The organism is Candidatus Hydrogenedens sp., assembly GCA_035361075.1.
Lineage (GTDB): Bacteria > Hydrogenedentota > Hydrogenedentia > Hydrogenedentales > Hydrogenedentaceae > Hydrogenedens.
The window spans coordinates 1-92,202 of the sequence record DAOSBX010000010.1; the positions used below are offsets into that span (position 1 = coordinate 1).

Sequence of the window (92,202 nt, forward strand, 5' to 3'; positions counted from 1 at the left end):
CTGGCGTGCCTTCAACTACACCCTCTGGCGTGCCTTCGGGGGTACCTTCTGGCGTACCTTCAATTACACCCTCTGGAATTCCCTCTGGGATGCCTTCGGGTATGCCTTCTCCTTCAGGTACACCTTCACCTTCAACAACTCCTTCACCTTCGGTTACTCCTTCACCTTCGGTTACTCCTTCACCTTCGGTTATTCCTTCACCTTCGGTTATTCCTTCACCCTCAGGGCATGGTCCTGTTGAGAAGTATAAAATTATTATATCACCTAAATTGATAGGCTTACCTTGTAACGGCTCTTGCCTTATAAAATAATTTTTAGGAATTTGGTTATTACACTCCCATTGTAGATTAAGGTCAACATCAAATCCTAAAATTTCTTTTAACTTTGCTTTAATTTCATCTGTATTGTTAAATACATCATCGTATGTAAAATTAGCACCACCTCCACCTATATTTAATGAGGCTAAGACATCTTGCATATCTGGAACAGTTTTAGTTTCACCCTCTACTGTCCCTTCGCCTTCGTGTGTACCCTCTGGCGTGCCTTCTGGTGTACCTTCAACTACACCCTCGGGGGTGCCTTCGTGTGTACCCTCTGTTGTACCTTCTCCTTCACCCTCGGAGGTACCTTCTATTGGCTTTGATACAACGGTAATAAACACGTTTATTTCAATTTTTGCCGTTTCTCTACCAATCTGAGAAATAACTATCTTTCCACTATGAACACCAGCCGACAAACCTTCCCGAGAAGCTATTATTTTTATCTCCTTAATATCCTTCTTATTCTTGCTTTCACTCTGTTGAGGTATTATACCTACAATCCATTTCTCAGGACTCATAACTTTAAACTTTAGTTTTGTAAGACTTACAGAACTGTCTTTCCAAACTTTAAGTATTTTTTCTGTGTCTGTGTTACCAAAATCAATAGTTTTTGGGTCTACCCCAATTTTGGGGGTACATCCTGCTAATAGGAGTACACTTATCGTTACTACTAAAAGCCCTAAAAAACTTCTTTTAATCATCATTCTGTCTCCTTATTTATTTTTCATTTGTTTATTTCAATTTTAAAAACCAACGTTATATATATTATACCATCTTATATAACAAAATATTTCATTTTCAAAAAATTATTTTGAAATTTTTATAGAAATTTCTACAGGTGCAACTTCTTTTTTCGTTTTACTATCTACTTGCTTAATAGTTAATTTGCCATCATACGATTTGCCCTCTTCCAAACCTTCACGGCTAACTAATATTGTTATATCTCTTTTATCCCTTCTATTTTTAGACACATCTTGTTCAGGATTAATTCCATAAATCCATATATTTGAGGCCTCGTCATTTTCTATTTTGAATTCTAACTTTTTAAGTACAATAAACTTATCATTCCATACTTGAATTGTTTTTACCGAATCTGTTTTCCCAAAATCAATAGTTTTTGGGTCTACCCCAATTTTGGGGGTACATCCTGCTAATAGGAGTACACTTATCGTTACTACTAAAAGCCCTAAAAAACTTCTTTTAATCATCATTCTGTCTCCTTATTTATTTTTCATTTGTTTATTTCAATTTTAAAAACCAACGTTATATATATTATACCATCTTATATAACAAAATATTTCATTTTCAAAAAATTATTTTGAAATTTTTATAGAAATTTCTACAGGTGCAACTTCTTTTTTCGTTTTACTATCTACTTGCTTAATAGTTAATTTGCCATCATACGATTTGCCCTCTTCCAAACCTTCACGGCTAACTAATATTGTTATATCTCTTTTATCCCTTCTATTTTTAGACACATCTTGTTCAGGATTAATTCCATAAATCCATATATTTGAGGCCTCGTCATTTTCTATTTTGAATTCTAACTTTTTAAGTACAATAAACTTATCATTCCATACTTGAATTGTTTTTACCGAATCTGTTTTCCCAAAATCAATAGTTTTTGTACTTACACCAATCTTTGGAGTACAGCCTGACATTAAAATTACAAGTTGGATTCCTATGACTACCATTAACAAATTTCTCTTTAACATAACTTTTTCTCCTTACTTAAATTTTATATGTTTCTTTATTGTTTTTTTCTATCACCAACTTATCTCTTCTTTACGTATAACACATTTAAAATACAAAAGTCAAATTTTTTCAACAAAAAAAATAACTTTTTCTACCCTAAAAAACTTCATAACATTAATTCTATGCTTTAAGCTTAACATATATTTAATATTTATGTCAAATATTTAATTTCAAAAAATAATTTATATTTACAATGATATTATAATAACTTTTGAAACTGGCTATTTTTTTGTAAATTATATTTCATTCTTTCTTATTGTTAATTCATCAAAATTAGGTAGTTTCAATAGTGTGATCATCACAATTTCTCCATAAATTTTATACCTTACAGGGACATCAGTAACCCCAAACCCACTGGTTGTATAGCCTTGCATCTTTGCACAGGACCATTTTCCTAATCCATATTTCCTTTTACATCGTGCATTAAAATATAAAGGACCAACCCATGGGAAACCGATTTGTCCTCCGTGTGTATGCCCACATAGGTATAAATTGATTCCCCAAAGAGCACTCTCCTCTATAACCTCAGGTGAGTGTGAAAGCATTATATAAAAAGCATCATTAGGAGCATCAGCAAGTGCTAAAGACACATCTGCACAGTTAAAATTGTGTGGGTCGTCAACACCTGCAATCCAAATATGAATTCCTTGATGCTCAATTTTTACCCCTTCGTTTACCAGAATTTTGATTCCAATATTTTCCATTTTATCCCTAATTGTGCTGATGTCATGATTTCCAAGAACTCCAAAAAATCCATATCTTGACTCCACAGGTTCTAATAATTCACGAAGCATCGGAAGCACAAATTCTTCTGAGCCCATATATCCGTAGCGATAATCCCCCCCTAACAGAACCAAATCTACAGGTGTTTTTATTTGTTTCGTAAGACTGCAACCTGAAATAAACCATTCTTGATAATTTTGAGACAAATGTAAATCGGAGATAAATAAGATTTTAAACCCATGTAATTCTTTTGGGAGTTCAGAGTAAATGAATTTGACTTGTTTCAACGAAATTCGTGTAGCGTTCAATCGTCCTCTGTTGTATAATCCAATCGATTTTAAGAATAGTGAAATTGCTTTCGCTTTCAAGAAGCCTATCCAGTCAAAATATTGAAGTTCATCACCTTCCCGAAGATTATATGTATTTTCAACTTCAATCCTTTTCTTCCACAATTCCATTCGTTTAGAATCAATGTCGTTAAACATTTTCTCTTCTGTGTTATTTTCTATATTTTCCTTCTCCATTTTCTTACCTTAACAAAATGATTCTAAGTGCCATGCAGACTTGACAAAGCCTTCCTCTATCGACTGAGCGGTATCTTCATGCTCAATACTCAATACGCCGTCATAACCATTATGTTTTAAGTGGCTTATATATTCGCCCCATCGTATTACACCAAATCCTGGCAGAACATATTTCCACCATCCCTCACCATAAATACCTACCCTTGCTTTTTTTGTATAATCAATCAAGGTATCTTTAGCGTGAGTATGAAAAATACGGCTTTTAAATTCGCAAACTGGTAACAAATAGTCACATTCTTGATGAACTAAATGAGACGGGTCATAATTAAGCCCTAAATTTTCATCTGGAATGTTTTTAAACAATTCTTCAAACGTATCCAATCCTTGCAAATTTGTTTGATACCAATTTTCAAGGGCAATTCGAATTTTATATTTTTTAGCATGGGCAAGAATTGGCTTAAACGCCTTAGGCAAAACCTGCCTAATAGTCTCGACTTTACTTAACCCTGGTGACGGAAACCCACTTAACATGCATATTATATCTACATTTAATTTTTTTGCAGAATCTATTACGCACTTTGCCACCTCCTGAACTTTTGAACATTTCTTTGGATTCGTCAAATTAACATCATAATAAGCAAGTGCTGTAATTTTTCGGTTTCGGTTATCCAATTTGTCTCTAATTAAACGTACTCTCTGTATATCGAGCTTAGTTGGGTCTATATGCAAACTACCAGGGTACGTCATAACCTCAAGTCCTGTAATATTTGCTGTTTCTGCAAAGTCAATCACATAATTTAAATCTTTATCTGCAAAAGGAGCTGTCAACATTCCAACAAACATAAGAATCTCCTCTCAAAAATTTAATTCCGTATGAAACATAAACTTTCTTTATTTTGACCAAATTTTATCGTAATAACGTTGAACACGACCTTTCATTAACTTCAATTGTTCAACAACATCTTTATTTCCTCCAGCGTATTCAATCATAAGTCGACCTTCTTCAAAACACATTTCATCGTGTAGAGGCAACACATACCGAAGTAAGAAATGTGTGTATGCAACCAAACGATATGGTCCATATGGTCTCGGTAGCATTCCACCTGCTGCTTCAACAGCCACAGCCTTTTCCTCTTTAATAGCATTAATTAAATCAGAAAGTTCCAACGAAGGGGAAAAACAAATTGTATAATACCTGCCGAACATATCATGGTTCTCACAACTATGACTATCACTTATTCCGACAATAGGTACTTTTTTACCTTTAGACTTTGCCTCTATATATTTGGCTAATTGAAGATTATTGACGTCAACTTCTTGTAGTTCGTCCCAACCAAAGCCACTTATGAGTTCTACCGCATCAAAAATAGTCGTTTCAAACAAATAATCTACCAAAGCGTTTGCGATATAATTTGTATTTCCTGGACGCCAATAAGGATGTGCAAAAATACCTAAGCCACCCCTTTCTCTAATTTTCTGGAATGTCCATAAACAAGAAGCATATTGGAATTTATCTACACCATACGGCATATCACCCAAGGTATTCATAATAGATTGAACTTCATCTCGATATATCTTTTCATCAAATTTATACAACTCAGTTATACCTTCTTTTGCTCCGAAACTTACAAAATGTACTGGATTATCTGGTGGATGGACTTCTTCAGACGGGTAAAGACGTAAATCTATAGGCAACCCTTCGAATGTTTTTATCGCTTCCATTGACCCCGCATAATTACGATGGTCAGATAATCCCATAAAATCGAAGCCTACCCGACGACACGCACCAGCTACATATCCTGGTGATTCTCTTCCATCTGAACGGAAACTATGCATGTGAAAATCACCTTTATAAGGTCTAAGAGTAAATAGGTCAGGGTTTAACGAATAAACATGAAAAGAGCCTACTTCTTTTACTTTATTGTCTGGTGTTATTTCCTCTATCTTAAAAACATGTTCCTGTTCTGCCTCAAAATATTTTGTGATTGTAAAAATATTGTTTGCTGGAGTTATTTCTTGTGCTTCCGCTTTTTTCCAACCTGTCTGCGTTGCATATCTACCAACAGGGATATATGTAAATCGATATGTATGCAAAGGTTTAGGAAATGCCTCGTACCTTGAGACGATCTGAATCGTTGTTTCCTTATCTGCTGGGACAATTCGTGGCACTACTTGAAAATACCTATCAGGGGCGTACGCTTTTAAACCACTGGGAAGTGATGGTGTAAATAATCCCTGTGAGTGTGTTGATTCAGCACATAATACGAAAAGTATAGTTAACAGTGTTAAGATGCTTTTTTTAAGGTTGATTTTCATCTTAGAATCTCCTTTGTATTGTTTTGTTAATTGTAATTTGTTTATATATCTATATAAAATATTGAAAAACAATTCTAATCGTTTTCTTTAAAGAGAAACAAACAATAAACTTTTAATTTATATAGAGAATAAAAATGTGGGCTTCAGTAGTTCTAATTTTTGCAACTTTTTTTCAGCCTAATACCACATCGGCTTTACCATCAGAACAAATAATTCGTAATTATTGGGAACATATTCAAGGCTTGATGCTACAATTTGATGAACTCAGGGAAAAAGAAACAGACCCATCATGGAGAAAATCAAGAGTTTCATCAAAGAAATTCCCTTTTGACCTTCTCAAAGACTTACATGCAAGAGAACTCCTAAGAGCCTGTCGAGAAGGAATCGAATCAGCTAAAAAGGAAGGGATAGCAAAAAAATGGAGTGAACAAGAAATTTCATTAAAATGTGAAGAAAATATTGCTTATGTGCTTGAATACTATGGAATCCTTATCGAAAAATTTTCAGAAGTAGACTACCTTATCTACTGCATGGGAGCAGAACAAGAAACACCCGAACTTCGCTTATTTTTACTCAAGAATTGCATGAACGAAAATAATCCAAAGACATTGTTTTCAATTCATTTTAATTCTCTATTAGAAAACCGAGAAGAAGAGTTACAAAAAATATTAATTGCTACCGTAAAAAGAGTAAATGAAAATCCAGAAATACAAAAAGCAAGTATGGATACTCTTTACAATTATTTCAAATCTAAATATCAGAAAGTATTAGAAAAAGACCCTATTTATCAAGCGTATGCACTACAACAAAAGCAGGAAATAAATCCTTTATGGCTCGATAATGTTCAAATTCCAAAGCCCACTGAAACAACACAAATAGAAATAGGCAAATTAAATAATCAAATAAATGAATTTATGACGCAACTGGAGATAAAAATTAAAGACAAGAGACAAATAGACACCAGTATCTCAGAAAAAGCAAAAGAGATATTAGAAAAAATATATAATTCTTTACCTGTTTCTAATAAAGAGCGATTAAAATCTCTAATAGCAAGCAAAGAATAATATATAAAGAAGGAAAATGAATTAATACGATGTTGTCAAGCAAGCAAAAGCTAAAAGAGGCAGAAAAACTATATGAAGAAAAAAAATATTCGGAGGCACTACAACTTCTAAATGAACTTGAACATGAAAACCCTGGGGAGAAAAAAGTTGCTTATGGCAGAGCGATGTGCCTTGCACGATTGGGAAATTTTGCAGATGCCATGCTTCTATGTGACGAACTTTGGGCACGGTATCGAGATGAGAAAGCTAAAGTACTAAAAGAAAAAATAATGGTTTGGGCAGAAGAAGCAAGTGCTCTGCCTCATGCTACACAGATAACCCCTAAAAAGGTTTCTGTAATTTATCTTATCTGGCAAAAAACGAAACGGGTTTTATGTTTCCTGTTATTTTTACTCTCTCTGGGAATGCCATTTATTGGATGGTGGGGCTTAATGATCGCTATCAATAAAAACTGGTTTTCGGTTTCACTAGAAATGACCTTAGCATTTGCAATTTTCTGGCCTCTGTTTTTTCAAATTGTATTCTGGACATCACTTCAAGGTGCACGTGCTCAGTCTTTTGGAGATACTGCTCTTCTTTCCTTCCTTAATTGGCTTGCAGATATTTCCCTTCTACCTTTTTTAAATCTGTTTCCAATAATAGGTTGGTTATTAGGTGCTTGGTGGCTTATGCGAAAACGAGAGTTGTCATTTAGTTCTTCTTTTGTTTTAATGGTACTTAATCATTTTATGTTTTGGTTATCTTTTTTAGGCATAGTTGGAAGTATTGGAATAGGTGGGTGGGCATGGATTTTAGCTCCGATTATTTTACGGATATAATTATATTTGGACACTCCAAATAATCATACTAAAAGTTTTTAATAAAATGGCTAAAAAAGTAATTGTAATAGGGTGGGATGGTGCTACAAGGAAAGTAATTGAAAGGGGATTAGATGAAGGTTGGCTTCCTTCTCTAAAATCCTTCTTAAACAGTGGACGTCTTTTAGACTTAATTTCGACAATTCCATTTGCAACAGTTCCTGCATGGACATCTTGCTTTACCGGTGTAAATCCGGGTAAACATGGGTATTTTGATTTTACAGAACTAATAAAAGGAACATATAAAATACGGTTTACCAATGGCTCTTTTCGAAAATTTCCTGCGGTTTGGAACTGGATTTCCAGAGCAGGTAAGAATGCTATTGTGGCTGGGGTTCCGGGAACATACCCAATCGAGGAAATCAATGGGATTATGGTTTCCGGTTTTATATCTCCACTTCCCGGCAAATTAACTCCCGACCAGGTTTATCCTGAAAAATTATATCCAATAGTTAAAAACTGGGGCTATGGAGGCATTAACGAAACTATTATTAGAAAGAAAAAGCATCAAAAAATAATTGATATTTTAATTGACAGAATTAAAAGAAAAGAACATATTATCTTAGAACTACTCCGCAACTATGATTGGGACTTGTTTATTGCTGTGTTCAACGAAAGTGATACGGTAAGTCATCATTTCTGGATGTTTTGGGATGACCATTCTCCACGACATCAACAAGGTTTTAAAGAAGCAATTCCAATCGTTTATAAACACCTTGACAACACGTTAGGACGAATATTAAAAGAGGCAGAAAAGAACGATTGCCTTGTAATGCTTGTTTCTGACCATGGTTTTCAGGCCTCAGATACAACAATTATACATATTAATAACTGGCTTGCACAGAAAGGTTATCTTAAATTCTATTCAAATAGAGAGCCATTGATAAAAAAGTTAGGACTTCATCTTTTTCCATATAAACTTCAAAGTTATTTATTCCATAAATTACAAAAATATGCTGAAGAAATAGAAAGTAACGCACGTTTTGCTGGAATAGATTGGGAACGAACGACCGCTTTTTCTGAGGAATTAGATTACTTCCCCTCAATCCGTGTCAATCTAAAAGAGCGAGAACCTCAAGGCACTATTCCAGAAGAGGAATATCTAGATTTCGTAAATCATATATGTAAAGAATTAAAAAAATGGGAATTTATAAAAAACGCTTATTATCGTGAAGAAATTTATAAAGGTCCTTTTGTTGAAAAAGCACCTGATATTATATTAGAAATTGCGGAAAACGATAGTGGTGCGGTTCCATGTTGTGTTCGGTCAAAGGGTGGGGAAATATCTCGTGTCTTATCTCCAAATCAATATCAAGGTGGAAAAGAACAAGGAATGAATGGACATCATAAAAGAGAAGGCATTCTTTGCATCTCTGAAAAAATCCCTTATGAAAAAGCTAATATTGAAGACATTTCAGCCACTGTAGGTGCAGTTATGAATGTTCCTGCTCCTCCCTTAGATGGCAAACCTTTGTTAGGTTCCTTGTTGACTGACAAAGATTATCCCATTGATAATTATGAGGAACAAAATTTAACACCGTATGAGGAATGGTTATTAATTCAGCAGATGAAAGCGATAGGATATTGGCAATAACAATGAAAATAGGTTTTGTTGCAGGTTGTCCTTACCCTGTACCTCAAGGGTCTCAAGCATTTATCCGTGAGAATGCTCTTACGTTAAAAAAACGAGGGCATGAAATTCATCTTATTGTCTATGGACATGGTGTTGGTCAAATTACAGACGACTTTATTATCCACCGAAGTCCCAATTTACCAGGGGTGCAGAAAATATCGGCTGGACCTTCATTGAAAAAAATTTGTCTTGACCTACTCATGGTAAAAACATTAAAAGATGTATGTAAAAAACATCAATTACAAGTATTATTTGCTCATAATTATGAAGGTTTACTTATATCACTTCTGGCTGGGATACGACCCATTATTTACCACGCGCATAATGTAATGAGTGATGAACTTCCTTACTATTTTAATTCTAAAGGTAATTTTTTTGGTGTGTTGGGTAATTTTCTTGACACAAATTTTCCCAAAAGAGCAAACTATATCATCGTTCCTCATGAACGACTTGCAGGGAACCTAATATTAAAAGGTTGCAAAAAAGAAAAAATAAGAGTTATTCCACCACCCATCGATATCGATTATTTCCCAGTAAGCAAAATTAAAAAAGAAGCTCTTCCTTCTATTCTTTACACAGGAAATCTGGATAAATATCAAAATATTGAATTTTTATTTAAGGTTGTAAAACGAGTCCGTGAAACGATTCCAGAGACTCGGTTTGTTATTGGGACATTTGAAAAAATAAATATTCCTGATGCAGAAGTTATTCATATTGGCACATTTGATTCCCTAAAAAAGTTATTAGAAGAAGATTCGATTATGGCAATACCTCGTACTTCATGGTCAGGCTATCCAATAAAACTGCTCAATGGAATGGCAAGTGCAAAACCTGTAGTTTGCTGTGAAGGTTCTGCCTATGGAATAAAACATGGTTTCAATGGTTTAATCGTTGCTAATAACGATGAAGATTCATTTGCCAATTCATTAGTAACGTTAATGACAAATCCAAGACTCCGCGAAGAATTAGGTAAAAATGCCCGTGAAACGATAGAAAAATATAACAACCCAGAAATAATTGGGAAAGCACTTGAAGATTTGGCTCTGAAGTGTATATAAAACGCAATTACACGTTAGACTTCTCATCTTTAAATCGATGAAAAACACGCTGTACCTCTAAAATTAACAATACGGCAAGTAAGATTAATACACCTGCAATGATAACAAGAATATATTGATGACTTTTAATATTACTATACATAAATAGAAGTAATGCGGAAATTGTTGTGATAAGCATAAAAACCATAGGAATTTGGACAAATCGATATTTCTTTCCTAACCCCCGAGCCACCCAAACCATAATCCCTAATAACGCAATTCCAGCTACTAATTGGTTTGATGCTCCAAACACAGGCCAAATAATTTTCCAGGCTGGGACATCACCACTACGGACAAAGAGTAAAGTTATAGCACAAACAATACTAATAATAGTTGCTGTAAATCGGTCTAACTTCATCTTGCTTAGCTCTTGTAATTGATAGCGCGCAAGCCGAGTTGAAGTATCTAATGTGGTCAAAATAAAGGAATTCACTGCTAACAACCCTAAAGATTTCCCTAAGGAAGGATTGATATGAACTAAACTTGCAAACTTTGCAAACCCTTCTCCAAATACAGCAAGTGGTCCACCTTTTTCAGGGATATTTCCTACTAACATAATGCAACTCAGAGATATAACTGCAACAAATCCCTCTAATAACATTGCACCATAACCTATTGCCTTCGCATCGGGCTCACAGCGTATTTGCTTGGAGGTAGTGCCACTGGCAACCATACAATGAAACCCTGACACTGCACCACAAGCAACGGTGACAAAAAGCACTGGCCATAGATATGTATTTTCAGAAGGAGCAAAGGATTTAAACATTGGCAGTGAAATTTCAAATGAAGCCCCACCAAAAAGAATGCCAATACTTGCTATAAGAACCGCAAAATAGAGTAGATATGAGGCAAGATAATCCCTTGGCTGAAGTAAAAGCCAAACTGGCAAAATGGAGGCAAAAAATACATACCCAATTAACATCCACCTCCATGTCTCCATCGAAAACTGAAAATTTTGTTGAATAATTTCTGCTTTTCCTATCCAAACTGCAATCAGAACAAGCGGTATTGCCACTACAGAACAATATAACAATGGGAAATGAAAACGGTATACTAAAAGCCCAAAGATTAATGCTAACAAAATATACAGTGTGCCAGAAAATGCTACAGATGGGTCCTGAGCAAAAGTATCTGCTGATAGCTGTAAAAAAACAGCAATAACTAAAACAAGAGCAAGCCATGTAAAACAAAGGAATAAAATTTTTGCCTTTCGGCTAACCCATTGGTCAATCACTTCCCCCATGGATAGTCCACGATGCCTGATTGATGCGACTAACGAACCAAAATCGTGGACACCTCCAATAAAAATTGAACCTATAACAACCCACAAGTATACTGGCAACCAACCGAACCATCCCCCAGCAGTAATAGGTCCAACAATTGGTCCTGCACCAGCGATAGAGGCAAAATGATGTCCTAACAAAACAGATGGATGAGCTGGACAGTAGTCAATACCATCATATTGGTCTTCTGATGGTGTCTTGCGATTTTTGTCAAGTTCAAAAACACGAACAAGGAAACTTCCGTAGGTAACATAAGCAATTAAAAACAATGCAAATCCAACAATTGATAGAATCAGTATCATCTTTATTCTCCTACCACCCAATAAATATAAATTTCGTAGATTATACCACAGAAATAAATATTAAAAACATAAAAAATTATGGAAAGAAAATGTCATTTCAAATTGTTTACAAAAAGAAATTTTCAACAGATAAAGAAAGGAGTTTAGAAATGAGTGCCATTCTCGATGAAGTATTAAAAGCCAATAAAGATTATTCAGAGCATTTTGATAAAGGCACACTTGCAATACCTCCTGCTCGACATTTTGCAATTCTCACATGTATGGATGCAAGATTAGACCCTGCAAAATTTGCTGGATTGATAGAAGGAGATGCCCATATTATCCGTAATGCAGGAGGTAGAGCCAGTGATGATGCTATCCGTTCATTAATCATCTCTCACAAATTGTTAGGAACAAAGGAGTGGTTTGTTATTCATCATACTGATTGTGGGATGCAATTATTCACAAATGAGGTTATGTATAAATTACTATCGGAGAGCCTTGATACAGCTGTTTTTGATGGGAAACATTGGCAAAACCCCACCAAGGATAATGGAAGCAATGAGGGACAATACATAAATTGGCTTACTTTTGAGAATCTTGAACAAAGTGTCATTGATGATGTCCATAGAATAAGAAACCATCCATTAGTACCCAAAACCATACCTATTTACGGGTTTATATATGATGTTCGGTCAGGCAAACTTGTCGAAGTTCCTAAAGCAATGGCAATAGGTACCAGCAAGACATAATATTCCAAAAAGAATCTTAAAGTTGACATCCATATACAAATTTCTACATCATAATTATTCTATGATATTGGGAGTATACGGTATGTCAACAGAATATAACCTTCAGCATGTATATCTATCACCTACAAAAAGTGCTTTAATTATAGTAGATATGCAAAATGACTTTGTTCATCCTGACGGCAAGTTATTTTCTACTAATTCAAGAAATATCATTCAGCCAATTCATAGTTTACTTAATAAAGCAAGACAATCAGGCGTAAAGGTTATCTTTACACAGGACACACATTTTCAAAATGACCCTGTTGAGTTTCCCATCTGGGGTGAACATGTGATTAAAGGAAGTTGGGGTTGGCAAATAATTGACGAATTAAAACCAGAAGAAGATGATATCATCATTGAGAAACTCCGCTATGATGCTTTTTTTGGGACGCCACTTGAACATATCTTAAGAATTCTGAAAATAGATCAATTGGTTATTGTCGGAACAGTAGCAAACATTTGTGTATTACATACCGTATCCAGTGCGGTACTATGTAATTTCAAGGTCTCCGTACCAATAGATGCTATATCTGCTCTAAACGAATTTGATTATTCTCTTACACTTCGTCAAATGGATTTTTTATATAAAGTGCAACTTACAAAAGAATCATTAGTCTATTTTACGGATAAGTAAGTATTTAATATCAGAAATAAAATTGTCTTCGAACAAGAAGTGTTTTGTTATAATTCTTTTGTTTCCTTAAAAATTAACGAAAAAAGAGTGGATATGCTCAAATTAAGATTATTTATTCTTTTTCTTTTTTGTGTAATTTGTTCGGGTTGTAATTTTTATTTTGGCATTACTCCCAAAACAATTCATTTTGACACTCAGGAAGAGATTAAAACCTTTGACATCTATCATAGAAATTTAATTAATTCCAAAATCGTAGTAACAATCAATCCGACACAACCATGGTTAGAAATTACTCCTAATGAGGCTGTTCTAACAAAAGGGGATAGAATATCTATCCAGTTATTTCTAAATAGAAATTTTTCTAATCCAGATAAAAGTTATCCGGAGTATGCAACGGCAAAGGTAAATGTAAAAAGTTATTTTGCAACAAGTAGTTTGACAGTCACAACAGCCCCAAATTACTTTACAGAGATTTTTGAAGGTGACGTTGACCTAACAAATACATCTCTCGTTTTTAAGCCAGATGATAGTATCAGTTTTTACAAATTTTCAGTCAATAATATTGATAAATTTTCCGAAGACAGTACTGATGCAACCATCATTGATTTTGGCTCATTAAATAAACCCCTTGCCTTAAAACTTGATAACGAGAAAAAAATCCTTTTTTATGGAAATAGCTATGATACTATCTATATCTCTTGGTATGGATGGATATGTTTTGAAGAGCCCAAGAAAAAACAACCTACTTCGACAGACCTTCAAAAACAATTAGATTACCATTTCTACTATCCAAGGATTTCCATTTTTCCCTCTAATGCAAAAAATTCTGGGACTGTTTCGTATAAACAATTATCTAATAGATTAATAATAACTTACGAAAACGTTTCTACGTACCAAAATGAAGGGAATGGTGCATTAAATACTTTCCAAGTTGAATTATTCTTCAATGGTCGAATTAATCTAAATTACTTGGGATTGGATACATCGGCAAGAGGGGTTGTAGGTTTATCCTATGGAACAAAAGAGCTGAGTGAACCTTCGGGGTTCGTTGAAAGTGATTTTGTAGCATCTACAAAATAACTGGCTGTGAACATGTTGAAATACTGTAAGGAAGGAACCAGTGCCAAAATTCAAGATCTCAAAATGTCCATGGACATTATTATTTATATTATTTATAGGCATTCTACTACGCATTCTTTATCTTCAAGAAGCACGTTCTCAGCCGTGGTTTGTAAGTCCTCTATATGACCCTCAATATAACGATTATTGGGCAAAAGCCCTTGTTACTGGAGATTGGACTCTTCCGCCGTACGTTAACGACCCAGAAATTCGGACTACACCACATGGTCGACCGCCAGGATATCCCTATCTGTTAGCTATTATTTACTACCTGTTCGGTATAAACCCCTGGGCACCAAGGATTGTTCAGTTTATTTTTGGAATCTTAAATATTATTCTTTCCTGGTTCTTAGTAAAAAGATTTGGAAATCAATTACTTGCTAACATTGTTGCTCTCCTTGTTGCTACTTTTTGGGGATTTATATATTTTGAAGCACAATTAACATATCCAGTTTTTGCTGTGTTCTTACTTTTGGTCTGGTCTCATTTGCTGTTAACATGGATACAGAAACCTGAAAAAAGAAAATACCCCTTTTTTATAGGACTTGTTTTAGGATTTCTTGCATTATTTCGACCAAATGGTTTACTTCTTATTTCAATTTTCTTTTTATATCTACTTAAAAATATTCGCTTTCATAAAGCTTATCGATATTTATGTTCATGCATAATTCTTTTCTTGTTAGGACTTATCATCCCAATTGTTCCTTGCTTTGTCCGTAATTATGTGGTTTCTCATGATTTTGTTTTCATCTCATCTTATGGTGGTCTCAATTTCTATGTTGGTAATCATCCGAATGCAAATGGTGCAGAGCCACGTATTCCAGAATTACAAACCTGGATTGGTTGTGATGAGTGGTCCTGCTTTGACTACCCAGCAATTGTTCGAGGTTTAGCACGAAGTTTAGGAAAAGAATCTATAAAGTTTTCAGAAGCCAATAGATATTTTTACAAAACTGCATTTCGATATATTATCCACCATCCAAAAGAATGGATAATTTTAACATTAAGAAAAATATTGTTATTCTGGGGTCCGATAGAAATAACCAATGATACTGTACCTGCGTGGGATAAACAAACATCATTTATATTAAAGCATCTTCCTTCTTTTCCAATATATTTATCATTATTTATCACTGGTATCTGTTTGATGGTGTATCGTTTATTTCGTGGCAAACCTGATAACTCTAATAGTTTTTTACAAATATTGATTTTATCATCGCTAATTACATTTATTTATTTTCTATCCGTCCTTCCATTTTTTATAGCAGGCAGGTATCGTATACCAATAATGGTGTTTCTGTTTATTATCAGTGGTTGGGCAATTTCAGAATTTATAAATTTATTAAAAGTAAAAAACTGGAAGGGAATTCTGGCATTCCTCTTTATTTTCTTTTCCTCTCTTTTTATTACTCGAATAAATCTTACAGGTTACCAACCTTCATTATCCGTATGGAATTTTAGGCAGGGCGTTTCAGCAAGCATCTCTGGGGATTACAAAACCGCAAAGTATTTTTATAAACAATCCCTCAAGGAAGACCCAGAAAATATTTTTGCTCGTATTAACTATTCGCTTACTCTTTCACGTTTAGGTAGACCTTCTGAAGGTATTTATGTCTTGACTAACAATTTTTCATCTCCTCTAAATACTGCGTTAGAACAAAATGCTTTAGGATATTTGTTTGAAACAATCGGAGACTTTGATAAGGCAAAATATCATTATGCAAAAGCAATAATTATTAACCCTTCTTTTGTTCTTGCACATGCGAACATTGCACATCTTTATTTCAATCAATACCAGTATTATGAGGCAAAGGCACATTTTGAACAGTTGAGAAAATTACAACCGACAAATCCAATTGTTTATTTTCAATTAGCCCGAATTGCGGAGTTCATGGAAAACAAAGATGAGGCAATACGCTTATATAAAGAGAGTGTTAAATTGAATGCATCTCTATACGTAGCATGGAATAATTTAGGATGGCTATACGAACAAACAGGCAACACCGCAGAAGCACAAAAAGCATATAAGAAGGCTATTGAACTCAAACCTGATTACGTTCTTTCTCGGATAAATTATGGAAACTTGTTATCATCGTTAGGCTTATATCAACAAGCACAAGAACAACTTGAAACAGCCTTAAAATATGAGGCAGAGAATTGTGAAGTCTTTTTCCTATTAGGGAATGTGTTTGTTGGATTATCAAAATGGGACGAAGCAGAAGAAAAGTATAATAAAGCTTTGAAGTTATGCCCTGAGTATGCAAATGCGTGGAATAATTTAGGACTTGTATTGTCCTTTTCAAGGAGGAAAGAAGAGGCTCGGGAGAAATGGCTCAATGCTATAATTTTAGATGAACAATTAATGGAGTCATATATAAACTTAATCCATTCATACGAACAGCAAGGTGAATGTGATAAAGCAATTACTTTTACATTGAAAGCATTTATGTTATTCCCAAATAGTCAAGAAATTCTATCGATCTGGAATGGATTAAACTGCTTCAATTGAATAAAAAACACGATAAAATGTAAAATCATGCTTATTATTTTCAATGTCTGAGGAATTATTTTTTAAGGAGTGAATTTTATGTCTATAAAAAAACATCAGGAAAATCGTCTTTGGGCTTTCGAAGCACTAACTCTTTTGGAAGAATTCACGAATGACCCTGAATTTGAAGGTGATAAGAGTCAAGAAATAAACCGCATTCGTGGCAAACGAAGCGAACTTAAAGATGGAAAATACCGCGTTGTATTTTTAGGTGAATTTAACGTCGGCAAGACAACTTTAATCAATGCTTTTTTTGGAGATACCTATCTACCGATGGTTTTAGAAGAGTGCACAGCAAAGGTTACCCATGTGATGAGTGGTGATACCATGCAATTAATTTTACGTTCTCAATCTCCTATACCTTCAGAGACAATTCAAGTATTAAGAGAATTCTTTTCATATACGGGTATAGAAGCCGATATTTCCCCAGATACTTCTTATAACTTTTGGGTTATTACTTATAAAACAGCATATCCAGAGGATATTCACAGGACATTAAGTGCTATTGTGACTCTCACAGCAGATGAAGAATTCCCAAAATTAAAAATATTAAGAGAAAAAGTAGATGAAGTTATCGTTGTTATTCCCGAAAAAACTTTCGAAGAAGATATAGCCCTCGTTGACTCACCAGGTGTACATAGTATTACAGAGACTCACAAAAAAATTACTGAAGACATAATCCCCAATTGCCATCTGGTAATATGTCTCTTAGACAGTCAAAGTGCTGGGAATGAACACAACCGTGACTTTATCTCTAAATTAGTTCGCGAATATCAACGAAAGGTCTTTTTTGTTATTAATAAATCTGACCAACTCAATCCTGATGAGATAGACCCACAAGGACGTCGTGGTCCTGCAAAAGACCTATTGCGGTGTATTGATGGAATTGTTGATAATCCAGAGATTTTCTTCGTCTCTGCGTTATATGCATTGTATGCCTCTCAATTACGTTGTGGGACAATTACATTAAATGATATAGATAAAAATGAAAAGATTCATATTCCGTATCAAATAAGGAGCCAACTTGAACAGACTCTAAATCCTGCAGAAGAAATTGCAAATTATCTTATGACACGTAGTTCATTTGGCACCTTTAAAGAACGGTTCCTTGACTATTTATATCGTGAAAATCGAGAAGGGGCAATTTTAACCTCCGTATGTAGATTTATTCGTGATATTGCACATATCTACGCTAAACCTTTCGAAATAAAAATTCAATTGGCTCAACAAAATCCACGATTAGAACGGATTCGTAAAGAACGACAGCAACTCCAAAAACAAATCGAAGAGAATATGAAATTTATGAACGACATTATTCAGATATTTGACACAATAACTGCTGGTGGAACTATAGGGGAAAATAAATATGAGGGATATGAACATTTAATAAGTAGATTATTCTCAAGACAAAACATAGAAAATGATATTTTCAAACCTATTCGCCAATGGTTATGCACAGGTGATAATTTAACAAAAGCACGGAAGAATAAATACCTACCGTTACAACAATACTTAGGCGAGATTTTAGACAACTTCTTAAAATCTACCTCAACTGAGATAAACAGAGTTATCGATGAATACGAATGTTATATCACCAGAGATATAATTCAAAAAGGATATAATTTTACATCGTTACCATATTCAAAAATTGAATTAGAAAAGGGTGCAATTGTAGCCATAGATGCAAGCCTTGCCTTTTCCTATTTCCTTTTCTTTTTAGGAGGTGCGGTTCTTGGAGGAGTTACAGGTGCCATCATAGGTGAAGGTTTTCTAAGCAACTTCCAATGGGCAGATTGGTTAGGAATGGCGGTACCGATTATACCTCATCTGTCTGCTTATATCTTAGGTGGAATAGGAACGGTTCTTGGTGCTTTATTAGGTTTAATTGCTCGCTCCTTTGGCGGAGATGAAATACGTAGAGAAAAATTAATTGAAAAAATAAGTGAATATATCGAAAAAACGCTTATTCAAGGAATTAAAGAATCCTTAAAAAAGAATGTTGAAACGAGAAAGAGCCAATTTATTTCGGCATTACAGTCTTTTTTTGACAATCTAAATACAGAATTGAATCAGCAAATCCTTAAATTAGCGGAAGAAGAGAACCGATTAGAGCAGGCACAAAAGGAACTCATTTTGCGACTTCAAGGGAAAATAGACAAACTCAATCAAATTGCAAACTGTGCCCATGAAATTGTTGATAGTACTTTTAAAATAACTTCTGGGATATAATATAAAGAAAAAGAAAGTTTGAAAAATGGAATATACAACATTAGGAACTTCGGACCTAAAAGTATCTGTAATTGCTTTCGGAGCGTGGCAAATCGGAGATGCTTCTTTTTGGGGGGAAAGTAATGAAAAAGAAGCAGAGCAAGTGGTTAACTATGCCATAGAGGAAGGAATTAACCTTTTTGATACTGCAGAGATGTATGGCTCTGGTGAATCAGAAATAAGGTTGGGAACAATCTTAAATAATCATAAACGCTCACAAGTAATCATTGCTACGAAAGTAAGTCCTCAAAATTGTCATCCTGATTTGCTTATTCAGTCATGTGAAAATAGTTTAAAGCGGTTAAACACGGATTATATTGACCTTTATCAAATCCACTGGCCTCCCAAAGACATTCCTTTTTCTGATGTCTATGAAACAATGAATAAACTAAAAGAACAAGGAAAAATCCGCTATATTGGCGTTTCTAATTTTGGTAAAGAGGATTTGCAGAACTGGTTTGATTGTGGTGGTGTTTCTATTTCCAATCAGATTGGATATAACCTGCTTTTTCGTGCCCCTGAATATGAGATTATTCCATATTCTATAAAACACAATATTGGGATTCTGGTATATATGCCTCTTATGCAAGGGCTTCTGGCGGGACGTTGGCAAAAAGTAGAGGATATTCCCATATTACGTAGACGAACAAGACATTTTTCAAAGAATCGTCCTGGTACCAGACACGGTGAAGAAGGCTGTGAACGACTCACATTAGAAACAATACAAGCAATTCACGCATTATCTGAGCATTTAAGAATTCCAATGGCAACGTTGAGCCTATCGTGGTTACATTGGCAAAAAGGGGTTTCTTCTATCATTGTCGGATGTAGGTCAAAACAACAATTAGAGAGCAATATAAAGGCTCTACTTACACCTCTTGACCCCGAAGTATTTGCATTGCTAAATGAGATTACCTATCCATTAAAGAGATATATGGGTACCAACGCTGATATGTGGGAGAATGAAAATAACAAACGGATTCATTAATCCAACTATACACGGAACAATTTATCTACCTTACCCTTAAAATCTGCAAATTAAAGTTTCTCTCCCCAACGTGCTTTTCGTGATTGTTCTTCAAGCCAACGGCATTGAAAAGCCAATCGTTCTATCCATTGGGATGGCGTATACCCTGCTACATTTGGATTATTTTTAGACTGGTAAGAAACAGTGGTAATATGCTTCACACCGACCGCATAGAATAGTGCAACCAATTCTGCATATGAAAGGGTTCTTCTTTTTTCATAATGTTCCAATAACATAAGGGTTCGCATTCTTAGTTTTTCTTCATTCATACTTGTTCGAACACACAAATTGGAAATGGCATAGGAAATATCTTCTAAATAACATCCTAACCCCGCAAACTCGAGGTCAATAATGGCTAATAATTTATTTCCTGAAAATAAAAGATTAGCCCCATGCCAATCTCCATGAATTAGCCCTACTTCAAATTCTGAACGCTTTTCGATAGAAAGTTCTTGTGTAGAACGTTGGATAAACTCAACTAAATATTTGTAATATGGTCTGAGGGCTTCCTCATCTTTTTCTCTACATGCCAGTTTATAAAAACTTAAAAAGACATTTTTTGGAACCTCACTAAACCGCCACATATTAACATCCCGCGGTGGTGCTGGGAAGCCATAGCACACTTTATGAAACATACCCAGTGCCTTGGCAGAAATAGCCAAGGTATTCAAATTTAATGTCATAGGTTCACCTTTGACAAATTCTTGTAATTCCAGAATCCAGTCATCGACCTCGACATAACCTTTACCACTCTTTGCTTTTTGTATACGGGCTACTGGCAAACCATTAATAAATAAATGGTCGGAAAGACGGTGTTGAAAATTTAAAGAGTCGATAACAACGAGTTCCCTTGTATACGTTTTTGCAAGGAATACACCTTTGGTCGTTTCAACTACCATTTTTCGATGACGTCTTTGATGAGCCCCTTCTAAAGGCCGAGGCAAACCCACTTCACCTACGTCATAGTTTTTGCGAATAACATCAGCAACTATTTCTAAACCCTGAAGTTCTACGGTCATATCTCCACTATTTTGTTTTCTAATACTTAGTCAACATCCTTAATACATAAATTTTACAGTAAATAATAAAAAAAAATAAAATCCTTTATGAGAAGCTAACCTATTAGATATTAGATAAATGGTTTCCAATACTCAACCGATTTTTTTAGATCAGAAAGTACCCTCTGTTCAAACGGATATCTTTCTCGGTGGCTGATTTCAAGTATTAGAGAGATTGAATTTATTCCAGCCTTTTTTATAGTTGATATTATTTTTTCAGGAAATATTTTTCCATTCACGTTATACTCATCTGTGAAAGGATAATGTCCTCCTTTATCTTGAAGACTCTGTTTTAAATGGAGGACTTTTATTTCACCTCCAAAATGTTCTATCCAAACATAAGGATTTGTATCATCTGGATTTGGAGAAGAAACATCTCCATGGTCTACATCGAAACAAAGCGTCATAGGAATGGAAAAGTTAACTTTACACAGATTCTGGATTTCTTCTGCAGATGAGATGGTCTCTCCTATTTCTCTCGAGATAGACATTGGTTCCCAAAGAAGATATTTCAAACCTATCTCAGCTCCATACTCAGACAAATTCCGCCAACATTCAACTCCCTTATGTATCCTTTTCTGCCTGATATTCGAATCTGCATTATCATGAACTGTTAAAATTCCGAAATGACTTCCTGAACCTTCCGCACCAAGGAAAACTGAAAGTTTGAAAAACCTCTTAAACCAATCAAGCCATGCATTACGAATATCATCATCTGGATGTAATAGGTGATTTACCCGTGTAAATTGGGAAGTAAAACTTGTCTGTATCCAGATGTTATATTTTTCACACGCATTTCTTATTTTTTCTGCCTGTTGATAAACAATTTTCTCTGGGTACCACGGATTTAATAAATCTGCAGTAAATTGAACTACAGATAGTCCTAATTCTTCGGCGACAATCCTTGTCCAATCTTCAGGTTCAACAAAACGATTTATAGCAAATCCAGTATTTATACCAAATAACATAGACATAAATTGATCTTCATTATGTTTTATTCTGTTACTTCAAGCACATATATATCCGACAAATTTCGAAACCGTCCGTTATAATCCATTCCATAACCAACCACAAATTTATCCTCAATATGAAAACCAACATAATCAGGAGAAATATTTACTCCATTTCGTTCTTTCTCTTTCTCAAGCAGAACACACAGTTTTATCGATTTAGGTGATTGTTGTTGTACCCACTCCTTTATATAACTCGTTGTTAACCCTGTATCAAAAATATCCTCCACTAACAAAATGTGTTGTTGACTGATTTTATCGGTTGGCAAAATATCTACAACTAACTTTCCTGAGCTTTGTGTTCCAGTATAACTCGATACTTTTATAAAATCAATCGAATTTACAGGTGGAAGGTTCCGAAGCAAATCTACAGCAAAGAATATTGCGCCTCGCAATATGATTATTACATGCAATTCCTCATAATTACAATCGTTAAGAATTTCCTCAGCAAGTTCAATAACCCGCTTTTGTATCGTTTCCTTAGAAATTAATGGTGGTCTGATGAGTTGCATGGAGTTACCTCAATTTCAAGTATTCTACGGGTTAGTGTTGTAATCGCTGCAATTGCACTTGGCGCATAACCTACAATCCATATAATACCGTGGGGAGTTTCTAATATCGGAATTTGTTCGCGTTCTGGAAGAGGCACACCTAAATCGATGAAATAATCACTCAATTTTCTACTATTAGCCATACCAAGTGGTATAAATTTATCTCCATTTTCCCTTTTTCGTACCCAGACACCATCAGATAATACATCCGCATCAAATACTTGAAGATTCGGTTTACAATATGATTTCCAATCGTAATTTTTAGGCAACATTACAATACGAGCATTAAATAAAAAGCCATATGCCTTAGTAACTCCTGGTATTTTAAGGCGTACTATCTGCCTATCATTTTTTTGTGAATTCTGCAATACTATTTCTGTCCATTCTTTACCATTGTATAGAAGGTATCCCTGCCCTAAATCAAACTTCTGCCCAGTTCCACCTGTTAATATAAATTGTGATGCAGAAATAACACGTTCATATGTGCATTCAATACCCATTTTTTGGAGTAGAATTACAAGACAGCGTCTACGTATCGCTTCATGGAACTCAGCGAAGCGTGCCCTTGAAATTTTTCTGGAAGTTATAATTACCTGCATTGCTTGTTCTGCTTGTTTTGATAAATATTCACTCTCACATTGTTGTAATTCAATCAAATGCAAGATAGCATCTCTAATCTTTTGGTTATAAGTACGTAATTCAGGTATCAAAACATTTCGAACTTTATTACGGAAGTAATCATTCTGAAAATTCGACGCATCTATACACCAGTCCACACCTCTATCCCTTAACCAAGTTTCTATCATCCCCTTACTACAATAATATAAGGGTCTAATAATACGTATACCTTCCTCAATCCGCACAATTGGGATTCCTGTCAAACCCAAAGGTGTTGTACCTCGTATCATTCGCATTAAGACGGTTTCTACCTGGTCATCTGCATGATGACCTGTAGCTATCACTTGACATCCTCTCAACCGAGCGATATCTAATAAGAAACGATACCGAACCTCTCGTGCATATTCCTCAAAAGAACGACGAAAACTAATGGCTTCTTCTTCTACTGGTCGCGATTTTAAGTGAAAAGGAAGTCCTAATTTTTTTGAGAGTTGTGCTACAAATTCGGCATCTTTTTTACTTTGTCCCTGTCGCGTCTGATGGTCAAAATGAGCCACTTCCAATTGATAACCTAAATCAAAGAGAGCATAAAGCAAAGCCACTGAATCTGCACCACCAGAAACAGCAACCAATATCTTCTCTTCTGAGGAAACCAAATCAAATTCTGATATTATTTTTTTTACATTTGCAATAATCATGTAAATTTTACGACAAAAATATACGTTAATTTGGTATATTATTTACAATAATAAAAAATTTAAATATTTTTAGTATTCTTTTTTTGGTATGTGGAGCGATGATATTTTATTATACTTTAAAATAAAACGGAGTTTCAGTAATGAGTGATGATTCGCAAATCCCGAAAGATAAATTGCGGCTTTGTCCAATCTGTCGTATGCCCATCAGCGTATGGGCTATCCGTTGTAGATTTTGCGGGGAAACAGTAGGACGCCCCAAAAAGGAAGTAGAAACATTTACTATCGAAGATTTAGGGGGAGAAACTCCGACGGAAAAAACGTTGTCTCCCGAAGTTTTAGAGGCAATAGAACAATTCCGACAAGAACTTTTGGAAACACCCCCTGAGGAAGAACCTCCGTCAATGTGGAACTTATGGGGGACTCGACAAACTACTAAAAAAACAAATCATGCTCATAAAACTACAAAAAAACCAACAATTAATCCTGTTCGATGGATTATTACTTTTTCAATCACTGTCCTATTTATAATTATGCTTTACTTTTTCGGTCCTTCAATTTGGCATAAAACAAAACTTTTAATAGAGGGTACGCCAAAACCTTATCCTGATTATCAGAATCAAGCTTTAAACATGCTTGAACGGGGAGAACCTATTGAGATGGCTCTTGCAGAAGCACTAAAAGCATACGAAATAGCCCCATCTGACGAAAATAAAAACATATTAAATCAAGTTAGAGAAAAATTAATTAACCATATTGAACTTTTACTAACAAAAGACCCTTATAATCCAAATGATTTCACAGAAGCGTCAAGGATAGGATCTGAAGTAATAAAAATTGACTATGACCCAAAGATACAAGAGATATATCGCAAGGTTATGGATGAAATATCGGCATACAAAATGACCTTGAGACAAATAGATGTTCAAAATAAAAAAGCCACTTTTACATTAAGTAATTTAAGTGAGCAGACTGTATCTGAGGGAGACCTTCTTCAAGAACGATTTTTAGTAAAGCAAATATTATCATCACGAGTTCGACTTGAAGATACCAAAATAATTATTGAAGGGAAACCAAGACGGTTGTCCATATCTCTTATGAGTGAAATTAAGGCAGATTATTAATATAAATAAAAAAACAGAAAGGTAAAGATATGAAACACTCTAAACTTATTATTACTCTTGTAATTTCTGTCGCTCTTCTTGCTTCATGTTCTACTATAAAAAGGTGGCGAGGTGATAAACCTGATATATCCACCAAGAACGACGTGGCAAGTTCGGAATCAATAAAAACACCGACAAAGGAAGATTACCTCAGTGATCTTCAGGAAATTATAAAGAACGAAATTAAATCCTCTTCCGCAACAAACAAAAATCAGGTATACCGTAAACGACCCTATTTTTGGAAAAACTATTCCGTATACTCTAACAGCGATGCCCCTTTTGATATTCAACTTCAAGAAACAGACTCAAAATCAAAACCTTATATCGCTAAAATAGTTCTTGAAAAAACTCTGTATTACACACGACTTCATAAAAATCATAGAGATGCGGAGGAAGACAATAATTATATTAGGAGTATCGGAAAAGAAACTTTGACCTATGAACTTCGAAATGGTCGCTGGACAAAAATTGGTTCTGTGTTTGTTCCAGATAAGACTGAAAAGAAAATAAATAATGAATGGGTTCCACTTAGAGAAGAGGAAATTCAAAAAGAACAACCAGAAGAACCCAAAAAAGGTTGGCTAAATCGTATCCGTTCATGGATTTTCTAAAGAGGTTTTTCTGTGTTCAACAGAGGAAGAGATAGGCTCTTATCATTAATTATAGAAGCCCTTATCATTCTTAGTAGTATGTTATGGGCTATATCTGGTTTACAAACTGTATTCCTTGGGGATTCTTTAACGAGTCGTCTCGCCACAGTATATGCACTCACGTACCATCACACATGGTATCTTAATCGCCCTCCTGCTTTGCCTCCCAATCCTTTTGAGAATAAAACTGTCGATAAAGTTCAGGGGAAACTTGGAATTATTTCAAGCAAACCTCCCATTCTCTCTCTATTGATGACATTAGAATATCAAATTATAAAAAGGGCAGGGTATTCCCTCGATAATCAACAACATCTAAAACCTATTGCACGAATTTTAATTTTTATCAACGTAATAATTCCTTTTTTCCTTGCCAGTGTCTGTTTCTGGAAGTTTCTCTATGAAATTAAAACTGGCACTTTAATACGAATGTGCTCACTGTTATCTCTCCTTTTTGGCACACAATGGTCAGCATTATCTTCACATTTTACAAATCATGTTCCAGCTACCGCATTTTTAATCATGGGTATTTACTTTGTATGGAAGGTTTATAATTATTCAAACGTGCCAAAATACTATTTGTTCCTTGTTGGTTTCTTCGTTTCTCTTGTCTACACAATTGACTTACCTCTTACGATTTATATAGCAAGTGGAATTCTATTTCTTTTATACAAAAGACCTCTTCGTCTTTTAATCCCAATTACTATTGGTGCAATGCCAATCTTATTAGTGCATTTTATCATCATGTACTCTATTACAGGTAATATTCTCCCCGTACAAATTAGCCACGAACCATTTCTTTTTGAGTCGTCTTATTGGAGGCATCCTGCTGGACCAGATGCGTTACATCATCCAAAATGGCTCTATGCTTTTAATATTTTGATAGGGGCTAAAGGTATCTTCTTGTTGTACCCTGTCCTTATTTTTGGGCTGTGTACCTGTTATCCAAGTATATGGAAACGTGTATCAAATGATATAAAAGTGGCTTGGCTTTTTTTTATATTCAGTTTTATTATTATTAATCTTTACTATATTTTATCGACCAATAATTATGGGGGGGTATCTTACGGGTTCCGATGGCATGTTGGTTCTATGCCGATATTGATAGGTGCCAGTCTCCCTTTTTTAGAAGGCAAAAAGAAGAATGCTGTGTTTTGGTGTATTTATTTAGTGTTTCTTGTTGTTTCTTTTTATTCTATGTACGAATGTAGATGTTGTCCATGGTCAATTGATAAGGAATGGACCGTTCGTTGGATATTTGGACCTTTATCCTAAATCATTAATTTTCTCTTGATTTAATAGTTTAGAAACGAACTCGAGTTCCTGGGAATGCTGTTAAACTAAATTCAACGCTTATATCTGTTCCCCGTTCTCTTTCTGTCCAACGAAGTCCAATATCCCAACAATGTAGATTACGTCTGAGTTCATACGTTTGCCTACGAAGTTGGTCATTTTCAAGGTCATAAATATGTTCAAAGGCAACAGACCATTTCTCTGTTAACTGATACCCTAACCCATATAAAATATCTCTATTGAAAACAACATCTTCCGTCTCAGCAAGCATAAATCCGATTCGTCCATTGGTTCTCCCTGAAACAAGAGTATTATCAAAATAAAACAATCCTAATAGACGGGTGTAATCCCCTGAAATTAAATCGGTATTTCCCCAGAAGAAATGGTTTCCTTTCTTTTCCCATAACCATTCATCCATCCAATCATGTATAGATAATCTATCAATACCTCTGAGCTGTTGATACCATGGAATTTCTTCTGAAACATGTTTTTCGCCTACAAACTGCACGCCATACCATTTACGTGGTCTTAAATCCATTTCTACCTCATAATCATCCGACTTATGATACTCATTCCAAAAATCATTTCCCTGATAAAGAGTAATTCTTGCAACTTGCCACACCTCCTGTGTCTCTGAATCCTTCCCATAAAAGATATTATCCAACTTTGTTTCCAGGCGTGTTTGCCCTGTAACAGTATCGAGTGGGTCGAAATAATAGCGATCCTCTATATTGTATGCAGACGGGGTTCGGTATGATAGTGTCAATGAAGGTAAGACAAGATGCTTAAAAGCGGAAAAACCTAAGAAACCATCATAAACACGAATTAAACGCGATTGTAATGTTACTCCAAATTTTTGGGATAATCCGCCAATAGTATCATCCTGCTCTGTTTGTTCAGAATACCATGTAATTTGACTTTCTGTAAATGGGGTAACCTTAATCGGTCCCAAAGGCTTCAAATCATACGTTAAACGAGCGATGTTCACCGTACGGAATGCCTCATAATCGTATGGTTCACGACGATTATATGCATTAAACGTATCAAAGGACAGGTATACATTTGAAAATAATGGTTGTTCTAACCAATGAAATGTTACTTCTGGAAGCCGTTCTGTTTCATGAACCCAGCCATGAGTGCCAACACGCGTTGTTGCAGTGGCAATATAATTTGGCTGTCGATAAGTTAGATTGACAAAGGAACGGGGTTCTGTTCGGTCTCTATATGTCTTATAGAAAAAGTCTTTATAAAACTCTTCATCTCCCCAATGTTCTATTTGCCCTAATACAACTAAATCGTCACTTGGCTCGAACCGATGTTTCAAATGAATATAACCACGCTCTTCTGTTGTATATAAACCATGAATTTCGCCTTTTGTTCTGTACATAAAAGAGGTAGGCGTTTCCATAAAATCATAATAGACGTCACCACCAAAGCCTACTCCTTCTTTCTCTGTCGGCATCATTCGGGGACCTAATTGAATATTTTCATTAAATTTATATAAATAACCCACATTTAAGTAAGAACCTATTTCCGATTCCCTCCCCGCATCAATATCAAAACCACCAAATAAACCTCCTTCACCTCCCCAAACAGGTAGAAATAATGGTGTAGTAACTTTCCCTATTTGTAGGCGAAGATACTCAGCTTGCTTTAATCTGCCTCCTTCAACGTCTAATCGTCTCACCTTTACACGATAATGTGGAGGGTCATGGTCACATGTTGTAAGCCAGACATCCTCCGCAGTAAATGTGTTTTCTCCTTTTAATTGTAGTGAACCTGCTTGAAAATAGAAGGGGCCAATAACTCCCTTTGCGTTTTTCATGTCCCCTGTTCGTTTCAAAAAATCATACTCAATCCGCTCAGCGAAAAAATCTCTATAGGGGTCTTTAATGGATAAAAATTCTGCATAAATTTTCCCAGCCGTCAATCTTTTCTGTGCCAATTCCTCTTCTGTTAAAGCAGGCTTCAAGATGGAAGGACTATACCGAATATCCTCTTTTGAAGGGGTTTGATAAATTACCCTATCTGCTTGTAAAACAGCATCTTTTTGAGTAATTCGGACATTGCCCAATGCCTCGACCTTCTCTGCCTCTCCTGCGTATGAGAAATAGTCTGATTCAAAAAGGAGTTCCCCTAATCGAAGGTGAACATTCCCTTCCATAACTGTTGTGTTCGTATCTATTTCCCTATGCATACGGTCCGCCTTAACATCCTTAAAAGGTTGCTTCCAATCAGGAGGGACAAAACCTTCCGCTTCTGAACCTAAACTTAATGGTTGTGTAAAAGCATCCCTTAAAGAACGAGGTTTCATATCTAACATAGGGTTGATAGAAGGTCTACCCGTCATTGGAGCACGAACCCTTTCCATCGGCGGATATCTACGAATGATCGTGCCAACCACAGGTTCTGCTTCTTTTATTTCTGGTTTTTGCGGGGTAGGATTATTGAAATTTCTCTTCACCTTTTGTTTTTTGGAAGGATTCTGTTTCCCATTGTCAGACTGCTGTTCCAATGTTTGTTGTTTTTCATCGGTTTTTTGATTTGTCGCTTCAGCCTGTGAATATGACTGAATACATAAAACAAAAATAAATATACTAATAATAAAAACCCCATTAATTTTTTTTATAAGAAAATCTTCTTTAAGAAATGTCACACTAAAATCTCCAGTTTATTGCTCAGGGATTAAAACCCAAAAAGCAGGAATTTTCTTTTTTGTTTCACTTTTCTTTTGTGTATTTCTTTCTTCATGCTTGGTATCTTCGGTATTACCAATGTTCTCTTGTTTTTGCATTTGTTCCTCTTTTGCAGGAGGTGCTTTTTCTATCCCCTGATCCTTAGCGTCATCCGCATAAGAAGACATCAAAAGTGAAAAAGATAGGACTATCATGAGTAAAAATACAAATATTATTTTCCATTTATTACTCATTTTTTTTCTCCATACTCTTAATAAATGTTAAAACATGTTCTAAAGACTGGACTCCGTTTGCACCACCCATAACTTGAACTGTTAAAGCTCCCACAGCATTAGCTATTTTTGCACATTCCAACAAGGGATAACCTGAAAGATATGCAAACAAAAATCCCCCACACGAGGCATCTCCTGCACCTGTCGTATCCACAACAGGAACCGGATAGGCTGGTAATTGAATTCGTTCATCTTTACTCTTAACTAAAACACCGTATTCTCCCATCTTAATTACAGCAATCTCGACTCCATAACTCATATAAAAATCCGCTATATCCTCTGGCTCTTGCCTACCAGTATAATGGCGTGCTTCTTCTAAACTGGAGAAGATTATATTTGTGTGCCTTAATGCAGGCTCAATGTGAGGTAACCAAATTCCTTTGCCATCATAGCACGTATCAATAGATGTTTTTACCCCTAAAGAACGGGCTTTCTCAAATATCCTGCCAATAGGTTCCCCATCTAATTTCGGAGTTATAGAACTTCCACCCCAGTGCAACATCCGGGAGGAGGTAATGACATTAAAATCTAAATCCTCGTCGCTAACACTTGCATTAGTTCCAACATGATGTAAAAATGTCCGTTCCCCTTGAGAATTAATAAGTACAACTGTAGCTGATGAACTATGCTCTCTTGTTCGTTTTACACCATCTACATTTACACCCGAAGAAGTCAATGCTTGTAATATAAAATCTCCAAATCGGTCTTCTCCTAATTGACCGATAAACGCAGATTTACCTCCTAACTTACTAAAAACCACTGCGGTAACTCCTGCAAGACCTCCCAAATATATTTCTAACTGAGGCACAAGGGAAAGCGTACCCTTATTAGGAAAAGTATCCACAGGTTTCACCATCACATCTGCACAAACAACACCTACAGTTACAAGGTCAAACTTCATTTGCTTTTTCCTCATAATATATATAAATGTTATGCCTAATAATTGCCCAAATTTAATATCAGTATACCAATATTTTTCTTAAATTTCAAAAGGGACATTTTCTTCCTCAAAACTAATTTTTATATGTAGAAAAGCATCATAGACAACTTTATTGTTATAGGACATTTTAAATAATAATTGTGATAAATAAAAAAATATAAATTTCGATTGCTATTTATCAATAAAATAAAATATAATAAAATAGTAAAATTAGGGCTGTAACTGAGTTAAATTTTTTGATAATTTTATTTTTGGCTGAGTGATGTTGAAAGGATAAAAATTTCCCAGTATAAAAGTAGGATTTCTCACTAATGAATCTGGAAGAACATTTAAAACTTTTAAATGAAGCTTTACAACTTGCTGAAATTGGAATTATTCGTTATAGGATGGATGGAGAAATAATTTTTGTTAATCAACCTGTAGTAGAACTATTCGAGCTTGATACCATTTATTCATCTACGGAAGAAATCATTGGAAAAAACATTTTTGATATACAGCGATATATTTTACCTCCAAAATTAATACGAAAACGTTTACAAAAAGAAGAGAGTATACGGTCGTTTGAATATCCATTAGAAACACTTCGTGGAAATAAAAAATGGTTTCTTCATTACTCCTATTTAGTAAAAGATGAAACACTTCAAGAACCTTTTATTCAAGTTATTTTGCAAGATATTACAGAACTCAAAGAAACTAAAAATAATTTGGAAAGTACAGTAAACCGCTTCGAAGCCATACTTAATCTGGACAATAAAATTGCAATTCAAAGTTTTGATAAAAATTACAATGTTATCGTATGGAATAAATATTCAGAAATGTTATATGGCTTACAGAGAGAAGATGTTAAAAAAATTGATGATTTAACGGCGTGTTATACAAATGAGCAAATTACAATACTAAAACAACAATTACAACTTCTCTTTAATGGTAAAACTGCTGAAAGCCTCTTTTGTTGGGATATACAGACAAAAAGTGGCGAAGAAAAATGGGTTCACCTTACTCTGATTCCAGTTATCCGCAATAACACAGTTGATGAAGTTATATGTGTACAAATTGATAATACAGAAGAGCAAAAACAAAGAAAAGAACGAGAAAAATTCCTTGCCCAAACAGAGCATGTTCACAGATTAGAAAGTATTGGTATTTTAGCAGGGGGTATTGCCCATGAATTTAATAATATTTTAATGGGGATTATGGGCCATGCTGAGTTAGCATTAATGTATGGTGAGCAATTACCAAAACGTGTCCAAGATAACCTTGAACAGATACGTAGAGCCACTGAACGTGCAGCAAAATTAACTAAACAATTACTTACTTATGCTGGTAAAGAAAAAGAGATTATTCAAATCTTTGACTTCAACGACATTGCAAATAATGCAATTGAACTGTTCTGTAAATCTGTACCTAAAAATGTAAGGATATTACAACAAATACGTCCAAATCTTCCCTTGATTGAAGGTGATACTGCCCAGATTCAGCAAGCAATAACACATATTCTGGTAAATGCATTAGAAGCATTAAAACCTGATGGTGGCGAAATTATTATTGAGACGGGTAAAAAATATTTAAATGAAACAGATTTAAGACAATTCAAGTGCTCTGATAGAGCCAATCCAGGTGAATATGCATTTATTTCCATAACGGACAATGGAATTGGAATAAAAAGGGAAGATATAGAGAGAATATTTGAACCGTTTTTTTCAACAAAATTTTTAGGACGAGGCTTAGGCTTAGCATCAGTATCTGGAGTTATAAGAACACATAAAGGGGCAATAGACATTAAAAGTACCGAAGGGGGAGGCTCTATATTCACTCTATATTTTCCTGCTTATACAACGCAAAATATCAAAACTGTAACTGTAAAACCGACTATTTTAGTCGTTGACGATGAAGAGGAATTGCAAAAATTTTTCAAAATCATACTACAGAAGGAAAATTATAACGTGATCTGTGCCTTAAATGGCTATGAAGCCATAGACAAAGTAAATGCTTTTCATGAACAAATTAAATGTATTATTTTAGATATAAAAATGCCAGGAATTGATGGTTTTGAAACACTACGACAGATTCGACAAATTCTTCCTAATGTTCCTGTATTAGTATCTACAGGTTACTCTGATTATAATATTGACCATTTAGATGCAGACCTAAAAATCAATGATTTTCTAATGAAGCCTTTTAGAGCAAAAGACATCATAGAAAAAATTAAGAAAATAATCTGACCAAATATCAAGTAAAAGCTATTTAATATCCCTGATAATTCTATTTTATTTAATAATCTTGTTCTACTACTTTTTATGATTGAGTTGAGAAAACTTTTTCCTTAGATTTAATTATCCGTGTTAAAAATGTATTCGTAGGGCAGGTAATTCCAACTATTTCCCCTAATTTACATATAGCTCCATTTAAGGCGTCGATTTCGGTCTTTCGTCCTTGCCTTAGATCTTCACGCATACTTGCATAATGTTCTGCTGTTGGTGGAATAAGTTTATAAAATAAATGTTGCACGTACGCCTCCCATGTTGGAATTATCATAGGTATTTTTTTAGCACTTGCAACCGCATATATTTCATAAATGACCTCTTTCATCATTGTTTGCGTTTCTTCCGCGTCAAGAAGTTTTCCATACGGGACATCTAAGATAGCAGAGAGAGGATTTAGAGCAGAATTATAAGCAACCTTACCCCATATTAACCCTTCGATATTATCTGAATAGATTGTAGGTATTCCCGATTTATCCATTTGCTCCGCTATATTTTTAACCACTGCCTCCTCTGGACCTCCCTTAAACCTACCTAATGCTGTTGGTTCTGCAATAACAGTAACATGAACAAATCCTGGTTTTAATATTCGACTACCGAAAATAACCCTTGCTGGTATCGTTCTTTCCATACCTACATATTGGGCTATTGTTTCTACATTACCAAGTCCGTTTTGATACGAACAGACAAATGTCTCAGATCCCAAGATTGGCAGTATACTCTTTACCGCTTCCTCAGTATCATAAGACTTAACAGCAATAATAATTAGGTCAAACAATCCTTTCCATTCCGCCAAAACGGTAGTACTGGTTGCTAAACCTAAAATATGATGGTTTCCCCAGATTCCAGAAATATACAAGCCCTCCCTTTGAATAGGCTCCATCAATTCTTGTCTTCCTAACAACGTTACATTATGTCCACTTTTCTTTAAGAATCCACCAACAACACATCCTAATGCACCTGCACCAACGATTAATACATGCATCCATTTTACTCCTTCTCACAATCCAATATTAATTATGACCTTTCCAAATTTTATCAATAGTGTTTATTATCTCATTTATGGTGCAAGGTTTGCGAAGACAAGCAACAATTATATCCTTATACTCTTTTGGTATTCCTTCCTCTGGAGAGTCACTGCACACAATTACAGGGATTTTCTTCATTTTTTTTCGTATATATTCCAATAATTTTTTCTCGCCCGTCTCTGTAATGCCGAGGTCAAGTATTACCAGTTTTATATCATTATCTGGAGATGAGAGAACATCCAAAGACTTATCTATATTATCTACACATAAAACGTCAAATCCTTTCATTTTCATGATTTTTTCAAATACATTTTGTAATATTGAATCACTCTCAACCAATAGTATTACATCTTTTGCTTTCTCTTTTTCCGCTAAAGTATTTACTAACGCCTCTTTTAGCAAAGCATGTGGAAATATTACTATAATCTTCGTCCCTACACCCAATTTACTTTCTACTTTCATCCCCCCTTGATGTCCCTGAACTATACCTAATACTGTAGATAAACCTAAACCCCTCCCTAAAAATTTGGTGGTAAAGAAGGGGTCGAAAATCTTATCCATATTTTGTGGGTCAATTCCTTCTCCATCATCTTGAATGGTTAACTCAACGTAATCGCCATCTGTCAAACCTAACCCTTCCATCACAAAAAGGGATAACATTGTTTTATCATAATGAGCAATGCGTGTCTGAAGCATAATTGTCCCCCTTTTATTATCAATTGCCTCAGCTGAATTTGTAACAAGGCTCAAAATGACTTGCCTAATTAAAACCCTATCACATTGAATTGTGGTATCTTCTTTACAAAGGTTAATGTCTAAATTAATTTTCTTTGTTATTGCAGTCTCTAAAACTGGTTTTATATTTTTGATAATATCGTTCAGTTGCTCAGGCTCTTTTTGGATAGCGAAACTTTTTCCAGAATAAATCATCATTTGCTTACATAATTCTGAGGCACGAGTGATAGCATCTTGAATGTTTTTATGATGCACCATTACTTCGTAAGGAATCCTGTCAGAGGGATATTCTGCTTCCTCTAAATCTAAATGACCCTGCATTACCATAAGAAGGTTATTAAAATCATGGGCAATACCACCCACTAAAATGCCAAGACTTTCCCATTCCTGAATTTGCCACAGTTGTTCTGTTTGCCTCTTTCTTCCCGTTATATCTCTGACAATCCCTGAAAAACCAATAACCCGACCTGATTGATTTAATATTGGCAGTAAAGAAGCTTCTACAATCTTTTCTACTTCTCCATTTTTTGTGGTTAAGCTCCATTCATATAGATTTGTTGTTTTTTTAGACTGTTTTACCTCCTCTAATAAATTAGAAACCTTCGATTGTTCATTAACTTCTATGAAATCAATCAAATTTTTATTAATTAAAAATTTAGGGTCATCAAAGCCAAATATTTCACTCAGGGCTGGGTTTGCAAATCGAATATTTCCGTTTAAATCGATTTCGAAATAGCCTTCAATTAACGACTCAATAATATTACGGTATCTTGCCTCACTCTTTTTCAAAGTTTCCTGAGCAATAACTTCGGATGTTACATCACGAATGATACTATCATACCCAACCAACTTTCCCTCTTCATTAAAAATAAGCAAACACATATTCCGTATCCAACGTATTTGCCCATCTTTTCGTATTATTCGATGAGTAATAGGTCCTTTGTTTTCACCTCTCATCAAACTTTCTGCAAAGTCCAAAACCAACGGCTTATCTTCATCATAAACCATTTCATACCAGAGATATGGATTTGCCTTAAAATCTTCAATCGTATATCCTGTTACCGCTTCACATCCTGGCATGTGGATTGTTTCAACTACCACTCCGTTTTCTATCTTTACATGATAAAAATAATCAGTTATTGAATTAACAATCCGACGATATCTCTCTTCACTTTCACGTAGCTTTCTTTCCGTTTCTATTCGCTCTTGCATATTTTCACCTATAGAAACAATCCACAAACGACTTGTCACCCGAAAAAGAATTGGGATGTCCAACCACCGAATATAAATTTCTTCCCCTTTTTTATTAAATAACGGATGACCACCTAAATACGGTTTTGGGTTATTTCTCATTTCTTGAATATATTTGCGAAGTGGTTCTTTCCAAGCTTCTGGAATTGATATATCTAAAAAGTTCCTACCAAGAATCTCTGCCGATGAATAACCCATTACCTTCTCAGATTCATGATTAAACCCCAAAATTTTTGTTGAAAAATCTTCATATACCTCCCATAACACATACATCAACGGGATTTCTTCAAATATAGTATTTAATATTTCCCTAATGAAATTTATTCCTTCTCCCTGCTTCTTCTCAAAAATAGATGTAATATCAACCCATGTCCAACCTGTTATAACCCCATCCTTTTCCTCCTTTAATATCCATCCCTCTAACTTTGCCCACTTGGTTTTACCACCTTTTGTATAATATGCAAAATCATCAACCTCGATATGTCCTGTTTTTCTGACGTGCTCTAATATATCTGAAAATGGACGAAATGGTTTAATTAAACTATCAATTTTAACGCCCTGAAGTTTCTCGTCTGATAAGCAATCCCAAAACGACCGTATCCTCTCATTAAATTCAACTATTCCACCAGCCTCATTTAATATAACAATCCCAATTGGTAAATTTGATGAGACCAAGTTTAACCAATTTTTTATTTGTGCTTTACCTAATTGGGGATTCATAGAGAAAACACTTTATTTATGAGTATTTCTTTTGGACATTTTCCGAATATCCGTTATTATAATAATTAATATCATGTATTAATATTATAATACTAAAACTAATATTATATAATTGTCAAATTTATTAACTTGGTATTTATATTATTTCAATATCTTTTTTAAAATTTTCACTAAATCAGCTGGACGGTAAGGTTTTTGTAGGAATCCTGCTGGCTTAATGTTAGAACATTTCTCAGAAATATCTTGTTCTGAATATCCACTACATAAAATCACAGGGATGTTAGCACAAATCTCGTTCATTTTTTGGAACACTTCAAAACCATCCAACTCAGGCATTGTTACATCAAGTACCACGCCTTTTAAATCATCTTTATGTTGGTAAACTTTTTCTAAAGCCTCCTTACCATTTCTTGCTAAAATAACTTGGAACCCCAAATAGGATATCGTTTCCTCAGCAACTTGTAAAACGCTTTCTTCATCATCAACCAATAGTATCTTTCCCACATATTGACTTGTTTTTAGCCCTTGCTTTCCCAATTGGCTATTTTCAGCAAGATTATTTTCTGTTATTATTTTTGCCACAGGGAAATAGACCTCAACTGTAGTGCCTCTACCAAGTTCACTTTCCACCCGAATTGTCCCTCTATGGCTACGCACAATTCCAAGGACTGTAGCAAGCCCTAAACCTCTACCTGTAAACTTAGTCGTAAAGAAGGGGTCAAATACTTTCACCAATACATCTGGAGTCATACCACAACCTGTATCAGAAACTTTGAGGCATACATACTTCCCCGCAGGAACGTTCTCCAAAAAACCTCCTTTTTTAATTTGTTCTTCCGTTAAATCTACTACCTTGACAGAAACATCGATACTCCCTTTAACATCGCCTAATGCTTCAGAAGCATTTGTAATAAGGTTCATAATAACTTGATGTATTTGGGAAGCATCACCTTGAATTGCAGGTACTTCTTTCGGTAAATGGTACTCAATCGTTGCTTTTTTAGATACAATTGCAGATAATAACGGAGCCATCTCTTCTGCTTGTTCGGACAAATTCATCGGTTTTTGAGTTATCGTACCCTTTCCAGAATAGGCTAACATTTGCTTTGTTAATTCCCCTGCTCGTTGGGCAGATTCTTCAATCCGACGCAAATATATTCTTAATGGGGAGTCTTCGGGCAATCGTGCTAAAACTAATTCGGCATTTCCCAAGATACCGACAAGTATGTTATTAAAATCATGTGCTATACCACCTGCAAGAACACCTAAACTCTCCAATTTTTGTGTATGCAGGATTTGAGCCTCCAATTGTTTCCGTTCTTCCTCTGCTTTTCTACGGTCTGAAATATCACGTGCAATTCCCTGTATTCCCACAGGCATCCCTTTCTCATAGATAAGGCGAGTACTAACCTCAATAGGGATTCTATTACCATTTTTTGAGATAATCTCCAATTCGTATTTTGATATAGGTTCGCCCTCTAATTTCTTTTTTATCCTCTGTTTTACTTCTTCATGATACTCTGGAGCCACTACTTGAAAAATATTTAACCTTAAAATTTCCTCCAAAGTATACCCTGCGGTATTTAGTCCTGCTTTATTTATTGAGGTAAATCTCCCATTCAAATCATGAGTGTATATAATATCATTTGCATTTTCAAAGATTTCCCGAAATTTTTCTTCTGCTTTTTGGATAGTTTTAATTGCCTGTTTCCTCCAGCGAATATCCCTCAGAAAAACCATATAAAAAGATCGACTGGCAAGGATAAAATGCCCCATAACACATTCAACAGGAATTTTTTCTCCTTTTTCTGTCAGTATATCTGTTTCTACTATTTCACCAACATTAAAGCCTTCTGCTGGTTTAAGTTGTTGTAGATATTCTTCCCACTTAGGGATAAACATCTGGATTTTTTGATTTAGAAGTTCCTCTTCATTTTCAACACCGAATAAACTTATTCCACCGCGATTGACACTCATGATGGAGCCCATTTCATCCACCGAAACAAGTGCATAAGGGAGCATTCGCTCTAATAATTCATACTGTCTTCCCTGCCGTCTTTGTGTCTCTTGAACACTATACCATAAAAAAATCCAACTCAGCTCACTTATTATCATATTTAGAAGTGGTATTGCCTCTGCCTCTGGCGTATCTTTACTTGTGCTCGCTAATATAATGAAACCTGAGACTTTATCGCCATTATAAACAGGACCAGCATAAATTTTTACGAAACCTTTATCTTGAAACCCTATTTTTAATTCACTCATCAAAGAAGATACTTCTACAACCTCTTTTTTACTCAAAATTTCAGAAATAATAATATTATCAATGGTTATTTCCCGCAATGTTTTAAGTAACGATTCATCTAAACCTTCTGATGTAATTAATCTGGCTTTTCGTTCTGATAACCTAAAAATAGCCCCAGCCTCAAAAGATATAATTTCAAGAGTGTTCCGTAGAAAGTCTCCAAAAACGTCTTCTTCAGGTATGCCCCGAACAAGGTCTTCACATATCCATTGGACATAGTTTTTTAGATATTGCGTAGCTTTGTTAAACAACTTTGTGCGATGTGCTGTGGTAATTTCCTGACCCAACATTATCAATGTTTTTTCACTATCACCACCAAAATAAAGGGGAAGACATGCCCATAAAATTAGAAGCCGTCGCGAGTCTTTCGTCAATACTTCCCCTTCAAATGAAAATGGTGCCATATCATCTACTCGTTCACCACCCTTAATGAATCGGATTGTCTCCTCTTGAATTTCTTCAGGTATGAACACATCAAACCAATTCATGTTCTTAACTTCCGAAGGAAGCCAACCTGTTAACTTTTTAACATAATCATTTACATATAAAATCTTTCCAGAGTGGTCAATCTGAAGTACAAGGATAGGCAATGCTTCTATAACCTGTAAAAGATGTTTTAATTCTGTCTCCTCAAACCTCCAAATCTCGTTTCTTGTGTCTTTTATTGGAAATAATAGAAATAAAACCCTTTCTTGCTGTTTTGACTCTTTCTGAATCCTAATTCCTAAAATACCAATTCTTTCTGACTCGCCTTTCTTCTTCGCTGAATGTATCCTCCAAACTTGAATCCAATAAAAGGCATCTTCAGGGATGAGAACTCCTTTATAAGGATAAATAATAGAAACATATTTGTTTACCAACTCCCCTATTATATTACCTCCTCTTGTTTTGCCTGATAGTCGCTTTTTTGTCTCTGTATCACAACTTTCAATAACCCCGTTTACTTGACATATTAAAAAACTAATTTCTGACTTTTTCAATATTTTCAATATTTCCCTCATGTGTATGCTATTCATACATTTTGCCTTCTATTAAATTTTGGTAGCCATAAATCTATTTCATACTAAATATTAAAATTCAATATATTCCTTTTAAATTATATATAGAGTTAAATCCTTTTGAGACCTTTAATCATACTGTTTTTATTCCCATTATTTTGTTTTAGATTTGCCTCAGTCAATATAACTTTTTATTTGCAGGTAATGTAAGCCATTATGTTTTTTTATTTATCTTCGGGAAAAAGAGACGGGGTATCCGATGTGGGGGGAGTTAATCCAAAATGTTTGTATGCCAATGGTGTAGCAACCCTGCCTTGGGGTGTTCGCTTTAAAAAACCAATTTGGATAAGATATGGCTCGTGGACTTCTTCAAGAGTCTGACGTTCCTCACCAACAGCAACTGCAAGTGAATTAAGCCCTACAGGTCCACCTGAAAATTTTTCAATAACAGTTTTCATTAAAAGCCTATCCATATCATCAAGCCCTAAATCATCTATTCGAAGCAATTTTAGGGCAGAGTTAGCAAGTGCCAATGTTATTGTACCGTCACCTTTAACCTGAGCATAATCCCGAACCCTACGTAGCAATCGATTAGCAATACGAGCTGTTCCTCGTGAACGTCTTGCAATTTCCAACGCTGCATCTTCATCAATCGGCACATTTAAAATTCGCGATGAACGAAGTATTATTGTTTGTAGTTCCTGTGGAGAATAAAAATCAAGCCGACATGAATCCCCAAATCTCGCCCGTAATGGTGGCGTTAGTAGCCCTGCACGTGTTGTGGCTCCGATCAAAGTAAACGGTTTTAATCCTAACTTGATAGAACGTGCCGTCGGTCCTTTTCCCAACATAATATCAATTTCAAAGTCTTCCATAGCAGAGTAAAGGGTTTCTTCAACAGCACGATTTAACCGATGTATTTCATCAATAAATAAAATGTCATAATCATTCAAACCTGTTAATATGGCGGATAAATCCGCTTGCCGTTCTAACACAGGACCTGAGGTCTGATGTATTGTAACACCCATCTCATTGGCTAAAATTCGGGCAAGGGTCGTCTTCCCTAAACCGGGTGGACCATAAAGCAAAATATGGTCTAATGGCTCTTTTCTCTGTTTTGCTGCACGAATAGAAATTTGCAGTTTTTCCTTTACTGGCTCCTGCCCAGGAAAATCCTGTAATCGCTGAGGCCTAATCTGCTCGTCAAATGCGGTTTCATCTTCTATTGGTTCTGGAGCGAATATGTGTTCAGAACTCATGAATGGAACCCTCCTTTGAGATATCGCAATGCTATGCGAATTAAATCTTCAATACTTGCATTTTCACCTAATTGTTTTCTTGCGAAGGAAACCGCACTCTTAGCCTCACTTGCAGAACAGCCCATGGATACCATTGCCTGATATGCCTCATCTGTGTCCTGCAATACCTCTTCTCGTGGAGTCAGTAAAGCAGATAGTTCAATATCTTCTCCCATCTTATTGCGGAACTCCAAAATTAACCGTTGCGCTGTCTTCTTCCCTATTCCTGGCGCAGTGGCGATTAAATGATAGTCGTTTCCCATCACTGCCTTGCGAAAATCGTTTACAGAAAGCGTAGATAGTATGGCTATTGCCATCTTGGGACCAATCCCACTTATCGCAATAAGCCTTTGGAAAAGTAATTTCTGCTCCTCACTTTCAAAAGCATATATATCAACAGAATCTTCACGCCAAACAGTATAAACAGGGAACATCGCTTCCTCATTTACATGTACCTTGTTTAATAAACTAATAGGAACATTCAATAGATAACCCACTCCTTGAATATCTAATACTAAGGTATTCGTTCGAACTTTTGTTATCACGCCACGTAGATAATCAAACATATTTTTTCTCTCGTGTTTTCTTTATTGTCTCATAATAGAATAAAAAGTATAAAATACCATTGTAAAAAAATTACAATATATCAAATAATATTAAACTAAAGGCTTCTTTTATATAATAGTCTAATATTTTATCATGAAACCCGTTGATATTAGACAAGGCTATTTTTTACAAGGTATGCACAATGAAAATAAAATTATCCATATTATTAATACTAACACTTGTTAGTTTTCTATGCCCATTTGCTGAAAATAGTCCTACTGTAAGTGTTCAGGAAGCTCAAGAAACAGAAATAAAAGATAATTCTACTGTCGAAGTTCAGATAAAGGATAATAAAACACAGGAATCCTCAACAGTATTTGTCAACTCAAATGAACGTTTATTTCGCGAACTTCAAGATATGAAAATAGCCCTTCAACAAATACAACAAACATTAGATTATTTAGTTAACCACGTTATCGCAGATTTAGAAGCAGAAAATCAACGTCTTCGAGATGCATTACAAAATTCTGGAGTTAACGTTATATTTCCAGAAGATCTTAACAACAGAAAAGATAGCACAAAATTTATTCCAGGCAGTACTATTAATAATACCCTTCAAACTCTCAACCCACCCATAGATAATCTTGACAATCAAAATAGGGAACAACAATCGCAAGATACTACTCCCCAACAATTCTCATTTCGGGTAATAGAAGAATGGGGACGAAATCCTGAAGTGGTGAAGCAACTCAATACCAATGCACCTTCTGTAAAAGGAGTGGTAGGTGTCGTCCCACCAGGAAGCTCAAAAGAACAACTTCAGGAATTAGCGAGGGAATTACGAAACAAATATGATGAATATGACAATATAAATATTGAGGTTTTCGATGATGAACAATCAGCACGAGAATTTGCTGAAAAAAATGTCAGGAATCAAGACCATAATGTTTTAAGTATTTCAAAACATAAAGAAAGTGGAAGAGATATTATCACAATCTATGGGGAAAGCCAGTCTCAAAATGCATCTATCCCCATAAGTTCTACCCCTGAAAACTAAAGACAAAACATAATTTGACCTATCTTTCTTAAATTCCGGTTTGACATTTACCCCTTTTTTATGGTATTACTATTATGCTAATTAGTAATACTAACAAAAATAAACTAATAATTTATAGGAGTGTTCATTATGAAGAAAACTGGTTTTACTCTTATCGAACTTCTTGTTGTCATCGCAATCATTGGCATTTTGGCAGCAATATTGCTTCCTGCATTAGCAAGAGCACGAGAAGCGGCACGCAGGTCCAGTTGTCAGAATAATCTAAAGCAATTTGGATTATCATTCAAAATGTACGCTAACGAAGCAAAAGGAGAAAGATTTCCTCCACTTCAACCTTTCACGAATCCTAATGGAGCTCCTCTTTTTGCATCACCGGACCCAGAAGGCTTCTTTCCTGAGTATATGAATGATTTAAATACTGCAAAATGTCCATCAGATACAGGTGTAGATGCGCAGGGGCAATATGTCGCTGCACGCATTCCCGATGGTTCTATCGAAGACCACATTAAAATTGCAGAGGAAAATAATGATAGATTAAGTGCGCGTTACTTCCGTGCCGCTGCATTAGGTCGTTCTTACTGGTATCACGGTTTTGCTATTACAAATATTGAGGAGTTCTACGGTATGTGGAACGCAACGGGAACACTTGTAGAAATAGAAACGATTCCTCCAGGAACTATAATTGGTGTTAACCCTGTTACTGCACCTGTAAAAAGAAAAAATTTTGATAACGACATTCCTGTTACCACAAAACTCCCATGGACTGCCATTTTAGGAAAAGGTTATGCAACAACCAATAATTGTGCTCGTTTACGAGAAGGCATTGAACGCTTTGCTATCACAGATATAAATAACCCTGCCGCTTCAGCACAGGCACAAAGTGAAATTATTATTATGTTCGACACATTTGGTAATCCCAATGATTCTGCAACTACCGGGGGAGGAGTTGTTTTCAACCACATGCCCGGTGGTTGTAATGTTCTCTACATGGATGGACATGTTGAATTTATCCGTTATCCATCCAAATTCCCTGTTATAGATGACAAGGATAACAACTATGGAATACCAAGGCAGGTAGGACATTTTGGGCTACAATAGAATTTAGGATTTATGTGATGAAACCTTCTTCAATCTTTACTTTTAGGCTCCTATTTGTTTTAGCAGTGTCGTGCTATATGTGGGGCGGGTTCTTATCGCCCCACATATACGCAGACAAACCTATTGTCGTTGGAACTTCAGGCATTCATTCCGCAGTTAAGGACCTGACAGGAAAAGACACAGAATTAGCGATTGTAGTACCTCCAGATTTATGTCCAGGGCACTTCGACCTCAAACCCAGTGACATAGAAAAATTCATTAATGCCAAGTTAGTTATTTTACATACATGGCAGAAAGACTTGCCTGCGATTAAAAGCCTTATTCGTGGGACAAATCCTTCCCCAGAAAAAGTAGTATATATTCAGGTAGAAGGAAATTGGCTTGTCCCTAAAAATTATATTCTTGGCTTAGAAAAAGTAGGAGCAGAATTAATTAAAGCTGGTTTATTAACAGAGGAAAGTTACAAACAGCAAATAGATAAAAGAAAAAAAGAAATCCTAAATTTTGAACAGCAAATATTAAATAATATAAAGGTTTTCCAGCCCGAGAATTTCCCAGTTATTACTTCGGTTTTTCAAAGTGATTTTATGAATTGGTTAGGCTTTAAAGTAGTAGCTACCTTCCCTCGAACAGAAGAAATTAATTTATCCTTATGGGGAGAAATTCTGAGTAAAGGGAAAAAAGAAAAAGCTAAAATTGTTGTTGAGAACCTCCAAAGTGGTGAAATAGAACTTGTAAAAAGATTAGCCTCCGAATTAAATGCTCAATCTGTTATATTGTCAGGTTTCCCTTATGCCTGTCCAAGTTGCAATTCATGGGAGGCAAGCGTGCAAAATAATATAGATATTTTGTTGAAAGCAGTAAAAAATACACATTAAGCGAATAAGTCAATTACATGTCAAGGGATGTTTTGTCTGAAAATATCATTATTCTAAAAAATGTTAGCGTTTATTACAATAGTCATACCGCTCTCGATGATATTAATCTATCATTCCGAAAAGGAGAATTTACTGTAATTTTAGGACCTAACGGTTCAGGGAAAACCACATTATTGAAGGTATTATGTGGTTTATGTAAATTTCAAAAAGGTTCCGTAAAAGTTTTGGGGCAAACTCCTTCTTCTTATAATTTCCTATTACGCAGAAAAATCGCCCATGTAGCTCAGGTAGAATCAATAGATCCAAAATTACCTATGACAGTTCGAGAATCAGTAGCTATAGGGAGAGGAGGAATTTGTGGGTTAGGTAAGCCTCTGACTAAAGTAGATTGGGACTTAATTGACTCTACAATAAAGTGGGTTGGTATTTCTCATTTAGCAAATAAACCCATCGGACAGATTTCCGGAGGAGAACGGCAAAAAGCATCTATAGCCCGTGCGTTAGTCCAACAGGCACCCATTTTACTTCTCGACGAACCAACAGCATCTATTGACCCCAATGCACAAAAAGACATTTTAGATTTACTTGAACATAGGATGGATTTACATCGATTTACGACGTTATATGTTACTCACGAATTAGCCATGATACCCAACCGATGCGACCGTGTTGTAATGTTGCAAAATGGTAAAATATGGGCAGATGGGAAACCTGAAGAACTATTGGTAGAAGATAAATTAAAAGATTTATATGGTGGGAATGGATTCTGTTGTTCTGGTAGATTTGGGTTTCACCATTCACACCATTGAAAGAGAAGTATAATTATGCATTATATATTAGGAATACCCGAATATCTGTGGCTCCCTATCCTTGCAGGACTTTTCTCCGGAATTGCTTGTAGTATTGTTGGCGTTTTTATTGTTACGATGCATTTATCCTTCTTAGGGATTTGTATTGCCCACTCTGCATTTACAGGGGCATTATTTGGGCTATGGGTAGGTTGGAACCCTCTGGCAGGGGCTATTTTATTTAGTCTTATTGCTTCTGCTATAGTAGGACCCCTTGCAGACCGAGGGGAATTAAGCCCAGACACATCTACAGGTATTGTCTTTTCAACAATGTTAGGATTGGCTTTTCTCTTTCTCGGTCTGATTCCTGGTTCTAAAGCCAGTGCTTTGAGTTTATTCTGGGGAAACATCTTAACCGTAACGCAGATTGACATATATATTTTAGCGGGCATAGCTATTTTTTTATTGCTATTATTTACTGTTTTTTATAAAGAAATTCATGCAGTTTTATGTCATCGTCAGATTGCTATGTATGTTGGAATACCAACCGCCCTTATTTTTTACTTGCTATTAATTGCCACGGGATTAACCATTGCAGTCTCTTTACAAACTGTGGGTGGTTTGCTAATTTATAGTTTGTTGTTAAATCCCTCCGCATCAGCACATCAACTTACCTACCGATTCAAAACGATGCTCATTTTATCCGTTCTCTTTGGTGTAATTTCTTGCTGGGGTGGAATTGCTCTTTCATACAAATATAATCTGCCTACAGGTGCTACGATTATATTAATCTCTTCTGTGATATTCATCCTATCTGCCATCTTTTCACCCAAAAGACAGATAAAAGGAACAAAAAATGTCTAACAAACAACCTATGTGCTCGGACAAACAATATCATCATCAAAAAGAAATTATAGATTTCTTTGACCATCATGCACCTCAATGGGATTCATATGTCTCTGAAGGTGTGTTGGACAAAGTAGAAAATCTTTTAAAAAATATTGATATCAAACCCACCAATACAATCCTCGATATTGGTTGTGGAACAGGGATTTTAGTCCCTTATTTGTGGAATCGTTTACAGCAGAACGGAACTCTAATTGAAGTGGATGTTTCACGTGAAATGATTTGGCATGGTAAAATGAAATTTAAGAAAATTCCATGTCATTGGCTAATCACAGATGCCCATTTCCTGCCACTTAAATCTGAAATTGCTGATGTTATTATCTGCTTTTCGATATTCCCCCATTTAATAGACAAAAAACAAGCTATAACAGAGCATAGCCGAGTATTAAAAAAGGGTGGAATCTGGGTTGTTTGTCATTCACAGCCCAGCAAAGCAATTAATGAATTTCATCAACATGTCGGCGGTGTTGTGGCTAATCATGTAATACCAGAGATAAATGAAATAACACAGTTTTTAAAAGATGCCAATTTAAACTTGCACCATTTTCAAGACAATGAAGAAGGATACCTGCTTATAGCGACACGCTAAAACAAACTGTTTAACATCATGCCTATCATTTTGATATAATTTCTACATCAACTTACCTTATCCCGAACTAAACAAAAAGGATGCTTTTATGGGTAGCGATATTTCTATTTTTGATTTGACTGGTAAAACTGCTGTCGTTACAGGAGGTGCTGGTGTGCTTGGAACATCGATGGTTGAGGGATTAGCCCGTGCTGGAGCATCTGTTGCCATAGCAGATGTTTTATTAGACAAGGCAAACGAACTAAAACAGAAAATTGAAAATCAAGGTGGAAAAGCACTTGCCCTATATATGGATGCTTTTGATAAGGGCACCATCGAAGAATGTGCTAATAAACTAATTAAAGAATGGGGAAAAATTGATATTTTAGTTAACGGTGTAGGAGGCAACATGAAACAAGCAACGACATCCCCAGAATTAAGTTTTTTTGACATACCCGTCGATGCCTTCCAAAAAGTCGTTAACTTGAACTTATTAGGTGGTGCCATTATACCTTCTCAGGTATTCGGAAAATATATGATAAAGAATACAGAAGGAGGTTCTATCATCAATATTGCGTCTATGAATGCTATTCGACCGTTAACACGTATACCTGGCTATAGTGCTGCGAAATCTGCTGTTGCCAATTTTACCCAATGGTTAGCAGTACATTTTGCTCAGGAATATAATCCAAAATTAAGAGTTAATGCTATAGCCCCAGGTTTTTTCCTAAGTGAACAAAATCGGTATTTATTAATTGACGAGAAAACAGGAGAACCTACAACCCGAGGGAAAACGATATTAGCCCATACTCCTATGGGTCGCTATGGTGACCCATCAGATCTTATAGGAACACTTATCTGGCTTGCCAGTGATGCATCAAAATTCGTTACAGGTATCATAGTTCCCGTTGACGGCGGATTTTCAGCATTTTCTGGCGTGTAATAAATAAACATGTAAAAAAAGGAACAAAAAATGAAAGAAGATATTCAAAAATTATTAGACCACAAACCCACTTCTCCATTTTTAATCGCCATTGATTCCGATGGTTGTGCCTTTGACACAATGGAATTAAAACAAAAAGAATGTTTTACACCGAATACAATTAAATATTGGAATCTCCAAGCCATCTCTAAATATGCCCGTGAAGCATGTGAATTTGTAAATCTCTATTCCAAATGGCGTGGAGCCAACCGTTTCCCTGCTCTCATAAAAGTTTTTGACCTCTTAATGGATTGGGACAAAGTCAAGGCAAGAAAAGTTCAAATTCCACAAACACCAAATTTGCGAAAATGGATTGAAACAGAAACAAAATTGGGCAATCCTGCATTGGAAACATATTGCAAAGAACATCCAGACCAGGAGGATATGCAGATAACGCTCCAATGGAGTAAGGCAGTTAATAAAACGGTTGAAGATATTGTCAAAGGTGGTTTACCTCCGTTCCCCTTCGTGGAAGAATGCCTTCAAAAATCTCAGGGAAAAGCAGATATTATGGTCTGTTCACAAACTCCGACCGAAGCATTAGTCCGTGAATGGCAGGAGCAAGACCTTGCCAAATACGTGTTTGTTATATGCGGACAGGAAATAGGTACAAAGGCGGAACATATTAAGTTCGCTTCGGAAAACCGATACGAAAAAAATCATATCTTGATGATTGGCGATGCCTATGGCGACCTTAAAGCGGCTCGTGCCAATAACGCATTGTTTTTCCCCATCAACCCAGGTCACGAAGAAGAGTCATGGCAACGACTTTACGAAGAAGGATTAGACCGCTTTTTCAATGGCACTTTTGAAGGAGAGTATGAAACTGCTCTTATCAAAGAATTTGACAAATATTTACCTGAAATTCCACCCTGGAAAAGATAAATTTTTTACAGATAAAAACAATTAAAACTATGTTAATTATTGCAGATGAAAATATCCCTTATGTAAAAGAAGGTTTTAACCAATTCGGAGAAGTAATCACTGTCCATGGCAGAAAAATTACAAAGGACATTATTAAAAATGCAGATATTCTTTTGGTTCGCTCTATCACAAAGGTAAATGCTGACCTTCTTGAAGGGTCTTCTATTCGTTTTATTGGTACTGCAACAATTGGCTATGACCACATTGACCTCGACTATATAAACTCAAAAGGTATTGCCTTTTCCAGTGCCCCAGGGTCGAATGCGAATAGTGTAGCGGAGTATGTAGTTTCAGGACTGCTTCAATTGGAACAAAATCATGGATACAAATTGCAAGGTAAAAAAATAGGTATTGTGGGTGTAGGGAATGTAGGTTCTCGTGTTGCCAAGAAGGTCCCTGCATTAGGTTTGTTTCCTGTGCTTTATGACCCACCTCTCGCGGAAAAAATGAATAATTACCCATTATTTGAATCGCTTGAAACTATTTTAAATTGCGACATTATTACCTTCCATGTTCCTTTAGAGAAAAAAAGTCCCTATCCAACCTTCCACATGGCAGATAAAGATTTCTTTGCAAAGATACAAAAAGGCACTGTAATCATCAACACCTCACGTGGTGCGGTTATAGAAACAGAATCATTATTAAATGCAATCGAACAGGGAATTATCTCTCACTCTATTATTGATGTCTGGGAGAATGAACCGAATATTAATATTAACCTTTTAAAAAAAGTAACAATAGGCACCCCTCACATTGCAGGATATTCTTTCGATGGTAAGGTAAATGGGACTTATCAATTGTATCTGGCTTTATGTAATTTTCTAAAGGAAAAACCTACATGGGATTACAGAAAAAATCTACCCGACCCTCCTATTAAGGAAATACACATAACTGATAATAATCCACTAATCCTACATTCCATAGTTCACAAAATATATAATATAACCGCAGATGATAAGGCGTTAAGAGAAATAGAAAATAAAGAAGAAAGTGAACGAGGTTCTTATTTCGACCTCTTACGAAAGAATTATCCCATTCGGCGGGAATTTCACAATACAACTATCCGTTTTAATAAAGATAATCCAATTTTGGCAAATCAATTTGAGCGATTAGGCTTTAAGATTATAAAGGATTGCAAATGATACAACAATGTGTTGCGGAAAAAAATTTTTTAAAGCCTGAAGAGATTTCTCAATTTGTCCATAAAGTTTGTTCTGGATTAGAAGTTCAAGGGAAAAAAGTCCTCGTTATTATTCCAGACCAAACGCGTAGTATGCCCATGCCTCTTATGTTCAAAACTCTAACAGAAGCATTATCTCCTAAAACAGCAAAATTAGATTATATCATTGCGTTAGGGACACATCCTCCCCTACCTGAAAGTATGATTTGCAAGTTATTAGGTGTTACATCAGAAGAACTACATACAAAATATAAAAACATAAAAATTATCAATCATGCATGGCAGGACCCGAATGTCTTACATCTTTTAGGTATTATCTCGAAAGAAAAAGTTTATGAATTCTCAAATGGTTTGCTCAATCAAGAGGTCCCTGTTCAAATCAACCGAGTAATTCTTGATTATGATGTTATCCTCATTGTGGGTCCCGTTTTCCCTCATGAAGTTGTAGGTTTTAGCGGGGGAAATAAATATTTCTTTCCGGGGATTTCAGGCCCTGATTTTCTTAATGTATTCCACTGGTTGGGGGCATTGATAACAAACATAAAAATTAACGGTATTAAACATACACCGGTTCGCCAATTGATTGACTATGCGAGTTCCATGATACAAAAAGAAAAATATTGTTTTGCCCTGAATGTGGAACATGACAAAACCCGTGCTATCTTTTTCGGAACACCTGAAGAGGCATGGGATGTTGCAGCAGATTTATCAGCAAGAACACATATTATTTATAAACCTCGTGCTTACCATTCTATTCTGGCAGAGTCGCCTCTTATGTATGATGAAATATGGACAGCGGGAAAATGTATGTATAAATTAGAGCCTGTTGTTGCTGATGACGGAGAACTTATTATTTACGGACCTCATATCAAAGAGATTAGCGTTACACATGGACACCTAATTCGTAAAATCGGATATCATACTCGTGACTACTTCCTTGCACAGATGGACAAATTTCGCGACATTCCAGGTGGTATTTTAGCTCATTCTACACACGTCCGCGGAATAGGAACCTATATTAACGGCATAGAAAAACCACGAGTCAAAGTAACCTTAGCCACATCTATTCCTAAAGAAATATGCGAAGAAATTAATTTAGGTTATAGAGACCCATATTCGATAAATATAGAGGATTGGAAAAATCGAGAAGATGAGGGGATTCTCTTTGTTCCACAAGCTGGGGAAATCCTCTACCGAGTAAAAAACTCATAAATGTTTATACTTTCACATAAGAAACTCAGTAATTTAAAATAAACTTAAAATGCCATATATCCAAATTAACTTTAGAAAGGAGATAAAGATAATGCCTAAAAATGTTATCGTTGCTCAATCAGGTGGGCCGAGTCCTGTGATAAACAACTCACTTCGAGGTGTAATAGAAACGTGCAAAATGTTTCCCGAAACCTTCGGGACAGTTTATGCTGGTTGGCATGGAATTGAAGGCGTTATTAAAGAAGAACTTCTAAATTTATCCGAACAAAACCCAGAAGAAATTGCTTTATTGAGACATACCCCCGCAGCAGGTTCTATTGGAACATGCCGATACAAATTAAAGAAAGGGCAAGAAGAAGATTATCAGCGAATTATTGATGTAATGAAAGCCCACGACATCGGATATTTCTTTTATATCGGTGGAAACGATTCAATGGATACTGCAAACAAGGTAAGCAAATTAGCCTTAGAGCAAGGTCTCGACCTGGTGGCGGTAGGTATTCCAAAAACAATAGACAATGATGTAGGAGATTCCGAATTCAAACTTATAGACCACACACCAGGTTACGGAAGTGTCGCTCGTTACTGGATGTGTATGGTTCAGAATGCTGAAGAGGAAAATCGCGGTTCCTGTCCAGCGGACCCTGTATTAGTATTACAAGCCATGGGCAGAAAAATTGGTTTCATTCCAGCATCCGCACGCTTAGCCGACCCAGACCGACAGATACCCCTTCAAATATACATGACTGAATCAAAAGTTACCCCTGAACAAATGTGCGACCTTGTAAACGACCAACTAAAACGCGATGGTCGTTGTATTATTGTAGTAAGTGAAGGCTTTGAAGTCGGCGAGATTGGAGAACTAAAAGACAGTTTCGGACATACTCAATTTGGTTCTGCAAAACTTACTGCAAGCCAGAAAATAGTAAACCTTCTCAATGAAAAAGGTTTGGCAGTTCGTGGTTCTGCACGAGGACAGGTCATGGGAACAGACCAACGCTCTTCTGCTATTTATGCCTCTGTTGTTGATTTAGATGAAGCCTACAATGTTGCACAAAAAGCAGTGCTTATCGCTTTAGAAGGTGAAAATGGCTGGATGGCAACTATATTAAGAACCCCTGGGACTATTTACCACGTCTATTACGATAAAGTTCCATTAGAAAAAGTGGCTAATTCAGAACGCACGTTCCCAGAAGCATGGATAGCCCCTAATAGAATTGATGTAACAGACGACTTTATTAAATATGCCATGCCATTGGTCGGTGAAGAATGGGCAAGTGTCCCATTGGTGAATGGAAAACAACGCTTTACTCAATTTAGACCGATTTTTGCTGAAAAGAAATTACCTGCCTACGTTCCTCAGGGGCATAGAAAATAGCATTTACGATATAATTATTCATTCTACAAACAAGCAATAAATATTAAGATAAAGGAGAATCATATGAGCGAACTTAAAGACATCGGATTAATAGGTTTAGCAGTAATGGGTGAAAACCTGGTGCTAAACATGGAAAGTAAAGGTTTTAGCGTTGCGGTATTCAATCGCACTGTATCCAAAGTAGATGATTTCATCAACGGTCGTGCAAAAGGAAAAAATATAAAGGGCTGTCATTCCTTACAAGAACTTGTGAATAGTCTAAAAAAACCACGCAAAATTATGCTTATGGTAAAAGCAGGTCAAGCAGTAGATGACTTTATTGAACAACTTATTCCATTATTAGACCAGGGAGATATTATTATTGATGGAGGTAATAGTCATTTCCCTGACACAACCCGCAGAACGAAATATTTAGAAAGTAAAGGCCTTCTATATATAGGCACAGGTGTATCGGGTGGAGAAGAAGGAGCCTTAAAGGGTCCATCCATGATGCCTGGCGGTTCTCCACAAGCATGGCAACATGTAAAAGACATTTTTCAATCTATATGTGCTAAAACTCCGGAAGGAGAACCCTGTTGCGATTGGGTAGGAGAAAATGGAGCAGGCCACTTCGTTAAAATGGTACATAATGGTATCGAATATGGTGATATGCAAATGATATGTGAGACATATCATCTTATGAAACAGGGTTTAGGAATGACAAATGAGGAGATGCATCAGGTCTTTTCGGATTGGTATAAAGGAGAATTAAATTCATATCTTATCGAAATTACCCGCGACATTCTTGCATACAAAAATGAAGAAGGTCAATATGTCGTTGACCTTATTTTAGATACTGCCGGACAAAAAGGCACAGGCAAATGGACTGTTATCTCTGCTTTAGATGAAGGGCAACCTTTAACAGCCATTGCAGAAGCAGTGTTTGCACGTTGTTTGTCCTCTATTAAAGAAGAACGGGTAAAAGCCAGTCAAGCATTACAAGGGAAAGTAACCAATTTCACAGGTGATAAAAACCAATTTATTAATGACCTCCGCAAAGCCCTGTATGCCTCTAAAATTGTCAGTTATGCTCAAGGCTACCAATTAATGCGTTCTGCTGCAAAAACTTATAACTGGAACTTAAATTACGGCGGTATTGCATTAATGTGGCGGGGAGGCTGTATTATCCGCTCTGTATTTTTAGGTAAAATAAAAGAAGCCTTCGATAGAAACCCCAATTTAGAAAATCTGTTATTAGACCCATTCTTTGCGGGTATAGTCAATGATACACAAGATAGTTGGCGTCGTGTTGTTTCTACTGCGGTGCAATTAGGAATCCCTGTACCTGCCATCAGTTCTGCATTATGCTACTTCGATGGCTATAGAAGTGCATGGCTTCCAGCAAACCTTCTTCAAGCACAACGCGATTATTTCGGTGCTCACACATATGAACGAGTAGACAAACCCAGAGGTGAGTTTTTCCACACCAACTGGACTGGGCGTGGCGGTTCAACTTCTGCCTCAACATATACTGTTTAGAATATATGAGTGAATTGCATCCAGCAATACTTGCTTTACTGGCAACATCATTCACATGGTTTATGACATTGTTAGGGGCTTTGCCTGCTTTGTGGGCAAAGCCAATTCCTCAAAAAGTCCTCGATGGAACATTAGGAATGGCAGCGGGAGTAATGATTGCAGCGTCCTTCTGGTCATTACTGGAGCCTGCAATCGAGATGAGTAAAGAAATGGGTATGCCATCATGGTTACCTGCTGTTATTGGATTTTTATTAGGAGGTGTTGCCTTATGGGCTATGGATAAGATACTCCCTCATTTACATCAAGGATTATCTATTGAAAATGCAGAAGGGCTTCATACAAACTGGAGAAGAAGCACTCTTCTGGTGATGGCTATTACCATGCATAACATCCCTGAAGGGTTAGCTGTTGGCGTTGCTTTCGGTGCAACTGCATACGGTATTCCAGGGGCATCTTTAACAGGGGCTATTGCTCTCGCTATTGGTATCGGTCTGCAGAATCTACCTGAAGGCACTGCTGTGGCTCTACCTCTTCGTCGTGAAGGCTTTTCCCCATGGAAAAGTTTTTTTGTAGGACAACTTTCTGGTATCGTTGAACCCATTGCTGGAGTAATTGGCGCCATCACTGTTATATTTGCCAGACCTATTTTGCCTTTTGCCTTAGCCTTTGCCGCAGGGGCAATGATTTTCGTTGTAGCCGAAGAATTAATTCCCGAATCACAAAAAGAAGGCGATACCGATTTGCCTACGGTAGGTGTCATGTTCGGTTTCGCCCTCATGATGTTCTTAGATGTAGCGTTAGGATAAAAATATATGAACAAAAATAAACCTAAAATCTTTATTACACGCAATCTTCCCGAAAGAGGTCTGAAACTACTCTTTCAAAACTTTGGGGAAGAAAATATAAAAATATACCCATGTGAAACACCTATCCCTTATGAAGAACTCTTAAAAGAGGTTCGAGGAATAGATGCTTTACTTTGCTTACTAACAGATAAAATTGATGCAAAAGTAATGGAACAGGCAGGATCTCAATTAAAAATAATTGCAAATTACGCGGTTGGTTTTGATAATATAGATATAGTCGAAGCAACGAAAAGGAAAATAGTAGTGACCAACACTCCAGGGGTCTTAACAGAAACTACAGCGGATTTGGCATGGGCACTTTTAATGGCATCAGCACGCCGATTGGGTGAAGGGGAACGATTGGTTCGTGCCTCGCAATGGGCAGGTTGGAACCCTACATTACTTCTGGGTATGGATGTGCATGGAAAAACATTGGGTATTTTTGGTATGGGAAGAATTGGTCAGGCAGTCGCACGAAGAGCCAGTGGCTTCAATATGCGTATTATTTATTACGATGTTAACGAACCGAAACTCCCTTCCGATATAAAAGCTACACAGGTAGATAAAGAGACACTTCTAAGAGAATCTGATTTCATTTCTATCCATTGCCCCCTTACTCGAGCAACATATCATGCTTTTGGGATTGAGGAATTTAAAAAAATGAAACGGACTGCATGTATCATAAACACATCTCGTGGTCCTGTTATTGATGAGGAAGCATTAGCTCAGGCTCTTAAAGAAGGGTTAATATTCTCTGCGGGATTAGATGTTTTTGAAAAAGAACCCGAAATCCATCCTGATTTACTTAATTGCCCTAATGCCATTTTGATACCTCACTTAGGAAGTGCTTCGGTAGAAACCCGTTCGCGAATGGCAGAAATCGCTGCGCAAAATATTATTGCTCGTCTCAACGGGAAAACACCACCTAACCCAGTAAACCCAGAAGTACTCTAACCGCCCATGTAAAACACGAAATCACATCTCTCTATATCGGAAAAATATCCATAGAACACCTACTGCGGATATAATACATAGAACCACAATTAGGTAAAATATATAAGGATGATGTTGGGCTGGAATGGGGACATTCATTGAAAATAAACTTACAATGAAAGTAGGAACCATTAATGCTATTGTAATAATATTTAACAATTTCATTAAAACATTCAGATTATTGCTTACGATAGATGCACGTGCATCCATTAAGTTTGATAACACTGTGGAATGAATATCTGCCACACGAAAACATTGGTCATTCTCAATAATTAAGTCATCCAAAAACTCTTTCCCTTCATCGCTTAAGCCTATTTTATCTGCACCTGCACGAAGTTTGGCAAGGATAAGACCATTTCCATGGATAGCATTTAAGTAGTAAACCAAGCTTTTTTCTAATGCAAAAAGGTTGATGAGGAATTTATTTTCCAGAGAACGGTTTATCCGATACTCTACTTCTTCCGCAACCATGTTTATAATTTTAAGATGTTCAATAAAGTGGGAAATACAGTTATAAATAACCCGAAGTATTATGTCTGGGGCTGATGACAACCCTGCTTGCGGTTTATTTGAAAATAATGGTGTATCCTCGCTTGAAATAATGATAACTTTATTTTTGAACAGGAATAAGCCTATAGAGATGATTTTGAAGTGATATTCATCTTCTGCGGAATAATTTTTAGGCTTCTTTATAATAAATGCAACGTGATTTTGTTCATATTCAACACGGGCAAGTTCATCTGGGTCAAGGGCTGAATTTAAGGTGTGTTCATCTATTTCCAATTTATCAATCAGTTGCTTTTTCTCTTCAATTGTCGGCTGGATATAAACTTCTATAACCGAATCTTTTTCTTCTGACAACTCGATGACTTTCCCTTGGCCTATGGTGTAGAATCTCCGCATAGTTCTTCCCTTCTATTCATGAACAAAAAGTCAGTCCATGGGTGAAAATTCCTTCTATCTAACCATTTATTGATAATAATTATTTTTATTTAAACCCCATCCCTATTTATCTTGTGGCTTTTAAGTATTATAACCTTTTAAAGTATTTTTTTTCAATAACGATTATGGCTTTGGCCTCTTCTTAAACAGACATAAGATTTTTCCAACATATTGTTTGGAAAGTTCCCCAATTTTTCTTAATAAGGAAAGAGGACTGAACTTTGGTACTTGTTTTTGTTGAGCACCTTTCTCCTGCTTTTCCTTCCATAACTTATATAAGTTTAATAAAGTATCCCTAAATTCCTTAGCAGAAGAAAATCTATCTTCTGGGTCAGGTGCCATCGCTTTTTGCAAAAACTCATCACATTCTTTGGGTAAATCTGGCATCAATTTAGATAGTTTATCACCTATTTGCGGTCTTCTCCCTACAAGCATTTCAAAAAACATAACCCCAAGTGGATATATATCCGCCCTTTTATCTACACCAGCCGCATTAACCCTTTGTTCAGGTGCTGAATATTGTGCTTTGCCTAAATTCGCCCCAACCATAGTCAAAGGGACTTGTGCATCACTTAATTTTGCCAAACCGAAATCAAGCAAACGCACAGAACCATCTCTTAACACCATCACGTTATCAGGTGAAATATCTCTATGAATTGTAACTTGATGTGCATGTTCTAAGGCATCCGCAATAAGTGCTAATATCCGAACTGTATTCCCAAATGATAACGGCCCTTTCTTATTCAGCCAATCTCGAACACTCCGACCCTCAACATATTCCATCGTATAAAACATTTGTTCACCCTCTATCTGGGCATCAAATATCTTTACGATGCAGGGATGATTTAGTTGTCGGACTGCTTCTACTTCCCGCAGAAACCTTGCAATTGCCTTTTGATTATGTTGATACTGGGCTCGCATCAATTTCAATGCTAACTTCTGTCCAGATTGGAGGTCTTTCACAAGAAATACTTTGCCCATCCCTCCTCTACCCAATGGCTTTATAACCTCATATCTACCTGCTATTATCCGCGTCGTTTTCCCCTCTGCTAAATCAGCATCAGACATATTCATGATTCTCCTTAAATAAAACTATTTTATCACAACCTTCCTTTTATTATAATACCATTATCAATAGCAAAATGTGTTAGTTAAAACTAAATAATTAAAAATTGGATATGGATACCACCTCCGCCAGAAAATCAATGGTTGTCTATCAATTACATGCACGAGGGATAAAATCACCTGATGTGCTGAGAGTAATGGAAAACGTTCCAAGACATTTATTTGTCCCAGAAGATTTACGTGATTATGCTTATGAAGATCACCCACTTAGTATTGGATATGGGCAAACAATTTCTCAACCTTACATGGTAGCCATCATGACCGAACTTCTGGATTTAAAACCGACAGATAAGGTATTAGAAGTAGGAACAGGTTCGGGATATCAAACTGCAATACTTGCAGAACTTGCACACACCGTTATTAGCATTGAAAGAATACAAGAACTCGCCGAAGAAGCAGAACAACGACTAACCAATTTAGGATACAAAAACATAAAAGTGATTCGTGGAGACGGCTCATCAGGCTATCCGGATGAATCTCCATACGATGCAATAATTGTAACTGCTGGTAGTCCAGAAGTACCTGAGTCCTTAAAAAAACAACTTAATGATGGGGGTAGACTTGTTATCCCAGTAGGTGGTTCAAATTTACAAGTATTGCTAAAAATAACAAAGATAGGTAATACATTTTCAATTGAAAGACACACCTCCTGCATCTTTGTTCCTCTTATCGGTACCGAAGGCTGGAATAATACTTCCAAATATTAAAAGTGTGCAGTGATACCTATATATCATGTAAAATATTAGCATTCTTTTCAGATAAGGAAGGGTGTTTTATTACCCAAACGGGGAAAATTAACCCACAAGACAATAAAAGATTATGAACCAGGATAAAATAAGAAATTTTTGTATCATTGCTCATGTTGACCATGGTAAATCTACGTTAGCAGACCGTCTCCTTGAATTCACCAAAACTGTGAATGAACGGGAACTTCGTGAACAAACGTTAGACATGTTAGACATTGAACGGGAACGAGGAATCACTATTAAAGCGGTCTGTGTGCAAATGCACTACCAAAAAGATGATGAGGAACAATACACCCTCCATTTAATTGACACTCCAGGTCATGCAGATTTTTCATACGAAGTTTCCCGTGCTCTTGCTGCATGCGAAGGGGCATTATTGCTTGTTGATGCTACTCAGGGTGTTCAGGCTCAAACACTCGCACATGCGTATAAAGCAGTGGCTCAAGGGCTTGAAATTATTCCTGTAATCAACAAAATAGATTTGCCCAGTGCAGATATAGAAGATACACGACGTCAAATTGAAGATGTTTTAGGATTAGATGCCTCTGACGCAATATTAACAAGTGCCAAAACGGGTATCGGCACCAAAGAGATCCTTGATGCCATCATTACAAGAATTCCAACTCCCAAAGGAGACCCACAAGCACCGCTAAGAGCACTCATTTTTGACGCTAAATATGATACCTATCGAGGCGTTGTCGTTTATTTAAGAGTAGTTGATGGTTCTTTACATAAAGGACAAAAAATTCAATTTATGTCAAACGGCGTAAAATACGAGGTAGATGAAGTTGGTATTTTTACGCCCAATATGCGTCCAAAATCAAGCTTAGATACAGGCGAAGTGGGGTATATGATTTGTAATATCAAGAATATAAAAGATACGAAAATTGGCGATACCGTTACAGATGCTTTTCATCCTGCGGAGAATCCTTTACCAGGTTATGAGATAGTAAAACCTGTCGTTTTCTGTGGTATGTATCCAGCAGTATCTCAAGATTATGAAGAATTGAGAGATGCACTTGAAAAATTATCTCTTAATGATGCCTCTTTCGAATATAAGCCAGATAGTTCTGATGCATTAGGTCTCGGTTTCCGATTAGGTTTCTTAGGTCTTCTACACATGGAAATTGTTCAGGAACGATTAGAACGAGAATTTGGTTTGAATCTCGTTATGACCATGCCAAATGTCGCCTATAAAATTCTTAAAACGGATGGAGAAGAAATTGTCATCCAAAAAGCATCACAAATGCCCGAACCAAGCGAAATTGAAGTTATTGAAGAACCCTATATACAGGCAGACATTATTTGCCCTATTGAGTATTTAAGTTCAGTAATTGATTTATGTAAAAGAAAAAGAGGAATACATGTTCGGGTCGATTACTTAGATGCCAAACGTTGTCTTGCGGTTTATCAGCTTCCACTTGCCGAAATAGTCGTCGACTTCTATGATAAGCTAAAAACATGCACACGAGGTTACGGTTCTCTTGATTACACACTTATCGGATATCAACCAGGCGATTTAGTAAAATTAGACATTATGATTAACGGCGAAGTTGTAGATGCCCTTTCTGTCATTGTACATCGGGAACATGCCCTAAGTATGGGCAGAGCATTAGCAGGAAAGTTAAGAAAATTGATACCCCGTCAACAATTTGAAGTCGTGATTCAAGCAGCGATCGGTAGAAAAATTATCGTGAGGGAAACAATAAAACCTATACGAAAAGATGTGCTCGCTAAATGTTATGGAGGAGATATTACACGAAAACGAAAACTATTAGAAAAACAGAAAGAAGGCAAAAAAAGAATGAAGCAAATTGGAACGGTTGAGGTTCCTCAAGAAGCCTTTATGGCTTTACTAAAAGTTAATGAAGACATTCAATAGGAAAGAACAAAGTGTCTGAACAAAACATAGATCTCAATACTGCTAAACAACAAAAACACAACATTCTCATTAAGTCCATTCAAGTCCTTACTGGACCATGGAATAAAAGGAATTTAATGGAATGGATGTTTGTAATTGGAAGTATTCTTATCTTAAAAGGCTGTGTAATCGACCAGTATCTTATTCCGACGGGTTCTATGGAGCCAACTTTAATAGGTGGAAATTTAATTACTGGCGACCGTGTCCTTGTAAATAAATGGATATATGGCATACGAATCCCATTTACAACAATCAGACTTTATACATGGTCACATCCGAAACGGTGGGACATCGTAGTATTTAAAACCATTGAGAAAAATGCAAAACATAAAACGCTTATAAAACGCGTTGTAGGTTTGCCAGGTGAAACGGTGAAAATAAACCATGGGAAAATAGAAATAAATGGCAAACAAATTCAACCTCCGAAAACAATGCCCCAGAACATCTATTACATCAACGACATTGACCTTGTCATTCAATATGAAACGAATCCCGACCCAAAAGTGAAAAAAATTATTGAAGAGATGCGGGAAAACTATCCTCTTCGTTATGGTTGCAGTGATGAAAAAACCTATTCTACAATCCCAGACAAACATTATTTTCTCTTAGGTGATAATAGCATCAATAGTGTAGACAGCAGAATGTATGGATGGGTACCTGAAAATCACATTATTGGTCGGGCTTTTGCTATATGGTGGCCTATTCAGCGATGGAGAGACTTTACAGGTTTTTCAAAATCATGGTGGGGAATAGTTTTCTTATATGGAACTCAAATAGTAATCGTTTTGATAATTATTAGATATATGTATCATTACAGAAAAAGAACAATAAACACACAAAAATAACAAACATAATGTTGGAGTAAAGTAAAAAAAATGTCAAAACAAAAAACTACAAACTCTAAGGAAAGCATAAGCTTTATGAGTCAGATAGTTCGTGTTTCAGGTATTATAACGATTCTCATAGGTATCTTTATTATTTATCAGGGTAATAAAACACAGCCTGAGCCCTCTGAACCTATGTGGTGGACGGGGTTAGCTATCTTTGTATTAGGTCTCCATTTATTCTTTTTTAGCAATATGCCGAAGCAACAAATTTATGAATGGTTAAAAAGTGAAAGCATTGCATTAGCATTAGCATTACTTATTCGCTGGCCTATTGCAGAACCCTACCGTATTCCTTCCAGTTCAATGGAACCAACTTTACATGGTGATAACCGTTTCGGCAGAGGAGATAGAGTATTCGTTAATAAATGGATATATGGTGTCCGTTACCCATTCATGAATAAAAGAATATGGTATGGTAAAAAACCTCAACGTTGGGACATCGTCGTCTTCAAAACGGTAGAAAAAGATGCTATACACAAAACATTGGTCAAACGTGTCGTTGGATTGCCTGGCGAACGTGTTCATATCGCAGATGGTAAGATATACATTAATGGGAAACCACTTGAACTACCACCAGACATGCCAAATATTTATTATACCTCAGGACCCGTCGGCATTGGGGGTATGGAGTACGGCATTAGAACTGAAGATAGATATTCACTCATCCCAGAAAATCATTACTTCCTTTTAGGCGATAACAGTGCTTATAGCAGAGATGGTCGTTTCTTCGGGTGGGTTCCCAATGAACATATTGTCGGCAGAGTTGTATGTATTTGGTTTCCAATCTCACGATGGAGAGACTTCACAGGTTTTAGTCATACTTGGTGGTGGAAAACTATCTGTATTATTACATCATTACTGCTCATTATCCGCTTATTTTTTGCTCGTTCTGTCGTCTGGTATCGTTGGAATGAGAATAAAATATGTCATTACATAGTAAATCTATTATCGTATGGACTACGTATACCATTTACCCGTTTTTGGCTCACTCATTGGCGAAAGCCACAGATAGGAGATTTGGTGGCTTATTTAACTCCAAAAGGGATAGATAAAATTCCGACAGAAATGATCCTTTGCGGGATTGTTGCAGGAAGAGAAGGAGACAAAATATCAATTCAAAACGGGACACTGTTGGTAAATGGGGCACCTCTTACTAAAAATTCTTATCTATCCGAAGTATTAAACCCTCCTCTCTCCGTGTCAGAAGCACCTTTTGGTTTGTTAAAAGACAAAGAACACTGTACTGTTCCAGAAGGACACCTCTTTATTGTCTGGAGTTTCCCAAATAAGGATTCAGAACTAATAATTGATAGTAGAATTATTGGATGGATACCTGAAAGCCTTATACTTGGCAAACTAACCTGTATATGGTGGCCCCCTTCTAAAATTAAAAAAGTCTGATATACATTTTCAATGTATGCAATTTGTTATAAAGATATTTGGTAGATTTTACTATATTTTTCTTTTAAATATGATAAAAATGGAGTTGAGGATACGGGTTTCCCAGAGATTTTTTCAACAATTTCTTTTGCACAACATCTCCTACCAATTTCAAAAATATTCTTCTTTAACCAATCATGAACAGGTATAAAATCACCCTCTTTTATAAGTTCATCTATATTCAATTCTGTTTTTATCTTCTCCAAAATTTGCCCTGCAAAAAGATTACCTAAGGCATAACTTGGAAAATATCCAAAACTACCATGTGACCAATGAATATCCTGTAGACAACCATCCGCATCATTTGGAGGAGCTGACCCAAATAATTTTTCAAACAAATGGTTCCAATAATCAGGCACATCCGAAACTTGAATACTCCCTTCAATTAAATCCTTTTCAATTCTATATCGGAGAACAATATGTAAATTATAAGAACACTCATCCGCTTCTACTCTAATAAAATTCATAAATACACGGTTAATCTCCCTATAAAGTAGTTCAGGAGGAATGTTTTCAAACTCATTAGGGAAATATTGTTTCAAGAGTGGTAGGAAATATTGACAGAATGAAAAACTTCTCCCTACAAAGTTTTCCCAGAATCTCGATTGGGATTCATGAATACCTAAGGATGGTGCTTGTGCTAACCATGTTCCACGGTCTTCTTTACGAAAACCTTGCTCATATAGAGCATGCCCTCCTTCATGAAGAGAACTGAATATTCCAGAAAACAAATTTGTTGAATTAAGTCGTGTTGTAATTCGCACATCATAAATATCAAAATTGGTAGTAAACGGATGTACAGAACGGTCTTGTCTGCCTGAATTGAAATCAAAACCTATTGCAGATAATAACTGCAATGTAATCTCCCATTGCTTTCCTGTATCCCATGTTTTCCCTTCAAAAACAGAGCCTGGTCTCCCTTCACCTAAAACAGATTGATATATCTTCGATTGTTCCTGTTCCAATTCCGAAAAAAGCCTATCTAACGTTTGGGTATCTGTACCACGTTCAAAATCTTCTAACAAAGCATCGTACGGCGACTTCTCATAACCTAACAGAGAGGCTCGCTCACGACATAATGATACAATTTCATCCAAATATGGCTGAAAAATAGAAAAATCGGATTGGTGTCGTGCTTGAACCCATGCATGATAGGCTTTGCTTCTTACTTCCGCAAATTTACCCACCCATGAGGACGGGATTTTCACTGCACGCTGATAGTCATACCTTGCTTCCTCAATCATCTTCGCATCATCAGATGACAAGCCATTTTTACATTCATAAAAATATGATAGTTCCTCTCCCAAATATGTATCTGTTTCAAGACGATGTAAAATCTGAGCAATAGTTTTCAATTGGTCTCCTCTCGCTTCTGCACCATTTGGAGGCATATTGACTTCTTCATCCCATTGAAGTAATGCAAGAACTGCTCTAATATTTAATATCTCTCTCAACTTATCTTTAAGAACAGTAAAACGCTCCTCGCGACTACTCATATACATCTCCTAAAAAATCTTAAATATTCATCTGTATTGAAATAAATTAGATAGCTCTTTTATTTATCACTCACCATTAAAAAATTTAAGAATCAACAATTTAAATGTCCACCTTGATTTTTATTTAAAAATCCCCAATATCAATTGGAAGACGGTGAATCATTGGGACTTTCTATCTGCGGGCGGTATTTCTCAATCTTTTGTTTTACACCTTCATTTTTTGGGTCAAGGACTAAAGCACGTTCCCACTCCGAAACAGCACGTTTAATATCTCCCGAAAGCAAATAGGCATCCCCTAAATGGTCTCGTAATACAGCATCATCCGTTTCCATCTTATAAATCGCTTTACGTATATACTCTATCGCTTTTTCAGCATTGCCTTGTCGATAATAAACCCAACCCAAACTATCTAAATAGTACGGATTCTCAGGGTCAATTTTTAATGCTCGACAAATTAAATTTTCGGCTTCTGTTAGATTTACATTCTTATCTGCATAAAGATAACCTAAAAAATTTAATAACTCTGCATTCTCAGGATCCAATTCTATACACCTTTTGAGACACTTTTCTGTATCTTCAAATTGTTTTAATTTATCGTAGGAAATAGCCAAATAATAATTAACCCATAGATTTTTATCATTTTCAGGAAGCAATTCCTTTAATAACGTTATTGCATCTTCATTTTTATCGGCAACCATTAATATCCTGCTTAATATCAACCGTAATGATAAAGATGAACTATCGTTTACTAACTCCCTTACCTGTGTTTCAAACCAGCCCGAAATAATCCCTGCTCCGAAATTAGTCCACAACGAATTGATAACATCATTACATTCTGTATCCACAGATTCACCGAATATATCGAGAGTATCCAAAATATTTTTATACTCATCATTTTGAATCTGTTTTAACGCCAATGCTTGAAATAATTTGCTTATCAAAGGATATTCCTCTACTGGAAGTAATGATGTGGCTCTTAAACAATCAGCAGTCTTAATAAAGAGAAAGGATACTATTAACTTTTGAACAGGCATACATTCTGGTGATGCAATAAGTTTCTTCGCCAATTCCACAGCCTTACTTTCTTCTCCTGCACGAACATAGGCACCAATTAATACCTCTTGTGCCTTTATATCATCCGATTTCTTTTGTAAATACATTTCCAGAGACTTAATAGCATCGGATACTCTATTTTCATCGATATAAAGCAAAGCCAAAATATAATATGCTCGTATCATTCGTTTGTCAAATTGTAATGCCTTTTCTAATTCATCAATAGCCAACGCATTATTTTTTATCCGCGCATAAGTTAGCCCCAACTGATAATGGAGTAAAGCACTATTAGGTCTTTTTTCTATCATCCGCCGATAAATATCAATAGCAGCAACCAAATCATTTGTATCTTCCTGCAATTCAAGCAAAGCACTATACCCTAAAACATCTTCAGGGTTAATTTCTATTGCTCTCTGAAATGCCTCTACCGCCTCATCAATTCTCCCTAAACGATGACATAATTCACCACGAATAAGATATAACGAAGGAATCGTTTTGTCTTTTTCAATTACCCTATCAATACAGGCTAACGCCTCCTCATATTTCTCTGTCATTAGGTATAGCCGAACAATACGAATCAAAGGGGTTATTGCTTCTGGGTCTATTTTTACTGTCTCTTCCAATTCTTTAATTGCTTGTTCATTATCACCTCTTCGGTGATAAACCATGGAAGAGAGATAATGTGATAATGAATTACCTTTCCTCTGCGTTTCCATATTTTGCAAAGATGATTTGATACCAGTGTTTAAATTGTTAATAGGTAAACCCTTGCAACTTACAAGAACAATTGTGAGAGGTAAAATAAAAAATACCTTTAATTTCTGATGGTTCATACTTTTGTAATACCTTAACAATTATTTAAGTTTTAATTCTGGCAATAAGGATTCTGACATATCAACAAACGGTGCAAAACTTAAACGATGTATGGGCGATGGACCTAACTTCTCAATAGCTAAAAGATGCTCCTTCGTTCCATAACCTTTATGTTTTGCAAATCCATATCCAGGATATTCTTTATCATATTCCTTCATTATTTTATCCCGCGTTACCTTCGCAATGATACTCGCTGCCCCAATAGATGCGGAACGTTGGTCACCTTTGATGATTTTCCACGCTTGACAAGGTAACCCTTTCAAATTATAACCATCCACTAAAACCAAATCCGGTTTTATTTTTAATTTTAAAATTGATTCCGCCATTGCCCGATAATTCGCTTCTTGTATTCCTATTCTATCTATTTCCTTATTATTAATAATTGCAATTCCTATCTCATGTTCACCCGACATTAGTATATCAAACAACTCCTCCCTTTTTCTTTCAGTGAGTTTTTTAGAATCATCTATTCCTTCAACTTCAGAATGTAACACTACTGCTACTGCAACAATAGGACCTGCCAATGGACCACGCCCTGCCTCATCCACACCTGCAATGAAAGAAAAACCCTGTTCTCTTCCTTTTTTTTCAAAATACCACTTATCTATAATTTCGCTAATATCTCTATTCATCAATAAAAACCATCCTGTTTAGATTACATTGTAACTAAAATAACTTACCCCTTTAAAAGCAATCAGGGCGAGCATGTCATTTGACATTCTCGCCCCAAATTAAAACTAATTAAATTTCAAGTATTAGATACCCGGCGGTAACAAGTGTCCATAGGACAATGTAACTTTGGAACCATCGGGATTCACGACAGTTACGAAGTTAGTATTCGCACCTTGAATATCATTGGGTCCACCAATCCATTCAATGGTTGCAGAACCGTTCGTCTTGGTGTCAACGATACCAACACCCGGAATCGGTGTGCTGTTATCAGGACTAAGTGGCCTATCTGGTACTAGGACACCCTGTCCACCTTCCATACCTCCGTGCTGACCACCCGCTGTTGCGTCTGGGTCATATACGCAGGGACGGAATGCCAACGCAGACCGTGGTGCAATAGTGAAACTATTATTTGGTGGGAAAGGACCCAAGCAAACACCATCTGCATTGTAATAGGTAATGTAGCATGTTACTGTTGTGTCTACATTGCTCTTTAAGTAGACAAGGTTCGTGGCACCACTCGCTTTTCCTGGCAATCCATTGTATTGCGGAGCATTATCCGCGAACCATGGAATAGCCAATGAACTGGCAAACGCCACTCCGGTACCAAGCAGGATTAACAATGCGGCGAAACTAAGTTTTCTCATCTTTTCACCTCCTCTCGTAGGGGTTTACCTAAACTTATCATCATGTTCACCTGAACATGACCTCGTTTAGTTTTTTATTCAATTGTCACTATATAGTTTATACCACAAACCAGTTTGAGATGTCAAGTCAAATTTTAAAAATTTTGAAAAAATTTTATTCCCGAAAAATCGAGATTAATTAAGATAACCAAGATTTCTTAATTGTTCCTGAACGTCTCTATTCATCTCTATTTGTTGCTCCTCCTTCATCGATTTAATAGGATAATAATTAACATTAAAGTAAATCTTATATTTTTCCACATTATCTAAAAAGGAGGGCTCGCTTTGAATTTGCTTATCATTTGACGAAAAATGAAACCATAACTTATCTTCATCTTCAATCACTTTATATTCTTGTGGGTAAATTAATTTCGGTTTCTTTTGAATTTGAACAATCAATTCATGATTATCCTCAGCAGGAATAATTTGAAGTATGGTGGGTAAAATCCCTACTCCCGAAGGGATAAAAATTGTTCCCTCTAACTTTGTCGGTTCAAGCCTATCATTTCTAATTCGGAATACACATGACTGTGTCATAACATTTACAATCGGAACCGTGCATTTAATAGTAATGGTCTCCGTTAAAAAAGAATCCATATTTTGGAAATACAAGCACCAGCCTTCTTTCTTCAAACGAAATTGTTTCGCAAATACTTTCTGGCATTCATAAAATATTTTAGGCTCTAAATCCATAATATTTCTATACTCCGCCATAGGTTTACTCAAATCAAACAAATTACATTCTCCCCTCTTTATATTTTCCAATAATTTATAGTGACCCTTTACAATTGCTTTCATTTCTATTTCCGAATCTGTAGAAAAAATATAATCTCTTTCTATTTTTTTATTTTCGATAAAGTCATAAAGGGATATTCCGTCTGTTTGTACTTCTCTTTCGGTATCTAACATTGCAAAAAGAGTAGGAACAATATCTTCTAAAATAACTTTTTCTTTTATTCTCTGTCCTGAATATTTTTGAAATGGAAATTTAACTATCATGACATTTCGCATACTTTCCTCATAGACATTTTTATGTCCATATAATTCATGTTCCCCTAACGATTCTCCATGGTCTGAAACGATTGCTATAAATGCTGGGTCATATAAACCTTCTTTTTTTAGAAAATTAAAAAAATCACCTAAAGCGGTGTCTACTTTATATATGCAATCATCATAAAGAGCGTTGTTATATTGTAATTCCTGCTCCGTTGGAATTATATCTCTATCAGAAGCATGGAGCAAATATAATGTGCCAGCAGGAATATTTTCACAACCAGAACGTTGAACTCTCGGATTTTTATAAGCACGAGAAAACACCTTAAACTCTTCTTCTTCTGCATCATAAAGCAAATCTTTATACGCAGTAGAATGAATATCGTAATTGTGCATAAAAACAAATATTTTCCTAGTTTGTGCTTGACGTATCCATGTCTTTGCATCTTCATGAACTTCAAATACAGACCGACGGTCTTTAGCTCCGCCTTCTTGTGTCTCCGGAACAGAAAAATAATCCATACCTCGTGAAAACCCACGTGAAGGAACAAACCACCATAAAAAGCCAGCAAATCCAGCTGTTTGGTAACCATATTCTCTCAAAATCTCTGGCAATGGTTGTATTTCTAATTTTAAATCGATGTTTTTCTTCAATCCATGACTCTCAGGATGTAAACCTGTTAATAAACTCATGTGTGCCACAGGTGTAAACGTTTGGGTCGTATAGGAATTCTCAAAAACAACCGCATCTTTAGCAAACTCATCTAAACAAGGGCTTGTTGGCAAATCATAGCCGTAAGGCAATAAATGGTCAGGTCTCAATGTATCACAAGAAATAATAAAAATAGGCGGTGTAGAGGTGTCCTCTTTTTCTTTCTTTGTTACTATTATCGGATTTCCCCAAACACTAAAATTCCCCAATGTATTACCCATAGGCTCTATACGAAAAATAATTTTTACATTTTTATTTTTATATCTTGATAAATCTATTTCCGCTCGACGCCAAAAACGGTCTTCCTTGTTTATTTTTGGATTCATTTTAAGTTGATATAAAACATCACGATTTTCATGGTCATCTATCAATACTGTAAATTCACTTCCATCTGTTTTCCATTCCATATCAGTCGATTTCTTTCTAAAAGAACCTACATCAGGGTTGTAAATACCTGTATAAAAAATGAGTCTACTACCATCACTAATATCTTTTTCCATCTCCATTTCTTCATCCCATAACACATCCATACAAACACCAGATATTGTCATCTGTTTTGGTCTTACATTGTCATAAGGTTGAAACACAACCTTTTCCATCGTTATACCTTCTATATTATCTTTCACTCCTCTTACTTCGAAACATATCGAATCCACAATGTCAAATATCGGATTATTTTTATCTGGAAATCGGAGCATAAAAGTATAGGTATGCACTTTCCCATCCGAAATTAAAGAACAGTTATCATATGGATAATAATATTCATCACCAGTCCTTTTGCTTTTCCAACCCCACAAAATATCTTTTCCACCCTTTGTTATCATATTCACAGAAAGAGATTTATAATTTCCAAGATTAATTACACCCCTATATTCGAAAATAATTACATCACGACCTTCATCAACTCTCTGATTAAAAACAGTTGCATCTAACACACATTCACTTACGTTCCCTTTTCCCTTCCAATACTCTTCTGACAACCTATACATTGAGGCTTCCCCAATCATAGGAAACATAAATAATAAAACAAAAAAGATAAAAACATCTTCTCGAATATTTAATGACATTCCTGCTACCTTTTTCACTGCTAAAATCAACGACTTTATCTTTTTTTTAACCAATTCTTATTCAACGTGATGAATGTTCATTAATACCGTCTTTAATTCTTCAAAACGATATGGTTTTTGTAAATACCCCGATATACAACTCTGATTTATCTTTTTATTTAATTCGTCTTGAGGATGACCACTGGTTAATATAATAGGAACAGACTCACTAATCTTCCGAATAGCAAGACACGCTTCTATACCATCCATATGAGGCATTGTCATATCTAAAATAACAGCGGAAATAGAATCCCGATTCTGTTCAAAAATCTGGACAGCTTCTCGTCCATCCACTGCAACAAACACCTCAAATCCCAAATATTGAAGCATTCGTTGTGTCAACGCACAAATTGTTTCGTCATCCTCTGCTAACAGCACTTTTCCGCTTCCACGCCATTCTTTACTATCCGTTGTAAATACAGTCTGTCTTTCGGCTTCCCATTCAATTGCTGGTAGAAATATTTTGATAGTAGTTCCTTTACCTTCCTCAGAATAAACCTTAATTCCTCCCTTGTGATTACGGACAATTCCTAATACTGTTGCCATACCCAATCCCCTTCCTGTAAATTTTGTGGTATAAAATGGCTCAAACAGATGTATCTTCGCCTCCTCATCCATTCCACATCCTGTATCCACTACTTCAAGCACAACATACAAACCTTCTTTAAGCTCGTTTGGTAAAAATAAAGTGTCCAAATACTGTTGTTCACAAATACGTGCACCTGTTCTTAAGACTATCACACCACTTTTGTTTCCCATTGCTTCGCTCGCATTAACGACTAAATTCATGATAATTTGTGAAATTTGTGTCGCATCTCCTTCTATCATTGGTATTTCTTCAGCCAAATCTAACTTCAAAATGGCTTTTCTTGAAATGGTTGCCTTTAATATCTGTGTCATCTCATTAACTAAATTATTAATGTTTATTTTCCTTGCCACTAATTTTCTTTTACCTGCATAACTAAGCATCTGCGTTGCAAGTTCAGCACCTTTCTTACTCGCATTAACTATTTCCTGTAAATAATGTTGGGCTGGTGATATTTCTGGAATTTCATGCATTGCTAATTCAGCACTACCAATTATTGCCATGAGAATATTATTAAAATCATGAGCAACCCCTCCTGAGAGAACCTCTAAACTTTGTATCCGCTGAATATGATACATTCGTTCTAACATTTGTTTTTCTTGCTCTTCACGCTTCTTTTGTTCCGTTATATCTAAAATTCCACAAACTACTCCTTCATCTGGCTTTTCTGAATCTTTTAATGCTACATTAATACGGACATCAATATAACTTCCATCCTTTGTCTTCCATCGCGTCTCAGTCCAAACCATTTCATTACCCACTAAATTATTGTATATAATATCTCCCACCCTTAAATATTCTTCTTCGGATTCGTAATACTCACGTGTCGACTTCCCAATTAATTCATCTCGGGAATATCCAAAAATTTGTTCCATTCGTTCATTACACCATTCGATAATTCGATTCTTAACACAAATGACACCAAAAGGCGCCGTTTGCATCAAACTATTCAATAATTGCTCATTTTTCTGTAATATCTCGTGGGCTTTCTTTAATTCCGTAATATCGCTATAAGTACCTAATACACCAATAATATTCCCTTCTGAATCCTTCAACGGAGCCTTACTAACAAGCAGATATCTTATCATCCCATTTGCTCTCGTCTGAGACTCCTCAAACAAAAGGGAAGGAACACCAGTTTCTATGATTTCTTTATCCATTCTCCGAAAACTTTCCGATTCCTCCTTTGTCCATGGAAGGTCATAATCCGTTTTGCCAATCACATCCGATGGAGAATCACAATTCGCATCTAACGCAAACTGTTGATTGCATCCTAAAAACACTCCATTTTTATCCTTCCAAAACACCGCCTGTGGAATATTTTTTATAACCGTCATAAGAATTTCAGTTTGAGTATCCCGTTCCCTTTGAAGTTTTACAAATTGGTCTATATTTAACGCCACCTCTAATCGCACCATTTTCCCGTTCTCCCACGGAATTGCAAAATCAACACATTGGAAGAAAGAGCCTGTACGGGTATTTTGAAATACCCATACATACGGAGGATTGGGTTCTCCCTTTTCATTAAGCAATCGGTCATTTGTGCAAAAACTACATGGTGTAGTTTGTCCTACTTGTAAAGTTTCATAACACTTTTTACCTAATATCCCTTTACCCCATACCCTCTCTATATATTCATTTACTGCTAATAATTCATATGTCTGCATATCAGCCACATAAACCGCCGTTTCAATAGCACTCATACTATTAAATAGCGGTAACAAGTCGGATGGGGTGTAAAACGATTTGCCACTCTTATTAATTTCAATTTCTTTCTTTAGTTGTTCTAAACGTTCCTCCCACTGTTGTATTTCTTCAATAAGTTCCTTTTTTGTCTTTTTCATCAATTCTTCAAATTCCATTTCTCTTCACCTATAAAAATCTCTGTTTACTCTTTTATCTAAATTTTTGTTTATTATATATCGAAAGAATAAAAAAATCATAGTCTAACTATAAGATAAAAATGTTATTAGATATCTCACTAACAATATACTTTATAATCTCAGGAACTAATATCTGGGTTGAACCGTCATGGTGTTCAACAAATATAGAAAAACCATCTAACTTCTCTTCATACAATGCGACAATCTTCTCTGCCAAAGGTGAAGAGGAATCTTTTCAAATCCATATCTTTTCTGATAGTGAGTCCCTTAATGATGTTTCATTACAAATAGAGAGGCTCCCTAATGAGCTCACACCTCCACAGATTTATCAGATACTTCCAGTAGAAGGTATACCTTTACCTCAGGGGGGCATAGACCGTTCCGCTATCTTTTTTGACATTCTCAAACCTATAGAACCTTTCAATATTTATCAGAGGCAAAAAGCAGTTCTTTGGATAACATTTCATATCCCAAAAGAAATAAAGTCGGGACACTACCAAACGGAAATAATTTTAAACTCAAAAGGCAAAAAGATAAGAAAAATACCTGTAGACATTGAAGTATTTGACTTTGAAATCCCTCAAACCCCATCACTTCCCGCTATAAGTTTTTTGGATTGGAAAACAATGGCTCAGCTAAACAATAATAATGCCAACTCAGCAGATGATTTTTGGACATCACTTTTTACCTTCCTCTATAAAAAGCATCTTACCCTCTCACTCGGAATGTATCTACAAACAAATAATACTGAGAACCTATCTGTTCCTAAAAACCTATGGGATAAATTAATCCAGAGTATAAAAGAAACCGATATTTCTATTTCAAACACCATCCTTGATGTTACTCCTTTACTTTTACCCTCAGGTCCATTAGACACAGTGCGTTCCCCCACTCAAGAAGAAACCAAAATTTGGCAACAAATAAAAGAAGACCTGCCCCAATCCAATTTAAGTGTGGTTCTATTTTGTCCTCCTGAATCTGAACAAAATGAAAGTCTTAAACGCTATCTTAATGCCCTCTCAGAACAGACCCCATCTCTAATCCGCATTCTATGCAGTCCACCATCCCCTCAATTCAACTTTTATACAGATATATGGGCAATACCATTTAATTACTTTTCCATTGATTTAATACAACGACTCACAAGAGGTATCTCAATTACTGATGAAACAAATATATCAATCAAATCTGTGTCTGCATCTTCCTGTGGTTTTTTACCCGGTTCATATCCACCTATTTTAAGTTCCCCCCAAAACATAGCAGACAACTGCCCCTTTACTGGTTGGCTCTCACTCCCCGCAGAAAAAGAAGGTAAAAATGAATGGGTAGAAATCCACTTAAAAGAAAGTCACATTGGAAAAAATCTTGTAATTATATGGGGGCCAGGACAAACTCCCCAATCCGCAGAAGTTAACACTTCACGAGATGGAATCCATTTTTTCCCTTCATCTATTACATGGAAACACATCACAGGTAGATTTTTTGAAAACTCTATATCCTACGGAACATTTAAATACAACCCTGACTTTATCGCCTTTCGATTAGAACTAAAAAAATTAAAGAAAGGAGAAACTATTTTCATTCAGGATGTCCGATTAAATCCACCAGAAAAAATACCTGAACCACGAATAGCCCCTATTATCAAGCCATGGCTCTGGACAATCCCCGAACAGTACCCATCGTTACGCTATGATGCACCTCCTATTGAATCACGCATCATCCCATGGATATGCTGGTATTACCAGCTTCAGGGCGCTATATTAACACCTATCAACTCATGGAATAATGTAATATTAAAACCTGCCGATAAAAAAGATTTCATTCCTCAGCCTCAAAATACACTACAAATGACTTCTCTTTTGTATCCTGCTCCAAATAATAATTACTATAGCTCAGTTAGACTCGAACGACTAAGAGATGGTATGGAAGACTATGAATATCTCCTATTAATGGCTAAAAAAATGCAGACCGAAAAACTTAAAAATGACGATGTGTATGCTTGGTTATCACCGAATCTCGAACAATACCTTCCTTGGAACATTGTAACAGACGAATTCGTCAACAAACTGATCTCGACACGAATTACCATCGGATATGAGTTAAGCGGTAAAACTATTCCTAACAAAAAAACCGAACGTCAAAAAAACAATATCCGAGAAAAACAGCCATCACCTTTTATGCCTCGGAAAGTTCAAAAAAATTTCACTGGCAAAAAAAGTTAGGTGAAATATAAAACCAGTTCATAAACATAGATAAAATTGTACCCTTCTGAAATTAAAAGAGAAAACTACAAATGTAAATTAATTTTTTAAGAATATTTCCTGAATAACGATAAAATAAACACCTATAAAATCATCTCGACTTTCGCATATTCAAATTTTTTGTAGCTAAAATGTCTATTCAGTTTCAATTCCCAATTGTAAATTTTTACCAGTGCCTACCCATGCATTTAGCACCTTCATTTGAACTTTACCCTGTCCTCTTGTTTTCACTACTGCTAAAGTCCTCGGCTCCAAACGATATGAACCCAAAATCACAGGTCCCATAAATTGAATTGACCACGGTACATCTGAAATATTCTCTATTATTAATTTACCCTCTTTCTTCTCAGGATTAGTTACTTGTATTTTTCCGAAACGAACACAGGAAAGAAATAACTTTGAGACCCATTCTTCCCTACCATTAATCAAATCCGCTATCCAGACAACCGTTCGTTTATTATCTAAAGCTTCACGAATTCCCTGTTCTGTTTTTTCCTTCGCAAAAACCAAAGTCATAGGTCTTTGAAATTTATCCAATTGAAATTCACCCATAATCAATCCATGCAGGTCACTATTCCCCATCATTGTAAGATTATTTTCCAATGCCCAATCTATTACATGCGGATACCAATCCGAGCCATTCGATATTTCAACTCCATGCAGATACCCTTTTTCTAACAACTTTTTCTGAAATTCAAATTTATTACGTGTCGCAGAATTCCAATCTGGATGGTTCCATTGAATAAAAGCCCCCTGTTTTACTGCATTCTCAATTGCAGTAAATGGGTCTTCATTATCAACAAGGTTTACATCTTTCAAAAACAAGGCATTATAATGTCCATAAGGTTGCTCTCGTGTAATTTCCCCTCCTTTTATCAAAATCATCCCATACCGTTCTGCAGTTCCTTTTGCTAATTCATTAGAAGAATTATCATCTCCTGTTAAAAACGGCCTGTCTACAGGTCCCTCTATATGGTCTGTAATAGCAATAGCATCCAAACCTGTTGCCCATGCTTCTATAACTCGCAAGTCAGGCCAAACTCGTCCATCAGAAAAAACAGTATGCATATGAAAATCACATTTTAATGTTATAAAATCATCTACATTAGGAACCATTACCTCATGCCGAATTATAGGCCGTTCCAACTGTGTTATAGTTACAGGGGATGCATTTTCTGCAGAAATCATAAATGCAATAGATACAAAAATAACGAATAAAATCCCTATTTGCTTTGCCTGTTTAATCATTTATTATCTCCTTATAGTAAGATGTTTAAAAAGTGATTCTTAAATTTAGACTGAAAGAAACCATTTATGTTTCATACATAAGAGACAATACTACTTACAATATAAAAAACATTTCCTCAACCACCCAATCTACCCCATTTTTCCCATTCCATTACCATGATTACTAATTCTATTCTTTTCTTCAAAGATACTTTTAATTTTTTGTATGTCGTAAAAGACTTCCCGCACTCAATCCTCTTTGAAAAACGCCTTCTTTCACAACCCGTTTTCCATTAATAATAACCTCATCCACTCCAGATGGCGATTCTGTCGGTGACTTAAAACATGCTTTTGAATCTATCTTGTCCATATCAATTACAAGTACATCCGCAAAATATCCCTCTTTTAGCAATCCTCGTTGTTTTAAGTTAAAATGTTCTGCTGACAATGATGTGCATTTACGAACACCTGTTTCAAGGTCTACCAATTTCAATTCCTTACAATACCTACGCAAATATCGTGGATAGCAACCATAGAACAAGGGTGACGGCATACCAAAGCCCATCAATATTGCATCTGTAGAAATCATTACCTTCGGGTGTGCCATCGAAGGGAAAGTAGTCCGTTCAGTAAACAAATCATCCGGTTCCGCAATACTTTCAAACACAAGTACATGCCCGTCCTCTTCAAGCAACAAATCACAAGCCGCATCAAACGGATGGACACCTCTTTCACGGGCAATCTCAATCAGATTCATTCCCTCATACCGCTTATTCTTTTCCGACTGCACCGCCATAATATGTGCACATTCCCAACCCATAAGACGGAATAAGTTCAATGTCCACGAATCAGGGCCTGTATGAGGCCATTCCATTTTACCGTGTTCAATACTATGCAACATTTTTTTTCGTAAATCCCGGTCTTTCAGCCGATTTAATACCTGTGTCCTGTCTCCTTCTAACGCCCACGGTGGGAAAAAGGCTAAAAGATGTGTAAAACCTGTTGTGGTTGGCATAACATCTACACTTACATTCACCCCCTTATCTTGATTACTTACAATCCTTTCAATGGCTTGTTGTATAGGTTTCTCTAATGGAATAGGAATAGGTATCCACTGTGCCAAACTTGCCATCATTCGGATTAGAGAACGAACAAAGGGTCCAATAAAGCCCATATCGGGGACCCAGAACAAATGCGAAATCTGAGCTCGAATCTGATTTTCCCCTGCAACGGTAGCTACTTCATCAATGGCTTTATCTAATGTATTGCTATAACTACGCAAATGACTGGTAAAAATACCATCGTACTTCTTTAAGATTTTCCCCAATTCTACTAATTCCCTCGTATCGCTTTGACTACCAGGGTAATACTGCAATCCTGTAGACATCCCTATTCCCCCAGCATCCATAGATGATTCCAATGCTCGAGCCATCTTTTGTATTTCATCATCCGTTGCATAGCGATTTTCCATGCCAACTGCATGTAGTCTCAACAAACCATGAGGAATTAAAATTGCGGAATTCAACGGGATTCCTTTTTTATCTAAAAAATCAAAGTATTCTGCGGTGCTCCTCCATCGAAACTCTTTCTCAGGGTCAAAACTGGAAAAAACTTCAATGTATGTAAATATGGCTTCCTTTCCGGGTTCTAATATAGGAGAAAGTCCCATTCCACAATTTCCGCCTACAAAAGTAGTAATTCCCTGTTTAATCAAGGGCATAAGCAACTCTTCTGCATTCTCTTTATGCAAACTTATATCCGCATGCGAATGTGGATCTATAAAGCCAGGACATACCATCCTACCTTTGGCATCAATTTCCTCCTTTGCCTGTGCGTCTTTCAAATTCCCAATAGCGACAATCCTACCTTCCTCAATTGCAAGGTCTCCCGTATATGCCTTCGCTCCACTACCATCCACAATATTCCCATTCCTAATAAGAACATCAAACATACTTTCTTCCTTTCTCTCTTCACTGTTAAACAAAACGGGGAAAGTTACCTTTCCCCAAAAGATTCATTTCTATGCCTACACATGTTAAGTTTGCTGACCTGGCGCAAAACCATCTTCACCTAATGGGTCTTTATGATAACCACCAGAATTAAAGAACTGTATAACCCTTAACAACTCTCTCAATTCAATTTTCCAATCCTGTGGATTATAGTCAGAGGCGTGAGGAGTACAACTATGATTTGGTCCTGGTCCGACTTCATAGCCATCTTCTGTATCTGTTGGTGATAAAGCACAATAATAACCCCATGAATTAAATATCTGGATAACCCTTAATAATTCTGGTAACTCAATCTTCCAGTTTCCATTCGTATCAGCACTATGCTGTATTGTAATCACCTGACCTTCTGTGGCACCTTCAACACTCCCCTCTGGAGTCCCTTCTCCTTCCAATGTGCCTTCAATAACACCTTCTCCTTCTCCTTCCTCTCCACCTCCTTCACCTTCAGCAGATGCTTCAACTCCGACAACAACAGGATAGATAAGCACATTTTCACCCGCTGAAAAACTAACTAAAGCGACATACTCTTTGGGTTCCAAGTTTCCAGAACAGAATCTTACAACGACTTGCTGTCCCTCACCAGGTGTCAATTCGTAACTTGCCCCAGAGACAATTTGGAAAGCATCTCCTACCGAACTATCTACAGGATTTATAACCGCACTTCCAATTAATACCCCTGTACTAAACTCAGAGTTAGTAATGGTAAAAGAGCCCTCTTTACATTCACCCGATGGAACCGTGCCTAATCCCAAAATAAACGGCTCTATCACAGGAATAATCGATGGAACTTCACCTTCTCCCTCACCTTCAATTTGGATGGGAACAAACAACGCTGTAATCACTGTGTTTTGAGTAATGCTAAACGATATCGGGTTTGCAGTCCCTACAAATTGCCCATTTATCATCCACCCTTGCCATATATCTCTTGTATCATTATAAAACGCCGTCGCTGTGATATTTGTTCCCAGATAATAATATCCTGGATTTAACCCCTCACTACTTATCGGTGATACTTGAACTGAAACAGGGGCAGTATTCCCCTCCGTCATTACAGTTAATTGATATACTGGTAAAATTTCACCTTCATTTGTTTCGCTAAAGCACGGGGCACCACATCCACCTCCATTACTACGTGCTGTCGGGTCAACTGCATTAATTACAAATGTAAATATGCTATCCGTAGACCCATCAAATGTTGCATTATATTCAGCAAGGTTACAAACTCTATCTGTATCCGCGTCACCACTTGCTCCTAAATACTGGCTTGCAGAGCGGTCAATTTGTGATGCCGAGAATATCACTCCTGTTTGATTGCCAATATTAATTGCGAGGTTCACAGCAGAATCCTCTCCTAACGTGGTTAAACCTGCAAACATCGCTTTTAATTTACTCGCATTTACCTGTGATAGTAATGCCTCTGAAATTTTCCCTTCGGAAATCAACCCGTCAATTAATACAGTAAAGAAAGAATAATTATTTTGCCATGCAGTTAATACACAACACCGATTATTAGCACCTGGACTACCTAATATAACATCCAACAACTGTAATTGTCCTGTTTCTATAATCAAATTATCATCAAGGTCTACAGATAAAGGATTCATTCCCATATATGCACAAAATGCTTCCCACGCCTGTCGGGTATTACTCTGGATTGCAGTATTGCCACAGTTCGAAACAGCACAAGGTTTCGGACACCACTCAGGAAGTTCACCTTCGCCTTCTATTGAACCTTCCACAGAACCTTCTCCCTCAAAGCCACCTTCAGGGAAACCTTCTATACTTCCCTCAGGTTCAATACAAGGAGCATAACGGGACAAGTCACTTTCTTTATATTCAGAAGGAACACCCTTTCCTGCTGATATACCCGCTAAACCATCATAGGCTTCTATATTCAACCAGGTAATTGCAATCCGACCATCAAAAAACATTTCTATCTGAAAACTGGCTGTATCATTCGTAAAATTACCATCAACCCTGACCTCATGATACGTAACAACAAAACGGTCATCTAATTGCTTATACCAGATCTGTCCGCCGTCATTCGGTTTTAAATTATCAAATAAACCTGAAACACGCGGTATACTGAAATGATTCTCTGGTGATTCTTTATTTTGTGTATCCCCTTCCGTAAAGGTTAAATAACCATTACTACCAATAAACACACGGTCATAAGCCACTCCATAAAGAACAACCTGTTTCCCATCTGCCAAAGGCACCTCAACATAAGCATCATCACCTAAATTAACAGCGGTTGAAAGTATCGAATCTACTGGATAATCTGTTATTCCTGTGGTGGTACATGCAAAATAACCATTGGCATTATTCGCTGGGGTTAACAATAATCGCTTATTATCTAAATCATTGTCAACAACAAAATCTTCCGTAAACCAATCCGTCGCAGGTTGAGATGGCGGTTCAGATGTAAAATTAATTTCACATGGTCTAAATTCAAGGTCCATAGGTCCATTAAATGGAGACCACGGAATTGTCATAATGGGCAAATCCCATCTCGCACCAAAAATACTAATATATACAGTTGGATAAAACTTAATAGTTAAAATCAGATTACATATTTCATTGTAATTCATTACAGAACGGTAGCCTGTTTCTCCTGGTGTGACAGGCACAGTTTGCCCTTCTGTCCAGAACAAAAGCCCTTCTTCTAAACTTATCGTATCACATTCAAGCGAACCATCTGTCTTCGTCGAAATATCAATACCAGCACCTGCTGAGAAAGGTATCCACTTTAACCAATCTGGCAAAGTAACACCTACTAACTTTAAAATTAAATCAACAAGATTTACATCAAACAAATGAGTTTTAGGTGTCTCATCTTGTAATACAGACACTGTATCTAACAAAAAACTATTAAAATAATCATATTTTGAAGACCGTAACAATATATCAGGAATATAAGGAATGTCAACAATAAAAGGAGGAATTATCCCAATATCAAAACCTGCTTTCATATACAACTCACCACCAAAATCATAACCCCAAAAACCGCTCGCACTTCCAGCAATAAGCCAATTATCACTTAAATGGAAAAATCCCTGAATATCCGCCTGATAATTAGCAACCGCTGCCGCACGAATACGGACCTGTACGGGGAAGCCACCTGGCTGTTCCTCAAATCCACCTTCTCCTTTACCATTCGGCCACCAACCCGAATCGAAACTTAGATTTAACCCTTTCATTGGTGCAGTAAATTGAACAGGTTGTGTTTCTACTGCCTTTCCTGGGTCTCCTTTAGGGTCTACCTTTATAACCTCTTCCAAACCACCCTTTACCTTAAATTCTGAATCTGTATCGGACTTGACACCAGAATAGGGTTCAAACAGTTGAACTATCGTGCCCTTTTTATCACCACTCTGATAATCCCAACGGATAAATGTCGGACGAACACCATCTTTACAATAAAGTTCCTTCCGTTGCTCAATATAAAATAACTTATTATTTATATAACACCGAGTTTCACATATCCCTTCATTTCCCTTCGTTTGAGCAATGAACCATTCCAATGTAATCCCATCCATTTGAACCTTAAACACCGCTTTCCCATCTTCCGAAACACCTTTCTCCGCATTATTTGCAAACTTCTCCAATAGAGCTCGATTTAGTGATGTAAATCCAGGAAAACCTACCCCTACCTTCCCAAATTGCACAATATTCCTTATTAAAATTCCATCGTCACTAAACTCGACGTATTCCAACGAACCCTGCAATTTTGCTAATCCTGCCATCTCTGCATCGGATAGCTCTTTACTGCCTTCCCATCGTGCCGAATAAAGCCAATAGGCATCACCGAAAACAAATGTGGATGTAAGAACTCCAAGCACAAGAACAAGTAATAACCTTTGAACCTTCATATTAAATTCTCCTAAACATATATTGTTTATTTCCATTATTTTAAAAATCATAAAACAATAAATACTATAAAAAAATTAATTTATCTATTAATATTACCATTTTTCCTCCATAATTGCAATTTTTTAATTATTATTTTTTGATAAATACCAAACTTAAATTGTATCATTTAATAGATAAATTAAAAGGAGAGTATTTATGATTAAAGATAGAATTGTCCGCATTAAGATGAAAAAAAATTTTAAAGAACAAAAACCTTTCTCTTATGTCGGCAAAGTAACAGTATGGTCAGAAAATTGGATTGTAGTAGAAGCAAAAGGAATTATGTTAACGCGACAGCAAGCAAGTGGAGTTCAGATAGATGACACCTTTAAAATGATACTAATCCCTCGTGAAAATATTGACCACATTCAAGTTCTGCCAGACAATTTTGACTTACAGAATTTAAAAATTACCACTGAAGGACAGCAGTTAGTACTAATTATTGATGATAAACGGAACTCGTTCTTAGGAGAAATGGGCGAAGGATAATTAAATTTTACCCTGTAGAAACCCGTTCAATATATCTTCCAGTTCGTGTATCAACTTTTATAACATCGCCCTCTTTTATAAACAATGGAACCTGTATCTTTGCACCACTTTCCAAAGTACAGAATTTCATTACATTGGTTGCGGTATCCCCTCTTACAGCAGGTTCCGCTTCTATTACTTTTAATTCTACAAACGGAGGCATTTCCGCAATGATAGGCTTATCCTCAAGAAAGTAAATAGAACACAAATCAGATTCTTTCAAAAACTTCTTCTGCTCCCCTAACATCTCCTCTGGAATAAAGGTTTGCTCATACGTTTCCAAATCCATAAAATACAGCAATCCCTCAGATTCATAAAGATACTGCATCTTCCGTTCCAGCAACATTACTTCCTCTACTTCATCAGACATACGAAAAGTGACTTCCATCGTTCTACCCGTCTTTACATTCTTCAATTTCGTTTTTAACATTGCACGCCAATTCCCAGGTGTAATATGCTGGAATTCTACTACGACCCAAATATCTCCTTCATAACGGATCGCCATACCTCTACGAAAACCGGAAACAGAAATCATCCTTTCATTCCTTTCTTTTGGTTGCAGTTGATTATTTTTTGCCTCTATTCATACTATATTATAAATACTTTGTATCTTGTTTGTAAAAATGATTTTTTAATAAAAGGTTTTCCTATGAATTTTATATCCCTTACTCCATTAATACTATACCTTTTACTTACTTTTCCACCGTCAGTAAACCCCTTCGGAAATGCCCAAATTATCACCGACCCTCGTATGAAAAATAGTAGCCATAATAATGACTTTATGACAAATCGAAAAGATAATTGGGTAAAAGAAAATCCTCATCAGGTTCATACATTGTTTAGAAAAAAATTTATTGTTGAAAATACACCTAAATCTGCAGAGTTATATATTACTGCTGATGATTATTTTAAGCTATACATAAATGGAGAATATATTTTAGAAGGTCCCACAACGGGCTATCCTTTTGCATATCCATACTTTAAATACGATATAAAACAGTTTATAAAGACAGGTCCTAATATAATAGCAGTTCATACCTATTATAGAGGGCTAATTAATCGTGTGTGTGTCAGTGGAGACAATCGTTCTGGGTTTATTTTCAGGCTTACCCTCACAGATACTAATAACCAAAAAACAGAAATTCTATCCGACACTTCTTGGAAATGTTTCCCCCTTAATGCATTTATTATCACAGAAACAACAGGATATAAAACACAATTCCTTGAAAATATAGATATGCAAAAATACCCTAAAAATTGGCAATCTTTTACCTTTGACGATACCCATTGGATAACTCCCGAGTTAAGTGAAAATGACTACATATTTGCAGATTTACCAGCAAAACCATTAACGATTATCCCTATCCATCCCATAAAAAATGAAGTACTTTCTACAGGAAATATTCTTTTTGACTTTGGCAGAGAAGTCGTCGGATACACCCGTATAAAAACGAAAGGGAAAAAAGGTGAAAAAATGATTGTGTACCATGGAGAAGAACGTGACGAAAAAGGGAATGTCCGATGGCAAATGCGAGCAAATTGCAATTATAAAGAAGAAATTATTCTTTCTGGAGACGAAGACATTACTCCATTTTTCGAATATCGTGCCTTTCGGTATATTGAATTAGAAAATGCCCCAGAAGAAGTCTCTGTCTGGGTAGAAGAACGACATTATCCATTCGATACAACCAAAGTTGCCTTTGACTCTAATGATAAAGAATTAAAAAATATCTGGGACATTTGTCAATTAGGGGTTCAACTTTGCTCTCAAGAAGTATTTGTAGATTGTCCCTCTCGTGAGAAAGGGCAATATTTAGGTGATGCTGTCATTACATCCCGCTCCTTTATGTGGCTCACAGGTGATACGTCATTAACCAAAAAATCACTAATCGATTTCTACCTCTCTTCAAAAATTGACCCAGGGCTATTGGCTGTTGCACCATCAGGGTTTATTCAAGAATTTGCTGAGTATTCACTGCAATACCCACTTATGTTATGGGAATACTACCGCCATTCTGGGGATAAAGAATTCTTAAAGGAAATAGCATCCGAATGTTTACCAAACCTATTAAAATACTTTGCTCAATATGAAAATGAACATGGACTGCTAACATCCACTGGTACAAAACCCATTCTAATCGATTGGCCTAAAAATTTACGCGATAATTTCGATTACGATTTTGCTCTGAACAAACCAAACGCAGTTGTCAACGCCTTTTATTACGGTGCAATAACTAAAACAATAGAAATACAAAGAACAATCGGAATTGAAGATGCCAATCTTTTAGAAAAGGCAAAGAAGATTGAAGATAGTTACCAGAAAACCTTCCTCGACCCTGATAAAAACCTTTATAAAGATGCACCAGAGTCTACCCATTATTCCCTACACAGTAACGCTATCCCTCTCTTCTTCGGATTAGTAAAAAATGAAGAAGTAAAAAGAAACATTTTCTCCTTAATCGAGCAAAAGGGATTATCTTGCGGTGTTTATATTGCTTCTTATGTGATTGAAGCATGTTTCAAAGAGAACAACCCCGAATTAGGCTGGAAATTATTAACAAACGACACCGAATATTCATGGAAAGAAATGCTCCGCAACGGTGCTACCTCTTGCCTCGAAGTGTGGAAACCTGAAATGAAAATAAACATGAGCTGGTGTCACGCATGGAGTAGCTGTCCAATATACCTTATCGCTGAATATATATTAGGAATTAAACCCTTAACACCCAGCTGGGATGAAATAGCACTGGAACCTGCAAACATAAATGGTTTACCCGACATGCAACTTAAAAAACCTCTACCCTATGGCAATTCTTTACAAATCAACAAAAAAGGAAATCAATACACCGTATTAGCACCAAAAGAAATAAAAATAATTACTAAACCTAAACAAGGACAAACAATCAAAGTAGACTATGAAAACACATCCCAATAACGGAACTCCCCTTTCCACAGAAGAAACGAACATCTTAAACAAACATCAATGGGCACAACATATTGGTGAAAACCTTGGTATTTGGGTCTCAATAAAAAATCAAAAACTCTATGTCATAAAAAATAACATAATTATTTGGCAAACTTCCTGCTCAACAGCGATAAAAGGAGCTGGTGAAAAAAAAGATTCTCACCAAACCCCAAGAGGGTGGCACCAAATTGTAGAAAAAATTGGCGACCATGCCCCATGGGGACAAATCTTTCGCAACCGTAAACCCATTGGACTTTGGGACAAAACCCAGATCACCGAAAAATCCCTTATACTAACTCGTATACTCCGCCTTGATGGATTAGAAGAGGGAAAAAACAAAGGGGTCAACAATAAAGATGAAATTGTAGATACATATCAACGGTATATCTATATCCACGGAACCAACAAAGAAGAACTTATAGGGACTCCTTCCTCACATGGCTGTATCTGTCTGACAAACGATGATGCCATTACCCTTTACAATATTATCCCTCTTCACACTAAAATCCTCATTACAGAAGAATAAAACAACTTTATCTCTCCACAAAACTGTTTTTAAAATACACCAATACCCTAAAATAGGAATACAACGATTATTTTTTGGTGGTTCTATCTGCTGTTTTTTGGCTGGCTTTTAGACGGATTGAATATGCTTTTTTATTTATCTTTTCTGCGGACTTTGTAAGCTCTGGATATGGTTTGTTGGTTACATCCACTAATCCGATATTATAGTTCTCACCATCAAAGTTCCTGCCTGTAATCGGTTGGTCTGCCCACTGAAACCAATGACATCCCACAAATAAAGGATGTCTAACAACACTCTCAACATAATTCACATATTTCTCTGCTCGGTCTTTCTGGTCTTTACATGCAATCAGTCCTGTATGAAACATACCTCTATCTAACGCTCCAAAATGGAACTCACCAATAATAATGGGTTTTTCTGCAATTTTTAACATAGCATGGTCTTTCGGAACCTCTTTGCGATAGATATTAATACTTACTACATCCGCATATTTCTGTGCAGATTTCCATACAAATTCCGGTGGAAATCCTGCGAATCTACAACCCATATAGAGTTGATGCGGAGCACTCTTCTTAACAACATGTGATATGACAGAAAAATATCTGTTTGCAAATTGGCTAAGATATTCATCCCTGTCTTGCTTAAAGGCATCTGTTTCCTCCTCAGGTTTATTAATTTCAGACCAATCTGCAAATGATGTCTTCCAATTCTCATTTAATTTATCTATGGTTCCATATTTTTCCTGACACATCCTGACAAATTCCTTCTTGCAGGGCTGTTCCAAATCATTTTTTATCGTTCCTTCCCAAACCCCATCCCACGAAAGTTCATTATTCACAAAATAACCTATACAATAGGGGTTATCTTTATAAGCCTCCACTCCTTTTTGGATATTCTTTTCTGCAATTTCTTCGAATTGAGGGTCAAACACATCATAAATAGGTCCCCAATAGCCCGGAGCATTCTTAATTCTTGGTACATTTCCCGGTCCCAGAATGATAACAAATGGTATCTTTTTATCTACAAACAAGTGAACCGAACTCCACGCACCTATAGTATTAAATCCCCATCTCTTTAATCGGGCTGTGGTTTGTTCACTCCATGGCTGTTCCCATGTCTCCCCAAATTGACGAATAATATTCGCTTTATAAGGACAATACACCCACCCTTCATCTAAAATATGTCCAAACCAATGTCCTCCTTTGCCCGCCTTTGCGAAACAACTCTTAAATTTTGGGTCATTCATATCAGGCAAGTATTCAAACCATTTCTCACGGTTTGTTATAAAAGTAAAATCGCTCAACCCAACACAATCCACCCCTATGGACAAAAACAAATGTCCTTCCGGCGTTACAAGCCACCAATATCCATCAATTAGTTCCGTCCGAAACCATCCTGTTGCATTTAACTGAGGTCCTTTTTTCCACCCCCCATAAACATCAAAATCTTTACTGGTAATAGCTCGTTTTCTAATCGTTTGTAATTCCTTTTGTGCATGTTCTACCATTTCTTTTTCCGAATGTGTTTTCCCTTTCCAATCTGCATGTTTATATTGACCTAACTTATCAATAAATGGTAAAGGAAAATCAGGCAAATCAAACTGTTTCTCAAGTCTTATCTCACGGATTACAAGATTTGTCGAGACATTCGGGTGTGCCAAAAAAATTTGGAATCCTATTACTTTAGACAAATCAAATTTCTCCCCCCTCATCTCAACAAAATTTCCAGGTGCCCGGCGCATTCCCCATAATGGATGCTTTGAATAAACCTCCAAGCGCTCTTTATCATTTGGAACTGAAAACGGATACAATGGATTCGGCAATAAAAATGAAACTGATTCTTCTTGTTTAGAAGGTAAATTAAAACCACCTGTAATACAGAACTCATGCCCATTTGCTCCTTCGTTATCAACCCTTACATTCATTCGAACCACATCGTTCTCAGGATTAAACACCTTAACTACAACCCAACAATATTCAGACCAGTCCCAACTCCCTGAACTTGGTTTAATAAAAACATTAGGCCAATCACTTATATTAAAACGAACCTTCATTCCTGATTTGTCGTTTGAGGTAATACCACATACATCTACTTTTCGGCATTCTACACTACCTATAAAAGGACTATTTCCAATTGCAAATTGGGAAATATTAGTTTTGTCAGTTCCACAAATTAAGAATATCGCGATATACAAAAGATTAATTCCGTTCATTTTCTTTCCCTTACTATTACATTTTTGAGTGTAAATAACTTTTATCTTTGTGATAATATAAAAAAATAGAAACATAAATAAGACTTTCATGGTCAAAAATAAGTTTACATATTGGGCTGTTGTATCTTTAAAATATCAACTATAAAAGGGGCTTGAGTATGTCCGACTCAAATATTGAACCAGAGAAGAGCGAAACATCATATCATCGGATTAAATCAAAACAACAAAGGGATGTTACATTTTCATTTGATACCACTTCAATACATGCACCTTGTCAATATGAGTATATTTTTCAAACGACACCATTAACAGCAATTCAAGGATATTACACCGATGGAAAAATTTTCTTCTGGAACAAAGCCAGCGAGATTCTATATGAATATCTTGATAAAGATGTCATCGGTAAAAATATAAAGGATATATTACTACCTGCGGAGGAATGGCAATCTTTCGACGAGACTGTACAAACCACCTTAAAAAAAGGTGCCCCTACTGAACTTAAAAAATGGAGTATCCAAACAAGGTCTGGTACTACAAAATATGTTTTATCAACAATGGTACCCTCAAAAATAGGTGATTCAGATGCAATATTTTGTATGGATGTTGATATTACAGAACTTATTGAAACTCAAAACCAACTAAACGAAAGTGAACAAAAATACAGAAATATAGTTGAACATGCTCAAGAAGGAATTTGGGTCGTTAATGAAGAATTTAAAACAGTGTTCGTCAATAAGAAAATGGCAGATATTCTTGGCTTTACTCCAGAAGAGATGATTGGCAAATCGACCCTCGAATTTATACCACCTGAAGAACATGCAGATACCCTATTAAAAAGAGAAAAACGAAAAAAAGGTGAATTTGATAAATATGAACGCTCACTAATATGTGCTGATAAAACAAAACGCATCTTTCTCGTTACTGCCTCTCCTATTTTAGATACGACAAATAAATTTAAGGGAGCAATTGGTCTGTTCACAGATATTACAGAGAGGAAAATACTTGAAGAGACGATAAAGCAAGAAAGAGACCGTTGCATAGGTTTTCTAAACCTTTCTCCTTCTCTATTTATCCTTTTGGATTCGGATGGGAATATTCAACATTTAAATCACTCCGCATGCCAAGTATTGAAATGTGATACTTCCGCTATAGGGAAAAATTGGTTTGAAACTTTTGTATCTCCAGAACAAAGGGAAACACTACAAAAACACTTTAAGGAAATCATAACAAACAAAATTATCTCTGATATTGAGGACGAAGTGTATATTATTAATTCCAACAACGAAGAAAAAATTCTGCTACTAAGACATGCATTCCTCTATGGAGAAAATAGGGAGATTAACGGACTCATCTATTCAGGTATGGATATTACAGAAAAGATAAAAGATGAAAAAGAACAACAAATATTAAACGAAAAACTACAGCAAACACAACGATTAGAAAGTATTGGCATCCTTGCTGGAGGTATTGCTCATGATTTCAATAATTTATTGGTAGGTATTATAGGTAATGCCGACTTGGCTTTAATGGAGTTGCCTCCAGACTCGGAAACGCGTTATTACCTTCAGGAAATAATCCGCATTTCAAAACAACTAACTCATTTGTCTCAACAATTATTAGCATATGCAGGGAAAGGGAAAACATTCCCACGCCTTATTTCTCTTTCCTCTCTTATAACCAGTAATGAAAAATTAATAGAGGTTTCCGTCTCTAAAAAAATTGCTGTGAAATACGATTTAGACCCAAAACTTCCTCTAATTGACGCAGACCCCGCACACATACAGCAATTACTAATAAATCTCATTCTAAATTCAGCCGAATCCATCGGTGACAGACCAGGCATCATCACGATTATTACTCGACAAATGCACTGCGACAAAAATTACTTGAAAACAACCTACTTCGGCGAAAATTGTAAAGAAGGACAATATGTCTATTTAGAAATTATTGATAACGGAGAAGGAATCAAAAAAGAAATTCAAGAACGAATGTTCGAACCCTTCTTTACAACAAAATTTACTGGTAGAGGATTAGGTTTATCCGCAGTTGCAGGAATTGTTCGCTCTCATAATGGTGCAATAAGAGTTTATAGCGAAATAGGAAGAGGAACCAGCTTTAAAGTATTCTTTCCTATATCTGAAAATCAGGTACTACAACAGCAATTAAATCTCACCCCAACCACAGAAACCAAACATCTGATTACACAAAAGCACATTCTCGTAGTTGATGATGAAAAATTAGTCAGAGATACCGTTCGAAATATGCTGGAAATAAGTGGATACAAAGTAATTACCGCAGAAGATGGATTACAAGCCATACAAATATACCGTGATAATCAATCCCAAATTGACCTCGTTCTATTAGATATGACAATGCCACAATTAGATGGGGAGGAAACATTCCGTGAACTGCGTCGAATAAACCCAAAGGTCAAAGTCATTCTTTCAAGTGGATACAACGAAAAAGATGTCATAGAACGTTTTGTAGGGAAAGGACTTATAGGTTTCATCCAGAAACCTTATGTTTTATCAACTCTACTAAATACCATACACTCCACCCTCGAAATGGTCTAAAATTAAATTCTTACCCCTATATGTATATACCACCTCTGGTAGATTTTTATCGAACAGAGAAAGTATAATAACCACCATAATCGTAAATAGCGAATCCATACAAAATCTCAATAAAACAATACACCACGGAGAGATGTCCGAGTGGCTTAAGGAGCACGCTTGGAAAGCGTGTGTACGGGAAACCGTACCGAGGGTTCGAATCCCTCTCTCTCCGCCACT

General features: G+C 36.2%; 69 protein-coding genes and 1 tRNA gene. 38 read left to right on the forward strand and 32 right to left on the reverse strand.

Features of this window, described 5'->3' with window-relative positions; genetic code table 11:
* The 6 genes from PLJ10_04630 to PLJ10_04655 all read right to left on the reverse strand — a co-directional run.
* The coding region (locus PLJ10_04630) for a hypothetical protein (GenBank protein HOK08929.1) at nucleotides 1-1,021 on the reverse strand (1,021 nt) is incomplete at its 3' end.
* Between the two features lie 105 nt (nucleotides 1,022-1,126).
* Complete coding sequence (locus PLJ10_04635) at nucleotides 1,127-1,528, reverse strand: hypothetical protein (GenBank protein ID HOK08930.1); 402 nt, start codon at nucleotides 1,526-1,528, stop codon at nucleotides 1,127-1,129.
* A gap of 105 nt (nucleotides 1,529-1,633) precedes the next feature.
* On the reverse strand, nucleotides 1,634-2,035 hold the full coding sequence (locus PLJ10_04640) for a hypothetical protein (protein ID HOK08931.1): 402 nt from the start codon (nucleotides 2,033-2,035) through the stop codon (nucleotides 1,634-1,636).
* Nucleotides 2,036-2,311: 276 nt separating this feature from the next.
* Nucleotides 2,312-3,322 carry a metallophosphoesterase gene (locus PLJ10_04645; GenBank protein HOK08932.1) on the reverse strand — a complete coding sequence of 337 codons (1,011 nt, stop codon included), beginning with the start codon at nucleotides 3,320-3,322 and terminating at the stop codon, nucleotides 2,312-2,314.
* Between the two features lie 9 nt (nucleotides 3,323-3,331).
* Entirely contained in the window at nucleotides 3,332-4,165 is an 834-nt protein-coding gene (locus PLJ10_04650; protein ID HOK08933.1) for a sugar phosphate isomerase/epimerase, read from the reverse strand.
* 48 nt (nucleotides 4,166-4,213) lie between these two features.
* Nucleotides 4,214-5,638, reverse strand: a complete 1,425-nt coding sequence (locus PLJ10_04655) for a hypothetical protein (GenBank protein ID HOK08934.1) — start codon at nucleotides 5,636-5,638, stop codon at nucleotides 4,214-4,216.
* Nucleotides 5,639-5,772: 134 nt separating this feature from the next.
* Here PLJ10_04655 and PLJ10_04660 point away from each other — a divergent pair, with 134 nt between their 5' ends.
* From PLJ10_04660 to PLJ10_04675, 4 genes are read left to right on the forward strand one after another with little or no spacing between them, the layout of a single operon-like run.
* On the forward strand, nucleotides 5,773-6,702 hold the full coding sequence (locus tag PLJ10_04660; GenBank protein HOK08935.1) for a hypothetical protein: 930 nt from the start codon (nucleotides 5,773-5,775) through the stop codon (nucleotides 6,700-6,702).
* Between the two features lie 29 nt (nucleotides 6,703-6,731).
* Nucleotides 6,732-7,520, forward strand: coding sequence for a tetratricopeptide repeat protein (locus PLJ10_04665; GenBank protein ID HOK08936.1), 789 nt, complete (start codon nucleotides 6,732-6,734; stop codon nucleotides 7,518-7,520).
* Between the two features lie 46 nt (nucleotides 7,521-7,566).
* Entirely contained in the window at nucleotides 7,567-9,153 is a 1,587-nt protein-coding gene (locus tag PLJ10_04670; GenBank protein HOK08937.1) for an alkaline phosphatase family protein, read from the forward strand.
* A 2-nt stretch (nucleotides 9,154-9,155) separates the two neighbouring features.
* Nucleotides 9,156-10,250, forward strand: a complete 1,095-nt coding sequence (locus tag PLJ10_04675; GenBank protein HOK08938.1) for a glycosyltransferase family 4 protein — start codon at nucleotides 9,156-9,158, stop codon at nucleotides 10,248-10,250.
* Nucleotides 10,251-10,257: 7 nt separating this feature from the next.
* On the opposite strand, the gene PLJ10_04680 is transcribed toward PLJ10_04675, so the two are convergent.
* Nucleotides 10,258-11,874: a carbon starvation protein A gene (locus PLJ10_04680; GenBank protein HOK08939.1), complete on the reverse strand. Its 1,617-nt coding sequence runs from the start codon at nucleotides 11,872-11,874 to the stop codon at nucleotides 10,258-10,260.
* A gap of 149 nt (nucleotides 11,875-12,023) precedes the next feature.
* Between PLJ10_04680 and PLJ10_04685 the strand changes: the two genes are divergently transcribed.
* From PLJ10_04685 to PLJ10_04710, 6 genes are all read left to right on the forward strand, one after another.
* The gene (locus tag PLJ10_04685; GenBank protein ID HOK08940.1) at nucleotides 12,024-12,605 is read left to right on the forward strand and encodes a carbonic anhydrase; all 582 of its coding nucleotides are present in this window, start codon (nucleotides 12,024-12,026) and stop codon (nucleotides 12,603-12,605) included.
* Nucleotides 12,606-12,687: 82 nt separating this feature from the next.
* Nucleotides 12,688-13,278, forward strand: coding sequence for an isochorismatase family cysteine hydrolase (locus PLJ10_04690; protein HOK08941.1), 591 nt, complete (start codon nucleotides 12,688-12,690; stop codon nucleotides 13,276-13,278).
* 93 nt (nucleotides 13,279-13,371) lie between these two features.
* Entirely contained in the window at nucleotides 13,372-14,358 is a 987-nt protein-coding gene (locus PLJ10_04695) for a hypothetical protein (GenBank protein HOK08942.1), read from the forward strand.
* 40 nt (nucleotides 14,359-14,398) lie between these two features.
* Nucleotides 14,399-16,906: a tetratricopeptide repeat protein gene (locus tag PLJ10_04700; protein ID HOK08943.1), complete on the forward strand. Its 2,508-nt coding sequence runs from the start codon at nucleotides 14,399-14,401 to the stop codon at nucleotides 16,904-16,906.
* A 78-nt stretch (nucleotides 16,907-16,984) separates the two neighbouring features.
* Nucleotides 16,985-19,174, forward strand: a complete 2,190-nt coding sequence (locus tag PLJ10_04705; GenBank protein ID HOK08944.1) for a dynamin family protein — start codon at nucleotides 16,985-16,987, stop codon at nucleotides 19,172-19,174.
* Nucleotides 19,175-19,199: 25 nt separating this feature from the next.
* Complete coding sequence (locus PLJ10_04710; GenBank protein ID HOK08945.1) at nucleotides 19,200-20,201, forward strand: aldo/keto reductase; 1,002 nt, start codon at nucleotides 19,200-19,202, stop codon at nucleotides 20,199-20,201.
* A 50-nt stretch (nucleotides 20,202-20,251) separates the two neighbouring features.
* On the opposite strand, the gene PLJ10_04715 is transcribed toward PLJ10_04710, so the two are convergent.
* From PLJ10_04715 to tilS, 4 genes are all read right to left on the reverse strand, one after another.
* A complete protein-coding gene (locus tag PLJ10_04715) occupies nucleotides 20,252-21,259 on the reverse strand; it encodes a phosphotransferase (GenBank protein ID HOK08946.1) in 1,008 nt (335 codons plus the stop codon).
* A gap of 110 nt (nucleotides 21,260-21,369) precedes the next feature.
* The gene (locus PLJ10_04720) at nucleotides 21,370-22,272 is read right to left on the reverse strand and encodes a TIM barrel protein (protein HOK08947.1); all 903 of its coding nucleotides are present in this window, start codon (nucleotides 22,270-22,272) and stop codon (nucleotides 21,370-21,372) included.
* Nucleotides 22,273-22,292: 20 nt separating this feature from the next.
* Nucleotides 22,293-22,820: a hypoxanthine phosphoribosyltransferase gene (gene hpt, locus PLJ10_04725; GenBank protein HOK08948.1), complete on the reverse strand. Its 528-nt coding sequence runs from the start codon at nucleotides 22,818-22,820 to the stop codon at nucleotides 22,293-22,295.
* On the reverse strand, nucleotides 22,796-24,175 hold the full coding sequence (tilS, locus tag PLJ10_04730) for a tRNA lysidine(34) synthetase TilS (GenBank protein HOK08949.1): 1,380 nt from the start codon (nucleotides 24,173-24,175) through the stop codon (nucleotides 22,796-22,798). The genes hpt and tilS overlap by 25 nt, the downstream gene beginning before the upstream one ends.
* A 140-nt stretch (nucleotides 24,176-24,315) precedes the next feature.
* On the opposite strand from tilS, the gene PLJ10_04735 reads away from it, so the two are divergent.
* Genes PLJ10_04735 through PLJ10_04745 form a run of 3 tightly spaced genes read left to right on the forward strand, consistent with a single transcriptional unit; the run spans nucleotide 24,316 to nucleotide 27,257 of the window.
* Nucleotides 24,316-25,296, forward strand: coding sequence for a hypothetical protein (locus PLJ10_04735; GenBank protein HOK08950.1), 981 nt, complete (start codon nucleotides 24,316-24,318; stop codon nucleotides 25,294-25,296).
* Between the two features lie 29 nt (nucleotides 25,297-25,325).
* A complete protein-coding gene (locus PLJ10_04740) occupies nucleotides 25,326-25,946 on the forward strand; it encodes a hypothetical protein (protein ID HOK08951.1) in 621 nt (206 codons plus the stop codon).
* A 12-nt stretch (nucleotides 25,947-25,958) separates the two neighbouring features.
* Nucleotides 25,959-27,257 (forward strand): hypothetical protein, encoded by a 1,299-nt coding sequence (locus tag PLJ10_04745; GenBank protein HOK08952.1) that lies wholly within the window; start codon nucleotides 25,959-25,961, stop codon nucleotides 27,255-27,257.
* Between the two features lie 28 nt (nucleotides 27,258-27,285).
* Here PLJ10_04745 and PLJ10_04750 read toward each other — a convergent pair whose 3' ends face one another.
* From PLJ10_04750 to PLJ10_04760, 3 genes are read right to left on the reverse strand one after another with little or no spacing between them, the layout of a single operon-like run.
* A complete protein-coding gene (locus PLJ10_04750; protein ID HOK08953.1) occupies nucleotides 27,286-29,931 on the reverse strand; it encodes an LptA/OstA family protein in 2,646 nt (881 codons plus the stop codon).
* A gap of 15 nt (nucleotides 29,932-29,946) precedes the next feature.
* On the reverse strand, nucleotides 29,947-30,204 hold the full coding sequence (locus PLJ10_04755; GenBank protein HOK08954.1) for a hypothetical protein: 258 nt from the start codon (nucleotides 30,202-30,204) through the stop codon (nucleotides 29,947-29,949).
* Nucleotides 30,197-31,144, reverse strand: coding sequence for a carbohydrate kinase family protein (locus PLJ10_04760; GenBank protein HOK08955.1), 948 nt, complete (start codon nucleotides 31,142-31,144; stop codon nucleotides 30,197-30,199). Before PLJ10_04760 ends, PLJ10_04755 begins: the two co-directional genes overlap by 8 nt.
* 350 nt (nucleotides 31,145-31,494) lie before the next feature.
* Here PLJ10_04760 and PLJ10_04765 point away from each other — a divergent pair, with 350 nt between their 5' ends.
* Nucleotides 31,495-33,405 (forward strand): response regulator, encoded by a 1,911-nt coding sequence (locus tag PLJ10_04765; GenBank protein ID HOK08956.1) that lies wholly within the window; start codon nucleotides 31,495-31,497, stop codon nucleotides 33,403-33,405.
* 73 nt (nucleotides 33,406-33,478) lie between these two features.
* Here the strand turns inward: PLJ10_04765 and PLJ10_04770 are convergent, their stop codons facing one another.
* The 5 genes from PLJ10_04770 to ruvA form a co-directional block, all read right to left on the reverse strand.
* Nucleotides 33,479-34,429 carry a ketopantoate reductase family protein gene (locus PLJ10_04770; protein HOK08957.1) on the reverse strand — a complete coding sequence of 317 codons (951 nt, stop codon included), beginning with the start codon at nucleotides 34,427-34,429 and terminating at the stop codon, nucleotides 33,479-33,481.
* Nucleotides 34,430-34,457: 28 nt separating this feature from the next.
* The gene (locus tag PLJ10_04775) at nucleotides 34,458-37,178 is read right to left on the reverse strand and encodes a PAS domain S-box protein (GenBank protein ID HOK08958.1); all 2,721 of its coding nucleotides are present in this window, start codon (nucleotides 37,176-37,178) and stop codon (nucleotides 34,458-34,460) included.
* A 141-nt stretch (nucleotides 37,179-37,319) separates the two neighbouring features.
* On the reverse strand, nucleotides 37,320-40,499 hold the full coding sequence (locus PLJ10_04780) for a PAS domain S-box protein (GenBank protein HOK08959.1): 3,180 nt from the start codon (nucleotides 40,497-40,499) through the stop codon (nucleotides 37,320-37,322).
* Between the two features lie 206 nt (nucleotides 40,500-40,705).
* Nucleotides 40,706-41,740, reverse strand: coding sequence for a Holliday junction branch migration DNA helicase RuvB (gene ruvB, locus PLJ10_04785; protein ID HOK08960.1), 1,035 nt, complete (start codon nucleotides 41,738-41,740; stop codon nucleotides 40,706-40,708).
* Complete coding sequence (ruvA, locus tag PLJ10_04790; protein HOK08961.1) at nucleotides 41,737-42,345, reverse strand: Holliday junction branch migration protein RuvA; 609 nt, start codon at nucleotides 42,343-42,345, stop codon at nucleotides 41,737-41,739. The genes ruvB and ruvA overlap by 4 nt, the downstream gene beginning before the upstream one ends.
* Before the next feature lie 182 nt (nucleotides 42,346-42,527).
* Between ruvA and PLJ10_04795 the strand changes: the two genes are divergently transcribed.
* From PLJ10_04795 to PLJ10_04860, 14 genes are all read left to right on the forward strand, one after another.
* Nucleotides 42,528-43,382, forward strand: a complete 855-nt coding sequence (locus PLJ10_04795) for a hypothetical protein (protein ID HOK08962.1) — start codon at nucleotides 42,528-42,530, stop codon at nucleotides 43,380-43,382.
* A gap of 129 nt (nucleotides 43,383-43,511) precedes the next feature.
* Nucleotides 43,512-44,480 carry a DUF1559 domain-containing protein gene (locus tag PLJ10_04800; GenBank protein ID HOK08963.1) on the forward strand — a complete coding sequence of 323 codons (969 nt, stop codon included), beginning with the start codon at nucleotides 43,512-43,514 and terminating at the stop codon, nucleotides 44,478-44,480.
* Between the two features lie 17 nt (nucleotides 44,481-44,497).
* A complete protein-coding gene (locus PLJ10_04805; GenBank protein ID HOK08964.1) occupies nucleotides 44,498-45,358 on the forward strand; it encodes a zinc ABC transporter substrate-binding protein in 861 nt (286 codons plus the stop codon).
* A 32-nt stretch (nucleotides 45,359-45,390) separates the two neighbouring features.
* Nucleotides 45,391-46,167 carry a metal ABC transporter ATP-binding protein gene (locus tag PLJ10_04810; protein ID HOK08965.1) on the forward strand — a complete coding sequence of 259 codons (777 nt, stop codon included), beginning with the start codon at nucleotides 45,391-45,393 and terminating at the stop codon, nucleotides 46,165-46,167.
* A 15-nt stretch (nucleotides 46,168-46,182) separates the two neighbouring features.
* A complete protein-coding gene (locus tag PLJ10_04815; GenBank protein ID HOK08966.1) occupies nucleotides 46,183-47,010 on the forward strand; it encodes a metal ABC transporter permease in 828 nt (275 codons plus the stop codon).
* Nucleotides 47,003-47,641 (forward strand): class I SAM-dependent methyltransferase, encoded by a 639-nt coding sequence (locus tag PLJ10_04820; protein ID HOK08967.1) that lies wholly within the window; start codon nucleotides 47,003-47,005, stop codon nucleotides 47,639-47,641. The genes PLJ10_04815 and PLJ10_04820 overlap by 8 nt, the downstream gene beginning before the upstream one ends.
* An 88-nt stretch (nucleotides 47,642-47,729) precedes the next feature.
* Complete coding sequence (locus PLJ10_04825) at nucleotides 47,730-48,563, forward strand: SDR family oxidoreductase (protein HOK08968.1); 834 nt, start codon at nucleotides 47,730-47,732, stop codon at nucleotides 48,561-48,563.
* Between the two features lie 30 nt (nucleotides 48,564-48,593).
* A complete protein-coding gene (locus PLJ10_04830; protein ID HOK08969.1) occupies nucleotides 48,594-49,487 on the forward strand; it encodes an HAD family hydrolase in 894 nt (297 codons plus the stop codon).
* A 29-nt stretch (nucleotides 49,488-49,516) separates the two neighbouring features.
* The gene (gene pdxB, locus PLJ10_04835; protein ID HOK08970.1) at nucleotides 49,517-50,668 is read left to right on the forward strand and encodes a 4-phosphoerythronate dehydrogenase PdxB; all 1,152 of its coding nucleotides are present in this window, start codon (nucleotides 49,517-49,519) and stop codon (nucleotides 50,666-50,668) included.
* Nucleotides 50,665-51,918, forward strand: coding sequence for a lactate racemase domain-containing protein (locus PLJ10_04840; GenBank protein ID HOK08971.1), 1,254 nt, complete (start codon nucleotides 50,665-50,667; stop codon nucleotides 51,916-51,918). The genes pdxB and PLJ10_04840 overlap by 4 nt, the downstream gene beginning before the upstream one ends.
* A gap of 91 nt (nucleotides 51,919-52,009) precedes the next feature.
* On the forward strand, nucleotides 52,010-53,296 hold the full coding sequence (locus tag PLJ10_04845; GenBank protein HOK08972.1) for a diphosphate--fructose-6-phosphate 1-phosphotransferase: 1,287 nt from the start codon (nucleotides 52,010-52,012) through the stop codon (nucleotides 53,294-53,296).
* A 63-nt stretch (nucleotides 53,297-53,359) separates the two neighbouring features.
* Entirely contained in the window at nucleotides 53,360-54,814 is a 1,455-nt protein-coding gene (gene gnd, locus PLJ10_04850; GenBank protein HOK08973.1) for a decarboxylating NADP(+)-dependent phosphogluconate dehydrogenase, read from the forward strand.
* A gap of 5 nt (nucleotides 54,815-54,819) precedes the next feature.
* A complete protein-coding gene (locus PLJ10_04855) occupies nucleotides 54,820-55,620 on the forward strand; it encodes a ZIP family metal transporter (GenBank protein HOK08974.1) in 801 nt (266 codons plus the stop codon).
* A gap of 6 nt (nucleotides 55,621-55,626) precedes the next feature.
* Nucleotides 55,627-56,613: a D-glycerate dehydrogenase gene (locus tag PLJ10_04860; GenBank protein ID HOK08975.1), complete on the forward strand. Its 987-nt coding sequence runs from the start codon at nucleotides 55,627-55,629 to the stop codon at nucleotides 56,611-56,613.
* A gap of 21 nt (nucleotides 56,614-56,634) precedes the next feature.
* Here PLJ10_04860 and PLJ10_04865 read toward each other — a convergent pair whose 3' ends face one another.
* Together PLJ10_04865 and PLJ10_04870 are read right to left on the reverse strand one after the other, a co-directional pair.
* On the reverse strand, nucleotides 56,635-57,555 hold the full coding sequence (locus tag PLJ10_04865) for a magnesium transporter CorA family protein (GenBank protein ID HOK08976.1): 921 nt from the start codon (nucleotides 57,553-57,555) through the stop codon (nucleotides 56,635-56,637).
* A gap of 162 nt (nucleotides 57,556-57,717) precedes the next feature.
* Nucleotides 57,718-58,668: a serine/threonine-protein kinase gene (locus PLJ10_04870; protein HOK08977.1), complete on the reverse strand. Its 951-nt coding sequence runs from the start codon at nucleotides 58,666-58,668 to the stop codon at nucleotides 57,718-57,720.
* Nucleotides 58,669-58,772: 104 nt separating this feature from the next.
* On the opposite strand from PLJ10_04870, the gene PLJ10_04875 reads away from it, so the two are divergent.
* From PLJ10_04875 to lepB (PLJ10_04890), 4 genes are all read left to right on the forward strand, one after another.
* Nucleotides 58,773-59,426, forward strand: coding sequence for a protein-L-isoaspartate(D-aspartate) O-methyltransferase (locus tag PLJ10_04875; GenBank protein HOK08978.1), 654 nt, complete (start codon nucleotides 58,773-58,775; stop codon nucleotides 59,424-59,426).
* A 112-nt stretch (nucleotides 59,427-59,538) separates the two neighbouring features.
* Entirely contained in the window at nucleotides 59,539-61,347 is a 1,809-nt protein-coding gene (gene lepA / locus PLJ10_04880; GenBank protein ID HOK08979.1) for a translation elongation factor 4, read from the forward strand.
* Nucleotides 61,348-61,358: 11 nt separating this feature from the next.
* Nucleotides 61,359-62,231: a signal peptidase I gene (gene lepB, locus PLJ10_04885; protein ID HOK08980.1), complete on the forward strand. Its 873-nt coding sequence runs from the start codon at nucleotides 61,359-61,361 to the stop codon at nucleotides 62,229-62,231.
* A gap of 75 nt (nucleotides 62,232-62,306) precedes the next feature.
* Complete coding sequence (gene lepB / locus PLJ10_04890) at nucleotides 62,307-63,674, forward strand: signal peptidase I (protein HOK08981.1); 1,368 nt, start codon at nucleotides 62,307-62,309, stop codon at nucleotides 63,672-63,674.
* Between the two features lie 26 nt (nucleotides 63,675-63,700).
* Here the strand turns inward: lepB (PLJ10_04890) and PLJ10_04895 are convergent, their stop codons facing one another.
* The 6 genes from PLJ10_04895 to PLJ10_04920 all read right to left on the reverse strand — a co-directional run bounded on the left by PLJ10_04895 (nucleotide 63,701) and on the right by PLJ10_04920 (nucleotide 73,749).
* A complete protein-coding gene (locus PLJ10_04895; GenBank protein ID HOK08982.1) occupies nucleotides 63,701-65,209 on the reverse strand; it encodes a carboxypeptidase M32 in 1,509 nt (502 codons plus the stop codon).
* Nucleotides 65,210-65,349: 140 nt separating this feature from the next.
* Nucleotides 65,350-67,095, reverse strand: coding sequence for a tetratricopeptide repeat protein (locus tag PLJ10_04900; protein HOK08983.1), 1,746 nt, complete (start codon nucleotides 67,093-67,095; stop codon nucleotides 65,350-65,352).
* Between the two features lie 21 nt (nucleotides 67,096-67,116).
* A complete protein-coding gene (locus tag PLJ10_04905; protein HOK08984.1) occupies nucleotides 67,117-67,767 on the reverse strand; it encodes a ribonuclease HII in 651 nt (216 codons plus the stop codon).
* Nucleotides 67,768-67,890: 123 nt separating this feature from the next.
* Nucleotides 67,891-68,451, reverse strand: a complete 561-nt coding sequence (locus tag PLJ10_04910) for a hypothetical protein (GenBank protein ID HOK08985.1) — start codon at nucleotides 68,449-68,451, stop codon at nucleotides 67,891-67,893.
* A 174-nt stretch (nucleotides 68,452-68,625) separates the two neighbouring features.
* On the reverse strand, nucleotides 68,626-71,262 hold the full coding sequence (locus PLJ10_04915) for a sulfatase (protein ID HOK08986.1): 2,637 nt from the start codon (nucleotides 71,260-71,262) through the stop codon (nucleotides 68,626-68,628).
* Between the two features lie 57 nt (nucleotides 71,263-71,319).
* Nucleotides 71,320-73,749, reverse strand: coding sequence for a PAS domain S-box protein (locus tag PLJ10_04920; protein ID HOK08987.1), 2,430 nt, complete (start codon nucleotides 73,747-73,749; stop codon nucleotides 71,320-71,322).
* A 101-nt stretch (nucleotides 73,750-73,850) separates the two neighbouring features.
* Here PLJ10_04920 and PLJ10_04925 point away from each other — a divergent pair, with 101 nt between their 5' ends.
* The gene (locus PLJ10_04925; protein ID HOK08988.1) at nucleotides 73,851-75,992 is read left to right on the forward strand and encodes a DUF6067 family protein; all 2,142 of its coding nucleotides are present in this window, start codon (nucleotides 73,851-73,853) and stop codon (nucleotides 75,990-75,992) included.
* A gap of 174 nt (nucleotides 75,993-76,166) precedes the next feature.
* Here the strand turns inward: PLJ10_04925 and PLJ10_04930 are convergent, their stop codons facing one another.
* From PLJ10_04930 to PLJ10_04940, 3 genes are all read right to left on the reverse strand, one after another.
* A complete protein-coding gene (locus PLJ10_04930) occupies nucleotides 76,167-77,279 on the reverse strand; it encodes a hypothetical protein (protein HOK08989.1) in 1,113 nt (370 codons plus the stop codon).
* A gap of 193 nt (nucleotides 77,280-77,472) precedes the next feature.
* Nucleotides 77,473-79,209, reverse strand: coding sequence for a D-aminoacylase (locus PLJ10_04935; protein HOK08990.1), 1,737 nt, complete (start codon nucleotides 79,207-79,209; stop codon nucleotides 77,473-77,475).
* Nucleotides 79,210-79,293: 84 nt separating this feature from the next.
* Nucleotides 79,294-83,139: a hypothetical protein gene (locus PLJ10_04940; GenBank protein HOK08991.1), complete on the reverse strand. Its 3,846-nt coding sequence runs from the start codon at nucleotides 83,137-83,139 to the stop codon at nucleotides 79,294-79,296.
* 196 nt (nucleotides 83,140-83,335) lie between these two features.
* On the opposite strand from PLJ10_04940, the gene PLJ10_04945 reads away from it, so the two are divergent.
* On the forward strand, nucleotides 83,336-83,668 hold the full coding sequence (locus tag PLJ10_04945; protein HOK08992.1) for a hypothetical protein: 333 nt from the start codon (nucleotides 83,336-83,338) through the stop codon (nucleotides 83,666-83,668).
* A 7-nt stretch (nucleotides 83,669-83,675) separates the two neighbouring features.
* Here the strand turns inward: PLJ10_04945 and efp are convergent, their stop codons facing one another.
* Nucleotides 83,676-84,242 (reverse strand): elongation factor P, encoded by a 567-nt coding sequence (efp, locus tag PLJ10_04950; protein ID HOK08993.1) that lies wholly within the window; start codon nucleotides 84,240-84,242, stop codon nucleotides 83,676-83,678.
* 114 nt (nucleotides 84,243-84,356) lie between these two features.
* Between efp and PLJ10_04955 the strand changes: the two genes are divergently transcribed.
* Nucleotides 84,357-86,642, forward strand: coding sequence for a family 78 glycoside hydrolase catalytic domain (locus PLJ10_04955; GenBank protein HOK08994.1), 2,286 nt, complete (start codon nucleotides 84,357-84,359; stop codon nucleotides 86,640-86,642).
* Nucleotides 86,623-87,198, forward strand: coding sequence for a L,D-transpeptidase (locus PLJ10_04960; GenBank protein ID HOK08995.1), 576 nt, complete (start codon nucleotides 86,623-86,625; stop codon nucleotides 87,196-87,198). Before PLJ10_04955 ends, PLJ10_04960 begins: the two co-directional genes overlap by 20 nt.
* 67 nt (nucleotides 87,199-87,265) lie before the next feature.
* On the opposite strand, the gene PLJ10_04965 is transcribed toward PLJ10_04960, so the two are convergent.
* Entirely contained in the window at nucleotides 87,266-89,410 is a 2,145-nt protein-coding gene (locus PLJ10_04965; GenBank protein ID HOK08996.1) for a beta-galactosidase, read from the reverse strand.
* A gap of 158 nt (nucleotides 89,411-89,568) precedes the next feature.
* Between PLJ10_04965 and PLJ10_04970 the strand changes: the two genes are divergently transcribed.
* Nucleotides 89,569-91,983 (forward strand): PAS domain S-box protein, encoded by a 2,415-nt coding sequence (locus PLJ10_04970; protein HOK08997.1) that lies wholly within the window; start codon nucleotides 89,569-89,571, stop codon nucleotides 91,981-91,983.
* A gap of 127 nt (nucleotides 91,984-92,110) precedes the next feature.
* A tRNA-Ser gene (locus PLJ10_04975) sits at nucleotides 92,111-92,200 on the forward strand.
* Nucleotides 92,201-92,202 lie beyond the last annotated feature (2 nt).

Coding starts and splice junctions, on each gene's coding strand:
- PLJ10_04635 (HOK08930.1), bottom strand. CDS start 1,528: ATGATTAAAAGAAGTTTTTTAGGGCTTTTAGTAGTAACGATAAGTGTA.
- PLJ10_04640 (HOK08931.1), bottom strand. CDS start 2,035: ATGTTAAAGAGAAATTTGTTAATGGTAGTCATAGGAATCCAACTTGTA.
- PLJ10_04645 (HOK08932.1), bottom strand. CDS start 3,322: ATGGAGAAGGAAAATATAGAAAATAACACAGAAGAGAAAATGTTTAAC.
- PLJ10_04650 (HOK08933.1), bottom strand. CDS start 4,165: ATGTTTGTTGGAATGTTGACAGCTCCTTTTGCAGATAAAGATTTAAAT.
- PLJ10_04655 (HOK08934.1), bottom strand. CDS start 5,638: ATGAAAATCAACCTTAAAAAAAGCATCTTAACACTGTTAACTATACTT.
- PLJ10_04660 (HOK08935.1), top strand. CDS start 5,773: ATGTGGGCTTCAGTAGTTCTAATTTTTGCAACTTTTTTTCAGCCTAAT.
- PLJ10_04665 (HOK08936.1), top strand. CDS start 6,732: ATGTTGTCAAGCAAGCAAAAGCTAAAAGAGGCAGAAAAACTATATGAA.
- PLJ10_04670 (HOK08937.1), top strand. CDS start 7,567: ATGGCTAAAAAAGTAATTGTAATAGGGTGGGATGGTGCTACAAGGAAA.
- PLJ10_04675 (HOK08938.1), top strand. CDS start 9,156: ATGAAAATAGGTTTTGTTGCAGGTTGTCCTTACCCTGTACCTCAAGGG.
- PLJ10_04680 (HOK08939.1), bottom strand. CDS start 11,874: ATGATACTGATTCTATCAATTGTTGGATTTGCATTGTTTTTAATTGCT.
- PLJ10_04685 (HOK08940.1), top strand. CDS start 12,024: ATGAGTGCCATTCTCGATGAAGTATTAAAAGCCAATAAAGATTATTCA.
- PLJ10_04690 (HOK08941.1), top strand. CDS start 12,688: ATGTCAACAGAATATAACCTTCAGCATGTATATCTATCACCTACAAAA.
- PLJ10_04695 (HOK08942.1), top strand. CDS start 13,372: ATGCTCAAATTAAGATTATTTATTCTTTTTCTTTTTTGTGTAATTTGT.
- PLJ10_04705 (HOK08944.1), top strand. CDS start 16,985: ATGTCTATAAAAAAACATCAGGAAAATCGTCTTTGGGCTTTCGAAGCA.
- PLJ10_04710 (HOK08945.1), top strand. CDS start 19,200: ATGGAATATACAACATTAGGAACTTCGGACCTAAAAGTATCTGTAATT.
- PLJ10_04715 (HOK08946.1), bottom strand. CDS start 21,259: ATGACCGTAGAACTTCAGGGTTTAGAAATAGTTGCTGATGTTATTCGC.
- PLJ10_04720 (HOK08947.1), bottom strand. CDS start 22,272: ATGTCTATGTTATTTGGTATAAATACTGGATTTGCTATAAATCGTTTT.
- hpt (HOK08948.1), bottom strand. CDS start 22,820: ATGCAACTCATCAGACCACCATTAATTTCTAAGGAAACGATACAAAAG.
- tilS (HOK08949.1), bottom strand. CDS start 24,175: ATGATTATTGCAAATGTAAAAAAAATAATATCAGAATTTGATTTGGTT.
- PLJ10_04735 (HOK08950.1), top strand. CDS start 24,316: ATGAGTGATGATTCGCAAATCCCGAAAGATAAATTGCGGCTTTGTCCA.
- PLJ10_04740 (HOK08951.1), top strand. CDS start 25,326: ATGAAACACTCTAAACTTATTATTACTCTTGTAATTTCTGTCGCTCTT.
- PLJ10_04755 (HOK08954.1), bottom strand. CDS start 30,204: ATGAGTAATAAATGGAAAATAATATTTGTATTTTTACTCATGATAGTC.
- PLJ10_04760 (HOK08955.1), bottom strand. CDS start 31,144: ATGAAGTTTGACCTTGTAACTGTAGGTGTTGTTTGTGCAGATGTGATG.
- PLJ10_04765 (HOK08956.1), top strand. CDS start 31,495: ATGAATCTGGAAGAACATTTAAAACTTTTAAATGAAGCTTTACAACTT.
- PLJ10_04770 (HOK08957.1), bottom strand. CDS start 34,429: ATGCATGTATTAATCGTTGGTGCAGGTGCATTAGGATGTGTTGTTGGT.
- PLJ10_04775 (HOK08958.1), bottom strand. CDS start 37,178: ATGAATCCCCAATTAGGTAAAGCACAAATAAAAAATTGGTTAAACTTG.
- PLJ10_04780 (HOK08959.1), bottom strand. CDS start 40,499: ATGAATAGCATACACATGAGGGAAATATTGAAAATATTGAAAAAGTCA.
- ruvB (HOK08960.1), bottom strand. CDS start 41,740: ATGAGTTCTGAACACATATTCGCTCCAGAACCAATAGAAGATGAAACC.
- ruvA (HOK08961.1), bottom strand. CDS start 42,345: ATGTTTGATTATCTACGTGGCGTGATAACAAAAGTTCGAACGAATACC.
- PLJ10_04795 (HOK08962.1), top strand. CDS start 42,528: ATGAAAATAAAATTATCCATATTATTAATACTAACACTTGTTAGTTTT.
- PLJ10_04800 (HOK08963.1), top strand. CDS start 43,512: ATGAAGAAAACTGGTTTTACTCTTATCGAACTTCTTGTTGTCATCGCA.
- PLJ10_04805 (HOK08964.1), top strand. CDS start 44,498: ATGAAACCTTCTTCAATCTTTACTTTTAGGCTCCTATTTGTTTTAGCA.
- PLJ10_04815 (HOK08966.1), top strand. CDS start 46,183: ATGCATTATATATTAGGAATACCCGAATATCTGTGGCTCCCTATCCTT.
- PLJ10_04820 (HOK08967.1), top strand. CDS start 47,003: ATGTCTAACAAACAACCTATGTGCTCGGACAAACAATATCATCATCAA.
- PLJ10_04825 (HOK08968.1), top strand. CDS start 47,730: ATGGGTAGCGATATTTCTATTTTTGATTTGACTGGTAAAACTGCTGTC.
- PLJ10_04830 (HOK08969.1), top strand. CDS start 48,594: ATGAAAGAAGATATTCAAAAATTATTAGACCACAAACCCACTTCTCCA.
- pdxB (HOK08970.1), top strand. CDS start 49,517: ATGTTAATTATTGCAGATGAAAATATCCCTTATGTAAAAGAAGGTTTT.
- PLJ10_04840 (HOK08971.1), top strand. CDS start 50,665: ATGATACAACAATGTGTTGCGGAAAAAAATTTTTTAAAGCCTGAAGAG.
- PLJ10_04845 (HOK08972.1), top strand. CDS start 52,010: ATGCCTAAAAATGTTATCGTTGCTCAATCAGGTGGGCCGAGTCCTGTG.
- gnd (HOK08973.1), top strand. CDS start 53,360: ATGAGCGAACTTAAAGACATCGGATTAATAGGTTTAGCAGTAATGGGT.
- PLJ10_04855 (HOK08974.1), top strand. CDS start 54,820: ATGAGTGAATTGCATCCAGCAATACTTGCTTTACTGGCAACATCATTC.
- PLJ10_04860 (HOK08975.1), top strand. CDS start 55,627: ATGAACAAAAATAAACCTAAAATCTTTATTACACGCAATCTTCCCGAA.
- PLJ10_04865 (HOK08976.1), bottom strand. CDS start 57,555: ATGCGGAGATTCTACACCATAGGCCAAGGGAAAGTCATCGAGTTGTCA.
- PLJ10_04870 (HOK08977.1), bottom strand. CDS start 58,668: ATGAATATGTCTGATGCTGATTTAGCAGAGGGGAAAACGACGCGGATA.
- PLJ10_04875 (HOK08978.1), top strand. CDS start 58,773: ATGGATACCACCTCCGCCAGAAAATCAATGGTTGTCTATCAATTACAT.
- lepA (HOK08979.1), top strand. CDS start 59,539: ATGAACCAGGATAAAATAAGAAATTTTTGTATCATTGCTCATGTTGAC.
- lepB (HOK08981.1), top strand. CDS start 62,307: ATGAGTCAGATAGTTCGTGTTTCAGGTATTATAACGATTCTCATAGGT.
- PLJ10_04895 (HOK08982.1), bottom strand. CDS start 65,209: ATGAGTAGTCGCGAGGAGCGTTTTACTGTTCTTAAAGATAAGTTGAGA.
- PLJ10_04900 (HOK08983.1), bottom strand. CDS start 67,095: ATGAACCATCAGAAATTAAAGGTATTTTTTATTTTACCTCTCACAATT.
- PLJ10_04905 (HOK08984.1), bottom strand. CDS start 67,767: ATGAATAGAGATATTAGCGAAATTATAGATAAGTGGTATTTTGAAAAA.
- PLJ10_04910 (HOK08985.1), bottom strand. CDS start 68,451: ATGAGAAAACTTAGTTTCGCCGCATTGTTAATCCTGCTTGGTACCGGA.
- PLJ10_04915 (HOK08986.1), bottom strand. CDS start 71,262: ATGTCATTAAATATTCGAGAAGATGTTTTTATCTTTTTTGTTTTATTA.
- PLJ10_04920 (HOK08987.1), bottom strand. CDS start 73,749: ATGGAATTTGAAGAATTGATGAAAAAGACAAAAAAGGAACTTATTGAA.
- PLJ10_04925 (HOK08988.1), top strand. CDS start 73,851: ATGTTATTAGATATCTCACTAACAATATACTTTATAATCTCAGGAACT.
- PLJ10_04930 (HOK08989.1), bottom strand. CDS start 77,279: ATGATTAAACAGGCAAAGCAAATAGGGATTTTATTCGTTATTTTTGTA.
- PLJ10_04935 (HOK08990.1), bottom strand. CDS start 79,209: ATGTTTGATGTTCTTATTAGGAATGGGAATATTGTGGATGGTAGTGGA.
- PLJ10_04940 (HOK08991.1), bottom strand. CDS start 83,139: ATGAAGGTTCAAAGGTTATTACTTGTTCTTGTGCTTGGAGTTCTTACA.
- PLJ10_04945 (HOK08992.1), top strand. CDS start 83,336: ATGATTAAAGATAGAATTGTCCGCATTAAGATGAAAAAAAATTTTAAA.
- efp (HOK08993.1), bottom strand. CDS start 84,242: ATGATTTCTGTTTCCGGTTTTCGTAGAGGTATGGCGATCCGTTATGAA.
- PLJ10_04955 (HOK08994.1), top strand. CDS start 84,357: ATGAATTTTATATCCCTTACTCCATTAATACTATACCTTTTACTTACT.
- PLJ10_04960 (HOK08995.1), top strand. CDS start 86,623: ATGAAAACACATCCCAATAACGGAACTCCCCTTTCCACAGAAGAAACG.
- PLJ10_04965 (HOK08996.1), bottom strand. CDS start 89,410: ATGAACGGAATTAATCTTTTGTATATCGCGATATTCTTAATTTGTGGA.
- PLJ10_04970 (HOK08997.1), top strand. CDS start 89,569: ATGTCCGACTCAAATATTGAACCAGAGAAGAGCGAAACATCATATCAT.